The sequence below is a fragment of the Azorhizobium doebereinerae UFLA1-100 genome (genome assembly GCF_000473085.1).
GTDB classification, from domain to species: domain Bacteria; phylum Pseudomonadota; class Alphaproteobacteria; order Rhizobiales; family Xanthobacteraceae; genus Azorhizobium; species Azorhizobium doebereinerae.
In genome coordinates this window covers 220,589-318,976 of the sequence record NZ_AXBA01000002.1, presented here as the reverse complement: position 1 = coordinate 318,976, position 98,388 = coordinate 220,589, and the positions used below count along the sequence as shown (strand labels likewise).

The window sequence follows — 98,388 nt, the reverse complement described above, 5'->3', positions numbered from 1 at the left end:
GGAAGACGGTGTTCCATTCTCCAAACAGCTCCGGCAGATCGCGCCAAGGCGAGCCGGTGCGCACGATCCACAGCACCGCCTCGATGAACATACGATTGTCCCGGCCCGAAGAGCCGCGCGTCCGCTCGTCGCCGATGATGTGCGGCGCTATCCGCGCCCACTGCTCATCCCCAAGCACCAGTCGATCAAGAACACCCATCGCTGCCTCATCAAAGGCAGCTTTGAATCACAGATCATTCAGCCCGGGAACCCCAAGAGTCCACACTACCTAGGGGATTGTAGAAGGTCTCGATGGTCTGGCCGAGGTCCGGCGGGCCATCCGCGCCGACCCGGTCGCCGAGATCCTGCCCGGCGCAGAAGCCCCGCCCCGCGCCGGTGATCAGCACCGCGCGGCAGGCCTCGTCACTGCCGGCGTCGTCCAGCGCCGCGGCGAGCTGGCGGTGCAGGGCCGCGTTGAAGGAATTGAGCCGCTCGGGGCGGTTCAGGGTGAGCGCGGTCCAGCCGTCATGGCGGTCCACGAGAAGCTCAGGCTCCACTTCGTCCTCCTTCGGAAGTCCCGACGCCGAGCCAGCGTGGAGACGCACTCCCTAATGCGGCCGGGGCGCCGGCCTCCTTCCCGGGGGAAGAAGCGGGGCTGCCGATTGAGGCCTTGACGACCCTCTTGAATTAACCGACCGATCGGTTAATGATTAGCGCAAGGGGCGGGGTTGTCAACCACCAAGCGGTGCCCCAGGCAAAAGGGAGGACGTGATGGAAGATCTCTTCCAGACGCATCGGCACTTGCTCGACGCGGCGGTCGAGGCCAGCCGCGCCCGGGGCTTCTGGAGCGCGTTCTCCGAAGTGCCGCGCACCTATGGCGAGGCGGCGCCGGCGGAGGGGCTGGCGGCGTTCGAGGCGCTGAAGGGCCAGCCGTTCGATCTTTCCCAGCCGCAGGATGGGCCGCGCATCGGCGGCGAGGTGTCGCCCTTCGGCCCGGCGCTCGGCATCACCTATCCCTCCGCCACCACCGGAACGCTGGTCGCCGCCGCCGCCACGGCCGGGCGGGAGTGGGCGCGGGCCAGCCTGGAGCAGCGGGTTGGCGTGGCGCTGGAGATGCTCGTGCGCCTCAACCGCGCCAGCTTCCTCATGGCGCATGCCGTGCAGCACACCACCGGTCAGGCCTTCGCCATGGCGTTCCAGGCCGGCGGCCCGCACGCCCAGGATCGCGGGCTGGAGGCGGTGGCCTATGCCTTCGAGGAAATCTCGCGCATCCCCGGCGCGGTGCGCTGGGAGAAGCCCATGGGGCGCTCCACGGTGCGTCTCGACAAGGATTTCCACATCGTGCCGCGCGGCGTCGGCCTCGTCATCGGCTGCGCCACCTTCCCGACCTGGAACAGCTATCCGGCGCTGTTCGCCGACCTCGTCACCGGCAACGCGGTGATCGTCAAGCCGCACCCCGCCGCCATCCTGCCGCTGGCGCTGACGGTGCAGATCGGCCGCGCGGTGTTGGCGGAGCAGGGCTTCGATCCGAACGTGCTGCTGCTGGCGGCCGATACGCCCGCCGCGCCGCTGACCAAGTCGCTGGCGCTCGATCCGGCGGTGGGCATCGTCGATTTCACCGGCTCGTCCGCGTTCGGCGGCTGGCTGCGCAAGAACCTCCAGGACAAGCTGCTCTACACGGAGGAGGCGGGGGTCAACACCATCGTCATCGCCTCCACCGACGCCTTCGCCGCCATGTGCGCCAACATCGCTTTCTCGCTGTCGCTCTACAGCGGGCAGATGTGCACCGCGCCGCAGTGCCTGTTCGTGCCGAAGGCGGGCATCGAAACCGACGAGGGGCACAAGAGCTTCGATCAGGTGGTGGCCGGCATTTCCGGCGCCATCGATGCGCTGCTGTCCGACCCGGCGCGGGCCGCCGGCGTGCTCGGCGCGATCCAGAACCCCGCCACCCTGGCGCGGATCGGCGAGGCGCGGCGCCTGGGCACGGTCGCCCGCGACAGCGCCCCGCTCGACATGGAGGGCGCACGCACCGCGACGCCGCTGCTGCTGGTGGCCGATGCCGACCGGCCGGAGACCTATCTGGAGGAGCGCTTCGGGCCCATCAGCTTCCTTATCCCCACCGCCGATGCTGCCGACGCCATCGCCCGGGCGACCGCCGCGGCGCGGAGCAAGGGCGCCATCACCGCCGCGCTCTACAGCACGGACCCGGATCTCGTGGCGGATGCGGCGAGCGCCTATGCCGCGGCCGGCGTCGCTTTGTCGGTGAACCTGACCGGCGGCATCTATGTGAACCAGAGCGCCGCCTTCAGCGACTATCACGTCTCCGGCGCCAATCCCGCGGGCAATGCCTGCCTGACCGACGTCGCCTTCGTGGCCGGCCGCTTCCGCGTCGTCTGCGTGCGCCGCCCGGCCGCTGCCTGATCCCTCAGCTGAACGGAACTTTCCTATGGCCCATGCCTATATCTGCGACTTCGCGCGCACCTCCATCGGCCGCTATGCCGGCGCCCTGAAGGACGTGCGCGCCGACGATCTCGCCGCCCATCCCCTCAAGGTCCTGAAGGACCGCAATCCCGGCATCGACTGGGAGGCGGTGGACGACGTCATCCTCGGCTGCGCCAACCAGGCCGGCGAGGACAATCGCGACGTGGCGCGCATGGCGGTGCTGCTCGCCGGCCTGCCGGTCTGCGTGCCCGGCACCACCATCAACCGCCTGTGCGGCTCGGGCCTCGACGCGGTGGGCATGGCGGCCCGCGCCATCCTCACCGGCGACGCCGACCTGATGATCGCCGGCGGCGTGGAGAGCATGACCCGCGCGCCCTTCGTCATGGGCAAGGCGGGCGAGGCGTTCTCGCGCCAGGCGGAGATGTTCGACACCACCATCGGCTGGCGGTTCGTCAATCCGGTGCTCAAGGCGCAGTACGGCGTCGATTCCATGCCGGAGACCGCCGAGAACGTGGCGGCGGATTTCCAGATCTCCCGCGAGGACCAGGACCTGTTCGCCTGGCGCTCGCAGCAGCGCACCAAGGCGGCCCAGGAGGCCGGCTTCTTCGCGCGCGAGATCGCGCCCATCATCCTGCCCGGCAAGAAGGGCGGCGTGACCATCGTCGAGCGCGACGAGCATCCGCGCGGCGACACCACGCTGGAGCAGCTCGCCAAGCTGAAGACGCCGTTCCGCAAGGAGGGCGGCTCGGTCACCGCCGGCAACGCCTCCGGCGTCAATGACGGCGCCGGTGCGCTGATCCTCGCCTCCGAGGCGGCGGTGAAGGCCTATGGCCTGACCCCGCGCGCCCGGGTGGTCTCGGTGGTGGCGGCCGGCGTGCCGCCGCGCATCATGGGCATGGGCCCGGCGCCGGCGACGCGCAAGCTGCTGGAGCGCAACGGCCTGAAGCTGGGCGATATCGACCTGATCGAGCTGAACGAGGCGTTCGCCTCGCAGGGCCTCGCCGTGCTGCGCCAGCTCGGCCTGCCCGATGACGCCGAGCACGTGAACCCGCACGGCGGCGCCATCGCGCTCGGCCACCCGCTCGGCATGTCCGGCGCGCGCCTCGCCATGACGGCGGTGAGCGCCATGGAGGTGCGCGACGCGAAGCGCGCCGTCGCCACCATGTGCATCGGCGTCGGCCAGGGCATCGCGGCCCTGATCGAGCGGGTGTGACCATGCAGGCCCGCACCTCGCCGGTAACCATCGCCCGGCACGGCGCCGTGGCGGTGGTGAGCATCGACCACCCGCCGGTCAACGCGCTCTCGCACGACGTGCGCCAGGGCCTCCTCGACGCCGTGCGCAGCCTCGACGCCGCGCCGGACGTCGCCGCCATCGTCCTCAGCGGCGGGCCGGGGCGCTTCATCGCCGGGGCCGACCTGCGCGAGATGAGCCTGCCGCCGGACGCGCCCTATCTGCCGGACGTGGTGGCGACCATCGAGGCCGCCGGCAAGCCGGTGGTGGCGGCGCTGGACGGCCCGGCGCTGGGCGGCGGGCTGGAGATCGCGCTCGCCTGCGATGCCCGCCTCGCCGGCCCGAAGGCCCTGCTCGGCCTCACCGAGACGCGGCTCGGCATCATTCCCGGTGCCGGCGGCACGCAGCGCCTGCCGCGCATCGTCGGGGTGGCCACCGCCATCGCCATGATCTGCGAGGGGCGCATCGTCAAGGCGCCGGAGGCGCTGGCGCTGGGCCTGGTGGATGCGGTGGTGGACGGCGACGTGCTGGCGGCGGCCATCGCCCGCGCTTCGGGCCAGACGAAGCGCCGCATTGCCGCGCTGCCGCTGCCCGCCGGCGATCCGGCGGCGGAGGAGGCGGCCGAGCGCGCGGCGCTGAAGGGTGCGAAGGGTGTTCCCGCCATCGCCGAGGCGATCCGGGTGATCCGGACCGCGGGCGAAGGGAGCTTCGCCGAGGGGCTGGCCCGGGAGCGCGCGACCTTCCTGCGCCTGCGCGAAAGCGCGGAGGCGGGGGCGCTGCGCCACCTCTTCCTCGCCGAGCGCGAGGCGACCAAGGTGCCGGGGCTGGAGGGCATCGCGGCGCGCCCCTTCGCCCGCATCGCGGTCATCGGCGCGGGCACCATGGGGGCAGGCATCGCGGTCGCCTTCGCCGACGCCGGCCAGTCGGTACGCGTGGTGGAGCGCGACGCGCAGGCGGTCGCCGCCGGCCGTGAGCGCATCGCCGGCCTCTACGCCCGGCAGGTGAAGAGCGGCCGGCTGACGCAAGCCGCCATGGACGAGCGCCTCGGGCGCATCGCCGTCACCGCCGACTGGGAGGTGCTGCGCGAGGTGGACCTCGCGCTGGAAGCGACGTTCGAGGATTTCGAGGTGAAGCGCGGCATCTTCCAGCGGTTCGACGCATTGCTGCCGGCGGGCGCCATCCTCGCCAGCAACACCTCCTATCTCGACCTCGACGCCATCGCCGCCACCACGCGCCGGCCGCAGGATGTCATCGGCCTGCACTTCTTCTCGCCGGCCAACATCATGAAGCTGCTGGAGGTGGTGCGCGGCAAGGCCACGGCGCCGGACGTGCTGGCCACCGGGCTGGCGCTCGCCCGCAAGCTCGGCAAGCAGCCGGTGGTGGCGGGCAATTGCGACGGCTTCATCGGCAACCGCATCTATGCCGTCTATCGCCGCCATGCCGAATATCTGGTGGAGGACGGGGCCAGCCCGCAGCAGGTGGACGCGGCGCTGGAGGCCTACGGCTTCGCCATGGGGATCTTCGCCGTCTCCGACATGTCGGGGCTCGACATCGCCTTCGCCATGCGCCAGCGGCGGGCCGCGACGCGTGATCCCGGCGAGCGCTATGTGGCCATTGCCGACGCCCTGTGCGCGGCCGGGCGCCTCGGCCGCAAGACCGGCGCCGGCTGGTATGCCTATGACGCGGCGGGGGCGAGGCAGCCCGACCCCGTGGTGGACGACCTGATCGCCGCCGCCCGCCGCGAGGCCGGCATCGCGCCCCGCAGCTTTACCGCGCAGGACATCCAGCTTCGGCTGCTGGCGGTGATGGTGAACGAGGGCGCCAAGGAACTGGCCGAGGGCATCGCGCTGCGCGCCTCCGACATCGATCTCGCCTTCGTCAATGGCTACGGCTTCCCGCGCCTCAAGGGCGGGCCCATGTGGGCCGCCGACCAACTGGGGCTGGAGCGCATCCTCGCCGAGGTGGAAGCCGCCCATGCGGCCGGAGGCGCGGGCTCCGAGCCTGCCCCCCTGCTGCGCGAACTCGCCGGAAAACAAGAAACTTTCGCCGCCTGGCGGCGCCGGCCCTGAGCCGGGAGGAGACATCAGATGAGCACCATCCTCAACAGCTACGCCCTCGGCGCCTGGATCGCCCCGACCGGTGGCCTCACGGATATTGCGAGCGCCATCGACGGGCGCGTCGTGGCCCGCGCCTCCAGCGCCGGGCTCGATTTCGGCGCCATGGTGCGCCATGCCCGCACCGTGGGCGGGCCGGCGCTGCGGGCGCTCACCTTCCACCAGCGCGCCGACATCCTGCGGGCGATCGCCGCCTATCTGGGCGAGCGCAAGGACGGGCTCTATGCGCTCGCCCTTGAGACCGGAGCGACGCGGCGGGACAATCTCGTCGATATCGACGGCGGCATCGGCACCCTGTTCGCTTATGCCTCGCGTGGCCGGCGCGAGCTGCCCAGCGAGCACTTCGTGCTGGACGGGGCGCCCGAGGGGCTGTCCAAGGGCGGCACCTTCGTCGGCGCGCATGTGCTGACCCCGCTCCAGGGCGTGGCGGTGCACGTCAACGCCTTCAATTTCCCCTGCTGGGGGCCGCTGGAGAAGTTCGCCCCCGCCTTCCTGGCGGGCGTCCCGGTCATCACCAAGCCGGCCACCGCCACGGCCTATGTGACCGAGGCGCTGGTGCGGCTGATCGTGGAGTCCGGCCTGCTGCCCGAAGGGGCGCTGCAACTGATCTGCGGGTCAACGGGAGACCTGCTGGATCATCTGGAAGGGCAGGACGTGCTGGCCTTCACCGGCTCCATCGAGACCTCGGAGAAGTTGCGCAACCATCCGGCGGTGTCGCGCAACGCCGTGCGCTTCGTGGCCGAGCGGGATTCGCTGAACGCCACCGTGCTGGGGCCCGACGCGGCGCCTGGCACGCCGGAGTTCGACCTCTTCCTCAAGGAGGTGGTACGCGAGATGACGGCGAAGGCCGGGCAGAAATGCACCGCCATCCGCCGCGTCTTCGTGCCCCGCGCCTTCGAGACGGCGGTGGCCGACGCGCTCAAGGCGCAGTTGTCCGCCATCGTGGTGGGCGATCCGCGCCGCGAGGACACCCGCATGGGGGCCCTGGTGAGCCGCGCGCAGCGCGAGTCGGTGCGCGAGAAGATCGCCGAGATCGCCACCGAGGCGGAGGTGCTGTGCGGCGACCCCGCGTGCCCCGACCTGCCCGGCGACCTTGCGGCCGGCGCCTTCATGGCGCCGGTGCTGCTGCGCTGCGCCGATCCCCGCGCGGCGGTCCATGCCCACACCACGGAAGCCTTCGGGCCGGTCGCGACCCTGATGGCCTATGAAGACCTGGCCGATGCCGCCGCCTTGATCGCCAAGGGGGAGGGCAGCCTTGTCGCTTCGCTCTTCACCTATGACGATGCGGTGGCGCAGAGCCTCGTCTTCGCCATGGCCCCGTTCCATGGGCGCCTGCTGATCCTCGACCGCGACTGCGCCAAGGAATCCACCGGCCATGGCTCGCCTCTGCCGGGGCTGGTGCATGGCGGTCCCGGCCGGGCCGGCGGCGGCGAGGAGATGGGCGGCCTGCGCGGCGTGTTCCACTACATGCAGCGCACCGCCTTGCAGGGCTCGCCCGGCCGCCTGTCGCGGCTGACGAAGTCCTGGATCAAGGGTGCGCCCGCGCCCGGTACGGCGACGCATCCCTTCACCCGGAACTACGACCTGCTGGAGGTGGGCGACACGGTGGAGACCGGCTCGCGGCCGATCACGCTCGCCGACATCGAGCATTTCGCCCATTTCACCGGCGACACCTTCTATGCCCACATGGACGAGGAGGCGGCGAAGGCCAATCCCTTCTTCCCGGGCCGGGTGGCGCACGGCTATCTCATCCTGTCCTTCGCCGCCGGCCTGTTCGTGGATCCGGCGCCGGGCCCGCTGCTGGCCAATTACGGCCTCGACAACCTGCGCTTCCTCAAGCCGGTGTCGCCGGGCGACGAGATCCGCGTGCGGCTGACCGTGAAGCAGAAGCAGGCGGCGCGGAAGCCGGAATATGGCGAGGTCCGCTGGGACGCGGAAGTGTTCAACCAGGACGGCGACACGGTTGCGCGCTACGAACTGCTGACCATGAGCGCGCGCCCCTGAGACTGCGCCGGGGCTGGATTGACCCGCAGGGCCGGAGCCGGCCCTGCGGGTTTTTTGTTGCCGTGACCGGCGGGCTCGGCCGTCGTCGGCTGGCGGGTTGCGGGAGCTGATAAGCAAGAGAACAATAATCTCTGGAGCGCACCGCGCCGGCCCCGGATGCCTCCCGTCGATGGCGATGCCGCGGACTTGCGGTGCCGGCATTCCCGGGGTCTGCTCACTCCGGCGGAGAACACTCGGCCGGGCGGGACGCTGATGCCGCAGGCGGGGCGGTCCCGCGATTTTTTGATTTCAATGCTGTCTGCGCCTGTTCTTGGGCGTCGATCAAATAGTCGTCGCTTGACAAAGGGGAGGCGCATAATAAGCTTTCATATATTGCATGACGGTAATCGTCTTCGCAAACGCGAAATATAATGAGTGCGTTGCGGTTACTGATCGTGTGAAAGCGTTGGTGGGAATAAGTCTTTTCCTGGCGGATCGGCCGAGCTTCGGCATCCCTGGGCGTGGATGCCATCGGCGTGGTCCGGGGAGGCGTGCCATGGACGTTCTGAATTCGGACGTGGACGGGCCTGGCTACATATCGACGGGCCATCTCCCGTCGGCGGAAGACGTCAGCAGGCTGGTCGCGGAAGCCCACCGGCGTTTCAGTTCCGTGATCGACGGCCAGACCTCGCAAGTCTATCCCGCGCTCGCCCGCGCGCCGGCGGATCTGTTCGGCATCTGCATTGTCGGGACCAATGGCGGCATCGTCTCGGCGGGCGATTTCGAGCACGAATTCTCCATCATGAGCGTGTCGAAGCCGTTCGTGTTCGCGCTGGTCTGCGACCGCATCGGCCCCAAGGCGGCACGGGAGAAGCTGGGGGCGAACGCCACCGGGCTTCCGTTCAATTCGCTCGCCGCCGTCGAGAATGCCTCCGACGGCCGCACCAACCCCATGGTCAATGCCGGCGCCATCGCCACGACCAGCCTCGTGCCCGGCGCGACGCGGGACGAGAAATGGCGTTTCATCCACGCTGGCCTGTCCCGCTTCGCCGGGCGCGAGCTGCCGCTCAACGAAGAGGTCTATGCCTCGGCGTCGGATACCAATTTCCGCAACCGCGGCATTGCCCGGCTGCTCCAGAGCGTGGGCCGCATCTATTGCGATCCCGCCGAGGCCACCGATCTCTATACCCGCCAATGCTCCCTGAACGTCAGCGCCAAGGACCTCGCCGTCATGGGGGCGACGCTCGCCGATGGCGGCGTGAACCCGATCACCGGCGAGCAGGTGGTCAGCCCCGAGGTCTGCCATTACGCGCTCGCCGTCATGATCACCGCCGGCCTCTATGAGTCCTCCGGCGACTGGCTCTATGAGATCGGGCTGCCGGGCAAGAGCGGCATCGGCGGCGGCATCGTCACGGTGTCGCCGGGCAAGGGCGGCCTCGGCACCTTCGCGCCGCCGCTCGATGCGGAAGGAAACAGCGTGAAGGGCCAGCTGGTTGCGAAGTTCCTGTCGCAGCGGCTGGGCATGGACCTGCTGGTCTCGCAGGCGGAACGGTAAGGAACGCCGACGCACGCCGAGGAATGTCGCGACGTCTGGGGCGCCGGCCCGGTTCCCGAGGTTACCGGCGCATCATAGGGAGGTCTCCATGTCGAGTACCGCCGCCTTCAGCCCGGCCCATGCCGAGGCGCGCTCCTCCTGGGTTCCCATGATCGCCATCGCCCTCGGCCAGGCGATCATGTCGTTCAACGTGGCCTCGCTGCCGGTGGCGCTGGGCGGCATGGTGCAGAGCTTCGGCGTGCCGCCCACCACGGTGGCCACGGGCATCGTCGCCTATTCCATGCTGGTGGCCGGCTTCGTGATGCTCGGCGCCAAGCTCACCCAGCGCTTCGGCGCGCTCCATGTCTTCCGCATCGCGGTGGTGGTGTTCGGCTGCGCCCAGGTGCTGATGACCTTCAGCCCGAACGCCACGCTGATGATCACCGCCCAGGCGCTGTGCGGCGCGGCTGGCGCGGTCATCGTGCCCTGCCTCGTGGCGCTGATCGCCGAGAATTACCACGGCAGCCAGCAGGCGACGGCGCTGGGCGCGCTCGGCTCCGCTCGGGCGGGCGCGGGCGTCACGGCCTTCCTCATCGGCGGCGTGTTCGGCACCTTCATCGGCTGGCGGCCGGTGTTCGGCATCCTCATCGCCGCCTCGGCCCTGGTGTTCGTCCTGAGCTTCCGCCTGAAGGCGGACCGTGGGCGGCCGGACGTGAGGATCGATGCCTTCGGCGTCGTCCTGGCGGCATCCGCCATCGTGCTGATCAGCTTCGGCTTCAACAATCTGAACGCCTGGGGCCTCGGGCTGGCGCGGCCGGCGGCGCCGTTCACGCTGCTCGGCCTGTCGCCGGCGCCGGTGATGATCCTCGTCGGCATCGTCCTCGGGCAGTGCTTCTTCGCCTGGACCCGCCGGCGCCAGGCGCGGGGGCTGACGCCGCTGCTGCCGCTCCAGGTGCTGGAATCGCCGCAGGAGCGGGCTGCGGTCTACACCATGTTCTGCGTGGTGGCGCTGGAGGCGGCGCTGAATTTCTCGGTGCCGCTCTATATCCAGATCGTGCAGGGCCGCTCGCCGCTGGCCACCGCCGTCGCCATGCTGCCCTTCAACCTTACGGTGTTCTTCGCCGCCATGCTCATCGTGCGCGTCTATGGGCGCTTCACGCCGCGGCAGATCGGCCGGGCAGGCTTCATCCTGTGCGCCGTGGCGCTGCTGTGGCTGGCGTTCGTGGTGCGCAACGACTGGAGTTCCGGCCCCGTCCTCGTGGGGCTGGTGCTGTTCGGCATCGGCCAGGGCTCGCTGGTGACGCTGCTGTTCAACGTGCTGGTGACCGCCTCGCCGAAGGAACTGGCCGGCGACGTGGGGTCGCTGCGCGGCACCACCAACAATCTGGCGGCGGCGGTGGGGACGGCGGTGGCGGGCACGCTGCTGGTGGGGCTGCTCAGCTCCACGGTGCTGCGCAGCGTGGCGGAAAATCCGCTGCTGCCGCCGGAGATCCAGTCCCAGGTCAATCTCGACAGCATCACCTTCGTCAGCAACGACCATCTGGCGGGGGTGATGGCCCGGACCACCGCCGGGCCGGAGCAGGTGGCGGAGGCGGTGCGGGTGAACACGGAGGCACGACTCAGGGCGCTGAAGATCGGATTCCTGATCATGGCGGGCCTCGCCATGCTCGCCATCATGCCCGCCGGCCGCCTTCCGAACTACCGCCCGGGCGAGATTCCGGCCGAATAGCCGGCAAATATCGTTCCATTTCCGTCGGCTTCTCGCGGATTGCGCCGGGCCCGGCCGATCCGGCGCCGGCGCGAGGGCCCTCTGCTCGGCGCCCGCCCAGCAATTGGCGGCCGGCGCGGAGATGGTGGCCGATGGCCGGAAGCTTCGGCTGGATCACCGGCCGGATGACCTTAATGCCTCCAAGTTGAAGCCGAGCGTTCGGCTCCAACGGAGGTTGACATCCATTTCGGAAACGAACGGCATTTACTCCCCTGCGCCGAACCGGCTTTGTGCCGGTGGGTTGCAACTGCGGCCCCAACGCTGCGTCGCTCACCTGAACAGCTTCAGGCCGCGACCAGGCAATCAGGCCGCCGCGCGCGGCTGCATGTGACGCCCACGGCATGTGGGGACGCCATGGCGGTATCTCCCGCCCCCGCGGCCCGGTGCCTGGCGTTGGCATAGGAGACGCAACATGAACGATACTCACATGTCCATCAGCCGGGCGGAACGTCTGCTCGTGGTCCTGATGCTCGTGGCATGCGCGGCCCTGGTGGTGATGGTGATGATCCCGACCAGGTGAGACGCGCACGGGCCTCGCCGGCCAGCCGGCGGGGGCGCCGCCGTCCTCAAGTCATGACCCGGGTCAGTCCTCCGCCTCGCCATAGAGCAGCCGCTCCGCTTCCTCCAGCGACATCCGGCACAGCCTGATGGCGAGGTCGGACGAAAATCCGGCCCGCGCGAACGCACCGACATCCTTCATGAAGGCATTCTCGACGGGCTTGATGCGCCAGGGGCCGATGCGCCGCCGCTTGGCATAGATCACCGCGGCATGGGCATCGTCCAGCTCCTCGCTGACCTGCGAGATCATCCTGTCCTCGATCCCCTTGGAGGCCAGCACCTGCGAGAGCCGGCGCCGGGACAGGCCGCGCCGCAGGCCGGAGGCGGCCTTTCCCTCCGCATAGGCGAGATCGTCCACATAGCCATACTCCAGGCAATGGGCGACCGCGCGCTCGACCAGGCGGGCAATGGCGGCCGGGTCCGCATCCGGTATCCGGCTCGGCGCCTTGCGCAGCAGGACCTGGCGCAGGTTCTCGACGCTCGATGAGCGCTGGCTCAGATAATAGACGGCCGCCCGCTTCAGCCAGGCGATCTGCTCGGCCTCGCTCGTCAGGGGCTTGCGCGGCTTCGTCGCGGGCGACGTCCCGGCGGATGGGGAATGGCGTTTCATCTGCCCGCGCCCGTCGTCCGCCTCACTGGCGGACGAACCGCCCGAGGCCCAGCTCGTTCAGATAGTCGATGGTGAAGTCCCGCGCGTGGCCCTTGCCGCCCATCTTGAACGAGATGGCGGCCTGCGAGCCGAGAGTCTCGTTCTCCGCGGACGGATGGAAGGCGAAGGTATCGCCGGTCCAGTGCGACAGGCGGTAGCGCGACCGGCCGAGCTTGAGTTCCAGCCCGCCGTCGATGCGGGAGATGGTGGCGGGGCCGAAATAGGCGTTCCCATAGGTGCCGGCATAAGCCCCCAGCCGGGCGGCGGGCTGCGGCGCGGCCGGGGGAGACTTGCCCACGAGACTGCCGGCGGGCGCGTTGAGCTGGGTCATGATGGGGGCGTAGGCGGCGTACCAGTCGCGGGTCGGCTGGCCCGTCTCGACCCGGTCCATGAAGTCGGCGCCGATCGCCTCGGCGACGCCCGTGGGCGCTGCATTGGTCAGGATGACGATGCCGAGGCCCTGCGAGGGCAGCATGCGGTAGTTGGTGGAGGCGCCCAGGCTGAAGGCACCGGAATGGTCGAGCGCGACACGCCCGGAGGAGGTGATGGAGACGCCGATGCCGTAGCCGTAGAACGAGGGCCGCGCATCCATGGCGGCGGAGGGGCTGGAGATCATCTCGGCCCTTGCCGCCGGCAGCAGCGCGGCCGCAGGGACCACCTGCCGGCCCTCGAATGTGCCGTCTTGCAGGACAAAGTCCATCCATCGGGCGAGATCGTTCACCGTGGAGCTCACCCCGCCGGCCGGGGACTGCGCATCCGCATCGCGCGTGAATTTCGCCTGGAACCTGCCGTCCACCTGGACATGCAGCAGGGCGCGGTTCGGTCGCCGCGCGTAGTCCGCGTAACGCTCGCTGGTGGAGGTCATGCCGAGCGGCTTGTACAGCACCTCTTCCGCCAGGCTCTCCCAGCTCTTGCCGGCCGCCGCCGCCACCGCTTCCGCCCCGGCGGTGATGCCGTAATTGGTGTAGGCATACGTGTTCCGGAAGCTGTCGAGCGGGAGCAGCCGCAGCCGTTCGAGGATCGTCCGGCGGCCATAGCCGAGATCCTCCAGGTCGTCGCCGGCATGGTCGGGCAAGCCGGAGCGATGGCTGAACATGTCGGCGATCGTCACATGGCTCGTTACCCAGGGGTCCGCGAGGCGGAACCAGGGCAGGTGGCGCACGATGGGCGTATCCCAGCCCACCACCCCCGCGCCGACCTGCTGGGCGACGACGGACGCCGACAGGGACTTGGAGAGCGAAGCGATCTGGAACACCGTGTCCGCATCCACCGGCGCGGCCTCGCCCGCCTTGCGGACGCCGAAGCCCTTGGCATAGACGGTCTTGCCGCCGCGGACCACGGCGATGGCCATGCCCGGAATGCCGCTGCGCTTCATGAGGTCGGCGGCGACGCTGTCGAGGCTGGCAATGGCCGCGTCGATCCGCTCCGGCGGGATCTGCGTCGCCACGAACTGCGGCGGCGATGTCTCGGCAGCGGCCGCCGTCATGTTCACGGGGCCTGCCGCCAGCGCGAGGGCGAGGATGCGCACGAGGGGCCGTGCCGCGAACATCCGGGCGATGGGCAATGAGAGCATGCGCGAAGGGCCTCGGGCGACAGGGAAGGGCACGGCGCCGATCCGCGAGGACAACCGGCCGTCCAGCGGAACCTAGCCCATTGCGTCGCGCCGGCAAGGTGCGCGTGCCACGCCGCGCTCTGGCCTCCCGCGCCCCCCATGCGCGGGCGGGCCGTCGAGCGTGCGGTGCCGCATCCGGTCGAGTCCGATGCCGGCCATAGGCAACAGCACCGCTTTCGCCTATGGTGCCGCGTTTTTTTCAGCCTGATCGCTTCTCTGTGACCCCAGCCGCCCGTCTGCAAGCAACTCTCGACCTGATGCATGAAGTCGATAGCGTCGCGCGTCCCGTCGATGCTGTCGTCTCCTCGTTCTTTCGCGCCCGACGCTATATTGAGGACAGGGATCGCGGCTCCATCTCCGATCTGCTCTATGCGCTGCTGCGGCATCACGCACGGCTGGGCTGGTGGCTGGCGCGCCTGGAACGCCCGGACCTGCCGCGCAACCGGCTGCTGGCGTGGCTTGCGCTCGACGGTGGCCGGACGCCGGAGCAGGTCCAGAAGCTGTTCAACGGCGAAAAGTTCGCGCCGGCCATCCTGAAGGAGCATGAGCGCGCGCTGCTGGCCAGGCTGCAGGGCGGCGCCATCGACCATCCGGACATGCCCGACGACGTGCGCGTGGAATGCCCGGCCTGGGCGGCGGACTTTCTGCGGCACCGGTTCCTGGATTCCTTCGAGCGCGAGATGACCGCGCTCCTGACGGTTCCTCCCCTCGATCTGCGCGTCAACCCGATCAAGGCGACGCGGGAGGGCATGCTGGAGGCGCTGCGCGCGCTCGGCCTCAAGGCCGAGGTGTCCGACATGGCGCCCTATGGCATCCGCATCCGGCAGCGGCCCTCCCTGTCCGGCCTGCCGATGCTGAAGAGCGGCGAGGTTGAGATCCAGGACGAGGGCTCGCAACTGGTGGCCATGCTGGTGGACGCGCGGCCGGGCGACCGCGTGGTCGATTTCTGCGCCGGCGCCGGCGGCAAGACGCTGGCGATCGCCGCGCAGATGGCGAACAAGGGCCATGTCATTGCCTGCGATGTCATGGACTATCGCTTGAAGCGGGGGGCCGAGCGGTTCCGGCGGGCCGGTCTGCACAACATCCAGACCCGGCTGCTGACCAGCGAGACGGATCGCTGGGTGAAGCGCCACAAAGGCTCCTTCGATCGCGTGCTGGTCGATGCCCCGTGCAGCGGCACCGGCACATGGCGGCGCAATCCCGACGCCCGCTGGCGTGCGCTGGGGCCGGGGTTGGACAATCTCCTGCCGCTACAGGCCGGAATTCTTGCCAGCGCGGCGCGGCTGGTGAAGCCCGGCGGACGGCTCGTCTACGCCACGTGCTCCATGCTGCCGCGGGAGAATGAGGAGCAGGTGGCCGCCTTTCTGGCGGCGCATCCCGACTTCAGCGCCGTGCCGCTGCGCGAGGTCGCGCCGCAGCTGACGGGATCGGCGCACCCCGACTATCTGTCGCTGACGCCCGCCCGCCACGATACGGACGGCTTCTTCGCCGCCGTCATGCAGCGCGCGGCCACGCCGCCGCCCGAGCCGTCATCACTCGAATCCGTGCCGGCGCAGGGCGAGGGCGGGAACGCAGCCTGATCGCGCCGGCCGCTCACTTGCGCGGCAACGGCACGCCCTTGGTGGTGAAGCGCTGCCCGCCCCGGCTCGTGGGGCGCACGGGGCGCTTGGTGCCCGCGGCCTTGCCGGTTCCGGGCGGCTGAAAGGCCGGCACGAGCTGGTCGGGGCGCGAGCCGATCAGGTCGGCGCGCCCCATCTCCTTCAGCGCCTCGCGCAGCAGCGGCCAGTTGTCCGGGTCGTGATAGCGCAGGAACGCCTTGTGCAGGCGGCGCTGCCGCCCGCCCCGCATGGTCTCCACCTGATCGCTCGCGCCGCGCCGCACCCCCCGAAGCGTGTTGACGCCGGTGTGGTACATGGCGGTGGCCGTGGCCATGGGTGAGGGCAGGAAGGTCTGCACCTGATCGGCGCGGTAGCGGTTCTTCTTGAGCCAGAGCGCGAGGTTCATCATGTCCTCGTCGGTCGTGCCCGGATGCGCCGCGATGAAATACGGGATCAGGAAATACTTCTTGCCGGCCTGCTGAACGGCGGCGTCGAACATTTCCTTGAAGCGATCGTAGGTGCCGATGCCCGGCTTCATCATCTTGTCGAGCGGGCCGCTCTCGGTGTGCTCGGGCGCGATCTTCAGATAGCCGCCGACGTGATGGGTCACCAGTTCCTTGACGTATTCCGGGCTCTTCACGGCTAGGTCGTAGCGCACGCCGGAGGCGACCATCACCTTCTTGATGCCCTTCACCTCGCGGACCTTGCGATAGAGCCGGATCAGGTCGTCGTGCGAGGTGTTGAGATTCGGGCAGATGTCGGGAAAGACGCAGGACGGCAGGCGGCACGCGGCCTCGATCTTCGGGTCCTTGCAGGCCATGCGGTACATGTTGGCGGTCGGCCCGCCGATGTCCGAGATCACGCCCGTGAACCCCGGCGTCTTGTCGCGGATCAGCTCGATCTCGCGCAGGATCGAGCCTTCCGAGCGGTTCTGGATGACCCGGCCCTCGTGCTCGGTGATCGAGCAGAAGGTACAGCCGCCGAAGCAGCCGCGCATGATGGTGACCGAGAACTTGATCATGTCCCAGGCGGGGATCTTGACATCGCCATAGGCGGGATGCGGCGCACGGGCGTAGGGCAGGTCGTAGACCGCGTCCATCTCCTCGGAGGTCAGCGGGATGGGCGGTGGGTTCAGCCACAGGTCGCGGTCGCCGTGGCGCTGGACCAGCGGGCGCGCATTGCCGGGATTGGCCTCCCGGTGGAGCACGCGCGAGGCGCGGGCATAGGCCTCGCGATCCTGCTCGACCTGCTCGTAGGAGGGCAGCCGGATCACCGTGTCGCCGGCGTGGCGGGCGGCCGCCTCATCCGCGGAGTCGAGATCGTCGGCGTGCAGTTCGGTGTAATGGTCGGGCACCTTGCGGAACAGAGCCACGCCCCGGATGTCTTCCAGATCGCGCGGGGCCTCGCCATCGGCGAGGCGGTTGGCCACCTCCACCACGGCGCGCTCGGCATTGCCGTAGATCAGCAGATCGGCCTTCGCGTCCGCCAGGATCGAGCGGCGCACCTTGTCGGACCAGTAGTCGTAATGGGCGATGCGGCGGAGCGAGGCCTCGATGCCGCCGAGCACGATCGGCACATCCTTGTACGCCTCGCGGCAGCGCTGGGTATAGACGATGGTCGAGCGGTCCGGCCGCTTGCCGCCCTCGCCGCCGGCCGTATAGGCGTCATCGTGGCGCAGCCGGCGGTCCGACGTGTAGCGGTTGACCATCGAATCCATGTTGCCGCCGGTGACGCCGAAGAACACATTCGGCCTGCCCAGCGCCTTGAACGGTTCCGCCGACTGCCAGTCGGGCTGGGCGATGATGCCGACCCGGAAACCCTGGGCTTCCAGCAGCCGGCCGATGATCGCCATGCCGAAGGAGGGATGATCCACATAGGCATCGCCGGTGACCAGCACGATGTCGCAGCTGTCCCAGCCGAGCGCCGTCATCTCGGCGCGGCTCATGGGCAGGAACGGCGCCGCCGTGCCGGATCGCGGCCGGTGGCGGGGCACGGAAATCGGAGGCTTTTCGGCGTAGGCTTGGATGTCCATGGGGTCCACGCATAAGACTGCGCCGCGGCGAATTCAATCAACACGTGTTGCGGCCCCGGACAAATACCCCGCATCCATGGCCGCACGGCGGCAAGCGGCCCGAAAGCCGGGACGGCTGTGGCGGCGCTCCCGGCGGGTCCGCCCCTCGCAAGGGGGGGCCGGACGAGCCGCCTCACACGATTTCAGGTCCGGTTGGCCCTGGCGGTGCACGGATGAAATGCGCGGTGTTTGAGTTCATATTGGCGGGTGCGGGGCGTGCGCTCGGCGGCGCACTCTGCGCGAAGATGTGGCGGGCCCGTCTGAACGCACGGTTTCGCGTGCGTTTTGCCCCTTGGGATCGGTACTGTCCCGCCCACATCCTGAGATGGCCGCACGCACGGGGGACGTCATGGGTGATGAGATCCGGCTTGTGCTGTCAGCGGAAGGGGTTCTCGCGCATCCGGGCTTCGGGAAGGCGCGGGACATCTATATCCGCGAGATGCTCGAACTGCATGAGAACCAGCCGACGGAGAACCGGCTGCTCATAGATGGCGGAACCGCATCCATCTTCTTCAGCGTCATCATCATGAACGCCGGCTATCAACCCGATGTCCGCTCCACATGGCCGACCATGCAATCATTGAAAAGCCAGATGGAGGCTCATGGCATTGCCAGCGGGCGTCGCACCCATGACATCGTCCGGCGCCTCATCGACCGAGGATATATCACGACGTTCACCGCGCAGCGCGACAGGCGCAGCACCCTGCTTGCGCCGACCGATAAGATGCTGGCTCACGATCAGCGTTCGCTGCTTTGCTATTTCCATCCGCTGCATGCGCTGTTCCCCGATCCCGGATATCCCGAGCCGATGCGACGGGACCTTGCGTTTCATCGCGCGGCGCGGGAGGTCAGCATCGCCTTTCTGGCGCACGCGCAGCAGTTCATCCTGGCCAATCCGGTGATCGCGTTCTTTCTGCCCCGTCAGGCCGGCCATATGATCCTGACCAAGCTCATGCATCTGTGCGGTGATCAGGACGACCACGGGGTGCCGAAGGTGTCGTTCGTCAAGATCGGCGATAGCTTCGGCGTCTCGCGCACCCATGTCCGCAAGTTGCTGCGGGAGGCGGAGGAACTCGGCTTTGTCCGTCTGTTCGGCAACAGCGTTGCGGTCACGGCGACCTGCCGCGCCGGCTTTGATCGGTTTCTGGCCGATACGATGGCCGGCAATGATCTCGTGTACCGGCTGGCAATGGCGAAACTGGCTTCTATGCCGGCGGCCGGGGCGCAATCCGTGGATGCCGCGATGGTGGATTTCTAGGCGGGCGATAAAGGACAGCGCCGCCCCCGCCACCCCCGAGGCCTGCCGATCAGCCGCGGCGGTAGGTAGCTTGAAACCGACGCCGGACCGGCTTCCATGTCCTGGGAAATGCAGGCGAAAAGTTCCGTAACACTTGCCGAACGACGCTCCTAATGTCTGCCCAGCTTGAACGCGACCTCTCGCGGAACGGCCAATCACGGGACCGGCAGCGCCTGCACTTGCGGCGGTGCCTGAGGTCTGGTCGAGGCTGCCGAGACAGCATCGGCGGCTGGAACGTCACCATCGGGGGATGCCATGGTACCCATTGTTGCCTCGGAAGGGATTGCGCGCATTCACGTGCAGGGTGCGACTGACCCGGCGGTCAATTGGCTGGGCGCCTTTGCCACGTGCGGCGGGCATGGCGCAGCCCAATCCTCTACGATCGTTTACGAAATTCCTCCAGGTGGGCGCCTTGGCTGGCACACCGACGCCACCGAGGAAACCCAGTATATCCTGTCCGGAAAAGGCGAGCTGCTGATGGAGGACGGCACCCAGGCGATCGGGCCGGGCAGCGTCTTTGCCCTGCCGCCCAATGTGCGCCACGACATCGTCAATACGGGCAGCGAGACGCTTCATGCCGTCGCGTTCTTCGCCGCGGCCATGTTCACCCAGACCTTCGATCAGGTGATGCTGCCGCCCAACACGCATGTGCTCGGGACGCCCAACCGGGAGGGCTGACCGACCGCCGCGACGCGTCGCGGCGCCGCATCGATCGGCTCCGGTAAGATATGCCGGTGCCCTTGGCGGGGTGCGGGTGATGAGCCGCGCCCGACCCGCTCCCCGTTTTTCCGGCCAGCTTGAACTGGAATTTTCCAACTGTGGTCCCCGTGTTGGGGACGAGGAGAGTTCCATGAAGACGTCGAAGTTCACGGAAGCGCAGATCGCGTTGATGTTGGAGCAGGGGACCGCGGCCAGCCCCATCCGCGCGATCAGGCGACGGACGCGCTTGCGGCCGACCGCATGGCCATTTCGCCGCGGGTGACGCGCCAGCCGCCACGAGCCGTACCACGGGGTCTCCATGAACTGCTCATCGAGCCCGCTCGGCGGGCCCCCGACATTCCCTCAATCGGCCGCTTCTTCCAGGCGTTGATCATCGACCGGTGAATGCCATGTTTGGCCGCCGGCTGCGCGATCGCCTGTTCGCCGTGGATCGCGCCCAGCGTCACCTTGGCCTTGAACTCCGCAGGATACAGCTTCCTCTTCCCCGTCATCTGGTGCGTCCTCTCGTCAAGGCGAACCAGGCTCAGCTACCTGTCGAGCTTTCGGGGACCACCTCGGCTCTCAGCCATCGCGAGGCGGCGACCGCTTGGATGTACCACATCGCATTTGCGGGCCAATCGGAGGGGGCACGCCCAGTGCGATTCTTTAAGGCATTGAAATTTAAATAAAAAAACTCGCGAATGGTGCCGCAAGAGGGATTCGAACCCCCGACCCCCTCATTACGAATGAGGTGCTCTACCAGCTGAGCTATTGCGGCACTGCGACCTCGCGGCGCCGTCCTCCGGTCAGACGGCGGGGCGTGCGACAGGCACAACCCGCCCCATCGCCTCGACGAAAGAACGTGCGCCTCTCATACGGAAGAGACGGTCGACTTTCAAGGGCGGTGCCGCTGCCATCCCGCCCGGTGTGGGCGGAGTGCGGGAAAAGCCATGACCGTGCAGGATTTCATCCACCATGACGCGGGGATTGAATGGGGCGGAGGCGGCTGGTGGCTTGCGCCTGGCTTGCCGGGCCGCTACCGGATGAGGTCATGACCGCCGAGGACGAGAAGGCCGCGCGGCTCGCCGCGGCGCTGCGGGCCAATCTTGCCAAGCGCAAGGCGCAGAAGCGCGCCCGCGCTGACGGCGGCGCGCCGGGTGATTCCCGCTCCGACGATGCGCCTGGCTTGCACGGGGCAATGCCCTCAGGTCGGGCCGAGGGATCCGGCGAAAAGGAATAGCCTGCGCGGACAGGTGGTTGTGGTGGCCCGTGCGCGGCCCGGTTGTGCCGGCGTTGTGCCGGACGTCGAGGCGGGCTAGACGTCATCGCTTGCACATAGGACTGCGCCGGGGGGCGCGGCAGGACTGGATGCGGCGGCGCATGGCGCCTGGAGGCGACCCGATCGGGGCGCCGGGACTGGGGCGGCAAGAGGAGCGGTCGTTAGATGGACAAGATTCGCATCGTCGGCGGGCAGAGCCTGAACGGCACCATTCCCATTTCCGGTGCCAAGAACGCCGCGCTGCCGCTGATGATCGCGTCTCTCCTCTCCGAGGAGAAGCTGATCCTGGAGAATGTGCCCCGCCTTGCCGACGTGGCGCTGCTCCAGCGCATCCTCGGCAATCACGGCGTGGACATCACCGTGAACGGCAAGCGCAACGGCGATAGCCCGAGCGCCGGCCAGACCATGGAGATCGATGCCCGCGCCATCGTCGACACCACCGCGCCCTACGATCTCGTCTCGCGCATGCGGGCGAGCTTCTGGGTGGTGGGGCCGCTGCTGGCGCGCATGGGGCAGGCCCGCGTCTCCCTGCCCGGCGGCTGCGCCATCGGCACCCGCCCGGTGGACTTCCACCTTGATGCCCTGCGCGCGCTCGGTGCCGAGATCGACATCGATGCCGGCTATGTGGTGGCCCGCGCGCCACGCGGCCTGACCGGCGCGCGCATCGTCTTCCCCAAGGTGTCGGTGGGCGCGACCCACACCGCGCTCATGGCCGCCGCCCTCGCCAAGGGCGACACGGTGATCGAGAACGCCGCCCGCGAGCCGGAAATCGTCGATCTCGCCGATTGCCTCCTCAAGATGGGCGCGCGCATCTCCGGCGCCGGCACGTCCACCATTCACATCACCGGCGTGCCCCGCCTGCGCGGCGCCCGGCATTCGGTCCTGCCGGACCGCATCGAGACCGGCACCTATGCCATGGCCACCGCCATGACCGGCGGCGACGTGACGCTGGCCGGCGCCCGGGCGGACCTGCTGGAGAGCGCGCTCGATGTCCTGCGCGCCGCGGGCGCGCAGATCGACGTCAACAACGAGGGCATCCGTGTCCGCCGCAACGGCGCCGGCCTGTTTCCGGTGGAAGTCTCCACCGCGCCCTATCCTGGCTTCCCCACCGACCTCCAGGCCCAGCTCATGGCGCTGATGACGCGCGCGCAGGGGCGCTCGCGCATCACCGAGACCATTTTCGAGAACCGCTTCATGCATGTTCAGGAACTGGCCCGGCTCGGCGCCACCATCCATCTAGAGGGCGACTGCGCGGTCGTGGAGGGCAACGACCATCTGAAGGGCGCACCCGTCATGGCGACGGACCTGCGCGCCTCGGTTTCGCTGGTCATTGCGGGCCTTGCGGCCGAGGGCGAGACCATGGTCCAGCGTGTCTATCACCTCGACCGCGGCTTCGAGCGGCTGGAAGAGAAGCTCTCCAACTGCGGAGCGCAGATCGAGCGGATCAGCGGCTGACGGCCATGGACCGCCGCCACGGTGATCGCGGCGCGCGATCCGCATCGCCGCAGGCCTGAAGAAACCGGGCAAAGCCGCGCGGCGCCTTGCGTCGCGTGGCTTTCATGCCTATGTGCCAAGCGGAGCAGATAAGGAGTGTCGGCTCATGGACGAGCTCAAGCTCTTCGCATTGGATGACGAGGATCTCGCCATCATCTCCGCCCATCTCCAGGACGCGGTCGTCAAGGTGGGCGACATGGGGTTCGTGTCGAAGGCGCAGCGCTTCGCCCTGGTGCTGAACCGCTTCGACTGGGACCAGAAGGAAACCGCCCAGGAACTGGTGCGGCGCCGCACGGGACTGCATTTCGAGCGGGTGCGCGCGGTGAAAGTGCGTGGCATCGACCTTCAGGCGAAGGATCAGGTGCTGAACCTGCTCGCCATCATCTTCCTGCCCGACGAAGAGCCGTCCGGGCACCTGCTGCTGACCTTCTCCGGAGGGGCGGAAATCCGCCTCGACGTGGAGTGCATCGAGGCGGGCATGTCCGACCTCGGTCCGGCGTGGGGCTGCACCCACGCCCCGGCGCACAAGGACACCGCGGCCTGAACTGGCCGCCCCCACCGTGAGGGGGCGGCGCAGGGTCGCGGCTTGGCCGCTTTGCGGCCCGCACCCGGTGCCGCGCCCCACCGGGGTGTTGCATTCCGCGCGGATCGGCCCCAAGGAAACCGGGCCAAGGAAACCGCGATGCCGATCCGTCTCGATACCCAGTCCCCCGCTTTCCCCGCCGCCTTTGCCACCTTCCTCGACAGCAAGCGGGAAGCCGCGGCCGATGTCGCCGCCGCCGTCGCCGACATCATCGCTGCGGTGCGCGCGCGGGGCGACGATGCCCTGGTCGAACTCTCCCGCACCTTCGACCGCGTTGAACTGGAAGGACGCATCCGCGTCACCGAAGCCGAGATCGACGCGGCGCTGGCCGAGGTTCCGGTGGAGACCCGCGAGGCGCTGGAATTCGCCAAGGCCCGCATCGAGGCGCACCACGCCCGCCAGCTTCCCGAGGACGAGCGCTATACCGACGCCGCCGGCGTCGAGCTGGGCCAGCGCTGGACTCCGGTGGATGCGGCCGGCCTCTATGTGCCGGGCGGCACCGCCGCCTATCCCTCGTCCGTACTGATGAACGCGGTGCCGGCCAAGGTGGCGGGCGTGCCGCGCGTCGCCATGGTGGTGCCCTCGCCGGACGGGATCATCGCCCCGCTGGTGCTGGCCGCCGCGCGGCTTGCGGGCGTGGACGAGGTCTATCGCGTGGGCGGTGCGCAGGCAGTGGCCGCGCTCGCCTACGGCACCGCCACCATCGCGCCGGTGGACAAGATCGTCGGCCCGGGCAATGCCTACGTGGCCGCGGCCAAGCGCCAGGTGTTCGGCAAGGTCGGCATCGACATGATCGCCGGCCCGTCCGAGGTGCTGATCCTCGCCGACGGCGAGGCCAACCCGGCCTGGATCGCGGCCGACCTGCTGGCCCAGGCCGAGCATGACCCGGCCGCGCAATCGATCCTCGTCACCGACTCGCATGCCTTGGCGGAGGCGGTGGAACGGGCGGTGGAAGCCCAGCTCGTCACGCTGCCGCGCCGCGACATCGCCAGCGCCTCCTGGCGCGACCATGGCGCGATCATCCTGGTCCGCGACATGAGCGAGGCGCCCCTTCTGGTCGATCGCGTGGCGCCGGAGCATCTGGAAATCCACAGCGAGCATGCCGAGCGGCTGGCGAGCAATATCCGCCACGCGGGCGCGATCTTCATCGGCGCCTATACGCCGGAGGCCATCGGCGACTATGTGGGCGGCACCAACCATGTGCTGCCGACCGCGCGCTCGGCGCGCTTCTCCTCCGGCCTCGGCGTCTATGACTTCATGAAGCGCACCTCTATCCTGAAGTGCAGCGCCGCCTCGCTGAACATCATCGGCCCGGCGGCCGTGCGCCTTGCGGCGGTGGAGCGGCTCGACGCCCATGGCCGCTCCATCCTGATCCGCACCAACGCCGGCTAACCGGATGCGTGAGACGCCATGAGCCAGACCCCGCCGCCGAACCGCCTGTGTGCCGTCACCCTCGACGAAGCCTCCATCGGGCGGTCCGGGGCGGATGTGGAGCATGAGCGCGCCACCGCCATCTACGACCTCCTGGAGGACAACCGCTTCACCCCTGTGGGCGATCCGGGGGAGGGGCCGTACACGCTGCACATCGGGCTGATGGACAATCGCCTGGTGCTCGACATCAAGCGTGCGGACGGCGCCGAGGCGGTGGTACAGCACCATCTCTCGCTGACCCCGTTCCGCAAGGTGGTGAAGGACTATTTCCTGATCTGTGAGAGCTATTACGCCGCCATCCGCACCGCCTCGCCCACCCAGATCGAGGCCATCGACATGGGTCGGCGCGGATTGCACAACGAGGGCTCGACGCTGCTCCAGGAGCGCCTGAAGGACAAGGTGGAGGTGGATTTCGACACCGCCCGCCGGCTGTTCACCCTGATCTGCGCGCTGCACTGGAAAGGGTGAGGCGCATGGACCCTTCGGTACCGCCGGCGCGGGCGGTCCGTCCCCAGTCCGTGCTGTTCCTGTGCGGGCAGAACGTGGTGCGCTCCGTCATGGCGTCGGCGCTCACCAAGCATCTGTTCGGCAAGTCCATGTACGTGGCCTCAGCCGGGGTGATCGCGGGCGACGCGGACCCGTTCGTCTCCGCCGCCATGGAGGAGGTGGGGCTCGACGTCTCGCGCCACAAGCCGCGCAGCCTGGAGGATCTGGAGGAATACGAGGGGCTCGGCTTCGACCTTGCCATCTCGCTGTCGCCGGATGCGCACCATCTGGCGCTGGAGGCCACCCGCACCAATGCGCTGAAGGTGGAATACTGGCCCACCCCCGATCCGACACTGGAAACCGGCAACCGCGAGCAGCGCCTCGCAGCCTATCGTCAGGTGCGCGAGGAACTGGAGCAGCGCATCCTTGCCCGCTTCCGTCCGGGCACGCCGGGCGTGCCCGGCGACGTGCGCTGATCCCGTTCCAGCTCGTCCGGCCTATTTCAGCTCGCCCAGCCCCTTCAGCAGCGCCGCGTTGAAGCGCTCCGGCGCCTGGACCTGCGGCGCGTGGCCGAGGTCCGGGAAGGTGACGAGCCGGGCGCCGGGAATGGCGGCGGCGGTGGCCGGGCCGAGCTTGGCGTAATTGCCCACCTTCTTCTGGACGTCCGGCGGGGCGGCATCCTTGCCGATGGCGGTGTTGTCCTTCTCGCCGATGAGCAGCAGCGTCGGCGTACGGATGTTCGGCAGTTCGTGCACCACGGGCTGGGTGAAGACCATGTCGGAGGTCAGCGCCTGGTCCCATGCGACCGCGGCCTTGCCCTCGCCGAGATAAAGGCCGGCCTGCATCGCCACCCAGCGGTCGTAGTCCGGCGACCAGGTACCGGCATAATAGGTCTTCTGCTGGTAGGCCTTGATGCCTTCGAAATTGGTGCGCAACTCGCCCGTGTACCATTGGTCCACGGTGCGCGGCGGGATGCCGGCGGCGCGCCAGTCCTCCAGTCCGATGGGATTGACCAGCACCAGCCCGGACAGCGCGTCCGGGAAGGACAGGGCGTAGCGCATGGCCAGCATGCCGCCCATGGAGTGGCCGATGACGATGGGCTTGTCGACGCCGATCTGGTCCAGCAGCGCCTTGGTGTTGGCGGCCAGTTGGAACAGCGAGAACTGGTAGCCCAGCGGCTTGGAGGATTTGCAGAAGCCGATCTGGTCCGGCGCCACGACACGGTAGCCGGCGTTCACCAGCGGGCGGATGACGCCCTCCCAGGTGGCGCCGCAGAAATTCTTGCCGTGCAGCAGCACCACCGTCCGTCCGTTCGGCTGCTCCGGCTTCACGTCCATATAGGCCATGTGCAGCGGCTTGCGCTGCGACACGAACTCGAAGCGCTGGACTTCGAATGGATAGTCGAACTCCTGCAGTTCCACGCCGAAGGGGCGGACGGCAGGCCCGCTGGAGGCGTCCGTGGGATGGACAGGGGCGGTCGTGGGAGCGGCGGGAGCGGGCGGCTGAGCGGCGGGGGCTTGCGTCTGGGCGGCGGCGGGCGCTGCCAGCATCAGCAGCAGGGTGGCAAGGCGAATGGCGCGCATGGATGGTTTCCCGGGGGACCGGGACGGGCCTGACGGCGCAGGCGGGTCCGGCGAAGGCAAGATCGTGATGGCCGCGAGCGGGGCGTCTCGGCGCGTCGCGAACGATGGCCGGGCCACGTGGCGGGGGCAAGGCGCGAATGGCCCGTTTCCTCGCCGCCGGCTTTCGGCTAGCGTGCCGCGCGCGGCGCCACCCTTTGCGCCGCCAGTATTTGTTCGCAGGTGAGGTGACGCAGACGTGAACGACCGGGTCCAGCTCGTGCTCGCCTCGGGGTCTCCCCGCAGGCTCGCTCTGCTCAACCAAGCCGGCATCGAACCGGACCGGCTGATGCCCGCCGATGTGGACGAGACGCCGGAGCGCGGGGAACTGCCCCGCCGCCTCGCGTTGCGCCTCGCCCAGCAGAAGGGCGAACTGGTGGCGGAACGCGCCAGGGAGGCGGGCATGCCCGCGCTCGTGCTCGCCGCCGACACGGTGGTTGCGGTGGGCCGGCGCATCCTGCCGAAGCCGGAGCTTCAGGACGAGGCCGAGGCCTGCCTGCGCCTGCTTTCGGGGCGGGCGCACCGGGTGTTCACCGGCATCTGCGTGGTTTCCGCCAAGGGGCGGGCGCGCACCCGCCTCGTGGAGACACGCCTGCGCTTCAAGCGCCTGTCCCATGACGACATCAACGCCTATCTGGCCTGCGGCGAATGGCGCGGCAAGGCCGGCGGCTATGCCATCCAGGGTATCGCCGGCAGCTTCGTGGTGAAGCTCTCCGGTTCCTATACCGGCGTGGTCGGCCTGCCGCTGGCGGAGACCATCGCGCTGCTCGGCGGCGAGGGTTATCCCATCCGCGCCGGCTGGGTGGAGCGGGCCGCATGAGCGCGCCCGGGGAAACCGTACCCGCCAAGCCGTGCCCGATCTGCGGCAAGCCGGCCGTCGAGCGCTATCGCCCGTTCTGCTCCAAGCGCTGCGCCGACATCGACCTCAACCGCTGGCTGACCGGGGCCTACGCCATTCCCGTCACCGAGGAGGAGGACGAGGACGGCGAGGTCACGCCCGCGCGGGAGCGGCCGGAATAGCCCTGCGCCCACGTGCCCGCCTTGCCTTGGGCTCTGCCGCGGGGCAGGAAGGAGGCATCGTGCCCGCGCCGCAGCTGCCAGGAGTGCGCCCCGTGTCGTCACCGATCTTCGCCAATTCCACCGCCCACTGGCGCCATCTCGACGCCGCGCACCATCTGCACCCCTTCTCCGGCACCAAGGCGCTGAATGCGGAGGGCGTGCGCGTCATCACGCGGGCGGAGGGCGTCTATATCTATGATTCCGAGGGCCACAAGATCCTCGACGGCATGTCCGGCCTGTGGTGCACCGCCGTCGGCCATGGCCGAGGGGCCATCGTGGACGCCATCGCCGACCAGCTTCGCCAGCTCGATTATTACAACACCTTCTTCAAGACCACGCATCCGGGCGCGGCTGAGCTGAGCGCGGCCATCGCCGCCGTGGCGCCCGCGGGCATGGAGCGGGTGTTCTTCACCTCCGGCGGATCGGAGGCGGTGGATACGGTGATCCGCATGGTCCGCCACTATTGGGCGGCGGTGGGCAAGCCGCGGAAGCACATCTTCATCGCCCGGCGGAATGCCTATCACGGCTCCACCATCGGCGGGGCCTCGCTAGGCGGCATGAAGCCCATGCATGCCCAGGGCGGACTGCCCATTCCCGGCATCATCCACGTGGCCCAGCCCTATTGGTGGGGCGAAGGCGGCGATCTCTCGCCGGAGGAATTCGGCCTCAAGGCCGCGCTGGAGGTGGCGCGGGCCATCGACGAGGCGGGACCGGAGAACGTGGCCGCCTTCATCGGCGAGCCGATCCAGGGGGCCGGCGGCGTCATCATCCCGCCCTCCACTTATTGGCCGGAAGTGCAGAAGATCTGCCGCGAGCGCGACGTGCTGCTGGTTTCGGACGAGGTGATCTGCGGTTTCGGGCGCACCGGGGAGTGGTTCGGCTGCCAGCATATGGGGGTCGAGCCGGACCTCATCACCTTCGCCAAGGGCGTCACCGCCGGCTATTTCCCGCTGGGCGGAGTAATCGTCGGCGGGCGGGTGGCCGAGGGGCTGATCGCGCACGGCGGGGAATTCCATCACGGCTACACCTATTCCGGCCATCCCGGCGGCTGCGCGGCGGCGCTGGCGACCTTGAAGATCATGCAGGAGGAGGATCTGGTGGCGCGCGTGAAGTGCGACATTGGCCCCTACCTGCAATCGCGCTGGCAGGCGCTCGCCGGGCATCCGCTGGTGGGGGAGGCCCGCATGGTGGGTCTCATCGGCGCGCTGGAACTGACCCCCCACAAGGCGAGCCGCGCCAAATTCCCGGTCGAGGAGGGCACGGTGGGCCAGATCGCCCGCGACATCTCCTTCCGCGAAGGGCTGGTGATGCGCGCGGTGCGCGACAGCCTGATCCTCGCCCCGCCCTTCACCCTCAGCGAGCCGGAGGCCGACCAGATCATCGCCACGGTGGTGCGGGTGCTGAATGCCACGGAGGCCGAAGTGCGCGGTCGCGGCCTGATGGGCGCGCCGACCTGAAAGGTGGCAAAGTATAGGTGTGGTCAAGCTCTAGTTGTCCACCCAGAACGACATTGCCGCAATTTCGCCTGTAATAAGGCGCCCGTGTGATCGAAGAACAATGCTGATCCGTCGTTGGGAAACCTTCGATGGAACGAAGTTCTCACGGTCGCGTTAGGTGCGTGGTTCGGTCATCAGAGGAGATGAACCATGCGAAATCGTCTTATTGCTTCCGCTTTGGTGCTGGCGACCCTTTCACCGGCGGCTGCCTTCGCCCAGGCCTCCACTGCCACCGGCGCCGTCGGCGGCGCGGCGGTGGGTGCCGTGGTCGGCGGCCCCGTGGGTGCGGTGGTCGGCGGCATTGCCGGGGCCGGGGTCGGCGCCGCGGCGGAGCCGCCGCCCGAAGTGCGCTCTTACGTGGTGAAGGAACGTCAGCCGTCGGTGCGCGTGGAGCGTGACGTGGTGGTGGGCGAGCCCGTGCCGTCCAACGTGCGGCTCTACACCATCCCCAACACCGACGCCTATGAATACACCGTGGTCAACGACCGCCGGGTGATCGTGGAGCCGCGCACCCGCAAGGTGATCCAGGTCGTTGAATGATCCGACGGCGGCGGATCCCGGTGGTCCGCTGCCTGGGGCGGCGCCGATGGCGCCGCCGGGACGTGAATGATCGTTCGGAGCGGCCGGCGCCTGGCGCCGGCCGCCGTTCGTTCAGGGTCTCAGGGGGCGACCGTGGCGGCGAAGGCCGGGACCCGCTGGCCGAAGCCCTCCAGCCAGGCCACGAGCCGGGGATGGGTGGCGCGCCATTCGCCCTTGAAGCGATAGTCGAGATAGCCGAGGGCGCAGGCCAGAGCTATGTCGCCATTGGTGACGGGACCATCCGCCGGCGGGCTGGCCTCCAGCGTCGCGAGGCCGCGCGCCACCTTGCCGGCCTGCCGGTCGAGCCAGGACTGCACCTGCATGCCCTCCGGCCGATAACGGCCCTCATAGATCTGCAGCAGGGCGGCGTCGGCAATGCCGTCCGCCAGTGCTTCCAGCTTCAGCGCGGCGAAGCGCGCCTTGGGTTCGGCCGGGATCAGCTTGTCGCCGCCGAGATGATCGAGATAGGCGACGATCACGGCGGAATCGAACAGCACCTCGCCGTCGTCGAGTAGCAGCGCGGGAATCTTTCCGAGCGGGTTCTGCTGGCTGATGCTGTCGGTCGGATCGGTGGTGTCGCAGGGATCAAGGTCCAGCGTCAGGCCGAGAACGGCAGCCGCGAGGCGGCACTTGCGGACGAAGGGCGACGCAGGAGAATGACGCAGGCGCATGGGCGGCTCGCAGGCGGGATGAGGCGGTGGACCGGCGCGGCCGGTCGGGGCGGGAGCGGGGCATGACCCCGCCGGCGCCATCTAGAGCACGGCGCCGGGCCTTCGGTCCACCCGTCAGCCGCCCTGCGTCAGCCAGGACACGCGCACGCGTCCCTTGCCGTCCCGCGCCATCAGCGGGGTGATGGCGGTAAGGATCGTGCGCATCTCGTCCGCCAGGGTGAAGGGCGGGTTGAGGATGATGAGCCCGCTGCCCGAGAGCTGGGTCAAGGAACGCACCTCGGAGAAATCGATCTCCACCTTCAGCATCTTCGGCAAGCCGAGCCGGGCCACGTCGCGGCGGAAGGCATCCACCGCCATCAGGTCCTTGATCGGGTACCAGAGCATCACCGTCCCGGTGGCGAAGCGCTCATGGGCCGCCTTCAGCGCGGTGACGAGGCGCCCGAACTCGCCGGGCTCCTCGAACGGCGGATCGATGAGCAGCAGGCCGCGCCGCTCGCGCGGCGGCAGATGCGCGCCCACCGCGTGCCAGCCGTCCTGGAACAGCACCTTGGCGCGGGGATCGCCGCCCACCGCCTTCTCCAGCTTCTGGCGCTCCTCGCCGTGCAGTTCACAGAACAGGAAGCGGTCCTGCGGCCGCCCCAGGGCCAAGGCCAGGGCGGGGGAGCCGGGATAGCGCCGGGCGCCCGCCTCGCGGCGCAGGGCGCGCACGGCGTCGAGATAGGGGGCGAGCAGTTCCGCCGCCGGGGCGGGCAGGTCGGCGGCCAGTACGCGCTCGATGCCCTCGTCGGCCTCGCCGGTCTTCATGGCGGAGGTGCCGGCGAGGTCATAAAGGCCGGCGCCCGCGTGGGTATCCACCACGCGGTAGGCGTTGTCCTTTTTGGCAAAATAGGTGAGCACGCGGGCGAGCGCCGCATGTTTCATGACATCGGCCGGATTGCCGGCGTGGAAGGCGTGGCGATAGTTCATGCCGCCTCTTGGACGGTCGGGCCGTTCAGCGCAAGGGGGGAACGGCCAGCCGGCGCCCGGCGGGGCAGCTCTGGGCATTCACCTGCGGGCAGGCGCGGAAGGCGAGATCCCGCGTCAGGCACACCCGCACCTCGCGCAGCCGCGTGCGGTCGCATTGCACGGACACCATGTCCGGCCCGAGGCCGGGGTTGGCGGCGATGAAGGCCGTCTCCACCTCGGCGGCAGAGACCATGCGGTATTCGCTTGGGTCCACATAGGAGGCCGGAATGGCGATCTTGCCGCGGGCGGCGCGCACCAGGTCGAAATAGGCCGCCGGAGAAAGACCCGAGCAGGTGCCGTGCTTGCGCCATTCGTGAATGACCAGCGCCGGGCTCGGCATCAGGTCGAGCATGCCATCGATCTGGTTGCGGGGCAGGCGCGGCGCCGCCCAGTCGCAATCCTCGGGAAAGCCCGTCTCATATTGCGGCCACAGGCCGTGGACCACGAAGGCGAAGGGCCGCGGGCCGCCGCATTGCAGGCCGTCCGGCTTGTCGCGCGTGGCGCAATAGGTGGGCGACCAGGACAGGGAGAGAACGTAGAAATCGAACGCGCCCGGACGGTCGTCACGGGCGCTGGCCCCGCCCGCCGCCGCGAGGAACAGCAGCAGCGCGGCGAGGAGGCGCAATCTCACGGACGGGCCATCTTGCAATTGGGCGCGTAGGCGAACTCGCGGTCATAGTCCGCGATGCACCATTCCACGCCCCAGGTCAGGCTCTGCCAGCCGCCATCCTCGATGATGGAATAATACAGCGTGTGCTTCTTGGTATCGTTGGTGACGATGGTGGCGCTGCAATAGCGGCGCGGCACGAAGCCTTCGCCCCAGGGCTTGTCGGCGATCTCGCGCACGTTGGAATAGCTGACGATATTGCCGGCATTCTTCCAATACAGCCGCTCGGTCTCGGCGAAGTGGTTGGAAATGGTGCCGAGCGCCAGCGGCTCGGTGCAGGCCGGCAGGTTGCCGCTGAACTTGTCGTTGGGCAGCCAGAAGTTCTTTTCCAGCCAATTGGCCGCGTGGGCGGGGGCCACGATATTGGCGAGCATCAGCGCCGCCATGCCGGCCATTGCCCAACCCTTGCGCGCCGTCCGAGCCATCGTCGTCTCCCAACCTCAATATGTCGGGCGGACGATGGCGCCCGGCCGGGCGGCGGTCAAGCGCAGCGGTGCAACACCACGCCAAATTCCGCCGCCCTCCGGAGCGTCACATCCAGAGCTTCTGCCCCTTCAGGGCCGGATCCTCATACAAGCCGGAAACGAACTCGCCATAGCCGTTGTAGAGCAGGGTCGGCCGGCGCTCGCCGGTGGCGATGTCCTTTTCGGTGGCCTGACTCCAGCGCGGATGGGGCACCTGCGGGTTCACATTGGCCCAGAAGCCGTATTCGGCGCCCTGCGTCACTTCCCAGAAACTCTTCGGCCGCTCGGCCACGAAGGAGAATTTCACGATCGCCTTGATGGATTTGAAGCCGTATTTCCAGGGCGTCGCGAGGCGCAGCGGCGCGCCGAACTGGTTCGGCGCCGGCTTGCCGTAAACGCCGGTGACGAGGAAGGCCAATTCGTTGGTGGCTTCGGCCAGCGTCAGTCCCTCCACATAGGGCCAGCTGTAGAAGCGCCCGGACTGGCCCGGCGCCACCTCCTTGTCCAGGAAGGTCTCCATGCGGACATATCGCGCCCCGCTGAGCGGGCGGGCGTAGTCCACCAGCGCCTTCATGGGAAAGCCGCTCCACGGCACGGCCATGGACCAGGCCTCGACGCAGCGGTGGCGATAGACCCGCTCCTCCAGCGGCATCGCTTTCAACAGGTCGTCGATGCCCACCTGGCGCGGCTGCTCGACCAGTCCGTCGAAGGTGATGACCCAGGGCCGCACCTTCAGCTTCGCGGCGGCCTTGCCCACGTCGTAATTGGTGCCGAACTCGTAATAATTGTTGACCGTGCTGGCGTCCTTCTCGGGCGTCAGCGGGCGATCCAGCGTGTAGCGGGGATTGCGCTTCACGGGATAGAGGCCGGCCGAGGGGTCCGGTGCGTCGGCGGCCTTCTGGGCCTGCGCGGCCGCCGGCAGCAGGCCGGCACCGATCAGGCCGGCGCCCGCCCCGAGGAGCGAGCGGCGCGACAGGAAGGCCGCCTCCGGCGTTGCCTGAGCTTCAGGGATTTCCCAGCCACGCTTGGATTTGATGAGCATCGACATCCTCCGTTGTCCGGAGGATCAGCGCTGGGCGCGCTACGCGCAATTCAAACGGTTGTGTATGTGGAATGCCGCCGGCTATCGCTTCGGCGCGGTCGTCGGCTCAAGGGTCAGGCTGGCGGCCGCGAGCGAGATGCTGAGCCCCGAGTCGGACGAGACGGAGAGCGGCTGGAGCGCGATGCCGGCGGTGCTGTCCTTGGCGACCAGGACATTGGCCGAGAAGCCGGGGCCGACCGCGGCGCCGCTGGTGAAGCCCACATACTCGCCGGCAAGCGCCCCGGGCCCGAGGCGCGGCGTCGTCGCCAGCACCATCCAGAGCATGCTCGCCTGATCGGACACGCCGAAGTCGAGGCCCGCCCGGTTAAGCGTGCCGGAATAATATTGGTTCTGGCCGGACACCGGCCGGTATTCGCAGGTGACCTTCCGGGACGAACCCAGGCCATAGGCCGTCGCCATCTCGCCGCGGCATTCCAGGAGGCCGGCCTCGACCTGGGCGGTGGAAGCGGGCGCGGCAGCCGGCGCAGGAGTGGCAGGGGCCGGCGCGGCAGGGGGTTGTGGGGCGGTTACGCCCGGTGTCGCCGCGGGGGCCTGTACGCCGGTGGCCGGCTGGATGACCCAGACCTTCCGCCCGGAGGGCGCGTCCTGCTCCTGCGCGGCGGCGGGGCCGGCGGCGAGCGCCAGAGCGGCGAGGAGATACAAGGGAGAGAGGCGCAGCATCGGCCGCGCCTCCCGAAAGCCGTCCAACGGACCGGCCGTGCTCACTTGACGTACTTGACGCGCTTGGCCGGCTTGGCGGCCGGAACAGGCGCCAGGGTCAGGTCGGCCACGCCGGCCGCGACCGTCAGGCCGGTCAGGCCTTCGACGGAGAGGGGCTGCAAGGCGATGGTCTGGTTGGAGCCGCCGAGCAGGACGTTCGCCCCGCCGCCGAAGCCCACAGCCACATTGGCGCTCGCGCCGACATACTTGCCCGCGAGGTCCACGGCGGCGGCCGTCGAGGGAGCGAACACGCCCCACTGGAGCGTGCCCGCGCCGGTCACGCCAAGGTCGACGCCGAGGCGGCTCACGGTGCCGGTGTACTGGGCGGCAACCACCGGGGCGGCCGGGGTGCCGGTCAGGAAGTCGCAGGAGATCTGGCGCACGGAGCCGAGGACGAGGCCGACGCCCGGGGCGACCTTGCAGGACAGCACGCCCACCTGGACCTTCGGCGCGGACTGGGCCGAGGCCGGAGCAGCAGCGAACGCGGCGCCGATGACTGCGGCGGCCGAGAGAACGGAAACAAAGCGCATGGGAATCCCCCGATGGAATAGCCGGCCACGCGGGACCGGCCGCAAAGAGATGTCCCCCGCCCCTGGCAGGGCGGGAGACATACGTTGTGTCAGCGCACGGTCAGGGTGAGATCGGAGACCGTCAGGCCCACGTTGAGGCCCGTGCCGCCTTCGACCGAGACCGGCTGAAGGGTGAAGGAGTTGCGCGAACCACCCACGAGGGCGTTGGCGCCCACACCCACGCCAACCGCCGCGTTCGCCGAGGCACCCACATAGGTGCCGGCGAGGTCACCCGGGTTCACGCGGGTGGTCGGCGCGAGCACGCCCCACACCAGCGTCTGCTGGCCGGTGATACCCACGTCGAGGCCGAAGCGGCGGACTGTTCCGGCATACTTGCCGGCCCGGGTGCCACGGACGCTCGGGCGGAAGTTGCAGTCCAATTGGCGGACAGATCCGATGATGAAGCTGACGTTCGGCGCCATCGTGCAGACGAGGGTGCCGACCTGGATCGACGCTGCGGAAGCGGGAGCAGCGAATGCAAAGCCAGCGCAGGCGATCGCGGCGGCAAAGCCAGCCTTCATGATTGTCTTCATAATGACCTTCCTCCAAACGGGCCCCGATGGGTGCCCACCCGGTTGCGGGTGGGCAAGCCTTAGCTCGGTCTCGACCGTTCGCCAACGCGCCCGAGAGCCTCAGGTTCCTTTTTCTGCCGAAATCAGACCAGGCTGCCGCAGAAACGCTGGATGCGGCGGCAGGCTTCCTCAAGATCGGAGGTTGCGGTGGCATAGGAGATGCGGAAGGCCGGGCCGAGACCGAAGGCCGAACCGTGCACAACCGCGACGCCCTCGGAATCGAGCAGCTCGGCGGCGAAGTCCTCGTCGGTGGCGATCACCTTCCCCGACGGAGCCTTCTTGCCGATGGTGCCGGCGCAGGACGGGAAGACGTAGAAGGCGCCTTCCGGCTTCGGGCAGTTGAGGCCCTTGCTCTGGTTCAGCATGGACACCACGAGGTCGCGGCGCTCCTTGAACACCTTGTTGTTCTCGGCGATGAAGTCCTGCGGCCCGTCCAGCGCCTCGAGCGCCGCCCACTGGGCGATGGAGGAGGGGTTGGAGGTGGACTGCGACTGCAGCGTGCCGATGGCCTTGATCAGCGGCTCGGGGCCGGCGGCGTAGCCGATGCGCCAGCCGGTCATGCAATAGGCCTTGGAGACGCCGTTCATGGTCAGCGTGCGGTCGTAGAGCTTGGGCTCCACCTGGGCCGGGGTGACGAACTTGAAGTCGTCATAGACCAGGTGCTCGTACATGTCGTCCGTGAGGATCCACACGTGCGGGTGGCGCAGCAGCACGTCGGTCAGGGCCTTGAGCTCGTCCCAGCTGTAGGCGGCGCCCGACGGGTTGGAGGGCGAGTTGAAGATCAGCCACTTGGTCTTCGGCGTGATGTGGGCTTCCAGCACGTCCGGACGCAGCTTGAAATTGTCCTCGATGGTGGTGGGCACGCTCACCGGCGTGCCGCCGCAGAACTGCACGATGTCCGGATAGCTGACCCAGAACGGGGCGGGAATCAGCACCTCGTCGCCGGCATCGACGGTGGCGACCAGGGCGTTGAACAGCACCTGCTTGCCGCCGGTACCGACCGTGACCTGCGAGGGCTTGTAGTCGAGGCCGTTCTCACGCTTGAACTTGCGGCAGATGGCCGCCTTCAACTCCGGCATGCCGTCCACGGCGGTATACTTGGTCTCGCCGCGGCGGATGGCGGCGATGGCCGCTTCCTTGATGTTGTCGGGCGTGTCGAAGTCCGGCTCGCCGGCGCTCAGCGCGATGATGTCGCGCCCACCCGCCTTCAGCTCGCGCGCCTTGTTGGAGATGGCGATGGTCGGGGAGGGGTTGATACGCTTGAGGGCGGACGAAAGAAGGCTCATGGCCGAAAGGCTCCGGGCACGTCGAACCAGCCGCATCCCGTGGCGCTGGCGGCGACGTGAAGGTGACACGAAAGCCCGGCCGGCCGGGACGGCCCCGCCGAGCGCGCGCGACACTAATGGAGCCGCTGGCGCGGAACAAGCAACGATCCTGAATGAATGCTCGCGCCGGTTTTGATGGATCGGCGCCTTGCGCGCCCCGCCGCTCGCAACCATGTTCCCGCCGGATCAAGGACATGGCCGTGCTGACGCTCTATTCCACCCGCTCGTCGGGCAATTCCTACAAGGTGCGGCTGCTGCTGGCCAAGCTGAACCTGCCGTTCCGGCTGGTGGAGGTGGACATCTTCGCGGGCGAGAACCGCACGCCGGAATTCCTCATGCGCAATCCGGAAGGCCGCGTGCCGTTGCTGGAGTTGGAGGACGGCCACGTCCTCGCCGAATCGAACGCCATCCTCTTCTACCTGGCGGAAGGAAGCGCGCTGCTGCCGCCGGACCCGGTGGGGCGGGCGGATACGCTGCGCTGGATGTTCTTCGAGCAGAACAACCACGAGCCGGGCATCGCCCAGGCGCGCTTCTGGCTGCGCCAGGTGCGTGGCGGGCGGGAGCTGCGCACCCACGACGTGGACCGCTGGATGGAGGAGGGCTACGGCGCCCTCGGCATCATGGAACGCCACCTGGTGTCGCAGGACTTCTTCGCCGGCGCCGGCCTCACCATCGCCGACATCGCGCTCTACGCCCACACCCACATTGCCCATGAGGGTGATTTCGATCTGTCCCGGCTGCCCCATGTGCGCCGCTGGCTGGATCGGGTCGAATCCCACCCCGGTCATGTGGACATGGCCTGGGAGCCCGCCGCGCCGTTGGTCTACGAATCCCCGGCCGCCGCGGCCAAACTCTCGCTGGCGTGATCGAAATCATTAAAGCGCCATGGTTTTTCGCTGCTCCACCGCGTCATCGCCACAATCTCAGCCCGCGGTGGCGGCAACTTTTGGTGGGTCGGCGGAAACGATTCGCTCGCCCCGCCGTTGGTCTGGCGAATGGACCTAAGGGCTTCGGCCCGCTACCTGTCGCGAGATGACGATGTCTGAGTTTCGTGATTTCGAACTGCAGCACCTCGGCCCGTCCGCGGCCGATCCCCAGCTCCTGGCGCGTGCCGTCAAGAAGCACCAAATTGGTGACGTTGTGGCACAGATCGCTCTCACCATCGTCTTGATGTTGGCGATCTGCGCTGTCACCTTTGTGTTGAGCTTGGACCGCGCAGCCGCGGCCAGCCTGGAACCACTGGAGGGAACGGCTGTGTCCACCTCTCTCACCGCCTTTGTCACGCTCTTCGGGCTCGCGGCGGCTTTCCTGCTCGTTCCCCAGCGCAAGCTGAAGCCCATCCCGGTGCGGGTGCGTGCGCGGCGGACCCTCCGCCGCGACTGACGCCCTCCGGCGGCCGTTCGGGGCGCGGATCAGAATTTGTGGAAGATGAAGAAGGCGCCGCCCACGATCAGGGCGAAGCCGACCGCGTGGTTCCAGCCCAGTGGCTCCTTCAGGTAGAGCACGGAGAAGGCTGCGAACACGACCAGCGTGATGACCTCCTGAATGGTCTTGAGCTGCGCGGTCGAATAGACCTCCGAGCCGATGCGATTGGCCGGCACCGCCAGGCAATATTCAAAGAACGCAATGGCCCAGCTCGCCACGATGGCGATGAGCAGGGGCGAGCTCTTGTATTTCAGGTGCCCGTACCACGCGAAGGTCATGAAGACGTTCGAGGCGACCAGCATCAGGATCGGCATGACGGCAGGAGCGAAGTTCGGCATCGGGTCCCCGGAAGAAGGTGGTCTGGGTGAGAGAGGCTGGACGATCTGTCGTTACGGCAAGGACGGAGCTTGTCGGAAAAGCTGGAAATAACGCCGAATTCGGGCTTTTGATCCAGTCCCTCTGCGGGTGCTGCACAGCGCCGCCCGGCAGACGGCAGGAGACCTGACCGTGCAGATGAGTGGAATTCCCTTCGGTACCACCGACTGGGCCGACGTGCCGGCCACCGAACATCCCGGCGAATCGGGCGTGGCGCGCTGGCGCACGCGCCAGTTCGGCGACATCCGGGTGCGGATGGTGGACTATTCGCCCGGCTATGTGTCGGACCATTGGTGCGTGAAGGGTCATATCCTCCTGTGCCTGGAGGGCGAACTGCACACCACGCTGGAGGACGGGCGCACGTTCACGCTGACGCCGGGGATGAGCTACCAAGTGGCGGACAAGGCCGAACCGCACCGCTCGCAGACCGCCAAGGGCGCGAAGCTGTTCATCGTCGATTGATCGCGCTGGAGGCTACGGGCTGAACTCCGCAGCCTCCAGCCGCAAACGGCCGGCCTGCGCAGCACCGGCGGTCGGCACGCGTCGTGCACAAAAGCAGAACAAATCGCCGTGGGCCCTTTGCTGCGGGCGGCAATGCCCCCATATTGCCGCGATGGCCAAAGCATCCCGTCCCGGCAAGCTCGGTGAGCGCTCGCAGCGCGCGTTCGAGCCGGCGCCCGCCCAGCCCCTCGATCCCGCCCTTGCCCAGTCCCTCGGCCTCGCGCCGGGCGACCTCAGCCTGGATTTCGCTTCCGAGGGCGCCTCCGCCACGGTGGCGGCGCTCAGCCGGCTGATCGAGGAGGGACGGCCGGAGGTCACCGGCCAGACCTGGGTGCCCCATCGTCCGCCGCGTCCGGAAAAGAGCGAGGGCGGCGTCCCCTTCGTCATCAAGAGCGAGTTCGAGCCCGCCGGTGACCAGCCGCAGGCGATCGCCGAATTGGTGGGCCAGGCGCAGGCCCAGGAGCGCGACCAGGTTCTGCTGGGCGTCACCGGCTCGGGCAAGACCTTCACCATGGCCAAGGTGATCGAGACGCTCCAGCGCCCGGCCATCATCCTCGCGCCCAACAAGACGCTGGCCGCGCAGCTCTATGGCGAGTTCAAGAGCTTCTTCCCCGACAATGCGGTGGAGTATTTTGTCTCCTATTACGATTACTACCAGCCGGAAGCCTACGTTCCGCGCACGGACACCTACATCGAGAAGGAATCCTCCATCAACGAGCAGATCGACCGCATGCGCCATGCGGCGACCCGCTCGCTGCTGGAGCGTGACGACGTCATCATCGTCGCCTCGGTGTCCTGCATCTACGGTATCGGCTCGGTGGAGACCTACGCCTCCATGACCTTCAAGCTGGAGGTGGGCGAGCGCATCGACCAGCGCCAGCTCCTCGCCGATCTCGTGGCCCTCCAGTACAAGCGCATCCAGTCGGATTTCGCCCGCGGCACCTTCCGCGTGCGGGGCGACGTGGTGGAGATCTTCCCCGCCCATTACGAAGACCGCGCCTGGCGCGTCTCGCTGTTCGGCGACGAGGTGGAGAGCATCGCCGAGTTCGACCCGCTGACCGGCCACAAGACCGGCGACATGAAGAGCGTGAAAGTCTACGCCTCCTCGCATTATGTGACGCCGCGCCCGACCCTGATCCAGGCGGTCCACGGCATCAAGGCGGAACTGAAGGTTCGGCTCGACGAGCTCTACAAGATGGGCCGCCTGCTGGAGGCCCAGCGTCTGGAGCAGCGCACCCGCTACGATATCGAGATGATGGAGGCGACCGGCAGTTGCGCCGGCATCGAGAACTATTCCCGCTGGCTTACCGGCCGCAAGCCGGGCGAGCCGCCGCCGACCCTGTTCGAATACGTGCCCGACAATGCCCTCGTCTTCATCGACGAGAGCCATGTCACCATCCCGCAGATCGGCGCCATGTATCGCGGCGACTTCCGCCGCAAGGCGACGCTGGCGGAATACGGCTTCCGCCTGCCGTCCTGCATGGACAACCGGCCGCTGCGCTTCGAGGAATGGGACGCCATGCGGCCGCAGACCATCTCGGTCTCCGCCACGCCCGGCCCGTGGGAGATGGACCGCACCGGCGGCGTGTTCGTGGAGCAGGTCATCCGCCCTACCGGCCTGATCGACCCGCCGGTGGACATCCGCCCGGCGCGCACCCAGGTGGACGACCTGCTGGGCGAGGTGCGGGCGGTGGCGGCGAAGGGCTATCGCAGCCTCGTCACCGTGCTGACCAAGCGCATGGCCGAGGACCTGACCGAATATCTGCACGAGAACGGCATCCGCGTGCGCTACATGCACTCGGACATCGACACCATCGAGCGCATCGAGATCATCCGCGACCTGCGCCTCGGCGCATTCGACGTGCTGATCGGCATCAACCTGCTGCGCGAAGGGCTCGACATTCCCGAGTGCGGGCTGGTGGCCATCCTGGACGCCGACAAGGAAGGCTTCCTGCGCTCGGAAACCTCGCTGATCCAGACCATCGGCCGCGCGGCGCGCAACGTGGACGGCCGCGTGATCCTCTATGCCGATCGCGAGACCGGCTCCATGCAGCGCGCCATGGCGGAGACCTCTCGCCGCCGCGAGAAGCAGGTGGCCTACAATACCGAGCACGGCATCACGCCGGAGAGCGTGAAGAAGGCCATCGGCGACATCCTCAACTCGGTCTATGAGCGTGACCACGTGGCGGTGGACGCGGGCCTCGCGGAGGAGGGGGCGGCCTTCGGGCACAATCTCAAGGCCATCATGGCCGACCTGGAGAAGCGCATGCGCGCCGCCGCCGCAGACCTCGACTTCGAGGAGGCCGCCCGGCTGCGCGACGAGATCAAGCGCCTCCAGGCCACCGAGCTGGCGGTGTCCGACGATCCCATGGCCCGGCAGGAGGCGGTGGACGACAAGACCGGCGGCTTCCGCGGCCCGAAGAAATATGGCCGCGCGGCCAACCTGCCCGCCGCGGCGTCCGGCAAGGCGAAGGGGCCGGGGGGCCGTCCCGTCGGCGGCCGGCGGCCGGCGGCCCAGGACGGCATGGGCGAGGCCCAGGCTCCTTATGCGTCGGATGCCGCCAGTCGCCGTGGCCCGGCCGAGATGCCGCTCCCGGCGCCCCGTTCGCGCGCCGCCAAGCCTTCGCTGGACGACATGGGCCCGGGCACCGACCGGGTCGAGCCGCTGTCGGCCGAGGACTTCCGTCCTGGTCCGCGCCCCGATCCGGGCACCAAGGGCTATCGCAAGGGCGGACGCCGACGCAGTTGAGGTCGGTTCCCAACAGTTTGCAGTGCAAACGGATGGGAACATGCTCTAGCCTGGGGCCCGCCGGTTGAATGATCCGGCGGGGTCGGCAATGGCGTACCGTATCGGTTCCCGTTTCGCCGGTACGAAAGTGTCGTCATTCCTTCATGTCCCGGCTCTACCCATCCCTGCGCAAACGAAGTGAAGATCTCGCGTCGCGGGATGTGGGGAGGGGGGCTTGATCGAGGCCGACGCGAACGTCGAACGCAGTGGCTTCGGCCGGTTCCTGTGGATCAATTCCCCCGTCATTTTTTGTCTTCTTGCCTCGATCGCCCTGGTTGTCGCGGTCTACAACTATTCGTTCTATTATTATAATTTCGCCAAGGATCAGGCGATCTCGCAGGCGCAGGAAACAATCCGTCGCGTTGTGATGGATGTCTCGCAGGTCTTCTATTCCTACGACAGCATCCTGAAGTCCTCCATCGCGCTGCTGGGCGACGAGGCCATCGCCATCTTGCCGGACGGCACGAAGAACCGACTGGTGTCGCGCATGGTCGCGCAATTTCCTTACGTCACCTCGGTGGTGTTCCTGGACGTGGGCGGGGCGGTCCGCATCTCCTCCGGCGGCGACGCCACGGCGGAGCAGACCTATGGCCTGGCGGATTTCTTTCGCGAGCAGGTGAGCGGCGCCCTGGTCGGCCCCTATCTCGCCTTCACCATGCGCACCTGGTTCGACCGGCCGGACTATCAGGTCGCGATCAGCCGCCGCATGACCTACGACGGCCAGTTCAAGGGCGTGGCGGTGGTGTTCATCCGCCTGAGCGATTTCCGCGACCAGTTCACCAACATCAATATCGGCGCCGGCAACATGATCGCCCTCGTGCATGAGAGCGGCCACATCCTGACGCGCAAGCCGTCAAAGGACGGGCGCGGCGATTTCGGCATCGAACTGCCCAAGGCGGACAAGGCCCGCTTCGCCGCCGCCAGCGAGGGCACCTTCGTCGCGACCTCCCCGGTGGACGGGCGCGAGCGCCTGTTCGTGTTCCAGCGCGTGCCGGACTGGCCGCTCGATCTCGTGTTCGGCGTGCCGGTCTCGGCGGTCTATGGCGAATGGCGGCATCGCATGACGCTCGCCGGGATGGGCGCGGCGCTGGTCTGCGCCGGCTTCCTGTTCCTGGGCTTCCGCCTGCGGCGCGAACGAATCCGGCGGGTCGATGCGGAAGCGGCGCTGGAGCAGCTCTCGGTCACCGACTTCCTCACCGGCCTTGCCAACCGCCGCCGCTTCGACGAGGTGCTCCAGCGCGAATTCCGCCGCGCCCTGCGCACCGATGCGTGGCTGTCCGTCGTGATCATCGATGCCGATCGCTTCAAGGCGCTGAACGACCGCCATGGCCATTCCGCCGGGGACGAGACCCTGAAGCGCATCGCGGCCGCCATCACCCAGAACGTGCGCCGGGTCACGGACCTCGCGGCCCGCCTGGGCGGCGAGGAATTCGCCATCGTCCTGCCGGACACCTCCGCCGCCGCCGCCTTCGAGATCGTGGAGCGCATCCGGCTGGCCATGGAGGCGAGCGTCCGCCACGAGTTCGGTCCACCCTCCACCACACTCAGCGCCGGCATCGCGTCGACCAAGGATCGTCCGCCGCCCGACAATGTGGCCGGCCTGCTGGAGGCGGCGGACCAGGCGCTCTATCGGGCAAAGCACGGCGGGCGGAACCGTACGGAACTCGCCGCCGCCTTTCCCGCCGATCTGGATGACGCAACGGCAAGCGACGCGGTGCTGTCGTGAAGGCCCTTTTCTTGCTTCGCCCTTGCTTTGATGGCCACGTTGTCGGAAACCCGACATGGGAGGCGCGAGATGGGACATGCCGTGCACGACCTGGGGCCGGGCTTGGCCATCGATCTGGCGGGTGATGTCGGCCCGCCGCAGATTCTGGCATTGACGGGTGCGGACCGTGAGGCCGTCCAGGCGCTGCTGCGCCGGGCCGCCGGGGAGTTCGCCGCCGCGGGCTGCCGGGTGATTGGCGTTGTGGAGGAGATCGAGGCGGACGGGGCGCAGGTGATGTTGCGCGATCTCGCCAACGGCGCGGCCCATCCGCTGACGCAGGACCTCGGCCCCGGTTCGGCGGGATGCAGCCTCGATCCGGCGGGGTTGGCCGCAGCCTGCGGCGATGTGGAGGCGGCCATTGCCGCCGTGCTCGCGGACGGCGCGGCCCCTCGGGCAACCGTGGTGATCCTCAGCAAGTTCGGCCGGCAGGAAGCCGAGGGGCGGGGGCTGACCCACGCTTTCCACGCGGCCGTCGCAGCGGACCTGCCGATCCTCACCTCCGTGTCGCCCACCGTCACGGATGCCTGGGCGGATTTCGCCGGCGAGCTTGCTGCCTATGCGCCGGTGGCGCCGGACGCGGTCAGCGGCTGGTGGCGGGCGATGCTGGAACGGTCGGCGGCCTCATCCGCCTGAGCGGTCCGGGTCGCCGGGAGACGGGCTCAGGGCACCAGATAGTGCTCGGCCCATTGCGGCCGGGGGACCACCGTGCCGAGCACGTAGTCGAAACTCTCCACCGCGGTGCCGTTATTGGTCGTCTGGCAGGTATAAGAGAGGTGATACCATTTCCCGCCGCTGCGGACGGCCGCGCCGGGCGCCTCGATCAGGCCGTCGCGGATCTTGGTGTCGGCGAAGGCGTAGGCCACCAGTTCGTCCGGGCGCAGATCCTTGTGTTCCCGGTTGATGGTGCCCATGGCCTTGGCATTGCACCGCTGCTCGATCCGGGCGCTGGGGGCCAGCTTCAGGATCTGCTCCTCCCGGGACGCCGCCGCCGCCGGCTGGGCGACCGCGGCCAGGAGCAGGATGCAGGCAGGGGAGGAAAACGCGGCTCTCACGGTGTCGGCGTCCTCTTCATCGTCGGAACGGCATCCAGGCCGAGATGCCGGCCGGGATGCGCAGCCAAGATATCCAGCCAAGATACCCAGCCAAGACACGGGCCATGTGGCGAGCGTGAGGCGATGACCCCATTGCCCGCCACGCCGTGGCGTCACCCGCGCGGGCGCACCTTGCCCTTGGCGCCGCGCGGCGCGGCGGGGGCGGAGGGGCTGAGCGGGGTCCAGCCGCGCACGCTCGGCTGCGGAGCCTGGCCGTTATTGGCCCCGCCATAGCTCTTGGCGCCCTTCGGCTTGCCGGGGCCGCCCTTGCCGCGCCCGCCGGGGCCGGCGCCGGCACCCGCGCCATAGGCGCCGCGCACCGGAGGCCGGCGCTCGGGCTGGCTGCCGTCATGGGGCTCGATGGGGTAATCGCCCGCCGCGCTGGCGCGGGCGGAGACGAGGAAGGCTTCGGCCAGAGGCTCGGCAACTTCGAACATGGTCTCGTTGTCGAAGATGCGGATGGCGCCGATATCGGCCTTGGTCAGGCCGCCGCGCCGGCAGATGAGCGGCAGCAGCCACTTGGGATCGGCATTCTTGCGCCGGCCCACGGGAATGCGGAACCATGCGCCGCCGGCGCCGCCGGACGGGGCGCCGGTCCGCACCGGCAGCTCACGCCGGCCACGGCCCTCGCCGGGGTCGGACACCTCTTCCGGGGCCGGAAGGCGGGCGCGATAGAGCCGCACCAAAGCCGCCGCCAGTTCCTGCGGGGCATATTGGGCGAGCAGCGCCTCGGCCAGCGTCGCGTCCTCGGGGGCCGAGGGCTCCGCCAGCAGCGGGTCGGAGAGCATGCGCTCCTGGTCCAGGTCGCGCACTTCCTCCGCCGTCGGCGGGCCGCTCCAGGAGGGAACCACGCGGGCTTCCGCCATCAGGCTTTCGGCCTTGCGGCGGCGGGCGGGCGGCACGAGCAGGACGCTGACACCCTTGCGGCCGGCGCGGCCGGTGCGGCCGGAACGGTGCTGGAGGCTTTCCGCGTCATGCGGCAGCTCGGCATGGATGACGAGGCCGAGGCCGGGCAGGTCGATGCCGCGGGCAGCCACGTCGGTGGCGACGCAGACCCGCGCCCGTCCGTCCCGCAGGGCCTGGAGGGCGAGGTTGCGCTCGTTCTGGCCCAGTTCGCCGGAGAGGGCGACCGCGGCAAAGCCGCGCTCCTGAAGCGTCGCGGTGAGGTGGCGCACGCTCTCGCGGGTGTTGCAGAACACGATGGCGCCGGGCGCCTCGAAGAAGCGCAGCAGGTTCACCACCGCATGCTCGATCTCGCGCGGGGAGACGCGGACGGCCCGGTATTCGATGTCCGCGTGGCCGGCGGTGCGCCCGGCCACCTCGATGCGCAGGGCATCGCGCTGGTAGCGGCGGGCGAGGGCGGCGATGTCGCGCGGCATGGTAGCGGAGAACAGCAGGGTCTGCCGCTCCTCCGGCGTGGCGTCGAGGATGAACTCCAGATCCTCGCGGAAGCCGAGGTCGAGCATCTCGTCGGCCTCGTCCAGCACCACGGCGGCGAGGCCCGACATGTCGAGCCGGCCGCGCTCCAGATGGTCGCGCAGGCGGCCGGGCGTGCCGACCACCACATGGGCGCCGTCCATGAGCTGGCGCTTCTCGCGCTGCGGGTCCATGCCGCCGACGCAGGAGATCACCCGTCCGCCGGCCTCGGCATAGAGCCACTCGAGTTCCCGGTGCACCTGGAGGGCCAGTTCGCGGGTGGGCGCGATGACGAGGGCCAGCGGCGCCCCGGCCGGGGGCAGCCGTTCATCGGTGCCCAGCAGGGTCTCGCCGATGGCGAGGCCGTAAGCCACGGTCTTGCCGGAGCCGGTCTGGGCGGAGACGAGCAGGTCGCGGCCGGTCGCCTCGTCGGCGATGACGGCGCTCTGAACCGGGGTCGGCTCAGCATAGGCATGGCCGGCGAGCGCACGGGCCAAAGCGGGGGAAGACGTGTCGAAGGGCACGGGTCGAGAACCTTTCTGGTCCCCGCGCAGGTGCCGAGGACAGGCGGCGCAGCGAAGGGGCACCCGGCGGAAGACCCGCTGCCCTCACATCTGCAGATGAAGAAAACGTCCGGCTCGGCCTGATCCGGCCCGGAATGATCCGGGGGTGCGATCCGACAGTGGCCGATCCTTGAGAATGGCAGCGCGAACGTTGCGCTGCACCCAACTGGCTCTCTCTAGCGTCAAGAAGATGGCGGCGCCATGGCGCGCCGCGAATAGCAGGCATGTGCGGCTGGGGACGGCGCGCTCAGCGCATGGCCACCAGGCGGGGGCTCTCGTTGGAATTGGCCGCGCCCGCGTTCAGCGGCAGGCGGACCATGACGGCGGTGCCCACCCCTTCGGTGGAGCGGATGCGCATGGCCCCGCCGTGCAGCTCGACCAGGGACTTGGCGATGGCGAGGCCGAGGCCCGAGCCCTTGTGGGTCTTGGTGAACTGGCTCTCCACCTGCTCGAACGGACGGCCGATCTTGGCGAGGTCGTGGCGCCGGATGCCGATGCCGGTATCCTCGATGGCGATGACCGCCGCGCCGCCCTTGATCCGCGCCCGCAGCGAGATGCGCCCGCCCTCGGGCGTGAACTTCACCGCATTGGAGAGCAGGTTCAGCAGGATCTGCTTCAGCGCGCGCTTGTCGCCGCGAATCATCTGCTCCGCGCCCACCTCGGCGGTCATGGTGAGATGCTTCTCGTCGCCCTTCACCGCCATGACGCGCATGGCGTCCGTGACGATGTCGTCGATCCGCACGTCCTCCAGCTCCAGCTGCATGCGGCCGGCTTCGATCTTGGACATGTCGAGGATGTCGTTGATGACGTCCAGCAGATAGGTGCCGGAGCCTTTGATGTCGGCGCAGTATTCGGAATATTTCTCCGAGCCGAGCGGGCCGAACATGCCGCTCTCCATGATCTCCGAGAAGCCGATGATGGCGTTGAGCGGCGTGCGCAGCTCATGGGACATGTTGGCGAGGAATTCGCTCTTGGCGCGGTTGGCGTCCTCGGCCCTGGTCTTCTCCTCGGAGTATTTTTCCGCCAGTTCCGCGAGCTGCTGGGCCTGGTGCTCCAGGGTCTGCTGCGATTTGCGCAGGTCGGCCACCAGGGCCATCAGGCGCTTCTCATTGTCCATGAGGCGTTCCTCATGGCGCTTGAGCGGGGTGATGTCGGTGCCCACCGAAACGTAGCCGCCGTCCTTGGTGCGGCGCTCGGCGATCTTCAGCCAGCGGCCGTTGGAGAGCTGGGCCTCGAAAGCGCGCGAGCCTTCCTCCGGCTTGTCCTCGGGCTTCAGGGGGGTGCGGGTGACGGGGTGGCGGCCGACCGTGGCGATGGTCTCGAACGGCGTGCCGGAGACGATCGCTTCGTCGGGCAGCTCGTGCAGGGTCTGGAACTTGGAATTACAGAGCACGAGGCGATTCTGGCTGTCCCAGAGCACGAAGGCTTCCGAGATGCTCTCGATGGCGTCGCGCAGGCGCATGTCGGCGGTGACGGTCCGCTCGGCGAGGCGCTGGGCCTCGGTCACGTCCATGGCGATGCCGATGAGATGGGGGCCGTCCTCGCCCGCCTGCTGCACCACTTCGGCGCGCATGCGCAACCACACGAAGTCGCCGCGCGCCGTGCGCATGCGGAACACCCGGTCCACCGAGGCGCCGGGGCGCTCGGCCAGTTCCTGGGCCAGTTCGTAGAGGTCGCCGTCGTCGGGATGCACCAGCTTGGCGATCTCGCCGAACGACATCAGTTCGTCCCGGCGCTCAAGCCCCAGAATCTCGAACATGGTGTCGGACCAGTACATGCGGCCGCGGGCCATGTCCCAGTCCCACATGCCGCAGCGGCCGCGGTTGAGCGCGGTGTCGATGCGCATGCGCACGGTGTCGTAGATGTGATCCGCCTCGCGCGCCCGGCTGGCCTGCCAGTGGAAGGAGAAGCCGAGGATGAGCAGGACCGCGCCGGTGGTGGTGAACAGGGTGATGGTCAGCGTCGTGCTGTCGGACCAGGCGGTGAGGGCCCGGCTCATGGGCTGGACGAAGACGATCTGGCCGAGCGGCGGGTTGAGATTGCGCACGGTGGCGAGCGCGCTGACCTGGCCGACCGGAATTTCCAGCACGCCGGCGCGCTCTGCGAACACCGTGAGCGGCTGGGAGGGATCCATCAAATCGGCGATGTTGGCGGCGCGCGGCGCGCTGTCGGGGGCGGACGCGAGGACCCGGCCGGAGGGGTCGGTCACGTAGATGCGCCGGCCGGCGGCGGTGGCGCGAGGCGGCAGGGCGCCTTGCAGCGCGTTGGCGACATTGGCGAGGTTGCCGCCGAGGCGGTGGTTGAGGCCCTCGGCGGTGGCGAGGGACATCAGGCTGAGGTCGTCCTTCGCATTGTCGAGGACGGACTGCCGGTGGCTGTGCACCTGCACCACCGCGCCGATGCCCAGCACCAGCAGGAAGGTCACAATCAGGGCGGGTACGATGCGACGCAGAAACGGCTCGGCCTCGAGCAGCCGCTGATAGGCGGGTCGCGCTACGGATCTCGCCAAACCACCTATGGCGTCACCGCGCGCGCCGACGCTCGCAGCGTTGGCGCGTGCCATTGCCAGCCCCCTTCGGAAATCCCGGCCCAGGAAGCGGCCACGCTTCCTGTAAGCCCATCGTCCTCACATGATTGGAGGGACGTGCCGCATCTCTCCGAATCGAGGTCATTGGAATCGAATCGAGGGGTTCCTGTCTAGAGTCAGGAGAGTCAAGAACCTAAAAAAGGATGGCGCCGGCGGTATTCCGCTCGGCCTCCGCCGGCGCAAACCGAGTCCCCTTATCGGGGTGGGTCGGTTTGGGCGGGCGCGCCGGGAGGGTGTGGAAACTGGGGACGGCGGGGGCCTGCCTCACGGTCAGGTTGTGCTGGCCGGCCGCCGGATGGCCGCGAGGCTTTCGGCGGGCGCGTTGCGCGTCTCGTCCGGCCACTCGCTGTGCCATCGGTCGAAGGTCTCCACGAGGAAGTCGACGAACACCCGGACCTTGAGATCCAGCGTGGCGCGGGCCGGGAACAGGGCCACCGTCTCCACCGGGTCGCGACGGCGCCATTGGGGCAGCACCACTTCCAGCTCGCCATTCTCCACCCGCCGCCGGGCGAGGCAGCGCGACAGCATGGTGATGCCCGAGCCGCCGATCGCCTGGCGGATGGCCATGATGGCGTCGTTGGTGTCCAGCACCGGATGGATCTTGAGGTCTATCGTCTCGCCGGGGCGTTCGAGGTTCCACTGGATCGGTCCCGGTGCGGTGCGCACGGCGATCAGGTCGTGGTTCACCAGCTCGTCGGGGTGCTGCGGCCGCCCGACGCGGTCGAGATAGGCGGGGCTGGCGAGAAACTGGAGCTGCTTCGAGCCCAGGCTCCGCACATGGTAGCTGGAATCCCGCACCGGGCCGATGCGCACGGCCACATCATAGCCGTGCTCGATCAGGTCGAGCGGATGGTTGTCGAGGGTGATGTGCAGATTCACCTTCGGATAGCGCCGGCGAAAGGCGGCGAGCTCCGGCTCGACGATGAGGATGGCGGTGGAATAGTTGAGCAGGACCTTCAGATGGCCTTCCGGTTCCTGCGTCAGCGCGCGGACCGAGGCATCGGCCTGATCGAGGGCGGCGATCGCATCGACGCACTTCTGGTAATAGGCTTGACCGGCTTCGCTCGGCCACACCCGCCGGGTGGTGCGATGCAGGAGCTGGACGCCGAGGCGATCCTCCAGCGCCTTCACCTTGCGGCTGACGGAGGTGGGCGGGAGGCCCAGTTGTTCGGCGGCGCCGTTGAAGCTGCCGCGATCCACCACCCGCAAGAACACTTCCACATCGTCCCAGCGTGCCATGGTCTCTGCTCCCGCGCGTTCGTCGCGTCCTTCGTACTGTGAGATGAGATGGGGTCGGTTTCGCCGCTCCGCCACCGGCGGGCCGGGACACGCCTTCGGCGCGGCGGGGCAATCCGCCGCGCCGAAGCGCATCAGCACACGGAGGAGGTCAGTTGGTGCCGATGCCGCGATCGCCCAGCTGAAGCTGAAGGCTGTCGGCGCTGCGGGTCTGGGGGGCGAAGATGGCGTTCACCTGGGCGGCGCGCGGGGACGCGGGCTGGGTGTAGCCGAGCGGCGCGGCAGCGTGGCTCTCCGCCGCGGATTCGGCGGCGACGGCATAGAATTCCTTGTTCTTCGCCGTGATGTATTCGTCCGCGCTGGCGATCCCCGAGAAGGTGACGGCGGCGGCAAGGGCCAAAGCGGCGGTGGTGATCGTACGCATGGGTCTGTTTCCTTTGTCTTTTCGAAAGGGGCGCCACTGGGGGGCGGCTCAAATTCGATGACGAGGAGATAGACCCTTGCAGATCGGACGATAATGCTGCTTTCGCGACGTAGATTATCCCGAAAGCAGCATTAATCCAAAAGCCGCCGCCGAGCGTTGACGGTGCCTTCCCGGCTATGCCGCCTCAGCTCAGGGAGCGTGAGGCGATATCCGAAACGTCGGCGGACAGGCCCGGTGTCTCGGCCACCCGGCGCAACGCGCGCTCCGCGCTCGCGCGGCGGCCGGGTTCGAGCTGGCGGAAGGTCTTGAAGGCGGAGAGCATCCGCGCCGCCACCTGCGGGTTCTTGGCGTCGAGCCCGAGCACAACGTCCACCAGGAAGTCGTGCCCCTTGCCGTCGGGCCGGTGGAATTGGGTCGGGTTGGCGGTGGCGAAGGCGCCGATCAGGGCGCGCACCCGGTTGGGGTTGGCCATGGAGAAGACCGGCAGCAGGGTCAGCGCCTTCACCCGGTCCAGCGTGCCCTCTTCCGGGATCTGCGCCTGGAGGCTCAGCCATTTGTCGATGACCAGCGGGTCGGTGACGAAGCGGCGGTAGAAATCCTCCAGCACCTCGGTGCGCGCGGGCGTGTCGTGCTGCACGATCACGGCGAGCGCCGCGAAGCGGTCGGTCATGTTGTCGGTGCCGGCATATTGCGCCTGGGCGCGGGCGAGAGCCTCGGGCGAGGCCGAGGCCGTGAGGTAATCGAGGGTGAGGTTGCGCAGGGCGCGCCGCCCGGCGGCGGCGGCGTCTGGGGAATAGGCGGTGCCGGCGGCGTGGGCGTCATAGGCCGTGGCGAGCGGCGCGGCGAGCGCGTCCGCCAGCACCGCCCGCAGGGCGCGGCGGGCCTTGAAGACGGCGTCGGGGTCTACGTTGCTGCCGATCTCGCGGGCGATCTCGTTCTCGCCCGGCAGCGCCAAGGCCTGGGCCTTGAAGGCGGGGTCGAGCGCGGTGTCGGCGAGCAGCCGCCTGGCGGCTTCGACGAGCGGCCCGGCATCGGGCAGGCGGCCCTCGGCGGCCCCAGCCTTCAGCAGGCGGAAGGCGAGGTCCTGCAAGGCGTCGAAACGGTTGAACGGGTCGCTGTCGTGAGCCGCCAGGAAGACGAGGTCGGTATCGGTGAGGTTGGTGGACAGATTGATGGGGGCGGAGAAGCCGCGGTTCAGCGACAGCACGGGACGCTCGGTGATGCCGGTGAAGACGAACGACTGCTCCGCCTGCGTCACCTCGATCACGTGGCGCGGCACGTTGCGGCCGTCGTCGAGCGACAGCGGCAGTTCCGCGCCGTCGGGCCCGAGCAGGCCGACGGCGAGCGGCAGGACCATCGGCCTCTTGACCGGCTGGAGGGCGGAGGGGGGAGTCTCCTGGCGCACGTCGAGCCGGTAGGTGCGGGCGGCGGCATCATAGCTGCCGTGCGCGGTGACGCGGGGGGTGCCGGACTGGGAATACCAGGCGGCGAACTGGCCGAGGTCCCGGCCGGTGGCGTCGGCGAAGGCGGCCAGGAAGTCCTCGATGGTGGCGGCATCGCCGTCGTGGCGCTCGAAATAGAGGTCCATGCCGGCGCGGAACCCCTGCTCGCCCAGCAGGGTCTTCAGCATCCGCACCACCTCGGCGCCCTTTTCATAGACGGTAGCGGTGTAGAAGTTGTTGATCTCGCGATAGGTTTCCGGCCGGACGGGATGGGAGAGGGGCCCGGCGTCCTCGGTGAACTGGGCCGCCTTCAGCAGGCGCACGTCGGAGATGCGCTTGACCGGCCGCGAGCGCTGGTCGGAGGAGAATTCCTGGTCGCGGAAGACGGTGAGGCCTTCCTTCAGGCAGAGCTGGAACCAGTCGCGGCAGGTGACGCGGTTGCCGCTCCAATTGTGGAAATATTCATGGGCGATCACGCCCTCGATGCCGGCATAGTCCGCGTCGGTGGCGGTCTCCGGGCTGGCGAGCACGTATTTGTCGTTGAAGACGTTGAGCCCCTTGTTCTCCATCGCGCCCATGTTGAAGTCGGACACGGCGACGATGTTGAACACGTCGAGGTCATACTCGCGGCCGAACGCGGTCTCGTCCCAGCGCATGGAGCGCTTCAGCGCGTCCATGGCGTAGGTGGCGCGGGTCTCCTTGCCCGGCTCCACATAGATGCCGAGCTCCACCGGCTTGCCGGAGGCGGTGACGAAATGGTCCGGCACCTTGGACAGGTTGCCGCCCACCAGCGCGAACAGATAGGACGGCTTCGGCCAGGGATCGTGCCAGATGGCATAGTGCCGGTCGGTGTCGGGCACCGGGCCGTTGCGCTCCAGATTGCCGTTGGAGAGCAGGACCGGCGCCTCCTCGCGGTTGGCTTCGATGCGCACGGTGTAGACCGCCAGCACGTCCGAGCGGTCGGGAAAATAGGTGATCCGGCGGAAGCCTTCCGGCTCGCACTGGGTGCAGTAATTGCCGCGCGAGCGATAAAGGCCCATGAGCTGGGTGTTGGCGGTGGGATCCACCAGCGTCTCGATCTCCAGCGTGAAGCGGTCGCCGGGCGGGGCGCGCAGGATCAGCGCTTCCGGCGTCGCCTCATAGGCGCCCCCGGCCAGCGGCGCGCCGTCGAGCGCCACGCGCACCAGGGTCAGTCCGTCGCCATCCAGCACCACCGGCGCGCCGGCCTCGCCCTTCGGGTTGCGGCGCAGGGCGAGGCGCGAGACCACCCGCGTCGCGGTGGGGTGCAGCGAGACATCCAGGTTCACCGTGTCCACCAGCCAGGCGGGCGGCCGATAGTCGGCAAGGCGCACGGGGTGGGGCTCGGCGTCGCGCATGGAGAACTCCAACTTCGAGCGCCGGGCGGCGGCGCCGCCGCGAGACTAGAATTTCGCCGGAGGGGACGGAAGGGCCAACGTCGCGCCATCACGGCAAAACGCGGATTGTTCCACCTCTGTCTTGCGCCCTAGCGTAAATCCACGGTTCATCCAATGGCCGCAAAGTATCCACTTTGTCGCCGCCCCTCGACCGCATCGGAACCCTATAGCACGGCCGCAGTTGGGTTGGCCGGAGGTGCGGCTATGGCGAGATTCGAAGCTCTTGATGCCTGGCGCGGTATCTGCGCGTTGCTGGTTGTATTGTTCCATTTCTGTTTCATTTTCACATCTCCGCTCATGGATGCGCGGCTGGTGGCCAATGCCTACCTGTTCGTGGACTTCTTTTTCGTCCTGAGCGGCTTCGTGGTCTGCCACGCCTACCGTGACCGGCTGGGGGATGCGGCAAGCTGGCTCAGCTTCGTGGTGCGCCGCTTCGGCCGGCTGTGGCCGCTGCATGCGGTGCTGCTGGCGGCCTTCGTCGCCTTCATCGGCATGGTGAACCTGCTGCCCCATCCCGAGCGGTTCGATCTCACTTGGACCGACAGCGAATATTCCATCGTCGGCATCGGCATCTACGCCATGCTGCTGAACGCGGTGAACCTGCATGGCATGGCCTGGAACGCACCGAGCTGGAGCATCGGCGCGGAGTTCTACACCTATCTGCTGTTCGGCGCGGTCTGCGTGCTGACGCGCGGCCGGCTCTCGCTGGCGGCGGGCGTCCTGGCGCTGCTGAGCGTGGGCCTGCTGGCGGCGGTATCGCCCACCTACATGAACTCGACCGCCGATTTCGGCCTGTTCCGCTGCGTCGCCGGCTTCTTCACCGGGGTGGTCGCTTACCGCGTGCATGAGGCGATGGGCGAACGGATGCGGCGTCTGCCGCCCCTGGCCGCGACGATGCTGGAGGTAGCGGCCGTGGCCCTGGTCGTGCTGTTCGTGGCCAGGGCCGGGCGCGGGCCCGACGCGGTGCGGGCGGTCAGCCTCGGCGCGCCGCTGATGTTCGCCGCCGCCGTCCTGGTGTTCGCCACCGAGGGCGGGCAAGTCTCCCGCCTGTTGCGGGTGCGGCCCCTGGCGGCGCTGGGGCGCTGGTCCTATTCCATCTACATGGGCCACCAGCTGGTGCTGATGGCGACTCTCTACGCCGTATGGGCTTTCGCGCGCTGGCAGGGGCTCGACATCGAGGCGCCGGTGACCATCGAGGGCCACACGAAGACGCTCTACGACCTCGGCGGCACGGCAGGCAGCCTGGCGATGCTGGCCCTCGTGCTCTCGGCCGTGATCGCGCTCGCCGCCTTCACTTTCACCCATGTGGAGGAACCGGCGCGGCGCGCGTTCAACGGTATCGCCGGCCGGATGGATGCCCGGGGCGGGCGCCTTCAGGCGTCCGCGAGGCGGGTTTCCAGGGCTTCGTAGAGCGGGTTGTCGGCGGCGAAGACATAGTCGATGGCGCCCACCGTCACCATGCTGGCGCCCCGCTCCCGCAGGAACAGGGACAGAGCATGCAACGTGTCGGGCGGGCAATGCAGGGTCAGCATGCCCGAGGAGGTGGGGCCGTCGAACGGCGCCACCACGCGGAAGCGGGCCTCGGCCTCGTTCACCAGATCGGCGTCGCACTGGACGAAGCGCGTGCGCACCTCGCGCATGGTGCGGGCGCGCTTCTCCGCCGCCATGCGGTCGAACATGGCGTGGGCGGCGGCGCGCTGGCTCTCGCCCCAATGGGCCGTGAGGGAGGCGACGAGATTGGCCTCCGAGCGCAGGATCACTCCGTCGTCCATCACCTTCAACCCGTTGGCGGAAAGCGTCGCCCCGGTGGTGGTGATGTCGACGATCAGCTCCGCCGAGCCCGCCGCCGGCGTGCCTTCGGTGGCGCCGGCGCTTTCGACGATCCGGTAGTCCACGATGCCGTGGCGGGCGAAGAAGCTGCGGGTCAGGTTCACATATTTCGTGGCGACACGGATGCGGCGGCCGGTGCGGGCATGGAAGTGCCCGGCCACGTCGTCCAGATCCTCCATGTTGCGCACGTCGATCCAGGCCTGCGGCACGGCCACCACCACGTTGGCGTTGCCGAAGCCCAGCTTCTCCAGCAGCGCCACGCGCCGGTCGGCGTCGGGAATGTTCTCGCGCACCAGGTCCTCGCCGGTGACGCCCACATGGACGGCGCCGGCGGCGAGCGCGGCGGCGATCTCGGAGGCGGACAGATAGGCCACCTCCACATTGTCCACGCCGCCCAGCGCGCCGCGATAGTCGCGGGCGCCGCGCGCCTGCACCAGCGGCATGCCGGCGCGGGCGAAGAAGGCGTGGACATTCTCCTGCAGGCGCCCCTTGGAGGGCACGGCGAGGATCAGGGTGTCGCTCACGACTGGCCCTCCAGCAAAGCGAGGCGTTCCACCCAGGCGGCGAAGCCCACGGCGGGCACGACGGCGGAGGCGCCCAGCCGGCTCAGCAGCGGGTCGTAGCGCCCGCCCGCCACCAGCGGCCCTTCCACCCGGCCGTCCGGGTCGCCCAGCTCGAACACCATGCCGCTGTAGTAATCCAGCGGTCGGCCGAAGGCGGCGGAGAAATGCACGTCCGACAGGTTCACCCCCCGCGCGGCGAGGAAGCCGGCGCGCGCCTCGAAGGCAGCCAGCGCGGCGTTGATGTCGATGCCGGCCTCGCGGGCGAGATCGCGCATCTCCTCGGCGGCGGTGCCGGGCTCGCCGGTGATGGCGAGGTATCGCGATAGTACGATGGCGGCATCCGAGGACAGGCCGTTGCCCTCCAGCGCCGCCTGTTCCAGGAAGCGGGCGGCGATTTCCGAGACCGTGCGGCCGCCGACCGTGGTGATGCCGGCGATGGACAGGAGGTCGGTGATGAGGGCGCGCGCGGCGCCGGGGTCAGAGCCCGCCAGCGCCGAGAGCACGCCGGCATGGGCGGTGGCGGTGCCGTTCGGCGCGCCTTCGCTTAGCTTTTCCAGATCCTCGTCGAGCCGGCCCTGGCCGAAGTCCTTCATCAGCCGCCGCCGCCACACCGGCGCGAGCGGCAGGGCCTCCAGCACGGCGGCGAACAGGCCGACGTCGCCGATGAGGATTTCCGGCTCCGGCACGCCGTAGATGGCGCAGGTCTCAAGGGCGAGGGCGAGAATGTCCGCGTCCGCCGCCTCGCGGTCGGCGCGGCCGAAGGATTCGACGCCGGCCTGGCGAAATTCGCCGGGGCCGCCGGAGCGGAAGCGGAACACCGGGCCGAGATAGCTCACCGCCGCCGGCAGCGGCAGGCGCAGGCGGCCGACCTCACGGGCGATGGGGATGGTGAGATCGGGCCGCAGGCACAATTCCTGGCCGTCCTCGCCGGTGGTCAGGAACATGCGCCGCCGGATGGATTCGCCGGAAAGGTCGAGGAAGGCGTCCGCAGGCTGCAGGATCGGCGGATCGAGCCGCAGGAAGCCGGCAGCGGCGAAACGCGCCATCAGCGCATCGTCGAGGGCGCTGGTGTCACGCGGGGGAGGGGGGCTTTGCGCCTCGGTCGGCATCTCGGCTCTTGGTCGTGTTGTGCGGCGGCGGCCGCAGATGCGGGTCGGCCCCGCCGGGTTGTGCGGGCTTCTAGCAAAGCTGGAGGCCCGCGACCACCCCGCGCGCCGCGTGGTGCAGCTGTCGTCGCCTTAAGGCGGCCGCCGGGCTCGGCTATAAGGGCGCTCGATCCGAGATTCGAAAGGTGCCCCCATGGCCGAGACCAGCAAGACCGAGGCAAAGCGCGAACCCAAGGGGGCGGCGGGCCCGGCCGTGGCCACGCTGTCGTTCGAGGCCGCGCTGGCGGAACTGGAGGGCATCGTGCAGCGGCTGGAGGCGGGCAACGTGCCGCTGGAGGAGAGCATCGCCATCTATGAGCGCGGCGAGGCGCTGAAGAAGCGCTGTGAGGCGCTGCTGGGCGAGGCCGAGGCGCGGGTCGCCACCATCACCCGCGACGCGGACGGCCGCCCCACCGGCACCGCGCCGCTCGATCCGGCCTGATCCCGGCCTGTCCCTGTCCCGAAACGGGACGCGGGCGTTCCGCCGTGAACGGCGGCGGAACGCATGGGGAGCGAATCGGATGCGAAGGCCGGTTGCCGCCCTGTTCCGCCGGCCTCAGTAGAGGCCGGGAATGATGCGCTTGGTGCGGGCCATGTAGGCGTCGTATTCCGCGCCGAACGCGTCCCGCATCATCTGTTCCTCGCGCCCGACGCGGAAGGCGAACAGGATGCCGAAGCCGACGAGGCCGGAGAGGCCCGCCAGAAGGTTCGGCAGCAGCAGCGCCTGCGCCACCGCCCACAGGAAGAAGGCGGAATACATGGGATGGCGCACCTGCCGGTAGACGCCATAGGTGATGAGCTGGTGGGTTTCCTTGATCTCCAGCGTCACCGACCAGTTGCGCCCGAGGTCGCGATGGGTGCGCCAGAACAGCCAGAGCGCGGCGAGGAACACCAGGGCGCCCGCCGCCACCTGGAGCGGCGAGGTCGGGTAGGTCAGCGCGCGCGGCCAGCCGGTGAGGGCGAACACCGCCGGAAGGATGCCGAGCCCCAGGGTGGAGATGGTCAGCAGCGCATAGTCCCGCGCGCTGCGGTGGCGGGCGTCGGCGATCCTCGCGCGGCGCGCCTTCATCTCGAAGGGCAGGCGCAGCACGTACCAGGAGATGACGCCGGCGGCCCAGAGCCATTCGGCGAGGGTGAGCCAGGAGACCGGGTGGCTGGCGAAGGGAAGCGTGATCATGCGCCCTTTTGCTGCCTCGCCGCCTCCGGCGCAAGCAGGCCGCCGTCGGCGGCGAACACGGCGAGCGGCCCCTCGGGCGAGCCCACAAGGGTATCGTACGGCACCGGCGCGCAGACGAAGGCGTAGAAATCGAACGGTGCGCGTTGGTCGTTGGCCAGGAAGAACTGGCAGTGCAGGCGCATCACGTCCCAGCGGAAGCGGGCATAGGTGGCCGGCGTCAGCATGGCGCGGATGGCGACGCGCCGCACCAGCGGACGCCGGCTCGCATCGCCGTCCGCGATCCGTCCCAGCGTCACCGGGTCCACCTTGTAGAACGAGACGATGTCGTCCCGCGCCTGGTATTCGGTCCAGCCGATGGCCTTGGCCTTGAAGACGGTCCGCGAGGCCCCGCGCAGGCGCTCGCCGGCGGGATGCAGCGCGAACTTGGCCGTGGTGGAGCCGAGCGTCAGGATGCGCACCGGGATCTTGGCGCCGAGATCAGGCTCGTCGCGCAGGGCCCGGGCGATCAGGCTGACCACATGCATGGCCCCCAGGCTGTGGCCGGCCAGCACGATCTCGTCCACGCCGCCGAACGCCGCCACCGCCCGCACCCGGTCCGCGAAGGCGGTGATGCGCTCGCCGAGCGCAGGATGCCGGTCGCGGACGAAATCCACCGAGAATTCCGCGAGGTCGAGAGACTGGCGCAGCCGGAGGCGCTTGTTCAGGAGCCGCACCAGGAGGGTGCCGACGGCGAGCGCCACGAGGATGCCGGCCGCGATGGCCAGCCATTTTCCGGTCTGGCCGTTGGCGGCAAAGACGGTGCCGATCAGCCACCGGCTGACGAAGGGGGCCAGGGCATGGGTCGTGAGCCAGCCGAGGCCGGCGGCCGCGGCCCAGATGGCGGCCAGCACCAGATAGGTGAGGCAGAAGAAGATGCCGTAGCGGTGGCTGGTGCGGAAATAGCGGATGATGGTGCCTGTGGCGACCATGTCGCCGAGCGCCCGCATCGTACCCCACAGATGCGACCAGCGGCTGCGGTTCATGTCGGCCCTGACCAGGTCGTCCCAGCCCAGCACTTCGAACCGGGTCTCGGTGTTCCAGCCCGGTCCGTGGCTGCGGGCGGTCCAGGTGGCCCCGGTGCGCAGGACACGCGGGGCGCCGTCCGCCTTCGCGGCAATGCCCCACACTTCGGCGAAGCGCGCGAGTTCGCGCGTGAACACGCGGTGGTGCTCGTCGGTGGTCATGGCATCGTACCCGGCCACGAAGAAGAGGTGGCGGCGGAACGGCGAATCTGGGGGCGCGGCAGACATGTGGCTGGCAATCTAGTGGAGCCCCCGGGTGGTGCAAAGCTGCCTCCCGGAGGCCAAGCTTGATCTCCCCGGTTGCGGTGGTACCTATGCGGCAGGCGAGCGCGCGGTGGGGGAGGCGCCCGCAGGTCCTTGGCCGTATGCTCGGCCCTCCAGATGTCGGCCGAGGCGGCGGGAGTATCAGTGTGACAACGCCGCAGAGGCTGCTGTTCGTGAACGTCAGGAAGCCGCCGTCCGTCAGCGTGGTCTTCGTCTCCTACAACAGCGGGAGCGTGCTGCCGCGCGCCATCGCTTCGGTGCCGGCGGCGCATCAGGTCGTGGTGGTGGACAATGCCAGCCCGGAAGGCACAGGCTGGGCCGAGGCCGTGGCGCGCCCGTTCGACCTGCTCGCCCTCGATGCGAATCTGGGCTTCGGCACCGCCTGCAATGCCGGCGCCCGCGCCGCGCGCGGCGATTATGTGCTGTTCCTCAATCCCGACGCGGTGCTGGACGAGGCCACCATCCCGGCACTCATCGACGCGGTGAAGCGCTATGGCGATCCGGCCATCTTCATGCCGGCCATCCTGGGCGAGAACGGGCGGCCCATGCGCAAGGAAGGGTCCATCCTTGAGCCCGTGCCGCGCAAGCGGCGGCTGAAGGGCGAGGAGATCGCCGGCGATTACTGCACCCGCTTCGTCCACGGCGCCGCCTTCCTGATGGAGCGGCGGGCTTTTCTCGCGCTGGGCGGGTTCGACGAGCGCATCTTCCTCTACCATGAGGACGACGATCTCGCCCTGCGGGCGCTGAACGGCGGCATTCCGATCATCGTCGTGACGGGCGCGCGTGTCGTCCACGCGGGCGGGAAATCGTCCACGCCGAGCTGGCGCCAGACCTTCCGCATCAACCGTTTCAAGAAGCAGTCGGAGCGCTACGTGCGGGCCAAGTACGGGGCTTCGCGCGGCACCGGCGCCGAACTGCTCCATCTCGCGGCCGGATGCCTGCTGTCCGTGCTCATGCTCGATATTCATCGGCTGATGATCCGCTCCGGCAAGATCGCGGGCCTCATCGATCCCCTGCCGTCATTGCCGGCGCCATCCGAAGGCCGGTCCGTCGATCGCGCCGAACCCATGAGGCGGCCGCGATGAGCCCGGTCAACCCCACGCGCGTCGCGCGCCATCTTCTCACCGCCGGCGCCAAGGTGTTCGCCGGCTTTGATCCGAGCCCCAACCTGCGCAAGGCGCTGGGCCTGCTCGCGGCGCCGGAGCTTGGCGAGGAGATCCTCGACGACCGCGACCTCAACACCCTGCGCCGCCGCGTGGTGCGCCCGCTCGGCACCGTCGACAAGCGCCCGGTCTGCCTGTTCGCCGCCTATTCGCCGGACGGGCGGATCTGGCCGCACGTGACCAATTACTGCCGCGACCTCAAGGCGGCGGGATTCCGGACGGTGCTGATCGTCGCCACCGACCGGGCGGACCTGCGCTGCTACGATCCCGGGCCGTCGGTGGCCGATGCCATGCTGGTGGTGGAGAATTTCGGCTACGACTTCTCCGCCTGGGCGCGCACGCTGCGGCTCTGGCCCGACCTGTGGAGCGCGTCCGCGCTGCTGTTCGCCAACGACAGCGTCTATCACTCCCCCACGGCGCTGACGGCGCTGATGGAGCGGGTGAAGCGCAGCGCGGCGGACGTGGTGGCGCTGACCGAGAGCACCGCCTTCCGCCGCCATTTCCAGAGCTATTTCTTCCTCCTGCGTGAGAAGGCGCTGGCCCATGAGGCGGTCCAGGCCTTCTTCTCGGAAATCCGCGCCCTGGGCGACAAGCAGAAGGTGATCGAAGCCTGCGAGGTGCCGCTGCCGAGCCTTTTGGCCACCGCGCGGCTGGAGGTGGACGTGCTGTTTCCCTTGCCGGAGAACGACCCGCGCGCGGCCAATCCGACGCTGGCCGCCTGGCACGACCTGCTCCGCAGCGGCCTGCCCTTCGTGAAGGTGCAATTGCTGCGGGACAATCCGATGAACGCCAATATCGGCAAATGGCGGGCCGACCTGACGGCGGCCGGTTTCCGCGTGGAGGAGGTGGAAATGCACCTCGGCAGCATTAAGATACCTGCTGCGGCCTTTCTCCAGCCCTGATGCCGGGCGAAGACGCGGATGGCGCACGTCGATCCGGTGTTTTGGTAAGGCGTGGATCCTGTTGCGCGTTGCGCTGGTTGGTTCGACTGTGTAACCCCTCTTTTCCCGGCGCACGGCCGGCGTGCGGAGTGTTCGGTGACGGTAACCCAGACGCCGCTTCTCGATACGGTGCGCGACGCCTCAGACGTCAGGCGCCTGCCGGAAGAGAAGCTTCCCCAATTGGCCGATGAATTGCGGGCGGAGACGATCAGCGCCGTCTCCGTCACGGGCGGGCATTTGGGCGCCGGCCTTGGCGTGGTGGAACTGACCGTCGCGCTGCATCACGTGTTCAACACGCCCTATGACCGGCTGATCTGGGACGTGGGCCACCAGTGCTACCCGCACAAGATCCTGACCGGCCGGCGCGACCGCATCCGCACGCTGCGCCAGGGCGGGGGGCTGTCCGGCTTCACCCGCCGCTCGGAGAGCGAATACGACCCGTTCGGCGCCGCCCATTCCTCCACCTCCATCTCCGCCGGCCTCGGCATGGCGGTGGCGCGGGACCTGTCGGGCGGCGACCGCAACGTGATCGCGGTCATCGGTGACGGCGCCATGTCGGCGGGCATGGCCTATGAGGCCATGAACAATGCCGGCGCCATGGACAGCCGGCTGATCGTCATCCTCAACGACAACGACATGTCCATCGCCCCGCCCACCGGGGCTATGTCGGCCTATCTGGCGCGGCTGATTTCCGGCCGGACCTATCTGTCGCTGCGCGAGATCGGCAAGCAGTTCGCCCACCGCATGCCCAAGTTCGTCAAGGACGGGGCGGCCAAGGCGGAGGAGTTCGCGCGCGGCTTCTGGACCGGCGGCACGCTGTTCGAGGAGATGGGCTTCTATTATGTCGGCCCTATCGACGGCCACAATCTTGAGCACCTGCTGCCGGTGCTGAAGAATGTGCGCGACGCCAAGACCGGGCCCATCCTGGTCCATGTGGTCACCCAGAAGGGCAAGGGCTATCCGCCGGCCGAGGCGTCCGCCGACAAGTATCACGGCGTCGTGAAGTTCGACGTGGTGACCGGGGCGCAGGTCAAGGCCAAGTCGAATGCGCCGAGCTACACCCGCGTCTTCGCCGAGACCCTGATCGACGAGGCGCGGCGCGACGACAAGGTGGTGGCCATCACCGCCGCCATGCCCTCGGGCACCGGGCTCGATCTGTTCGGTCAGGCCTATCCCAAGCGCACGTTCGACGTGGGCATCGCCGAGCAGCATGCGGTGACGTTCGCCGCCGGGCTCGCGGCGGAAGGCTACAAGCCGTTCTGCGCGCTCTATTCCACCTTCCTCCAGCGCGGCTATGACCAAGTGATCCACGACGTGGCGCTCCAGGGCCTGCCCGTGCGCTTCGCCATCGACCGGGCAGGCCTCGTGGGTGCCGACGGGGCGACCCATGCGGGCGCCTTCGACGTCGCCATGCTCGCCTGCCTGCCCGGCTTCACCGTGATGGCCCCGTCCGACGAGGCGGAGCTGACCCACATGATCGCTACCGCGGTGGCGCACGATTCGGGGCCCATCGCCTTCCGCTTCCCGCGCGGGGAAGGGGTCGGCGTGGAGCGGCCGGAGCGGGGCGAGATCCTGCCCATCGGCAAGGGCCGGGTGGTGCGCGAGGGCCGGGACGTGGCGCTGCTGTCCCTCGGCACGCGCCTTGCGCCCTGCCTGGAGGTCGCCGAGCGCCTGACGACCCTGGGCTATCAGGCCACCGTCGCCGATGCCCGCTTCGCCAAGCCCATCGACCGCGAGCTGATCCTGCACCTGGCCCGCAGCCATCCGGCGCTGGTGATCGTGGAAGAAGGCTCGGTGGGCGGCTTCGGCAGCCAGGTGATGCAGCTTCTGTCGGACGAAGGCGTGCTGGACGCGGGCCTGAAGGTGCGCTCGCTGGTGCTGCCGGACACCTATATCGACCAGGACACGCCCGCCGCCCAACTGGCCCAGGCGGGCCTTGATGCCGACGGCATCTTCATCCGCACGCTCGCGCTGGTGCAGCCGGCGGAACGGCGCGGGGCCGTAACAAAGCGCGCCTGAGACCCCATTCAAGGGATCCAGGCGCCAGTCGCTCTCATGTCGAAACAGATGGTATCCGGCCCGGTCGCTCCGGGCCGGGAATGCGTCAGCCCTTGCAGGCCCTCTCGAAATCCGCATAGGCCTCGGGCGCGCCGGCCAGCGACACCTGCTGCTTGGCGCCCTTGACCTCGATGGTCAGCAGCTTGCCGGCCGCCAGCACCGCCTTGATGTCGTCGAACTTGCCGCCGCCGTTCACGTCGACGGAGCCGCTCTCCTCGTTGGCCACGGCCTTGCCGGGGAATTCCTTCTTCACCTTGCCGGCGGCGAGCAGCACGCGGGCCGCTTCGTCCACCTTCAGGCCCTTCGAGCCGATGAGGCTGCTCACCAGCACCAGCGGGTTGGTCTTCTCGCAGGTGAAGGACAGCATGGCGTGGTCGGTCTCGGGGGCGCCGAACACCAGGGTGGCCCCCGCATCCGTGGTGGTGGTGTTCCAGATGAGCTTTTCCTGCGCCAGCGCAGGCAGGCAGGAGGCCGCAATGAGGCCGGTGGCAATGAGGGTGCGGAACATGCGCTCTTTCCTAGATCGGTCGGCGGGATCATAGCGAAGGCCGCGCGCAGGCAAAGGGCGTCCTTAATTTTAGGTTAAGATGCCGGGATCACCGCCGGTTGAGGCAGGCGCGCTCGAAATCGCCGAGCCGGGCGCGGGCGCCGGCCAGCGGGAAGGTCTGGCTGGAGCCGGGCATCTTCACCGTCAGCGTGTCGCCGTCGCGGAACAGGTCCAGCACGCGCGCGTCCAGCGTCACCGCCGCTTCCACCACCAGCAGGCCGTCGTTGCTGGCGAGGAAGGCGCTGGCGGCCAGCTCCAGGCGCCGCTTGCCGTTGGACAGGGAGAGCGGCACGCCGTCGCCGGAACGGATCTTCTTGTCGTTCGGCACTTCCACCGCGATCTGAAGCAGTTGCGCGCTCGGCTGGCAGGTGGCGGCAAACACCGGGTCCGTCGCGCGGGGCAAGGCGAACCGCAAGGCATAGGCGTCGTCCGCCTTGGCGATGGTCCAGACCCGCGGATCCGGCGGAGGTTCGGCCTTGTTGGCCTTGCCGCTCTTGGCAGCGGCAAGCGCGCCGCCCGAGGCCCCGAGACACATGAGGGCCACCAGGGCCGCTGCGGCGATCACCTTCTGCATACGCACTCCCACCCCGCCAAGGCATGCGCCCCGGCCGTGCTCGGCCTCCACGGCCGTGACAGATAACGCCATACCTCCGACTTGGTTCACAAGGCTCGGGCTCTGGCATTTCCGTTCCGGGGCGAGGGGCAGCGCCGCGCCCGGGTGCCGGGCACCCGGCGGCGGTTCCGTTTGCCTCCCCCGTGCGCAATCGCATATCACGGGCGGGGCCGCTCGCGCGACGGATTTGACCGCGTGCCCGGCAGGGTTGCGCCGTGGGGCGAAACCGCGACGCCGCGCGATCGGCGCGGACCAGGACTTCGGAAGGGCAGGCATGGCCGCGCGGGCGCGCATCGACAAGCTGCTGGTGGAGCGCGGGCTGTTCGACAGCCGGGCGCGGGCGCAGGCGGCCGTGCTGGCCGGGCAGGTGAGCGCCAACGGCGCGGTGGTGAAGAAGCCGGGCCAGGAGGTGGATGCCGCCGCCGACATCGTGGCGCAGGACGTGCACCCCTTCGTCTCCCGTGGCGGGCTGAAGCTGGAGGCCGGCCTTGAAGCCTTCGGCATCGATCCCGCGGGCAAGCGGGCGCTGGACGTGGGCGCCTCCACCGGCGGCTTCACCGACGTGCTGCTGTCGCGCGGCGCGGCCCATGTGGTGGCGGTGGACGTGGGGCACGAGCAGTTCCACCCCCGCTTGCGGGCGCGACCCGAGGTGACGCTGCTGGAGGGCACCGACATCCGCCGCCTCGCGGCCGAGCAGGTGGGCGGGCCGGTGGACCTGGTGGTGACCGACGTGAGCTTCATCTCGCTGGCCCTGGTGCTGCCGGCGGCGCTGGCCTTCGCGGCGGAGCGGGCGGCCCTGGTGGCGCTGGTGAAGCCGCAGTTCGAGGCCGGTCCGGCCCTTGTGAAGAAAGGCGTCGTGCGCGATGCCGCCGTCCATGCGGCGGTGTGCGCGCGGGTGCAAGGCGAGGTCGAGGCGCTGGGCTGGCGGGTTCTCGGCCTCGTGCCCTCGCCCATCGCCGGCGGCGACGGCAATCGCGAGTTCCTGCTGGGGGCGGTGCGGCCGTGAGCGAGATCGAGGTGGATGTGCTGCGGGTCGGCGCGCAGGGGGACGGGCTGGCGGCCGGGGGCCTGTTCGTGCCCTATGGCCTGCCGGGCGAGCGGGTGGCCGGGCGGCGGGAGAAGGACCGGCTGGTGGCGCCCCGCATCCTTTCCGCCAGCCCCGAGCGGGTGGCGCCGCTCTGCCCGCATTTCGGCATCTGCGGCGGCTGCCTGCTCCAGCACTGGGAAACCCAGGCCTACCGCGCCTGGAAGCGGTCCCTGGTGGTGGAAGCCCTGGCGCGCGAAGGGGTGGAGGCGCAGGTCGCCCCGCTGGTGGACGCCCATGGCGAGGGGCGGCGGCGGGCCATCTTCCATGCCCGCCAGATCGGCCCGCGCACCATCGTCGGCTTTGCCGAGCGCAAGTCCCATTCCATGGTGCCGATCACCCAATGCCCGGTGCTGGCGCCGGCCCTGGACCCCGCGCTGCCGGCTGCCCAGGCGGTGGCGGAGGCCTTGATAACGCAGAAGAAACCGCTCGACCTCCATGTCACCGCCACGGAGAGCGGGCTCGATCTCGACGTGCGCGGCTCCGGCCCGCTGCCGCCTTTGCTGCTGATGGATCTCGCCGCCCTGGCGGACCGCTTCGACCTCGCCCGGCTGACCCGGCACGGCGAGATGGTGGTGCAGCGCCGGCTGCCGTTCCTGCCCATGGGGGCGGCCCGGGTGGAGCTGCCGCCGGCCGCCTTCCTCCAGGCCACCGCCGCCGGCGAGGCGCTGCTGGCGGGGGCGGTGGGGCAGGCGGTGGCGGGGGCGAAATCGGTGGCGGACCTGTTCTGCGGGGTCGGCACCTTCGCCCTGCGGCTGGCGTCGCATGCCCGCGTAAGGGGTTATGAAAGCAACGAAACCGCGATTACGGCGCTGCTCAAGGCGGTGCGGGGGACGCAGGGGCTGAAGGGCGTGGAGGGGGAGGTGCGCGACCTGTTCCGCCGCCCGCTCATGGCCGAGGAGCTGAACCGGTTCGAGGCGGTGGTGATCGACCCGCCCCGCCAGGGAGCCGAGGCGCAGGCCCGGGAACTGGCCCGCTCCAAGGTGGCCCGCCTTGCCTATGTGTCCTGCTCGGCGCAGACCTTCGCCCGCGATGCCGCCGCGCTGATCGCCGGCGGCTACCGCCTGGAGGGGGTGACGCCCTACGACCAGTTCCGGTTTTCACCCCATGTGGAACTGGTCGGCCTGTTCCACCGCTGACCGCGCTTCGACACGCAATTCCCCGTTTGCGCCACCGTGTCTTGCGACACACATGCGCGACACGCGCCTGCCTCGCGCCCGGGGGGCCGCGCCACCGTGTCTTGCGACACGCCTTTCAAGCGCGCGGTCCCGGCTCAGCCGAACCGGCCGGTGACGTAGCGCTGGGTGCGCGCGTCCGCCGGGGTGGTGAAGATGTGGTTGGTCGGCCCGAACTCGATGATCTCGCCCAGATACATGAAGGCGGTGAAATCGGAGATGCGCGCCGCCTGCTGCAGGTTGTGGGTCACGATCACGATGGTGTGGTCGGTCTTCAGGTCGTCGATGGTGGCCTCGATCTTGGCCGTGGAGATGGGGTCGAGCGCGGCGCAAGGCTCGTCCAGCAGGATCACCTCCGGCTCCACCGCGATGGTGCGGGCGATGCACAGCCGCTGCTGCTGCCCGCCGGAGAGGCTGAGGCCCGAGGTGGGCAGGATGTCGCGCACCTCCTCCCACAGCGCCGCCCGGCGCAGGGCCGCCTCCACCCGCGCGTCCAGCTCGGCCGGGGCGGGGTCGCGGGCGAGGCGCACGCCCAGCGCCACGTTGTCATAGATCGACAGCGGGAAGGGGGTGGGCTTCTGGAACACCATGCCGATGCGGGTGCGCAGCGCCAGCACGTCCACATGCGGGCCGAGGATGTCCTCCCCGTCCATGGTCACGCTGCCTTCCACGCTCTGGTCGGCATAGAGGTCGTACATGCGGTTGAACACCCGCAGCAGAGTGGACTTGCCGCAGCCGGAAGGGCCGATGAAGGCGGTGACGCGGTTGCGGTAGAGATCGACGCTGACGTCCTTCAGCGCCACCTGCTCGCCATAGCGATAGGTGAGGTGGCTGACGCGCAGCTTCACCGCGTCGGCGGCCTCGGGCGCGGCCCGGCCGGCCCCCCTCACGAGGGCGGGCAGGGAGATATCCGTGGGCGATTGGTGGACCGTCATGGTCGCGCCTCCAAGGTGCGCGTCCTTGCGCATCCTGGCCGCAAGCATGCCGCGGGCCGGCCGTCCAGTCGTTGCGCCAGATCACGTCATGGATCTGCAATAAAACGCCCGTATCCGCATGTATCCGCAAGACATATCCGGCCTAGTTGTTCCAGCGCTCGCCCCAGATCTTCTCGCCGATGGTGCAGGAGATGCGCGGCGGCTGCACCACCGGCACGATGCGCGGCCCGCGCGGCGGCGGGCGCACGCCGGCCACCTCCAGCACCATCTTGGTCTTGATGGCGCGGATGAATTCCGCGCGCTCGCGCACCGGGATGACGAAGGCGCCCGGCCCGCCGATGACGCAATCCTCGTAATACTGGTCGAGGTCCTCGATATCGAGCGAGGAGGCATTGGGCCGCTTCAGCATCAAGGGCAGGCCGTTGATGGTGATGCCGCGCGCCACCACCTCGTCGCGGGTGCTGTCCACCCGCGGGCCCTGGTTGTTGACCCCATCGCCGGAGACGTCGATCACCTTGCGCAGCGCCTTGTAGCCGCTGTCGGCGAACAGGGCGGCGGAGAAGATCAGCCCGCCGGAGATGGAGGTGCGGTAGACCCGGCGCAGCGGGGCCGAGGCGATCTCGGCGGAGACGGCGCGGGCGGCCTCCGGCCCGTCGATCAGCCGCCAGGGCACCACCACCTTCTGCTCCTGGTCGCCGGCCCATTCCACATAGGTCAGGAGGATGCGGCCGTTGGGGCCGAGGCGCAGGGCGCTGAGGAATTCCGGCGAGACCAGGGCCTGGGCATAGCCCTCGCGCTGCAGCGCCTGCTCCTCCACGTCCATGGAATAGGAGACGTCCACCGCCAGGACGAGGGCCACATCCACCACCGGCTGCGCCGATTGGGCGGTGGCGGCGACCGCCGGGGAGATCAGGGCGGGCGGCATGAAGCCGGAGGGAATGAGACCGGAAGCCAGGAGACCCGAGGCCAGGAGACCCGAGGTCAGGAGGGCCGTGGGCATCAGGCCGGAGGGGATGAGGCCCATGGCGGTGAGCGCCCTGGCGGTGATGGCGGAGGTGGTGAGGGCGGCGGTGAGGGCGGCGGCGATCGTGGCGGGCAGGCCCCAGGGCCCGGCGATCATCGCGCCGGCGAGGCCGGCGGCGAGGGCGAGGACGGCGACCCATCGACCCGTAACGCGTCCCATTGGAGCCTCCGGAGCGGGCTTTCCACGAGCGGTCAAGGCGAGATGGTGACACCGATCGGTGCCCGGCAAAAGAGCGCGGCGAGGTTCTTTTTGGCGGGGGGTGGGATGACGTTGGGGGAGGGGGCTCAGTCCAGTGAGCAAGGGGCGCTGCCAACACCGATTGCAAATAGATGCGTCAGTCGCGGTATTCAGGAGAAACGCTTGATCAATTCATTGGCATGCCGCCGATCGCGCGCCTGATTTGACGCACATCCCGGACGGGTGGCGAACCAAACTGCCGAAGATATTCGCGGCTGAATTGCGAAGCGCTTTCGTAACCTACTGCGAAGGCAACATCTGATGCGGTTCGTTCGCCCGAGAGCAGCAGTTGTCGTGCCTCCTGTAGTCGAAGCTGCTTCTGATACTGGACCGGGCTGAGCCCCGTCAGGGCCACGAAGTGCCGGTGCAGGCTGGCGCGGCTCATGCCGCTTGCGTCGCATAAGGCCTCGATCCGCAGCCGGGTGTCGTGATGGTCACGGATCCATTCGACCGCACGGCGAATTCGGCCCAGCGCTCCCTCGGGCCGCGCAATATGGCGGAGCAGGCGTCCTTGCGGCCCCTGGAGGAGACGATAAAGCAATTCCCGTTCCGCCATCGGCGCCAGAACGGGAATGTCGCCGGGGGTGTCGAGCAAGGCCAGCAGACGCAGCAGAGTGTCCCGCAGCGGGGGTGTCATCGGATTGATCGCAATCCCGATGCCGGGCGCATCGGCGTCCCGCACCGGCGGCATGGTGGAAGCGACCTCGGCCAGCAGTGCCGGATCGAGGACGAGCGAAACCGCGATATAGGGCCGCCCATCATCGGCATTGTGTATCTGACCGCTCAGCGGCAGATCCAGCGCGCTGACGAGATACTGCGCGGAATCGTAGCGCAACAGATTGTCGTGGATCGCCACATCCTTCGACCCTTGCAGGATGAAACAGATCATCGAGCGGTACAGGCATGGCGACGTCCCGGAAGTCGCTTGCCCCACACCGATCTCCAGTCGCGGGATCGGCGTAACGGTCATCCCCGATCGCGCGTGGCGCAGGGCAAGGTCGATATGCGGCTGGAGGAGATCGGTCATGATCGTCTTATCGCATAGTCCGCGATCTCAACAAAGACCTTGAGACGATTAGGCAAGACGTTGAGAGCATTGGGCGGGCGGGCGCGGTCCGTGCGGCCTATCTGGTTGGCATCGGAGTAGCGCCGCGGAGATGCGGCATTCCGGCGAGCCCCTTTCCACCAAGGACAGACCATGACCAAGCAGATCGCACTCATCACCGGCGCCAGCCGCGGCCTCGGCCGCAACATGGCGCTCCATCTTGCCAAGCGCGGCGTCGGCATCATCGGCACCTATCGCAGCGGCGCGGCGGAGGCCGAGACGCTGCGCCAGGAGATCGAGGCTCTGGGCAGAAAAGCGGTGATGATCCCACTCGACGTCAGCGTGTCGGCGGGCTTCCCGGCGTTTGCCGCGACGGTCGCCGATACGCTGAAGACGGAGTTCGGCCGCGAGCGCTTTGACTATCTGATCAACAACGCTGGCCACGGCCTGCACGCGCTCCTGACCGACGCGACAGAGGAGCAGTTCGACTCGCTGATCGACACGCATTTGCGCGGCCCCGTCTTCCTGACGCAGAAACTGCTGCCGCTGATCGCGGATGGCGGGCGTATTCTGAACGTCTCGTCGGGCTTCGTCCGCGTGACGATGGCGGGCTACGGCCTCTATGCGGCAGCGAAGGCCGCGATCCAGACCCTGACCAAGTTCATGGCGGTCGAGCTGGGTGCGCGGCAGATCCGCGTGAACGCGATCGCGCCGGGCGCCATCGCCACGGACTTCGGCGGCGGCGTGGTCCGCGACGATGCGAACGTGAACGCCTTTGTCGCGAATACCATCGCGCTGGGGCGTGTCGGCGAGCCCGACGACATCGGCGGTGCGGTCGCGGCCATCCTGTCCGACGACATGGGCTGGGCCACCGGCGCGACGTTCGACATCTCGGGCGGGCAGGCGATCTGAGCCCGGCGCCGCTCCGCACTCCCTCCGCGGCCTATTGAGAGACCATCATGTCCGACACCCGCCTGACACTCATCAGTCACCCACTGTGCCCGTTCGTGCAACGGGCCGCGATTGTCCTTCTGGAAAAGGACGTGCCGTTCGAGCGGATCAATGTCGATCTCGCCGCCAAGCCCGACTGGTTCCTGGCTTTGTCGCCGACCGGCAAGGTTCCGCTGCTCAAGGTGAGTCAAGCCGACGGGGAGGAGGCCATCCTCTTCGAAAGCATGGTGATCTGCGAGTATCTCGAGGAAACGCAGGGCGGCCCGCCGATGTATCCCGGCGACGCGCTGCTGCGCGCCCGGCAGCGGGCATGGATCGAGTTTGCCACGCCGACCATGGCCGATGCTTGGCAGTTCCTCCACGCCACCGACCGGGCAACCGCGGATATCAAGCAGGCAGCATTCCGCGACCGGCTCCAGCGGCTGGAGGAGGAGTTGGCGGCGGGACCGTATTTCGCCGGTCCCGCGTTCGGGATGGTCGATGCGGTCTACGCTCCGCTCTTCCGCTACTTCGCGATTATCGATCCCGCGGTGTCGCGGCCGATTTTCGAGGGCCTTCCGCGCGTTTCTGCGTGGCGGGCGGCGCTGGCGGCGCGTCTCAGCGTCAGGGATGTGGTGGTGGAAGACTATGCCGAGCGCTTCCGGGAACACCTGCGTCAGCACCGTGCGCTCATCGCGGCCTGATGCCGCCCGCGCCTGAACATCATTCAAAATATGGAGTAAAGACCGTGAACGACCACGCATTCAAACAAACCAGTGCCAAGAGCGCGCTGATCCTCATCGAATACCAGAACGACTGGCTGGCCCCTACCGGCGGCATCAACGGCCAGTTCCAGGACCGCGAGCAGTTCGACGCCGCCGTCGCCAATTCGAAGAAGGTCCTGGAAGAGGCCCGTCGTCGCGATATGGAGGTCATCCACGTCAGGATGGTGCTCGAACCGACTTACCGGGTTCTGGGTGAAGGGAAGTACGGCCTGCGCAAGATGGTGCGCGACTATCACTCTTTCCTCGGCGAGCAGACCGATTTCTTCCCTGGGTTCGAGCCGCTCGATGGCGAATACGTCATCAGCGAGCGTACCGGCGGCAGCAGCGCCTTCGCGGCCACCACGCTCGACAGCTATCTGCGCAACAACCGGATCTTCGACATCCACATCATGGGCTTCGCCCTGCGGCAGTGCGTCGAGTCGACTGTGCGCAATGCCCATGACCTCGGCTATCACACCAACGTCATCTACGATGCGTCGGCGGCCTTTACCCGGGAGCAGCAGACCTCGTTCCTCGGTGACATCGCCCCCTTTTATGCCAATGCGATCACAACGCAGGCGTTTCTGACACAGGGGTAGCTGGGAGGCCCCACTCCGCCGAGGTGGCGCTGGGACCAGGATCGCAGGATGAGAAGTCCGCTTTCCGCTTCGAAGCGAGTGCTCGGAAATGGCGCAAGGCCGAGCTCCAATTGCGACGGAGAGACGTCTTCCTGCCGCCTAACTGGGACATGCCCCCCCCATCCCAACAAAAAGCCCCGCCCGGCATGCCGGACGGGGCTCTGGTCTTCTCGTTCCCCCGGGCCGCTCACCGCGCCGCGCCGCCTCAGTCATCCAGCTTCAGCGCGTTGAAGGTGTCGGCCAGGTGGTCGATATAGGCGCGCACCGCCGGCGTCAGGCCGCGCCGGGTGGTGAAGACGATGTGCACGATGCCGGTCTGGCCGCCCCAGCCGGGGAAGACCCGCGCGATCCGCCCGCTGGCGAGGTCCGCGCGGCAGACGTGATCGGGCAGCAAGGCGACGCCCAGCCCGGCGGCCACCGCCTCGCGCAGCGCGCCGAAATCCGCGCAGGTCATGCGCGGCGCATGGACATGGCTGAACAGCGCGCCCTGCGGGCCGACCAGGTCCCACGCCACATCCCCCATCTCGTCGCCGGAGCCCAGCGTCGGCAGGTCCGCCAGCGCGGCGATGTCCGCGCCCAGGCGATGGGCCAGCGCGGGGCCGGCGACGAGGATGCGCCGGGAGCGGCCCAGCGTGCGCATGGTGAGGGAGGCATCGGTGGCAAGGTCCACCCGCACCCGCAGCGCCACGTCGATCCGCTCGGCGATGAGGTCCACCGGCCGGTCGGCCACGATCACCTGCAGCCGCACCTTGGGATGGCGCGACAGGAAGGCGGGGATGCCGGGCGAGAGCACCTCCACGAGGCCGGCGGGACAGCTGAAGCGGACCAGCCCGCGCGGCTCGCTCTGGGCCTGCGCCACCAGCGCCTCGGCCTGCTCCGCCTCCTCCAGCATGGCGCGGCAGCGGGCATAGAAGGCCTCCCCCACCTCGGTCACCCGGAAGCGCCGGGAGGAGCGCTCGATGAGGCGCACGCCGAGCCGCGCCTCCAGCCCCGCGACGCGGCGGCTGAGCTTGGATTTCGGCGTGCGCAGGGCGCGGCCCGCCGGGGCGAAGCCGCCATGCTTCACCACCTCGGCGAAGAAGGCATAGTCATTGAGGTCGGCCATGGGGCACCATCGTTCCGATCATAGAACGATACGTGCCACAAATGCCGGCTACAGGCATCACCGTTCCGGATCTAAATCCTTTCTCGACACGACGGCCTTCGCCGCCGCGACAGACAGGAGACAGGATCATGGGCAGGTTCGAGAACAAGGTGGTGGTCGTCACCGGCGGCACCAGCGGCATCGGCCAGGCGACCGCCGCGGCTTTCGCGGCCGAGGGGGCCTCGGTGTTCATCACCGGCCGCCGGCAGGCGGCGCTGGACGCCGCCGTCAAGGCCATCGGCGGCAAGGTGGTGGGCGTGCGCGGCGACATGTCGAAGCTCGCCGACATCGACCGGCTCTACGACGCCGTGCAGCAGCGCCACGCCCAGATCGACGTGCTGTTCGCCAATGCCGGCGGCGGCAGCTTCGCCCCGCTCGGCGCCATCGACGAGGCGCATTTCGACGACACCTTCGCCACCAATGTGAAGGGCGTGCTGTTCACCGTGCAGAAGGCCCTGCCGCTGCTGCGGGACGGCGGCGCGGTGGTGCTCACCGGCTCGGTCACCGGCTCCACCGGCACCCCGGCCTTCAGCGTCTACAGCGCGACCAAGGCCGCGGTGCGCAACTTCGCCCGCAACTGGATCCTCGATCTCAAGGACCGGCGCATCCGGGTGAACGTGGTCAGCCCCGGCGTGATCGACACCGCCGGCCTGAACGACCTGTTCGGCGGCGGCGCCCAGGCGGACGGCGTGAAGTCCGGCATGCTTGCGGGCATCCCCGCCGGGCGCGTGGGCCAGCCGCAGGACGTGGCGCAGGCGGTGATGTTCCTCGCCTCCGACGCGGCGAGCTTCATCAACGGCGCCGAGCTGTTCGTCGACGGCGGCATGACGCAGATCTGAACCCGCTGGACGGAGAAGAGCCATGAACGAAACGATTGAGCAGTTGCTCGTCCGCAACCTCCGCGAGGTGTTCGGCGAGCGTGATCCGGTCCGGCGCCGCGCCGCCATCGCGTCGCTCTATGCCCCCGAGGCGGTGTTCGCCGACTACAGGCGGAGCCACCGCGGCTGGGACGGGGTGGACGAGGCCGCGGCCGGCGTGCAGGCCGCCACGCCGGGGTTCGTCTTCGCGATGGTCGGCGAGGCGCAGGTCGCGGAGGGCGCCGGACGGCTGCGCTGGGCCTACGGGCCGCCGGAGGACCCGCGGCGCGTGACCGGGACCGACTTCGCCTTGGTGCGCGAGGGCCGGATCATCGCGCTCTACGTGTTCCTGGACCCGCCAGCGTAGCCCGCGGCCCGGCGGCGGGGGCGGGTGTCCCCGCCCGCTCCCCCCAGCAAAAAAAAAGCCCCGCCCGGCATGCCGGGCGGGGCTCTGGTCTTCTTGGCCGAGTTCTTCCTGGCGGGTCCCGCCCGCTCAGCCCTCCAGCGTATCGGTGGAGACGATCTCGATGCCGAAGCCGGACAGGCCCACATAGGTGCGGGCCTTGGAGGCCAGCAGGCGGATGGAGGTGACGCCGAGATCGCGCAGGATCTGCGCGCCCAGGCCCACTTCGCGCCAGTGCTGGTCGCGCTCCAGCTCGCTGGCGCTCTTGTCGCCGCCGCCCATGGCGGTGGGCGGCACGCCCACGGTGCCGTCGCGCAGATAGACCAGCACGCCCCGGCCCTCCTGCTTGATGCGCTCCAGCGCCTTTTGCAGCGCCTTGGCGCCGGTGAAGGCGTCGGCCACCGGGTCGGCGCGGTGCAGGCGCACCAGCACGTTCTCGCCGTCGCCGATGCGGCCGTGGACCAGGGCCAGATGGTTCACCTGGTCGAACGGGGTGAGGTAGGAGAAGCCCTGCATCTCGCCCACCGAGGTGGGCACCGGGAATTCCGCCGCCCGCGTCACCAGCTTCTCGCGCGCCTGGCGGTAGGCGATGATGTCGGCCACCGAGATGCGCAGCAGCGCGTGCTCCTCGGCGAAGGCGGTGACCTGCGGGCCGCGCTTCACCGTGCCGTCGTCATTCACCAGTTCGGCGATGACGCCGATGGGCGGCACGCCGGCGAGGCGGCACAGGTCCACGGCGGCTTCCGTGTGGCCCGAGCGCATCAGCACGCCGCCCTCCTTGGCGATCAGCGGGAAGACGTGGCCGGGGCGCACGAAGTCGGCCGCGCCCATGTTGGGGTTGGCGAGCGCGCGCACGGTGTTGGTGCGCTCCTCGGCCGAGATGCCGGTGGTGGTGCCGTGCTTCACGTCGATGGAGACGGTAAACGCGGTGCCGAGCGGGGCGTCGTTGTTCGACACCATGGGGTCGAGGCGCAGGCGCTTGGCTTCCGAGGGCGGCAGCGGGGCGCAGACGATGCCCGAGGTGTGGCGGATCAGGAAGGCCAGCTTCTGCGGCGTCGCCTGCGAGGCGGCGAGGATGAGGTCGCCCTCGTTCTCGCGGTCGTCGTCGTCGGTGACGACGATGATCTCGCCGCGGGCGATGGCTTCGATGGCGAGCTGGACGCGGGATTGGGAGGTGTCGATCACGGGCAAACCTCGGAGGGTCGGGGCCGGGAGCCCCAGGAAATCATTGGGCGTCACCGCATGGCCGGTGGCCTGGGCGATGCGCTGCGCGCTTTCGCGGGAGAGCCAGGCGCTGTCGTCATTGCACAGCGCCGTGACGCTGGCGGGAGACAATCCCACCTGCCTGGCGAAGGCGCTGCGGGTGACGTTGGCATTCTGGAGCCAGTCGGCGAGCTTCATGGCCTTGGTTTAGCAGAGCCGAAATTCAGCGGCAATGAAAAGTGCGTGATTTTCAGTGTGACTGAATATGACGCGTGCGAGCCGGGGCGGTGCGGGTTGTCCACACCCGGCGCGAGCGTCGCACGGCTGTAAGAGGGCACCCCTACAAGACAGCGTTCCCGTCCGGAGTCCCGCAGGACCGATGCCCCTCGTCATCAAGCCGCGCACGCTGGCGGTGCTCACCAAGGTCGAACGCCGCACCGGCGGGGCGCGCTACATCGCCACCGTCATGGCCGCCTTCGACCTCGCCGACAGCCGGCGCCTCGACGGCGAGCAGGCGCTGTGGCTGATGGCGGCGCAGGCGCTGCCGCCGGGCGGGGCGCTGGATACCGGCATGCCCAAGCCGCGCGCCGAGCTGCTGATCGGCGGCCGCGTCCAGGCGCCGGATCGCGGCGGCCTCATGCTGGAGGCGCAGGTGGCCGGCCTCACCAAGCGCCTCGCGGTGTTCGGCGACCGCTGGTGGGCGGCGGGGCCGAACGGCTATGCGGCCACAGCGCCGCAGCCGCTCACCGATTTGCTGCTCGGCCCGGAACTGGCTTTCGGCGGGCCGGGGCACCGGCTCAATCCGGGAGGGCGCGGCTTCGGCGCCGCCGGGCGCATCGGCGGCGGGCAGGCGGTTGCGCTGCCCAATGTGGAAGACCCCGCCGCTTTGCTGCACCGGCCGGAGGACGAGCCGGCCCCGGCGCTGTTCGGCCCGCTGGATGTGATGCACCCCGAGCGCGCCCGCCTCGCCGGCACCTATGACCAGGCCTGGGTGGAGCATGTGGCCCCGGCGCTGGCCAACGACATCCATCCCGACTTCTTCATGACCGCGCCGCCCGACCAGCGCTTCGGCGACTATCTCGCCGGCGGCGAGCCCTATCGCCTGCGCAACTTCTCCGCCGCCCATCCGGAGCTCAGCGGCCACCTGCCGGCGCTGCGCCCGCGCGCCTTCGTCGGCCGGGGGGCGGCGTGGGTGGAGATGACGCTGCGCCTCGACACGCTGTGGCTGTTCGCCGGGGCGCGGCGCGGGCTGCTGGCCTGGCACGGCGTGGTGCCGGTGGCGGACCTGGAAGGGCGCGATGTCACCGACCTCATGCTGGCCTACGAGCACCAGTCCGATCCGCCGCGCCCGCTCGACCATTATGCGCGGGTGCGCCGGCTGCGCACCGACCCCGCCACCGCCCCGCGCCATGCCTTCTCCGACGGCGAGCTGTCGCCGGCCCCCGACCCGGCGGAAGCCGCCCGCCGCGCGGACGCCCGCCGCACCCAGGCGGCGCGCGGCGCCGCGCGCCGGGCTGAGGCGTCCGATTTCCTGATCAACCGGCGGCTGGACGCGCTGGCGGTGCCCGCAGCCGTGCGCCCGCCGCCCGCCGTGCCGGACCCGGACCCGCTGCTGCTGCCGACGCCGGAAGACCTGGCGGACGGCGATTTCGATCTCGGCGCGGTGCTGGACGCTCTGGAGGCGAAGACCCGCGCCGCCCACGACAGCCTGCTGGCCCAGGCCGGGCAGGGGCAGGCGGTGCTCGGCGCCATGGACGCGCTGAAGCGCCCCGGCGCCGGCGCGGACGCGGTGGACGCCCTGCTCGCCAGCCTCGCCCCGCTGGGCGGGCCGGACGTGGCGGGCGCGCTCGACGCCGCTGCCCCGGCCGCCGGCCCCGGGCCGGAGCTGGACGGCGCGCCCTTGCCGCCCGCCCTCGACGCCGCGCTGGCGGCGGCGGGCGCCGCCGGCGACTGGCGCGCCCTGCTGGCCGATGCGCTCCAGGGCACCGACGATGCGGCCCAGGTGGACGCCCAGGTGGCGGCGGCGCGCGCCCGCTTCCTCGCCCTGCCGGAGGCGAGCCCGTTCGCCCCCGCCCGCGCCGCCATGGCCACCGCGCGGGCGATCGACCTGCCGCCGCTGCCGCCCCGGCCGGAGGATGCTCCCGCCGCCACCCCGCCGCCGCCCGCCGACCCGCTGGCGGGGCTGCTGGCGAACCTTGCCGCCGGCCCCGACCTGCCGCCGGAGACGGCCGCCGCCGTCGCCGGGCAGATGGCGGCGGCCGACCGCAGGCTCGGCGCGGCGCTGCCCGCCCTCGCCGTGGCCCCTGGCCGCTCGGCCCTCGACACGCTGCTGGCCGACCTCGCCCCCGCCGATCCCGCCACCGACCCCGCCGCCGCCGATCCGCAGGCGCGCATGGCGCAGGCCCGGCACGACATGGCCGCGGTGGACGGCGTGCTGGACGCCGCCGCGCCGCGCCTTGCCGCCGGCCTTGCCGCGCTGCGGCTCAACGCGCCGCAGGCCGCCTATCCGCAGGAGGCGATGTCGCCGCATGTGGCGCGCAGCTTCGGCGACATCGTGCTGGCCGAGGCCCGCGCCGGCCTCGATCTGCGGGGCCGGGATCTGGCGGGCGCGAATCTGGCCGGCGCCGACCTCTCCGGCCTCGATCTCACCGGCGCCTTCCTGGAGAAGGCCAATCTCGCCAATGCCCGGCTCGCCGGGGCGATCCTGGTGGAGGCGGCGCTGAGCGAGGCGCGCCTCGACCATACCGACCTCACCGGCGCCGACCTCACCGGGGCCAATCTCTGCGGCGTGGACGCCCCCGCCGTGCGCCTCGCCGGCGCGCGGCTGGACGGCACCCGCCTGATCCGCGCCCGCATGCCCGGCGCGATGCTGCGCGGCGCGATGCTGCGCGGCGTGCAGGCGCTCGAGGTGGTGTTGGACGGCGCCGACCTCTCCGAGGCGCGCCTCGACGAGGTACTGGTGCTCAAGGGCGCGCTGGCCGGGGCGGTGCTCGCCCAGGCGCGGCTGCGGCAATGCCTGTTCCTCCAGGCCGACATGACCGGCGTGGACGCCTCCGGCGCCTTCCTCGACCGCTGCGCCCTCACCGCCGTCCAGGCGCGCGGCTTCAAGGCGCCGCAGGCGGACCTGCGCGGCTCCACCTTCATCGGCGGCACGCTGCTGGCGGAGGCGGACTTCTCCGGCGCGCTGGCCAGCGATTGCAGCTTCTTCGGCGCCGACCTCACCGGCGCGCGCTTTCCCCACGCCGTGCTCGACCGCGCGGTGTTCGGCGAGGCGAAGCTCGCCGGCGCCGACTTCCGCCTCGCCTCGCTGCGGCGCGCCTTCCTCGACGCCGCCGTCCTGCCGGACGCGGACTTCATCGGCGCGCAGATGATGGAGGCGCAGCTCCACCGCGCCGACCTCGCCCGCGCCACCCTGCGCGGCGCCAACCTGTTCGGCGCCGACCTCAGCGACGCGGACCTCGCCGGGGCGGACCTCACCGGCGCCAACCTGTTCAACACCGTGCTCGCCCTGGAGACCACCCATGCCTGAGGGGGATATGCGGGCGGGGGATATGCCCGAGGCCGGGGGCTTCGCGGCGGCGCGCGCGGACCTCCTGGAGCATGCCCGCCTCGGCCTGGTCTACGAGGGCGGTGACTTCTCGCTCACCGACTGGACGGGGACGCCTTCGCTCGCCGGCGTGCAATGCGTCGGCACCGCGTTCCGCGGTGCGCGCCTCGATCGCGTCGCGCTTCCCGGCGCGCTGTTCCTGCGCTGCGACCTGGCCGGGGCGTGCTTCGCCGGGGCGGAGCTGCGCGACGTGCGCTTCGTCGAATGCGACCTCACCGGCGTCAGCTTCGAGGGCGCGCGCATCTCCGGCGCCGCCTTCCTGCAATGCGCCATGGCCAGGGCCCGGCTGACGGGCGCGCAGGTGAGCGACAGCAGCTTCCTGCGCTGCGCCCTGCCGCAGGCGCGCTTCGCCGGGGCGCGCATCGACGGCGCCGCGCTGCTGGAGTGCGACCTCGCCGGCATCGACCTGTCCCAGGTGGTGGCGACGCGGCTCATGGCCAGCAAGGCGGACCTGCGCGCGGCGGAGATCGCCGGCCTCGTCTGCGACACCGTGCTGCTGGTGGACGCGGACCTCTCCGGCCGCGACCTCACCCAGGTGGTGCTGGCGCGGGTGAACATGATGGGCGCCGACCTGTCCGGCGCCGACCTCACCGGCGTGGACCTCTCCGGCAGCTTCCTGAAGGGCTGCAACCTGGCGGGGGCGAACCTCTCCGGCGTCACCGCCCCGCAGGCGCATTTCGCCCAGAGCAACCTCAGCGGGGCGCGGCTCGTGGGGGCGCGCCTCGGCGGCGCCAATTTCGGCGAGGCGCGCCTCGCCCAGGCGGATTTCTCCGGCGCCGATTTGGAGATGGCGGTGATGACCGGGGCCAGCGCCCCCGCCGCCCGCTTCGCCGGCGCCAACCTGTCCTATGCGGTGCTGGCCGGGGCGCGGCTGGAGGCGGCGGACTTCACCGGCGCGCGCTTCCTGCGCACCGACCTGCACCGCGCCAACACCACCGGCATGCTGCGCCTCGGCGCCGGCGGCGAGACCCTGGACACCGACCCGCAGCGGGCGGTGGCCGAGCTCTACACCCCCCAGCACGTGCGGCCCGCCGCGCGGGAGACCTGACGATGCGGGAGATTTGGCGATGTTCGTGACCTCTCAAGGCCCGATGCCGGCCACCGACATGGCGTTTCCGGACGTGTGCAACACGCCCGTCGGCCCGGCCGTGGTGCCGCTGCCCTATCCCGACATCGCTTTGTCCACCACCGCCATCCCCAACCAGACCAAGCTGCTGCTCTCGGCCATGCCGGCGCACAATTTGACCACCACCACGCCGCTGACCAATGGCGACAATGCCGGGGTGCTGCTGGGCGCGGTGTCGGGGCTGGTGATGGGCCCCTCGCAGGCGGCCATGGGCTCCGCCAACCTGTTCGTCGGCGGGGTGCCGGCCACCAAGCTCACCGCGCCGACCAAGCAGAACGGCGTCAGCCCCAACGTTCCCGGCGTGCGCATCAGCCCGTCGCAGATCAAACTGATGGCCATGCAATGAACCGGCACGACGACGCCCCCGAGCCTTCCCGCGACGACCGCGATTCCGGCATGCGCGGCCGCGACCGTGACGATGACCGTGATCGCGGCCATGACCGCGATCGTGATGAGGACCGGGATCGCGACCACCGCGGCCGCGACCGCGACGACCACGACCGCGACGACCATGACCGTCACGGCCACGGCCGCGACCACGACTATCCCGAGCCGCCGCGCCACCGGCCGCCACGCCTGGAGCCGCCGCGCCGGCCGCCGCATTTCCATGGCGGTCCTCACGGCCGGGCTGAGCTGTCGATCACCGTGTCGATCCCCGCCCTGGAGGTGGAGGATCTCGACTGCGAGGCGTTCAAGGGCCGCGAGGCGATCTCCGCGCCCTACCGCTTCGAGGCCTTCGTGGTGACGCCCACGGACCTCGCCGGCAAGTCGGCCGCCGGCAAGCCGGCCTGGGTGACGGTGAGCGCGCACGGCCAGACCACCACCTTCGCCGGCGTGGTGCTGGAATTCCGCGTCAGGGATAAGCCGAACCAGAACGACTTCGCTTATTCCGTGGTGGTGGCGCCGCGCCTCAGCCTGCTGGATTTCAGCCAGCAGACCGAGGTGTTCGCCGCCGACGCCGCCATGGACCTGAAGGCGCTGGTGACCGGCCTTCTCGACGGCTCGCTGTCCAAGGGCAGCACCACCTCCGGCCACGGCCAGAAGCTGGATTTCACCGTCTCCTCCACCGTGCCGGCGGAGTTCAAGCGCTCCAACATCACCAAGTATAACGAGACCGACCTCGCCTTCTTCTCGCGCGTGTGCGAGCATTACGGCGTGTTCTACTACGTCTCCACCGACACCTCCGGCGACGAGGCCAAGGACAAGATCACGGTGGGCGCGCGGAACACGGATTTCGCCGAGCCGGTGAAGATCCGCTTCAAGGGCGAGTGCGAGGCCAGCCCCACGGACGAGGTGTCCGTCACCTCCTTCACCCGCGTGGAGCGGCCGCAGGTCAAGCAGGTGCGCCTGCGCGACTATAACGAGGCGACGCCGGGCACCGACCTGATCTCCGCCAGCACCTCCGCCGAGGGGGTGGGCGAGATCGTCGAATATGGCGACAACTTCCCCGACGACGCGGAGGGCAAGAAGCTCGCCTCCATCCGCGCCGAGGAACTGGCCTGGCAGGCCAGCGTGTTCGAGGGCCGCAGCACCTTCCCCGGCCTGCGCGCCGGCGCCACCTTCACCCTGGAGGAGCACCCCATCGACGCCTTCAACACCACCTATGTGGTGGTGGAGGTGGCGCACGCGGCGGGCGCCCCGGCGCCGCTGGGCTTCACCGCCGGGGCGCGGCCGGCGGCCTATGCCAACGATTTCGTCGCCATCCGCAAGGACCGCGCCTTCCGGCCCCGCCGGGTGACGCCGCGCCCGGTGATGTCCGGCGTGTTCAACGCGCTGGTGGACGCGGAGAGCAATGACAAGCGCGCCAGCCTGGACGATGCCGGCCGCTACCGCGTGCGCTTCAGCTACAATGACGGCAAGAGCCACACCGTGGCCGGCAAGGCGAGCGCCGCGCTGCGCCAGTTGCAGCCTTATGCCGGGGCCTCCGCCAACAGCGTGGTGAGCGGCCTGCACATGCCGCTGCTGAAGGACGCCGAGGTGCTGGTCGGTTATGTGAACGGCGATCCCGACCGCCCGGTGATCGTGGGCGCGGCCTATAACGGCAAGAATGCCGACCCGGTGACCAAGGCCTCGCGCACCGTGAACCGGCTGCGCACTACCGCCGGCACGCTGCTGGAGATGGAGGACGGCGCCAGCGACACCGGCACGCGCTACCTGCGCATGGACGTGCCCAAGGCGGTGGGCGACAAGCCGCCGACCGGCAACTACCTGCGCCTCGGCGCCTATGTGGGCGACGAGGAGAAGCCGGCGCAGTCCGGTCTCAAATATTCCACCTCCACGGCGGTGGCCTCGGACCTCAACGGCTACACCTCCACCGGCGGCGGCCTCGGCTATTCGGCGTTCGAGACCAAGACCGAGAACATGGAGAAGTCCGTCAAGGTGACGACCACCGCGCACAGCGGCTCGGGCAACGGCATCCTGCTGTACAGCGAGCAGGATCTCGACGTGAACGTCGTCGGCGCGGCGCTGATGAAGTTCGGCGCAGGCTACGCCAGCGAGACCACCAAGGGGGATTCCACCCACAAGGTGCCGGCCGGCCAGTACACCCTCTCCACCAAGAACGGCGTGACCATCACCGCCGGCACCGAGGGGGTGGACCTCGCCGACATCAAGATCACCGCCTCCAACAAGGCGAGCATCAAGTCGCTGGGCGACACCAGCTTCTTCACCTACGGCACGACCACGAAATATTCGCTCGGCGAGAGCTTCACCATCTTCATCGGCTTCGAGCAGACGATCAAGGTATCCATCTCGCTGACCATCCAGCTGTCGGGGGTGAACACCTTCACCATCGGCGCCGCCACCTCGGTCACGCTCGGCGCCAAGGCCGATCTCATCATCGGCTGGTCGGCGAAATACTGCATCGGCGGCGGCGACATGAAGATCACCGATTCCGACATGAAGATCACCTCCCAGGACATGAAGCTCGTCAATACCGACTTCAAGTTCAGCGGCGGCATGGACGGCAAGATCGTCAACGTGGCGTTCGAGAGCGTGCGCTCCAAGATCACCACCAAGGATCTCGACGTGGAGCAGCGCAAGCTGGTGCAGAAGATGGTCGACCTGTCGGTAGAGAAGGCCTCCATGAAGACCAATTTCGTCACCCTGGAGGCCTATCTGTGAGCGCGGACGGAGCCGCCGCGCCGCAGCCCCGGCCGCAGCCCGCAGCCGCGCCGCCGCAGGCGGAGGCGGCGGACCTGCGGGTCGGCCGGGTGGTCGCGCTGGCCGGCGATGGCGCCGTGCGGGTGGCGGCGGGGGAGGCGGACCGCCCCGCCCGCCGCGCCGCCGGCTGCCTGGTGGAGCCCGCCGTGGGCGATCTGGTGCTGCTGGCCACCGCCGGGGCGGACAGCTTCGTGCTCAGCGTGCTCGACCGCCTGCTGCCGGGCGAGGCCGCCCTCTCGGTGCCCGGCGCGGACAGCGTGCGGCTGGCGGCGCCGCAGCTGGCGCTGGTCGGCACGCGGGAGGTCGCCATTGACGGCGGCAGCGTGGCGGTGCGCGCCCGGGCCTTCACCCTGGTGGGCCGGCTCGCCAGCTTCGTCGCCGATCACCTGCGCATCACCGCCCGCCGCCGCGAGGTGGTGGCGGACACCAGCGCCGAGCAGGCCGGCAGCCGCACCGTGGTGGTGCGCGACACCGATGTGCTGGAGGCGGGCACCCGCGTCGAGACCGTGGCCGGCATCTCCAGCGCCTCGGCCGCCACCGCCGTGATGGTGGCCAAGGAGGACCTGCGCTTCGACGGCAAGCGGGTCACGGTGGGATGAGCGCGGACGCCGGCCTTGCGCCGCCGCACCACGCCCATCTGGACGCCCATCTGGACGCTCATGTCGCCGCCGCCGGGCGGCTGATGTCGGCCGGGCGCCATGCCGAGGCCGAGATCCTGGTGGCCGAAATCCTGGCGCAGGCGCCGGAGCAGGTGGACGCCCTGCTGCTGCGCGCCGCCGGCGCCCTGGCGCGGGGCGCGGCGGAGCCGGCCTTCGCGCTGCTGGCGGACCTGGCCGGACGCCATCCCGGCCGCGCCGACGTCATCGCCAATCTCGGCGCCGCTCATGCCGCGCTCGGCCGCCCCGAGGCGGCCGTCGCCTGCCTGGAGCAGGCGGCGCTGCTGGCGCCGCACGACGGCACGCGCCGGGCCGAGCTGGCCGCCGCCTTGCTGGCGCAGGATGAAGGGGCGCGGGCGCGGGCGGAGATCCTCGCCGTGCAGCAACTGGCCCAGGCGGCGGACGATGCCGGCCTGATGGCCGAGGGCTGGTCGCTGGCCGCCCGCCTGCTGCTGCGCGAGGGCCGGCCCGGCCCGGCCGAGGCCGCGCTGCGCCACGCCCTCGACCTGCGCCCCGGCCACGGGCCGGACCTGGCGCTGATCAGCGACATCCTGGCCGGCGAGGGCCGCCTGGAGGCGGCGCTGGCCTGCGCGGAGGAGGCCTATCTCGCCGCCCCCGCCGACCATGGCCGCGCCGTGGCGCTGGCCGGCCGGCTGATGGACCTCGGCCGGCTGGAGGCGGCCGAGCGGCACCTGCGGCGGGTGATCGCCACCGCGCCCCATCATCCTGAGGCCACCGACGCGCTGGCCCGCGTCCGCATCCTCGCCGGCGATACGGCGGGGGGCCTCGCCGCCTTCGCCGCGCTGGTGCGGCGGGCCGAGGGCGACCCCGGCGCGCTGCTGGCCATGGCCCGGCTGCTGCGGCTCGCCGGCGAGTTGGAAAAGGCGCTGGCCTTCGCCGAACAGGCGTTCCAGCGCGCCCCGGACGCGGCCGAGGCGGCGCACCTGCGCACCCATTTGCTGCTGGCGCTCGGCCGGTTCGGTGAGGTGTGGCCGGTGCCCGAGGACGGTCCGCCGGCCGTCGCCGCGCTGCGCATCCCCGAGGGGCTGGCGGCGGGCGAGCTCGTGCTGCTGGCCCGCTTCGCGCGGGCGGTGGCGCCGGCGGGCGGGGCGGTGCCGTGCCATGCGGAGGCGGCGCTGCTGCCGCTGCTGGAGGGGATCGTCGGCCTTGCCGCCACCGCCGCCCCCGCGCCGGCCGATGCGCTGGCGCTCACCGCGCTGCCCAGCCTGCTGGGCAGCGATGCGGGCGCGCCCGGCGCGCCCTATCTGGCGGTGGACGCCGCCCGCCACGCCCGCTGGGGCGCGGCGCTGGAGGGCCTGCCGCGCCCGCTGATCGGCCTTGCCTTCGAGGCGGGCGCGCAAGGCCTGCGCCTGGCCGATCTCGCGGCGGCGCTGGCGGGGCGGGGCACATTGGTCTCGCTGGCCTTCGGGCCGGAGCGGGCGCAGCTTTCCGCCTGCCCGGCGGTGGTGGATGCGGGCGCGGATTTCGCCGACGCGCGGGACCTGGCGGCGGCGATGGCCCATCTGGATCTGGTGGCGGGCAGCGCGGGCCTGGCGCTGCACATGGCCGGGGCCATGGGCATGCGCGCGGCGGCGCTGGTGCCGGCCGCGCTGCCCTGGCCGTTCGCCCATCGCGACGGCGCCTCGCTCTGGTATCCGAACATGCGGGTGCTGCCGGCGCAGCGTCCCGGCGACTGGGCCGCACCGCTGGCCGAACTGGCACGCATGGCCGCCGCGACGGCGGGGAACGGGGGCGAGGCATGATCTGGCAGCCGCTGAAGGATGACGTGGGCGGCGTTGAAGCGCGGCTCAGCGAAACGGTGCGGGCGCTGGTGGCGGCCTATCCCGCCGGCGGGCCGGAGCAGCCGGCGTGGCAGGCGCTGGCGCTGGCGGACGGGCGTCCGCTCCAATTGCGGCTGGCGGTGATGCCGCGCAGCCGCCTCAGCCACGGGCGGCGGGCGGCGCTGGACTATGCGGTGTCCGGGCAGGCGGTGTTCGGCGGCGAGGGCTTCCGCTGCGAGGGCGTGGCGGTGCTGGACCTGAAGACGCGGGCGCTGCTGGACGTCACCTGCCGCCTCGTCTCGCTGGGGCCGGTGGCGACGCCCTGAGCGGGCGTCGCGCGACCGTCACTTGCGCAGGAACCCGCTGCGAGGCGCCAACTGCGCAGTTTTCTGCGCAGTTGCAGCACCGAATAAATACGCCGGTGTGACCCGGCAGAAAGTGCAGAATGCGCCGTGAACGGCTTGCGGGAACAAGAAAGCGCGCCGCATGACAAAAGCGTGAAGTAGAACTGGCATCGGTCTTGCGGTGGAGACTGCGCCGGCATCGGGCCGGTCATCGAGATCGAGGACGTTATGCCGACTCCCGCCTACATCACCATCACCGGCGAAAAGCAGGGCCCCATCACCAAGGGCGCCTTCACCGCCGACAGCGTCGGCAACCTGTGGCAGGAAGGCCATGAGGACGAGTGCATCGTCCAGGCCTTCGCCAGCAACGTCATCATCCCCCGGGACCCGCAGTCCGGCCAGCCCACCGGCGCCCGCGTGCACCAGCCCGCCACCATCACCAAGTATGTGGACAAGGCCTCGCCGCTGCTGTGGCAGGCGCTCGCCACCGGCGAAGTGCTGACCACGGTGGAACTGTCCTTCTGGCGCACCTCGACCAAGGGCCAGCAGGAAAAGTATTTCACCATCAAGTGGGAAGACGCCGTGCTGGTGGACGGCAAGGCGCTGATCCCCAACGCGCTGCTGCCCGAGAACGCCCAGCTCCAGCACATGGAAGACTGGTCCTTCACCTATCGCAAGGTGACCTGGACGCACGAGAAGGCCGGCACCTCCGGCTCCGACGACTGGCGCAAGCCGGCGGTCTGATCACCGGCTCATCGCCGCGCGGCATGCCCGCCGCACCGGCCTCCCCGGAGGCCGGTGCGGTAGCATAGGGCATGCGTGTCATGTCCAGAGTGTCATGTCCAGGTCATCGAACATGGCTTTGCTGCGCGCCGACTGACAGGGCCGCCGTGCGCCCGTCGCGCGCGCCGCGCGGCGCGCCGGCGCCGCTGTCACGGCCACGGATTTCGGGCGTCCCCTTCATTCGCCGCACGCCGGCCGGGGCGGGAGCCCTGCGCGGGGGAAGATGTCGCCATGCTGTCTCTGGACCTGAAGCCGCTGCTGGACCGGCTGTCGCCTTATACCAAGCGCGGGCTCGAAATGGCGGCGGGCCTCGCGGTGGGGCGCGGCAATTACGACGTCACCGTCGAGCACTTTCTGCTCGCCATGGTGGACGATGCCGACCGCGACATGGGCATCGCGCTGCGCCAGTACGGCGTCGAGACGCCGACGCTCAAGCGCCAGTTGCAGCGCGCGGTGGAGGACATGAAGGCGGGCAACCCCGGCCGGCCGGTGTTCGCCCCGGTGCTGATCGAGATCCTCACCGACGCCTGGCTGCTGGCCTCGGTGGAACTGGGGCAGAGCGCCACGCGCTCCGGCGCCGTGCTGCTGGCGGTGCTGGCCAACGCCAACCGCTTCAGCCTGACCGAATGGTGGGACACGCTGCGCGCCGTGCCGGGCGCGCAGTTCAAGGCCGAGTTCCACGGCCTGCTGGCCCATTCCGCCGAGAGCGCCGCCCCGGCCGCCCCGGCGGGCACCCCCGGCCATCGCCCGGCGGCCTCCGGCGGCCGCAATCCCGACAGCGTGCTGGCGCGCTTCGCCACCGATTTCACCGCCCAGGCGCGGGCGGGCAAGATCGACCCGGTGTTCTGCCGCGATCGCGAGATCCAGCAGATGATCGACATCCTCGGCCGCCGCCGCAAGAACAACCCCATCTGCGTGGGCGAGCCGGGCGTGGGCAAGACCGCCGTGGTGGAGGGCCTCGCGCTGAAGATCGCCCAGGGCGACGTGCCGGAATTCCTGCGCCAGGTGGAACTGGTGGGCATCGATCTCGGCATGCTGCAAGCCGGCGCCGGGGTGAAGGGCGAGTTCGAGAACCGGCTGAAGGGCATCATCGAGGAGGTGAAGGCCTCGCCCACGCCCATCATCCTGTTCATCGACGAGGCGCACATGATGGTGGGCGCCGGCGGTGCGGCGGGCGGCGGGGATGCCGCCAACCTGCTCAAGCCGGCCCTGGCGCGCGGCGAACTGCGCACCATCGCCGCCACCACCTGGAGCGAATACAAGAAATATTTCGAGAAGGACGCCGCGCTGGAGCGCCGCTTCCAGGTGGTGAAGTTGGACGAGCCGAGCCCGGCCGAGGCCACCACCATCCTGCGCGGCCTGCGCCCCATCTATGAGCGCAGCCACAATGTCTATGTGCGCGACGACGCGGTGATGGCGGCGAGCCAGCTGGCGGCGCGCTACATCTCCGGCCGGCAATTGCCGGACAAGGCGGTGGACGTGCTGGATACCGCCTGCGCCCGCGTCAAGCTGTCGCTCACCAACCGCCCGCATGCGCTCGACAGCCGCGAGCGCCGCATCGCCACGCTGGAGCGCGAAGGCGCCGCCATCGCCCGCGACTGCGCGACGCTGGGCACCGCCGGCAATCCCCGCGCTTTGGAGATCGCCCAGGAGGTGGCCGGGCTGCGGGTCGAGATCGCCGAGGTGGAGGCCCGCTGGGCCGCCGAGAAGGCGCTGGTGGACCGCATCCTCGCCCTGCGCCAGGACTTGAACGCGCTGGACGCGCCCGCTGAGGGGGAGGGCGCCGGGGCCGACGCGCCGCTGGCGCCCTGCGAGAACGGGGAGGAAGATGCGAGCGACACCGCGCTCGCCTTGCGCGCCGACCTCGCCCAGGCCATCGCGGACCTCGCCCAGGTGCAGGGCCGCGCCGGCCTCTTGCATTACGAGGTGACGCCGGAGGCGGTGGGGCAGGTGATCTCCGACTGGACCGGCATTCCCACCGGCAACATGGTGCGCGACGAGGCCGCCTCCATCCTGGCGCTGGGCAGCGACCTCAAGCGCCGCATCAAGGGCCAGGACCAGGCCATCGCCGCCATCGACGAGGGCATGCGCGCGGCCAAGGCCGGGCTCAACAGCCCTACCCAGCCCATGGGCGTGTTCCTGTTCGTCGGCCCCTCCGGCGTCGGCAAGACGGAGCTCGCCACCGCCGTGGCGGACCTGCTGTTCGGCGGCGAGCGCTTCCTCATCTCCATCAACATGTCGGAGTTCCAGGAGAAGCACACCGTCTCCAAGCTGGTGGGCTCGCCCCCCGGCTATGTGGGCTTCGGCGAGGGCGGCATCCTCACCGAGGCGGTGCGCCAGCGCCCCTATTCGGTCGTGCTGCTGGACGAGGTGGAGAAGGCCGACCCGGAGGTGATGAACCTGTTCTACCAGGTGTTCGACAAGGGCGTGCTCTCCGACGGCGAAGGCCGGGTGGTGGACTTCAAGAACACCATTGTCATCCTGACCAGTAACCTCGCCACCGACACGCTGACCCACATGGGCCAGATGACGCCGCGCCCGGCCACCGACGCGCTGGTGGAGGCGATCCGCCCGCAGCTTTCGCGCCACTTCAAGCCGGCGCTGCTGGCCCGCATGCAGATCGTGCCCTTCTATCCGCTGCTGGGCGACATTTTGGGCGACATCGCCCGCCTGAAGCTGGACAAGGTGGCCCGCCGCCTGCGCGAGAGCCAGAAGATGGCCTTCTTCTACACCGACGCGGTGGTGGCGCAGATCGTTGCCCGCTGCACCGATGTGGAGACCGGCGCGCGCAACATTGACCATATCGTCAACAAGACCCTGCTGCCGGACATCGCCACCGAGATCCTCAGCCGCATGAGCCAGGAGAAGCAGGCGGACCGCATCGGCGTCGACGTGGGGAGCGACGGGCGCTTCGTCTACCGGCTGGACGCGGCGCAGCCCGAGGCGCAGGACGCGCGCTTGGACGCGCCCGCGACCGAGAGCGCGGATCTGGCGGCGGACGCCTGAGGGTGGGGGAGAGCGACGGCGTGACCCAGGGCCTGCCCGCCGTGCCGGAGCTAGCCGTGCCGGATCTGGCCGTGCCGGATCTTGCCGTGCGCGACCCTTTGGGCATCATCGCGGAGCTGATCGAGCTGACCACGGCGCTGTCCACCGAGCGGCGGCTGGAGAGCGTGCTCGGCGCCGTGGTCAGTTCCGCCCGCCGCCTCACCCATGCGGATGGCGGGCGCGTGCTGGTGCTGGAGCGCACCGGGCGCGAGCTCTACTGCATGGTGGGCCAGAACGACGCCGCCCCGGACGCGGCGGGCCTCGCCCGCCCGGTGCCGCTCTATCGCGCGGGCGGCGGCTTCCACATGGAGGACCCCAGCGCCTATGCGGCGGTGACCGGCCGGGTGGTGAACATCGCCGACGTGCGGGCCTATAGCGGGTTCGATTTCGCCGAATTGTACCGGCAGGAGGCGCGCGGCGCCTTCCGCACCCGCTCCTTTATGGTGCTGCCGCTGCGCAGCCTGGAAGGGGTGACCTTGGGCGTGCTCCAGCTCGTCAACACCCGCGCCGAGCCGGGCGGCGCGCCGGTGGCGCTCTCCGCGCGGTTCGAGGGCATCGTGCGGGCCTTCGCGGCGCATGCGGCGGTGGCCATTTCCAACGCCCGGCTGTTCGAGGAGAACCGCCAGCTCATCCGCCAGCTCGACCGCGCCAATGCCGACCTGAAGCTGGAGAATTCCCGCCTGCGCAGCGAGATCGTGGTGGGCGACGGGGTGATCGGCGAGAGCCCGCCGTTCCAGGCGGCGGTGGCGCTGCTGCGCCGCGCCGCCCCGGCCGACGTGCCGGTGCTGCTGCTGGGGGAGACCGGCACCGGCAAGGAGGTGTTCGCCAAGCTGCTGCATGCGCTCGGCCCGCGCAAGGACAAAGCGCTGGTGGTGCAGAACTGCGCCGCCTTGCCCGAGCACCTCTTGGAAAGCGAATTGTTCGGCTATCGCAAGGGCGCCTTTTCCGGCGCCACGGCGGACAAGAAGGGGCTGGTGCACGAGGCGCACGGCGGCACATTGTTCCTGGACGAGATCGGCGACATGCCGCTCGGCCTCCAGGCCAAGATCCTGCGGCTGCTGGGCCAGGGCGAGGCGCGCCGGGTGGGCGACACCCGCACCGAGATCGTCGACGTGCGCATCGTCGCCGCCACCAATGCGAACCTGCCGGCCAAGATCGCCGCCGGCCAGTTCCGCGAGGATCTCTATTACCGCCTCAGCGTCTTCCCGCTCACCCTGCCGCCGCTGCGCGAGCGGCCGTCCGACATCCCGGCGCTGATCGAGCACTTCCTCGCCCGCGCCTGCCACGCGCAGCGGCGCAACCCGCCGGCGCTCAGCCCCAGCGTGCTGGACGCGCTGATGAAATGGCGCTTCCCCGGCAATGTGCGCGAATTGAAGAACGTGGTGGAACGCGCCCTCCTGCTGTGCGACGAAGGCCGCCTGGAGCCGCGGCACCTGCCGGCGGAGCTGCGCGGCGAGCCCGGCGTGCCGGCGCCCGCCCTGCCGGCGCAGCCGCGGGCTGGCGCCGGGCTGCGCGCCATGGTGCAATGCTATGAGGCGGCGCTGATCGAGGTGCAGTTGCGCGAGACCGGCTGGAACCAGAGCCGGGCGGCGGACCTGCTCAAGATCTCGCGGCGCAGCCTGGTGGACAAGGTGCAGCGCTACGCCATCCGCCAGCCGGAGCGGGCGTGAGCGCGGCGGGAGGATGACCATTTCGGAGCGTGCGCCTGCTGGCCCCCAGGAAACCGACCCGTTCGACGCGGCGCTGATCGCCTTCGTCTCCGGGCGCCGTCCCTTCGAGCGGCTGGTCAAGGACCTTTGCGCCCTGGCGGCGGAGCGGGAGAGCGGCCTCGCGCACCTCTCGGCGCGGTTGCAGGACTTCATCGACCTCGGCCGCATCCCCTATGACCTGGCGGTGCTGCTCTATCAGGACGTGGCGCAGGCTGGCGCCGAGCCGGCGGCGCCGGACACGCCCGCCGCCGTGCCGGAGCCCGCCGACGGCGATATCCAGCGCAAGGTGGACGCGGTGGTGCTCCAGGCGCTGGTCGGCCAGTTCAAGGACCTGCGCAAGGGCAAGGCGAGCCGCGCCCCGGAGCCGGAGCGGCAGCTCGACGCCGCTCTGGCCTCGTTCCGCGGCGCCCGCGCCCGCCACGACGCGCGCAACGCGGCGGCCGGAACGCCCCGCGCCTACGAGCCGGCCCCGGCGACGCCGGAGCGCAACCTCGTCGGCCACATGCTGCGCGAGCGCTTCGTGCTCGACGCGGTGCTGGGGCGCGGCGGCATGGGCGTGGTCTACCGCGCCGTGGACCGCCGCCGGCTGGAGGCGCAGGCGCGCCGGCCCTATGTGGCGGTGAAGCTCCTGGGCGGGAATTTCCGCGCCCATCCCGACGCGGTGCGGGCGATGGAGGCGGAAGCCCGCCGCACCCAGGAACTGCCGCATCCCAACATCGTCACCGTGCACGATTTCGACCGCGACGGCGACCATGTGTTCATGGTCATGGAACTGCTGGAGGGCCGCTCGCTGGACGCGGTGCTGGCCGACAAGGCGCTCGGCTTCGCCGGCAGCGCGGCGGCCTATCGCGCGGTGGGCGAGCTCTGCGCCGGGCTCGCTTTGGCGCACGCGCGCGGCGTGGTGCATGCGGACCTGAAGCCCGGCAACCTGTTCCTGTGCGCCGACGGCACGCTGAAGATCCTCGACTTCGGCATCGCCAGCGCGGCCCGCGACGAGGGCGGCTTCGACGGCTCGACGCTGGATGCCATGACCCCGGTCTATGCCAGCCCCGAGCGCATGCGGGGCGATCCGCGCGATCCGCGCGACGACGTCTATGCGCTGGGCTGCCTCGTCCACATGATGATGAGCGGCCGCCACCCGTTCGGCCGCATGTCCGCGCTGGAGGCCATCGACAACGAGCTGGAGCCCGAGCCCCTGCCGCAGCTGCGCCCGGCGGAGCAGGCGGCGGTGCGCGCCGCCTTGGCGTTCGAGGCCGAGGACCGCCTCGCCGACGCCTTCGCCTTCCTGGAGGCGTCCGGCTGGCAGGTGTGAGGGCCGCGCGTGGGGCCGCGAGGACGCGGCCGCCGGTTCAGCCCTCCAACTGGCTCACCACGTGGCGCAGGCCGGCCACATAGGGGCTGTCGGGCATCTGGGCGGCGAGCACGCCGGCGCTGCCGAGCCGCACCAGATCCTCGGTCAGCGGCAGCACGGCGGCCACCGGCGAGCGGTAGGCGAGCGCGATCTGCTCGGCCAGGGCGCGGGCGTCGAAGGCGGCCAGCGCCTTGTTCACCACCAGCAGCAGCTGCGGCACCTCCAGCCGGCGGGCCAGCTCCAGCGTCACCGCCGTGCCCTGGTAGTCCTGGTGGTCCGGCCGCAGCACCAGCAGCAGGCAGTCGGAAATGGCGATGGACAGCAGCGTCTCGTCATTGACGCCGGGATGGGTGTCGATCAGCAGATAGTCCAGCCGCAGGCGCTCGCACAGAGCGTTGAAGCCGTCGTTCAGCAGGTCCACCTCGTAGCCTTCCTTGACCACGCGGGCGATCTCGCCGGTGCGCATGGAGGAGGGCACCAGCAGGATCCGCCCGCCCTCCGGCACCGGCCGGTCGCCCAGCGCGGCCTCGGTGACGTCCACGGCGGCCTCCTCCACCGCGCAGCGGCCCCACAGATAGTCGTTGAGGGTGAAGCGGATGGCGGAGGGGTCCACGCCGAACAGCACATGGATGCCGGGCGAGTGGATGTCGGTGTCGACGATGCCCACGCGGTGGCCGCGCTCGGCCAGCAGCACCGCCACATTGGCGGTGATGTTGGATTTGCCGGTGCCGCCCCGGTAGGAATGGGTGGAGACGATGCGGGTCATTCCTGTGCGTCCTCGGCCGTGCCCCTGGCGCGCGCGCGCATGCTGCGGGCGCGGCGCTGGAGATCCTGGAAATAGTCCGTCTCGGTGATCTCGCCCACCTCGCGCTTGAAGCGCTGGCGGTCGATCTCGATGGTCAGCGTGTGGACCTTCTGCGTCAGCTCCACATTCTCGCTGGCCAGCTTGCGGTTGGCCGCCTCCAGCTGGCGCTGGGCCTCCTGCAACTCCTCGATCAGGCCGGTGAGGCGGAACTCGCGCGCCTCCACCTGCACCAGCATGCTGCCGAAGGATTCCGCCAGCTCGCGGATGATCGGCGCGGCGGTGGGATCGACGGTGAGGGCGAACAGGTCGTCGGTGTTGCCGTAATTGCCGCTGGCGATCTCGTGGCACACCCGGTCGAGCCGGGCGAGGGCCTCGCGCCGCTCGGGCTGCGGGACGGGCGGGGCGGCGGTGTCGGACGGCGCGGCCATGGCGTCAGGCTCCCGGCCGGGCGGCCCGGAACAGGCCGAGCGGGTTAAAGCGCGGCCCGAGGAAGCCGGCGGTGAAGGCGCCGACGCTGGCCGGGCGGTCCGCCGGGTCGAAGGCCATCAGCGCCTTGAGCGCGCGCCAGCGATGCGGCGCGAGGCCCGCCGGGCGCAGCGGCTCCAGGCCCAGGCGCCGCGCCTCGTCGGCCGGGCGGCGCTGGAACGGGTGGCTGCCGGACAGCAGCACATGGATCAGCAGCCCGAAGGCGAACAGGTCGCAGCCGGGGGTGGGGTCGGCGCCGGCCAGCCGCTCGGGCGAGGCGAAGGAGGGGGTGAGCCCGCCCACCAGATCCAGATAGCGGATGGTGGCGTCCTCCTGATGGGCGTCGCCGGCGCCCCCGGTGCGCTGGGCGAGGCCGAAGTCCAGTACCTTCACCGTGCCGTCCCCGGCGATGAAGATGTTGCCGGGCTTGAGGTCGGTGTGGATCACGCCATGGGCGTGGGCATGGGCCAGCGCGGCGGCGATGCCGGCCACCACGCGGCGCGCCTGCGGCCAGTCCAGCCCCTTGCCGGTGGCCTCCGGCAGCGCTTTCGACAGGGTGCGGCCGGTGAGCAGCTCCATCACCAGGAAATGGGTGTCGCCCTCATGGTCGCTGTCGAACACCCGCACGATGTTGGGATGCACCAGCGCCTGCATGCGCTGGGCCTCGCGGTGGATCAGCTCGTGCGCGGCGATGTCGAACGGCGCCGGCATGCTGGCCACCTTCACCGCCACGTGCGGCTGGGCGGCCCGGCCGCGCAGGCGGATATGGTCCACGGCGTGGTAGACGGTGCTCATGCCACCCCGGCCGATCACCTGGATCAGCTCGTAGCGGCCCTTCAGCCGGGTGCCCAGGTGATGGGGCAGCACGGTGGGCGTGGCGCCGCGCGCCGCCACCTGTCCCGGGTCCACCGCCCTCATGCCCGCGCCCTCATGCCGCCACCCCTCATCCCGCGCCGTCCGCCGCCGCGATCCGCACCGCCACAGCGGTAGCATCATCGCGCGACCCGCGCGCGACGGCCTCCGCGACGATGCGCTCGGCCAGCCCCGCCATGGGGCCCGACAGCAACGCGCGCAGCGCAGCCTCGTCAAGGGCGTTGCTGACCCCGTCGGTGCACATCAGCAGCATGTCGCCCGGTGCGATGTCCACCACGCAGCAGTCGATCTCCACCTCGCCGGCGGGGCCGATGGCGCGGGTGATGATGTTGCGCGGGTGGATGGCGCCGCCCTCCTGGGCGCACAGGCTGTGGTCGTGGGTCAATTGGTGCAGCTCGCGGCCGCGCTGGAGATAGGCGCGCGAATCCCCCGCCCACAGGCACACGCCGGTGGCCTCCCCCAGCAGCACCAGCGCCACGGTGGAGCCCCGGCGCACCGGCGGCCGGCGCTCGATGCCTTCCAGGAACAGCGCTTCGTTGATGTGGTGCAGCGCGTCCTCGGCCTCGCGCACGCGGGTCTCCAGCGGCGCGCCGGGCGTCACCGCGCGGGTCAGCACCTCGACGATGGCGCGGCTCGCCACCGCCCCCTCCACCAGCCCGCCGATGCCGTCGGCCACCGCGAACAGACCCGCGGGCTCCCGCACGGCGAAGGCATCCTCATTGACCGTGTGCCAGAAGCCGGTGCGGGTGGCGGCGGAGGCGTCCAGCCGCCAGGGACGCGGCACCGGCGGATCGGCCTGCCCGTCCATCACGGGGCTCCGCCGGACAGAGCGGTGATGGCGGTGCCGGTCCAGGCGCCGTCCATCATGCGCACATAGGTGTCCACGTCCGGCAGGCCCTGCACCAGCACGTTGGCGGGCGGCAGCGCGCCCCAGCCCTCGTGCCACCAGCAGGTGAGGCCGGCCGGCCCGCGCGCCTTCTGCCGCAGCACCCCGGTGAGCAGGTCGCTGGCCGCGCCGCCGACCGAGGCGTGGCTGCGGCCGGTGAGCACCCACACGCGGCTGCCGCGCCCGCTGTCGCCGCGCACCGCGCGCCACTCGGGGTGGCGCTGGGCCGGGGGCACGAGGTGCATGGCGGCGATGTGCTCGGCCGCCGCGTCCACCGGCATGTCGCCCGCGATGAGGTCCAGCGCCATGGTTTCCAGCGTCTGGGCGAGGCGGTGGGTTTCCTCGGCGAGGTCGAGCAGGCCGCAGGCGCGGGAGAAGGGCACCGCCAGGGTCAGCGGGAAGGCGCGCCCGAAGCGGTCCACGGAGGAGGCGAGCACGCCCACCCAGCCGGTGCCGCCGGCGACGCCGGGATCGAGCGCGAAGCGCCAGGGCGGGCTGGTCAGATACTGCTGGTTCCAGGCCTCGCGCGGCAGCGCGCCGTCGCCGCCCAGCACCTGCCCGATCCAGGCTTCCCAGGGCGTGACGAAGCTGAGCGGCAGGTTGCGGCGGATGAAGTCGTCGGTGGTGGGGATCTTGCCGAAGAGCCCGCCCCGCGGCAGGTCGGGGGCGCTCATAGGTCGTCCGGGCAGCGGAAGCTCGCCAGCGCGCCGAGGCCGAACGGGCTGTTCACGCTGCCCGCCCGCAGGTCGTAGGTGACGCTGGCGCCGTCCGGCCCGTTGACGGTGAAGGATTGCCGGTCGGAGCGGCCGCGCGGCGAGGAGGCGCTGATGAAGCGGAACAGCGCCCAGGGGCCGGAGCGCTGCACCTTGGTCTCGCTGCCTTCGATCGGCGCGAGCGTGACGGCGACGACGCTGGCGTCGCTGCGGGTGGGCCATTCCATGTCGTAGCTGCGCGGCGCCTCGTGGCGATAGACGATGTCGTTGCCGTCGAGATTCAGCGTCGCCCGCAGTACGTTGGGCGACAGGAAGGTCGGGCGCAGGGAGAATTTCACCAGCAGGGTCGGGCCCTTGTTGGGGAAGAAGGCCTCGCGGATCTGGCGGGCGCGGCTGAACTGGGCCAGCGCCGCCTGGCTCACCGGCACGCGCGAGCCGTCCACGGTGATCGGCACATAGGTGCCGCGCTGGTCGACCACGAAGCCGGCCATGTACTGGCTGAAGAAGGTGTCGAGCGTGCCGCCCGGACGGAAGAAATCGGTGAAATCGGTCAGCGTCACTTCGTCCTTGGCGTCCGGATAGATCGGATAGCGGCGGGCGATGGCACTCTCGCAAACG

Annotated in this window: 86 protein-coding genes, 1 tRNA gene and 2 pseudogenes (1 of these 89 running past the window's edge); 48 read left to right on the top strand and 41 right to left on the bottom strand. The window is 69.8% G+C overall.

The features are described from left to right. Window positions 1-199 (bottom strand): transposase (locus YU1_RS27885; protein WP_035713249.1); only part of this gene is annotated, 199 nt, incomplete at its 3' end. Between the two features lie 70 nt (window positions 200-269). Further along, a pseudogene (locus YU1_RS0104010) lies at window positions 270-536 on the bottom strand (enoyl-CoA hydratase-related protein); the annotation flags it as partial. A 214-nt stretch (window positions 537-750) separates the two neighbouring features. Between YU1_RS0104010 and paaN the strand changes: the two are divergent. The 6 genes from paaN to YU1_RS0103980 all read left to right on the top strand — a co-directional run bounded on the left by paaN (window position 751) and on the right by YU1_RS0103980 (window position 11,012). Next, window positions 751-2,400, top strand: a complete 1,650-nt coding sequence (gene paaN, locus YU1_RS0104005; protein WP_029002961.1) for a phenylacetic acid degradation protein PaaN — start codon at window positions 751-753, stop codon at window positions 2,398-2,400. Window positions 2,401-2,425: 25 nt separating this feature from the next. Further along, window positions 2,426-3,634 carry a 3-oxoadipyl-CoA thiolase gene (gene pcaF / locus YU1_RS0104000; protein ID WP_029002960.1) on the top strand — a complete coding sequence of 403 codons (1,209 nt, stop codon included), beginning with the start codon at window positions 2,426-2,428 and terminating at the stop codon, window positions 3,632-3,634. Between the two features lie 2 nt (window positions 3,635-3,636). Beyond that, on the top strand, window positions 3,637-5,721 hold the full coding sequence (locus YU1_RS0103995; RefSeq protein WP_051356476.1) for a 3-hydroxyacyl-CoA dehydrogenase NAD-binding domain-containing protein: 2,085 nt from the start codon (window positions 3,637-3,639) through the stop codon (window positions 5,719-5,721). Window positions 5,722-5,739: 18 nt separating this feature from the next. Then, the gene (gene paaZ / locus YU1_RS0103990; protein ID WP_029002958.1) at window positions 5,740-7,770 is read left to right on the top strand and encodes a phenylacetic acid degradation bifunctional protein PaaZ; all 2,031 of its coding nucleotides are present in this window, start codon (window positions 5,740-5,742) and stop codon (window positions 7,768-7,770) included. A gap of 535 nt (window positions 7,771-8,305) precedes the next feature. Beyond that, complete coding sequence (gene glsA, locus YU1_RS0103985; protein WP_051356470.1) at window positions 8,306-9,304, top strand: glutaminase A; 999 nt, start codon at window positions 8,306-8,308, stop codon at window positions 9,302-9,304. An 88-nt stretch (window positions 9,305-9,392) separates the two neighbouring features. Further along, window positions 9,393-11,012 carry an MFS transporter gene (locus YU1_RS0103980; protein WP_029002956.1) on the top strand — a complete coding sequence of 540 codons (1,620 nt, stop codon included), beginning with the start codon at window positions 9,393-9,395 and terminating at the stop codon, window positions 11,010-11,012. Between the two features lie 622 nt (window positions 11,013-11,634). Here YU1_RS0103980 and YU1_RS0103970 read toward each other — a convergent pair. Then, window positions 11,635-12,219 (bottom strand): regulatory protein RecX, encoded by a 585-nt coding sequence (locus YU1_RS0103970; RefSeq protein ID WP_051356469.1) that lies wholly within the window; start codon window positions 12,217-12,219, stop codon window positions 11,635-11,637. 22 nt (window positions 12,220-12,241) lie between these two features. Next, a complete protein-coding gene (locus YU1_RS0103965) occupies window positions 12,242-13,831 on the bottom strand; it encodes a serine hydrolase (protein WP_156921953.1) in 1,590 nt (529 codons plus the stop codon). A gap of 296 nt (window positions 13,832-14,127) precedes the next feature. Here YU1_RS0103965 and YU1_RS0103960 point away from each other — a divergent pair, with 296 nt between their 5' ends. Next, window positions 14,128-15,450 carry an RsmB/NOP family class I SAM-dependent RNA methyltransferase gene (locus YU1_RS0103960; RefSeq protein ID WP_245263217.1) on the top strand — a complete coding sequence of 441 codons (1,323 nt, stop codon included), beginning with the start codon at window positions 14,128-14,130 and terminating at the stop codon, window positions 15,448-15,450. Window positions 15,451-15,463: 13 nt separating this feature from the next. On the opposite strand, the gene YU1_RS0103955 is transcribed toward YU1_RS0103960, so the two are convergent. Next, complete coding sequence (locus YU1_RS0103955) at window positions 15,464-17,500, bottom strand: YgiQ family radical SAM protein (protein ID WP_029002952.1); 2,037 nt, start codon at window positions 17,498-17,500, stop codon at window positions 15,464-15,466. A gap of 388 nt (window positions 17,501-17,888) precedes the next feature. Here YU1_RS0103955 and YU1_RS27880 point away from each other — a divergent pair, with 388 nt between their 5' ends. Both YU1_RS27880 and YU1_RS0103945 read left to right on the top strand, forming a co-directional pair. Further along, window positions 17,889-18,797 (top strand): MarR family transcriptional regulator, encoded by a 909-nt coding sequence (locus tag YU1_RS27880; RefSeq protein ID WP_051356468.1) that lies wholly within the window; start codon window positions 17,889-17,891, stop codon window positions 18,795-18,797. Between the two features lie 294 nt (window positions 18,798-19,091). Then, entirely contained in the window at window positions 19,092-19,514 is a 423-nt protein-coding gene (locus tag YU1_RS0103945) for a cupin domain-containing protein (protein ID WP_029002951.1), read from the top strand. A gap of 225 nt (window positions 19,515-19,739) precedes the next feature. Here the strand turns inward: YU1_RS0103945 and YU1_RS34320 are convergent. Beyond that, window positions 19,740-20,047, bottom strand: a pseudogene (locus YU1_RS34320) (transposase); the annotation flags it as partial. 190 nt (window positions 20,048-20,237) lie between these two features. Further along, window positions 20,238-20,313 (bottom strand) — tRNA-Thr (locus tag YU1_RS0103935). A 273-nt stretch (window positions 20,314-20,586) separates the two neighbouring features. Between YU1_RS0103935 and YU1_RS0103930 the strand changes: the two genes are divergently transcribed. From YU1_RS0103930 to YU1_RS0103905, 6 genes are all read left to right on the top strand, one after another. Beyond that, window positions 20,587-20,775 (top strand): hypothetical protein, encoded by a 189-nt coding sequence (locus YU1_RS0103930; RefSeq protein WP_029002950.1) that lies wholly within the window; start codon window positions 20,587-20,589, stop codon window positions 20,773-20,775. Window positions 20,776-20,979: 204 nt separating this feature from the next. Beyond that, complete coding sequence (gene murA, locus YU1_RS0103925) at window positions 20,980-22,269, top strand: UDP-N-acetylglucosamine 1-carboxyvinyltransferase (RefSeq protein WP_029002949.1); 1,290 nt, start codon at window positions 20,980-20,982, stop codon at window positions 22,267-22,269. 145 nt (window positions 22,270-22,414) lie between these two features. After that, complete coding sequence (locus YU1_RS0103920; RefSeq protein ID WP_029002948.1) at window positions 22,415-22,852, top strand: DUF2948 family protein; 438 nt, start codon at window positions 22,415-22,417, stop codon at window positions 22,850-22,852. 138 nt (window positions 22,853-22,990) lie between these two features. Next, entirely contained in the window at window positions 22,991-24,283 is a 1,293-nt protein-coding gene (gene hisD, locus YU1_RS0103915; protein ID WP_029002947.1) for a histidinol dehydrogenase, read from the top strand. An 18-nt stretch (window positions 24,284-24,301) separates the two neighbouring features. Continuing rightward, window positions 24,302-24,790, top strand: coding sequence for a UPF0262 family protein (locus tag YU1_RS0103910; RefSeq protein ID WP_029002946.1), 489 nt, complete (start codon window positions 24,302-24,304; stop codon window positions 24,788-24,790). Between the two features lie 5 nt (window positions 24,791-24,795). Beyond that, complete coding sequence (locus tag YU1_RS0103905; RefSeq protein ID WP_029002945.1) at window positions 24,796-25,284, top strand: arsenate-mycothiol transferase ArsC; 489 nt, start codon at window positions 24,796-24,798, stop codon at window positions 25,282-25,284. Between the two features lie 21 nt (window positions 25,285-25,305). Here the strand turns inward: YU1_RS0103905 and YU1_RS0103900 are convergent, their stop codons facing one another. Further along, a complete protein-coding gene (locus YU1_RS0103900) occupies window positions 25,306-26,391 on the bottom strand; it encodes an alpha/beta fold hydrolase (protein WP_029002944.1) in 1,086 nt (361 codons plus the stop codon). 235 nt (window positions 26,392-26,626) lie between these two features. On the opposite strand from YU1_RS0103900, the gene YU1_RS0103895 reads away from it, so the two are divergent. The 4 genes from YU1_RS0103895 to YU1_RS0103880 all read left to right on the top strand — a co-directional run bounded on the left by YU1_RS0103895 (window position 26,627) and on the right by YU1_RS0103880 (window position 29,522). After that, window positions 26,627-27,247 (top strand): Maf-like protein, encoded by a 621-nt coding sequence (locus tag YU1_RS0103895; RefSeq protein WP_029002943.1) that lies wholly within the window; start codon window positions 26,627-26,629, stop codon window positions 27,245-27,247. After that, a complete protein-coding gene (yacG, locus tag YU1_RS0103890; protein ID WP_029002942.1) occupies window positions 27,244-27,447 on the top strand; it encodes a DNA gyrase inhibitor YacG in 204 nt (67 codons plus the stop codon). The genes YU1_RS0103895 and yacG overlap by 4 nt, the downstream gene beginning before the upstream one ends. Before the next feature lie 92 nt (window positions 27,448-27,539). Next, entirely contained in the window at window positions 27,540-28,943 is a 1,404-nt protein-coding gene (locus YU1_RS0103885) for an aspartate aminotransferase family protein (RefSeq protein WP_051356467.1), read from the top strand. Window positions 28,944-29,132: 189 nt separating this feature from the next. Continuing rightward, on the top strand, window positions 29,133-29,522 hold the full coding sequence (locus YU1_RS0103880; RefSeq protein WP_029002940.1) for a DUF1236 domain-containing protein: 390 nt from the start codon (window positions 29,133-29,135) through the stop codon (window positions 29,520-29,522). 119 nt (window positions 29,523-29,641) lie between these two features. Here YU1_RS0103880 and YU1_RS0103875 read toward each other — a convergent pair whose 3' ends face one another. The 9 genes from YU1_RS0103875 to YU1_RS0103835 all read right to left on the bottom strand — a co-directional run bounded on the left by YU1_RS0103875 (window position 29,642) and on the right by YU1_RS0103835 (window position 36,596). Beyond that, window positions 29,642-30,232, bottom strand: a complete 591-nt coding sequence (locus tag YU1_RS0103875; protein ID WP_029002939.1) for a glutathione S-transferase N-terminal domain-containing protein — start codon at window positions 30,230-30,232, stop codon at window positions 29,642-29,644. A gap of 114 nt (window positions 30,233-30,346) precedes the next feature. Further along, window positions 30,347-31,198, bottom strand: a complete 852-nt coding sequence (locus YU1_RS0103870) for a 23S rRNA (adenine(2030)-N(6))-methyltransferase RlmJ (protein WP_029002938.1) — start codon at window positions 31,196-31,198, stop codon at window positions 30,347-30,349. A gap of 25 nt (window positions 31,199-31,223) precedes the next feature. Further along, window positions 31,224-31,868, bottom strand: coding sequence for a ribonuclease T2 family protein (locus YU1_RS0103865; RefSeq protein WP_245263216.1), 645 nt, complete (start codon window positions 31,866-31,868; stop codon window positions 31,224-31,226). Next, the gene (locus YU1_RS0103860; protein ID WP_029002936.1) at window positions 31,865-32,329 is read right to left on the bottom strand and encodes a hypothetical protein; all 465 of its coding nucleotides are present in this window, start codon (window positions 32,327-32,329) and stop codon (window positions 31,865-31,867) included. The genes YU1_RS0103865 and YU1_RS0103860 overlap by 4 nt, the downstream gene beginning before the upstream one ends. Window positions 32,330-32,435: 106 nt before the next feature. Beyond that, window positions 32,436-33,410: a protein-methionine-sulfoxide reductase catalytic subunit MsrP gene (gene msrP / locus YU1_RS0103855; protein ID WP_029002935.1), complete on the bottom strand. Its 975-nt coding sequence runs from the start codon at window positions 33,408-33,410 to the stop codon at window positions 32,436-32,438. 81 nt (window positions 33,411-33,491) lie between these two features. After that, on the bottom strand, window positions 33,492-34,130 hold the full coding sequence (locus tag YU1_RS27875; protein WP_051356465.1) for a DUF992 domain-containing protein: 639 nt from the start codon (window positions 34,128-34,130) through the stop codon (window positions 33,492-33,494). Between the two features lie 41 nt (window positions 34,131-34,171). Next, window positions 34,172-34,699: a DUF992 domain-containing protein gene (locus YU1_RS0103845; protein WP_035713565.1), complete on the bottom strand. Its 528-nt coding sequence runs from the start codon at window positions 34,697-34,699 to the stop codon at window positions 34,172-34,174. 89 nt (window positions 34,700-34,788) lie between these two features. Continuing rightward, complete coding sequence (locus tag YU1_RS27870) at window positions 34,789-35,271, bottom strand: DUF992 domain-containing protein (protein ID WP_051356464.1); 483 nt, start codon at window positions 35,269-35,271, stop codon at window positions 34,789-34,791. 122 nt (window positions 35,272-35,393) lie between these two features. After that, window positions 35,394-36,596, bottom strand: coding sequence for a pyridoxal phosphate-dependent aminotransferase (locus tag YU1_RS0103835; protein ID WP_029002933.1), 1,203 nt, complete (start codon window positions 36,594-36,596; stop codon window positions 35,394-35,396). Between the two features lie 233 nt (window positions 36,597-36,829). Here YU1_RS0103835 and YU1_RS0103830 point away from each other — a divergent pair, with 233 nt between their 5' ends. Together YU1_RS0103830 and YU1_RS0103825 are read left to right on the top strand one after the other, a co-directional pair. Beyond that, complete coding sequence (locus YU1_RS0103830) at window positions 36,830-37,501, top strand: glutathione S-transferase family protein (protein WP_035713563.1); 672 nt, start codon at window positions 36,830-36,832, stop codon at window positions 37,499-37,501. A gap of 172 nt (window positions 37,502-37,673) precedes the next feature. Beyond that, window positions 37,674-38,018 (top strand): hypothetical protein, encoded by a 345-nt coding sequence (locus YU1_RS0103825; protein WP_029002931.1) that lies wholly within the window; start codon window positions 37,674-37,676, stop codon window positions 38,016-38,018. A gap of 29 nt (window positions 38,019-38,047) precedes the next feature. On the opposite strand, the gene YU1_RS0103820 is transcribed toward YU1_RS0103825, so the two are convergent. Next, the gene (locus YU1_RS0103820; RefSeq protein ID WP_029002930.1) at window positions 38,048-38,398 is read right to left on the bottom strand and encodes a DMT family protein; all 351 of its coding nucleotides are present in this window, start codon (window positions 38,396-38,398) and stop codon (window positions 38,048-38,050) included. Window positions 38,399-38,573: 175 nt separating this feature from the next. Between YU1_RS0103820 and YU1_RS0103815 the strand changes: the two genes are divergently transcribed. From YU1_RS0103815 to YU1_RS27860, 4 genes are all read left to right on the top strand, one after another. Next, complete coding sequence (locus YU1_RS0103815) at window positions 38,574-38,897, top strand: DHCW motif cupin fold protein (protein WP_425339132.1); 324 nt, start codon at window positions 38,574-38,576, stop codon at window positions 38,895-38,897. Window positions 38,898-39,048: 151 nt separating this feature from the next. Then, window positions 39,049-41,685 carry an excinuclease ABC subunit UvrB gene (gene uvrB, locus YU1_RS0103810; RefSeq protein ID WP_029002928.1) on the top strand — a complete coding sequence of 879 codons (2,637 nt, stop codon included), beginning with the start codon at window positions 39,049-39,051 and terminating at the stop codon, window positions 41,683-41,685. A gap of 214 nt (window positions 41,686-41,899) precedes the next feature. Further along, the gene (locus tag YU1_RS31770) at window positions 41,900-43,450 is read left to right on the top strand and encodes a GGDEF domain-containing protein (protein ID WP_051356463.1); all 1,551 of its coding nucleotides are present in this window, start codon (window positions 41,900-41,902) and stop codon (window positions 43,448-43,450) included. Between the two features lie 102 nt (window positions 43,451-43,552). Continuing rightward, window positions 43,553-44,122: a DUF2478 domain-containing protein gene (locus YU1_RS27860; protein ID WP_198018814.1), complete on the top strand. Its 570-nt coding sequence runs from the start codon at window positions 43,553-43,555 to the stop codon at window positions 44,120-44,122. A gap of 26 nt (window positions 44,123-44,148) precedes the next feature. On the opposite strand, the gene YU1_RS0103795 is transcribed toward YU1_RS27860, so the two are convergent. The 6 genes from YU1_RS0103795 to pepN form a co-directional block, all read right to left on the bottom strand. Beyond that, window positions 44,149-44,541, bottom strand: coding sequence for a DUF930 domain-containing protein (locus YU1_RS0103795; protein ID WP_029002927.1), 393 nt, complete (start codon window positions 44,539-44,541; stop codon window positions 44,149-44,151). A gap of 152 nt (window positions 44,542-44,693) precedes the next feature. Beyond that, window positions 44,694-46,520, bottom strand: coding sequence for a DEAD/DEAH box helicase (locus YU1_RS27855; RefSeq protein WP_084539646.1), 1,827 nt, complete (start codon window positions 46,518-46,520; stop codon window positions 44,694-44,696). 286 nt (window positions 46,521-46,806) lie between these two features. Then, the gene (locus tag YU1_RS0103785; RefSeq protein WP_029002926.1) at window positions 46,807-49,122 is read right to left on the bottom strand and encodes an ATP-binding protein; all 2,316 of its coding nucleotides are present in this window, start codon (window positions 49,120-49,122) and stop codon (window positions 46,807-46,809) included. A 294-nt stretch (window positions 49,123-49,416) separates the two neighbouring features. Further along, the gene (locus YU1_RS27850) at window positions 49,417-50,385 is read right to left on the bottom strand and encodes a LysR family transcriptional regulator (RefSeq protein ID WP_084539645.1); all 969 of its coding nucleotides are present in this window, start codon (window positions 50,383-50,385) and stop codon (window positions 49,417-49,419) included. A gap of 148 nt (window positions 50,386-50,533) precedes the next feature. Continuing rightward, on the bottom strand, window positions 50,534-50,806 hold the full coding sequence (locus YU1_RS0103775; RefSeq protein ID WP_029002925.1) for a hypothetical protein: 273 nt from the start codon (window positions 50,804-50,806) through the stop codon (window positions 50,534-50,536). Between the two features lie 184 nt (window positions 50,807-50,990). After that, a complete protein-coding gene (pepN, locus tag YU1_RS0103770; protein ID WP_029002924.1) occupies window positions 50,991-53,624 on the bottom strand; it encodes an aminopeptidase N in 2,634 nt (877 codons plus the stop codon). A 153-nt stretch (window positions 53,625-53,777) separates the two neighbouring features. Here pepN and YU1_RS27845 point away from each other — a divergent pair, with 153 nt between their 5' ends. Then, window positions 53,778-55,073: an acyltransferase family protein gene (locus YU1_RS27845; RefSeq protein ID WP_084539644.1), complete on the top strand. Its 1,296-nt coding sequence runs from the start codon at window positions 53,778-53,780 to the stop codon at window positions 55,071-55,073. Here the strand turns inward: YU1_RS27845 and hisG are convergent. After that, window positions 55,037-56,017 (bottom strand): ATP phosphoribosyltransferase, encoded by a 981-nt coding sequence (hisG, locus tag YU1_RS0103760; RefSeq protein WP_029002923.1) that lies wholly within the window; start codon window positions 56,015-56,017, stop codon window positions 55,037-55,039. The two genes, YU1_RS27845 and hisG, sit on opposite strands and share 37 nt — an antisense overlap. Beyond that, window positions 56,014-57,165, bottom strand: coding sequence for an ATP phosphoribosyltransferase regulatory subunit (locus tag YU1_RS0103755; protein ID WP_029002922.1), 1,152 nt, complete (start codon window positions 57,163-57,165; stop codon window positions 56,014-56,016). Before YU1_RS0103755 ends, hisG begins: the two co-directional genes overlap by 4 nt. A 190-nt stretch (window positions 57,166-57,355) precedes the next feature. Between YU1_RS0103755 and YU1_RS0103750 the strand changes: the two genes are divergently transcribed. Then, window positions 57,356-57,643, top strand: coding sequence for an exodeoxyribonuclease VII small subunit (locus YU1_RS0103750; protein WP_051356460.1), 288 nt, complete (start codon window positions 57,356-57,358; stop codon window positions 57,641-57,643). Between the two features lie 114 nt (window positions 57,644-57,757). Here the strand turns inward: YU1_RS0103750 and YU1_RS0103745 are convergent, their stop codons facing one another. After that, window positions 57,758-58,378, bottom strand: coding sequence for a protein-S-isoprenylcysteine O-methyltransferase (locus YU1_RS0103745; protein WP_029002920.1), 621 nt, complete (start codon window positions 58,376-58,378; stop codon window positions 57,758-57,760). Continuing rightward, entirely contained in the window at window positions 58,375-59,667 is a 1,293-nt protein-coding gene (locus tag YU1_RS0103740) for a hypothetical protein (protein WP_156921950.1), read from the bottom strand. Before YU1_RS0103740 ends, YU1_RS0103745 begins: the two co-directional genes overlap by 4 nt. Window positions 59,668-59,849: 182 nt before the next feature. Between YU1_RS0103740 and YU1_RS27840 the strand changes: the two genes are divergently transcribed. The 3 genes from YU1_RS27840 (at window position 59,850) to dxs (ending at window position 63,826) form a co-directional block, all read left to right on the top strand. Then, window positions 59,850-60,788 (top strand): glycosyltransferase family 2 protein, encoded by a 939-nt coding sequence (locus YU1_RS27840; RefSeq protein WP_051356459.1) that lies wholly within the window; start codon window positions 59,850-59,852, stop codon window positions 60,786-60,788. Then, window positions 60,785-61,768 carry a rhamnan synthesis F family protein gene (locus YU1_RS0103730; RefSeq protein ID WP_029002918.1) on the top strand — a complete coding sequence of 328 codons (984 nt, stop codon included), beginning with the start codon at window positions 60,785-60,787 and terminating at the stop codon, window positions 61,766-61,768. Before YU1_RS27840 ends, YU1_RS0103730 begins: the two co-directional genes overlap by 4 nt. 135 nt (window positions 61,769-61,903) lie before the next feature. Beyond that, entirely contained in the window at window positions 61,904-63,826 is a 1,923-nt protein-coding gene (gene dxs / locus YU1_RS0103725) for a 1-deoxy-D-xylulose-5-phosphate synthase (protein WP_029002917.1), read from the top strand. A gap of 85 nt (window positions 63,827-63,911) precedes the next feature. On the opposite strand, the gene YU1_RS0103720 is transcribed toward dxs, so the two are convergent. Next, window positions 63,912-64,373 carry a hypothetical protein gene (locus YU1_RS0103720; protein WP_029002916.1) on the bottom strand — a complete coding sequence of 154 codons (462 nt, stop codon included), beginning with the start codon at window positions 64,371-64,373 and terminating at the stop codon, window positions 63,912-63,914. Between the two features lie 88 nt (window positions 64,374-64,461). Then, the gene (locus YU1_RS0103715; protein WP_029002915.1) at window positions 64,462-64,986 is read right to left on the bottom strand and encodes a hypothetical protein; all 525 of its coding nucleotides are present in this window, start codon (window positions 64,984-64,986) and stop codon (window positions 64,462-64,464) included. A 313-nt stretch (window positions 64,987-65,299) separates the two neighbouring features. Between YU1_RS0103715 and YU1_RS0103710 the strand changes: the two genes are divergently transcribed. Both YU1_RS0103710 and YU1_RS0103705 read left to right on the top strand, forming a co-directional pair. Next, window positions 65,300-66,031, top strand: coding sequence for a TlyA family RNA methyltransferase (locus YU1_RS0103710; RefSeq protein WP_029002914.1), 732 nt, complete (start codon window positions 65,300-65,302; stop codon window positions 66,029-66,031). Next, window positions 66,028-67,248 carry a class I SAM-dependent RNA methyltransferase gene (locus YU1_RS0103705; protein ID WP_029002913.1) on the top strand — a complete coding sequence of 407 codons (1,221 nt, stop codon included), beginning with the start codon at window positions 66,028-66,030 and terminating at the stop codon, window positions 67,246-67,248. The genes YU1_RS0103710 and YU1_RS0103705 overlap by 4 nt, the downstream gene beginning before the upstream one ends. 134 nt (window positions 67,249-67,382) lie before the next feature. Here YU1_RS0103705 and pstB read toward each other — a convergent pair whose 3' ends face one another. The 3 genes from pstB to YU1_RS0103690 all read right to left on the bottom strand — a co-directional run bounded on the left by pstB (window position 67,383) and on the right by YU1_RS0103690 (window position 70,507). Then, entirely contained in the window at window positions 67,383-68,219 is an 837-nt protein-coding gene (pstB, locus tag YU1_RS0103700) for a phosphate ABC transporter ATP-binding protein PstB (protein WP_084539642.1), read from the bottom strand. A 142-nt stretch (window positions 68,220-68,361) separates the two neighbouring features. Beyond that, entirely contained in the window at window positions 68,362-69,219 is an 858-nt protein-coding gene (locus tag YU1_RS0103695) for a DUF1194 domain-containing protein (RefSeq protein ID WP_029002911.1), read from the bottom strand. A gap of 388 nt (window positions 69,220-69,607) precedes the next feature. Next, window positions 69,608-70,507, bottom strand: a complete 900-nt coding sequence (locus YU1_RS0103690) for an AraC family transcriptional regulator (protein ID WP_029002910.1) — start codon at window positions 70,505-70,507, stop codon at window positions 69,608-69,610. Between the two features lie 171 nt (window positions 70,508-70,678). On the opposite strand from YU1_RS0103690, the gene YU1_RS0103685 reads away from it, so the two are divergent. The 3 genes from YU1_RS0103685 to YU1_RS0103675 are packed head-to-tail and all read left to right on the top strand — an operon-like array spanning window position 70,679 to window position 72,818. Beyond that, complete coding sequence (locus YU1_RS0103685; RefSeq protein ID WP_029002909.1) at window positions 70,679-71,437, top strand: SDR family NAD(P)-dependent oxidoreductase; 759 nt, start codon at window positions 70,679-70,681, stop codon at window positions 71,435-71,437. Between the two features lie 47 nt (window positions 71,438-71,484). Then, window positions 71,485-72,159 (top strand): glutathione S-transferase family protein, encoded by a 675-nt coding sequence (locus tag YU1_RS0103680; protein WP_029002908.1) that lies wholly within the window; start codon window positions 71,485-71,487, stop codon window positions 72,157-72,159. Window positions 72,160-72,203: 44 nt separating this feature from the next. Further along, the gene (locus tag YU1_RS0103675; protein WP_029002907.1) at window positions 72,204-72,818 is read left to right on the top strand and encodes a cysteine hydrolase family protein; all 615 of its coding nucleotides are present in this window, start codon (window positions 72,204-72,206) and stop codon (window positions 72,816-72,818) included. A 244-nt stretch (window positions 72,819-73,062) separates the two neighbouring features. Here YU1_RS0103675 and YU1_RS0103670 read toward each other — a convergent pair whose 3' ends face one another. Further along, window positions 73,063-73,962: a LysR substrate-binding domain-containing protein gene (locus YU1_RS0103670; protein ID WP_029002906.1), complete on the bottom strand. Its 900-nt coding sequence runs from the start codon at window positions 73,960-73,962 to the stop codon at window positions 73,063-73,065. 125 nt (window positions 73,963-74,087) lie between these two features. On the opposite strand from YU1_RS0103670, the gene YU1_RS0103665 reads away from it, so the two are divergent. Together YU1_RS0103665 and YU1_RS0103660 are read left to right on the top strand one after the other, a co-directional pair. Next, window positions 74,088-74,840, top strand: a complete 753-nt coding sequence (locus tag YU1_RS0103665) for an SDR family NAD(P)-dependent oxidoreductase (protein ID WP_029002905.1) — start codon at window positions 74,088-74,090, stop codon at window positions 74,838-74,840. A 22-nt stretch (window positions 74,841-74,862) separates the two neighbouring features. Then, complete coding sequence (locus tag YU1_RS0103660; protein ID WP_029002904.1) at window positions 74,863-75,225, top strand: nuclear transport factor 2 family protein; 363 nt, start codon at window positions 74,863-74,865, stop codon at window positions 75,223-75,225. A 126-nt stretch (window positions 75,226-75,351) separates the two neighbouring features. On the opposite strand, the gene ribB is transcribed toward YU1_RS0103660, so the two are convergent. Continuing rightward, complete coding sequence (gene ribB, locus YU1_RS0103655) at window positions 75,352-76,662, bottom strand: 3,4-dihydroxy-2-butanone-4-phosphate synthase (RefSeq protein WP_029002903.1); 1,311 nt, start codon at window positions 76,660-76,662, stop codon at window positions 75,352-75,354. Window positions 76,663-76,843: 181 nt separating this feature from the next. On the opposite strand from ribB, the gene YU1_RS31765 reads away from it, so the two are divergent. The 11 genes from YU1_RS31765 (at window position 76,844) to YU1_RS27805 (ending at window position 93,989) form a co-directional block, all read left to right on the top strand. Beyond that, window positions 76,844-79,993: a DUF2169 family type VI secretion system accessory protein gene (locus YU1_RS31765; RefSeq protein WP_051356458.1), complete on the top strand. Its 3,150-nt coding sequence runs from the start codon at window positions 76,844-76,846 to the stop codon at window positions 79,991-79,993. Then, entirely contained in the window at window positions 79,986-81,119 is a 1,134-nt protein-coding gene (locus YU1_RS31760) for a pentapeptide repeat-containing protein (protein ID WP_084539639.1), read from the top strand. Before YU1_RS31765 ends, YU1_RS31760 begins: the two co-directional genes overlap by 8 nt. A 19-nt stretch (window positions 81,120-81,138) precedes the next feature. After that, window positions 81,139-81,543, top strand: a complete 405-nt coding sequence (locus tag YU1_RS0103640) for a DUF4150 domain-containing protein (protein WP_029002901.1) — start codon at window positions 81,139-81,141, stop codon at window positions 81,541-81,543. Beyond that, complete coding sequence (locus YU1_RS0103635) at window positions 81,540-84,320, top strand: type VI secretion system Vgr family protein (protein ID WP_029002900.1); 2,781 nt, start codon at window positions 81,540-81,542, stop codon at window positions 84,318-84,320. The genes YU1_RS0103640 and YU1_RS0103635 overlap by 4 nt, the downstream gene beginning before the upstream one ends. Further along, on the top strand, window positions 84,317-84,958 hold the full coding sequence (locus YU1_RS33935) for a DUF3540 domain-containing protein (RefSeq protein WP_051356457.1): 642 nt from the start codon (window positions 84,317-84,319) through the stop codon (window positions 84,956-84,958). Before YU1_RS0103635 ends, YU1_RS33935 begins: the two co-directional genes overlap by 4 nt. Beyond that, entirely contained in the window at window positions 84,955-86,778 is a 1,824-nt protein-coding gene (locus tag YU1_RS34690; RefSeq protein WP_035713554.1) for a tetratricopeptide repeat protein, read from the top strand. The genes YU1_RS33935 and YU1_RS34690 overlap by 4 nt, the downstream gene beginning before the upstream one ends. Then, window positions 86,775-87,122 (top strand): hypothetical protein, encoded by a 348-nt coding sequence (locus YU1_RS0103620; RefSeq protein ID WP_029002899.1) that lies wholly within the window; start codon window positions 86,775-86,777, stop codon window positions 87,120-87,122. Before YU1_RS34690 ends, YU1_RS0103620 begins: the two co-directional genes overlap by 4 nt. A 246-nt stretch (window positions 87,123-87,368) precedes the next feature. Then, the gene (locus YU1_RS0103615; RefSeq protein WP_029002898.1) at window positions 87,369-87,884 is read left to right on the top strand and encodes an Hcp family type VI secretion system effector; all 516 of its coding nucleotides are present in this window, start codon (window positions 87,369-87,371) and stop codon (window positions 87,882-87,884) included. Between the two features lie 270 nt (window positions 87,885-88,154). Next, window positions 88,155-90,929, top strand: a complete 2,775-nt coding sequence (gene tssH, locus YU1_RS27815; protein WP_084539637.1) for a type VI secretion system ATPase TssH — start codon at window positions 88,155-88,157, stop codon at window positions 90,927-90,929. A gap of 20 nt (window positions 90,930-90,949) precedes the next feature. Beyond that, window positions 90,950-92,638 (top strand): sigma-54-dependent Fis family transcriptional regulator, encoded by a 1,689-nt coding sequence (locus YU1_RS27810; protein ID WP_156921947.1) that lies wholly within the window; start codon window positions 90,950-90,952, stop codon window positions 92,636-92,638. Between the two features lie 13 nt (window positions 92,639-92,651). Further along, on the top strand, window positions 92,652-93,989 hold the full coding sequence (locus YU1_RS27805; protein WP_051356455.1) for a serine/threonine-protein kinase: 1,338 nt from the start codon (window positions 92,652-92,654) through the stop codon (window positions 93,987-93,989). Window positions 93,990-94,026: 37 nt separating this feature from the next. Here the strand turns inward: YU1_RS27805 and YU1_RS0103595 are convergent, their stop codons facing one another. The 6 genes in view from YU1_RS0103595 to tssM are tightly spaced (at most 25 nt apart) and all read right to left on the bottom strand, a layout consistent with a single transcriptional unit that may run on beyond the window. Continuing rightward, a complete protein-coding gene (locus tag YU1_RS0103595; RefSeq protein ID WP_029002897.1) occupies window positions 94,027-94,794 on the bottom strand; it encodes a MinD/ParA family ATP-binding protein in 768 nt (255 codons plus the stop codon). Further along, window positions 94,791-95,261 carry a hypothetical protein gene (locus tag YU1_RS27800; RefSeq protein WP_035713551.1) on the bottom strand — a complete coding sequence of 157 codons (471 nt, stop codon included), beginning with the start codon at window positions 95,259-95,261 and terminating at the stop codon, window positions 94,791-94,793. The genes YU1_RS0103595 and YU1_RS27800 overlap by 4 nt, the downstream gene beginning before the upstream one ends. Before the next feature lie 4 nt (window positions 95,262-95,265). Then, window positions 95,266-96,216, bottom strand: coding sequence for a serine/threonine-protein kinase (locus YU1_RS27795; RefSeq protein WP_029002896.1), 951 nt, complete (start codon window positions 96,214-96,216; stop codon window positions 95,266-95,268). Window positions 96,217-96,241: 25 nt separating this feature from the next. Beyond that, a complete protein-coding gene (locus YU1_RS0103580) occupies window positions 96,242-96,979 on the bottom strand; it encodes a PP2C family protein-serine/threonine phosphatase (protein ID WP_051356454.1) in 738 nt (245 codons plus the stop codon). Continuing rightward, window positions 96,979-97,731 (bottom strand): type VI secretion system-associated protein TagF, encoded by a 753-nt coding sequence (gene tagF, locus YU1_RS31750; protein ID WP_051356453.1) that lies wholly within the window; start codon window positions 97,729-97,731, stop codon window positions 96,979-96,981. Before tagF ends, YU1_RS0103580 begins: the two co-directional genes overlap by 1 nt. Further along, window positions 97,728-98,388, bottom strand: partial view of a type VI secretion system membrane subunit TssM gene (gene tssM, locus YU1_RS0103570; protein WP_029002894.1) — the final stretch only. 2,915 nt of this gene lie beyond the right edge of the window; 661 of the gene's 3,576 nt are visible here — the last part of the coding sequence; its start codon lies beyond the right edge, outside the window; its stop codon occupies window positions 97,728-97,730. The genes tagF and tssM overlap by 4 nt, the downstream gene beginning before the upstream one ends.

What these genes read in the sequence shown, in the direction of transcription:
- paaN (WP_029002961.1), top strand. Translation starts at nt 751, where the DNA reads ATGGAAGATCTCTTCCAGACGCATCGGCACTTGCTCGACGCGGCGGTC.
- pcaF (WP_029002960.1), top strand. Translation starts at nt 2,426, where the DNA reads ATGGCCCATGCCTATATCTGCGACTTCGCGCGCACCTCCATCGGCCGC.
- YU1_RS0103995 (WP_051356476.1), top strand. Translation starts at nt 3,637, where the DNA reads ATGCAGGCCCGCACCTCGCCGGTAACCATCGCCCGGCACGGCGCCGTG.
- paaZ (WP_029002958.1), top strand. Translation starts at nt 5,740, where the DNA reads ATGAGCACCATCCTCAACAGCTACGCCCTCGGCGCCTGGATCGCCCCG.
- glsA (WP_051356470.1), top strand. Translation starts at nt 8,306, where the DNA reads ATGGACGTTCTGAATTCGGACGTGGACGGGCCTGGCTACATATCGACG.
- YU1_RS0103980 (WP_029002956.1), top strand. Translation starts at nt 9,393, where the DNA reads ATGTCGAGTACCGCCGCCTTCAGCCCGGCCCATGCCGAGGCGCGCTCC.
- YU1_RS0103970 (WP_051356469.1), bottom strand. Translation starts at nt 12,219, where the DNA reads ATGAAACGCCATTCCCCATCCGCCGGGACGTCGCCCGCGACGAAGCCG.
- YU1_RS0103965 (WP_156921953.1), bottom strand. Translation starts at nt 13,831, where the DNA reads ATGCTCTCATTGCCCATCGCCCGGATGTTCGCGGCACGGCCCCTCGTG.
- YU1_RS0103960 (WP_245263217.1), top strand. Translation starts at nt 14,128, where the DNA reads ATGCATGAAGTCGATAGCGTCGCGCGTCCCGTCGATGCTGTCGTCTCC.
- YU1_RS0103955 (WP_029002952.1), bottom strand. Translation starts at nt 17,500, where the DNA reads ATGGACATCCAAGCCTACGCCGAAAAGCCTCCGATTTCCGTGCCCCGC.
- YU1_RS27880 (WP_051356468.1), top strand. Translation starts at nt 17,889, where the DNA reads ATGGGTGATGAGATCCGGCTTGTGCTGTCAGCGGAAGGGGTTCTCGCG.
- YU1_RS0103945 (WP_029002951.1), top strand. Translation starts at nt 19,092, where the DNA reads ATGGTACCCATTGTTGCCTCGGAAGGGATTGCGCGCATTCACGTGCAG.
- YU1_RS0103930 (WP_029002950.1), top strand. Translation starts at nt 20,587, where the DNA reads ATGACCGCCGAGGACGAGAAGGCCGCGCGGCTCGCCGCGGCGCTGCGG.
- murA (WP_029002949.1), top strand. Translation starts at nt 20,980, where the DNA reads ATGGACAAGATTCGCATCGTCGGCGGGCAGAGCCTGAACGGCACCATT.
- YU1_RS0103920 (WP_029002948.1), top strand. Translation starts at nt 22,415, where the DNA reads ATGGACGAGCTCAAGCTCTTCGCATTGGATGACGAGGATCTCGCCATC.
- hisD (WP_029002947.1), top strand. Translation starts at nt 22,991, where the DNA reads ATGCCGATCCGTCTCGATACCCAGTCCCCCGCTTTCCCCGCCGCCTTT.
- YU1_RS0103910 (WP_029002946.1), top strand. Translation starts at nt 24,302, where the DNA reads ATGAGCCAGACCCCGCCGCCGAACCGCCTGTGTGCCGTCACCCTCGAC.
- YU1_RS0103905 (WP_029002945.1), top strand. Translation starts at nt 24,796, where the DNA reads ATGGACCCTTCGGTACCGCCGGCGCGGGCGGTCCGTCCCCAGTCCGTG.
- YU1_RS0103900 (WP_029002944.1), bottom strand. Translation starts at nt 26,391, where the DNA reads ATGCGCGCCATTCGCCTTGCCACCCTGCTGCTGATGCTGGCAGCGCCC.
- yacG (WP_029002942.1), top strand. Translation starts at nt 27,244, where the DNA reads ATGAGCGCGCCCGGGGAAACCGTACCCGCCAAGCCGTGCCCGATCTGC.
- YU1_RS0103880 (WP_029002940.1), top strand. Translation starts at nt 29,133, where the DNA reads ATGCGAAATCGTCTTATTGCTTCCGCTTTGGTGCTGGCGACCCTTTCA.
- YU1_RS0103875 (WP_029002939.1), bottom strand. Translation starts at nt 30,232, where the DNA reads ATGCGCCTGCGTCATTCTCCTGCGTCGCCCTTCGTCCGCAAGTGCCGC.
- YU1_RS0103870 (WP_029002938.1), bottom strand. Translation starts at nt 31,198, where the DNA reads ATGAACTATCGCCACGCCTTCCACGCCGGCAATCCGGCCGATGTCATG.
- YU1_RS0103860 (WP_029002936.1), bottom strand. Translation starts at nt 32,329, where the DNA reads ATGGCTCGGACGGCGCGCAAGGGTTGGGCAATGGCCGGCATGGCGGCG.
- msrP (WP_029002935.1), bottom strand. Translation starts at nt 33,410, where the DNA reads ATGCTCATCAAATCCAAGCGTGGCTGGGAAATCCCTGAAGCTCAGGCA.
- YU1_RS27875 (WP_051356465.1), bottom strand. Translation starts at nt 34,130, where the DNA reads ATGCTGCGCCTCTCTCCCTTGTATCTCCTCGCCGCTCTGGCGCTCGCC.
- YU1_RS0103845 (WP_035713565.1), bottom strand. Translation starts at nt 34,699, where the DNA reads ATGCGCTTTGTTTCCGTTCTCTCGGCCGCCGCAGTCATCGGCGCCGCG.
- YU1_RS27870 (WP_051356464.1), bottom strand. Translation starts at nt 35,271, where the DNA reads ATGAAGACAATCATGAAGGCTGGCTTTGCCGCCGCGATCGCCTGCGCT.
- YU1_RS0103835 (WP_029002933.1), bottom strand. Translation starts at nt 36,596, where the DNA reads ATGAGCCTTCTTTCGTCCGCCCTCAAGCGTATCAACCCCTCCCCGACC.
- YU1_RS0103830 (WP_035713563.1), top strand. Translation starts at nt 36,830, where the DNA reads ATGGCCGTGCTGACGCTCTATTCCACCCGCTCGTCGGGCAATTCCTAC.
- YU1_RS0103825 (WP_029002931.1), top strand. Translation starts at nt 37,674, where the DNA reads ATGTCTGAGTTTCGTGATTTCGAACTGCAGCACCTCGGCCCGTCCGCG.
- YU1_RS0103820 (WP_029002930.1), bottom strand. Translation starts at nt 38,398, where the DNA reads ATGCCGAACTTCGCTCCTGCCGTCATGCCGATCCTGATGCTGGTCGCC.
- YU1_RS0103815 (WP_425339132.1), top strand. Translation starts at nt 38,574, where the DNA reads ATGAGTGGAATTCCCTTCGGTACCACCGACTGGGCCGACGTGCCGGCC.
- uvrB (WP_029002928.1), top strand. Translation starts at nt 39,049, where the DNA reads ATGGCCAAAGCATCCCGTCCCGGCAAGCTCGGTGAGCGCTCGCAGCGC.
- YU1_RS0103785 (WP_029002926.1), bottom strand. Translation starts at nt 49,122, where the DNA reads ATGGCACGCGCCAACGCTGCGAGCGTCGGCGCGCGCGGTGACGCCATA.
- YU1_RS27850 (WP_084539645.1), bottom strand. Translation starts at nt 50,385, where the DNA reads ATGGCACGCTGGGACGATGTGGAAGTGTTCTTGCGGGTGGTGGATCGC.
- YU1_RS0103775 (WP_029002925.1), bottom strand. Translation starts at nt 50,806, where the DNA reads ATGCGTACGATCACCACCGCCGCTTTGGCCCTTGCCGCCGCCGTCACC.
- pepN (WP_029002924.1), bottom strand. Translation starts at nt 53,624, where the DNA reads ATGCGCGACGCCGAGCCCCACCCCGTGCGCCTTGCCGACTATCGGCCG.
- YU1_RS27845 (WP_084539644.1), top strand. Translation starts at nt 53,778, where the DNA reads ATGGCCGCAAAGTATCCACTTTGTCGCCGCCCCTCGACCGCATCGGAA.
- YU1_RS0103755 (WP_029002922.1), bottom strand. Translation starts at nt 57,165, where the DNA reads ATGCCGACCGAGGCGCAAAGCCCCCCTCCCCCGCGTGACACCAGCGCC.
- YU1_RS0103750 (WP_051356460.1), top strand. Translation starts at nt 57,356, where the DNA reads ATGGCCGAGACCAGCAAGACCGAGGCAAAGCGCGAACCCAAGGGGGCG.
- YU1_RS0103745 (WP_029002920.1), bottom strand. Translation starts at nt 58,378, where the DNA reads ATGATCACGCTTCCCTTCGCCAGCCACCCGGTCTCCTGGCTCACCCTC.
- YU1_RS0103740 (WP_156921950.1), bottom strand. Translation starts at nt 59,667, where the DNA reads ATGTCTGCCGCGCCCCCAGATTCGCCGTTCCGCCGCCACCTCTTCTTC.
- YU1_RS0103730 (WP_029002918.1), top strand. Translation starts at nt 60,785, where the DNA reads ATGAGCCCGGTCAACCCCACGCGCGTCGCGCGCCATCTTCTCACCGCC.
- YU1_RS0103720 (WP_029002916.1), bottom strand. Translation starts at nt 64,373, where the DNA reads ATGTTCCGCACCCTCATTGCCACCGGCCTCATTGCGGCCTCCTGCCTG.
- YU1_RS0103715 (WP_029002915.1), bottom strand. Translation starts at nt 64,986, where the DNA reads ATGCAGAAGGTGATCGCCGCAGCGGCCCTGGTGGCCCTCATGTGTCTC.
- YU1_RS0103710 (WP_029002914.1), top strand. Translation starts at nt 65,300, where the DNA reads ATGGCCGCGCGGGCGCGCATCGACAAGCTGCTGGTGGAGCGCGGGCTG.
- pstB (WP_084539642.1), bottom strand. Translation starts at nt 68,219, where the DNA reads ATGACGGTCCACCAATCGCCCACGGATATCTCCCTGCCCGCCCTCGTG.
- YU1_RS0103695 (WP_029002911.1), bottom strand. Translation starts at nt 69,219, where the DNA reads ATGCCCACGGCCCTCCTGACCTCGGGTCTCCTGGCCTCGGGTCTCCTG.
- YU1_RS0103690 (WP_029002910.1), bottom strand. Translation starts at nt 70,507, where the DNA reads ATGACCGATCTCCTCCAGCCGCATATCGACCTTGCCCTGCGCCACGCG.
- YU1_RS0103685 (WP_029002909.1), top strand. Translation starts at nt 70,679, where the DNA reads ATGACCAAGCAGATCGCACTCATCACCGGCGCCAGCCGCGGCCTCGGC.
- YU1_RS0103680 (WP_029002908.1), top strand. Translation starts at nt 71,485, where the DNA reads ATGTCCGACACCCGCCTGACACTCATCAGTCACCCACTGTGCCCGTTC.
- YU1_RS0103670 (WP_029002906.1), bottom strand. Translation starts at nt 73,962, where the DNA reads ATGGCCGACCTCAATGACTATGCCTTCTTCGCCGAGGTGGTGAAGCAT.
- YU1_RS0103660 (WP_029002904.1), top strand. Translation starts at nt 74,863, where the DNA reads ATGAACGAAACGATTGAGCAGTTGCTCGTCCGCAACCTCCGCGAGGTG.
- ribB (WP_029002903.1), bottom strand. Translation starts at nt 76,662, where the DNA reads ATGAAGCTCGCCGACTGGCTCCAGAATGCCAACGTCACCCGCAGCGCC.
- YU1_RS31765 (WP_051356458.1), top strand. Translation starts at nt 76,844, where the DNA reads ATGCCCCTCGTCATCAAGCCGCGCACGCTGGCGGTGCTCACCAAGGTC.
- YU1_RS31760 (WP_084539639.1), top strand. Translation starts at nt 79,986, where the DNA reads ATGCCTGAGGGGGATATGCGGGCGGGGGATATGCCCGAGGCCGGGGGC.
- YU1_RS0103640 (WP_029002901.1), top strand. Translation starts at nt 81,139, where the DNA reads ATGTTCGTGACCTCTCAAGGCCCGATGCCGGCCACCGACATGGCGTTT.
- YU1_RS0103635 (WP_029002900.1), top strand. Translation starts at nt 81,540, where the DNA reads ATGAACCGGCACGACGACGCCCCCGAGCCTTCCCGCGACGACCGCGAT.
- YU1_RS34690 (WP_035713554.1), top strand. Translation starts at nt 84,955, where the DNA reads ATGAGCGCGGACGCCGGCCTTGCGCCGCCGCACCACGCCCATCTGGAC.
- YU1_RS0103620 (WP_029002899.1), top strand. Translation starts at nt 86,775, where the DNA reads ATGATCTGGCAGCCGCTGAAGGATGACGTGGGCGGCGTTGAAGCGCGG.
- YU1_RS0103615 (WP_029002898.1), top strand. Translation starts at nt 87,369, where the DNA reads ATGCCGACTCCCGCCTACATCACCATCACCGGCGAAAAGCAGGGCCCC.
- tssH (WP_084539637.1), top strand. Translation starts at nt 88,155, where the DNA reads ATGCTGTCTCTGGACCTGAAGCCGCTGCTGGACCGGCTGTCGCCTTAT.
- YU1_RS27805 (WP_051356455.1), top strand. Translation starts at nt 92,652, where the DNA reads ATGACCATTTCGGAGCGTGCGCCTGCTGGCCCCCAGGAAACCGACCCG.
- YU1_RS0103595 (WP_029002897.1), bottom strand. Translation starts at nt 94,794, where the DNA reads ATGACCCGCATCGTCTCCACCCATTCCTACCGGGGCGGCACCGGCAAA.
- YU1_RS27800 (WP_035713551.1), bottom strand. Translation starts at nt 95,261, where the DNA reads ATGGCCGCGCCGTCCGACACCGCCGCCCCGCCCGTCCCGCAGCCCGAG.
- YU1_RS27795 (WP_029002896.1), bottom strand. Translation starts at nt 96,216, where the DNA reads ATGAGGGCGGTGGACCCGGGACAGGTGGCGGCGCGCGGCGCCACGCCC.
- YU1_RS0103580 (WP_051356454.1), bottom strand. Translation starts at nt 96,979, where the DNA reads ATGGACGGGCAGGCCGATCCGCCGGTGCCGCGTCCCTGGCGGCTGGAC.
- tagF (WP_051356453.1), bottom strand. Translation starts at nt 97,731, where the DNA reads ATGAGCGCCCCCGACCTGCCGCGGGGCGGGCTCTTCGGCAAGATCCCC.